Raw genomic sequence first — 88,322 nt, forward strand, 5'->3', positions numbered from 1 at the left:
CGGCGTAGCCGGCCGCCAGGAAGAACACCGGAACCGCCTGGAATATCCAGGTAAGCCACTGTGTCCAGGGCAGGTCGACGAGCGGGTTCTGCCGACCGAAAGATCCGTCGTGATAGGTCACCGATCCGGCCAGCCAATGGCCCAGCACGATGAGGATGACACCGGATACGCGATAGAAGTCGACCGCCAGATTGCGGACCGGTGGCGCGGTGTCATGCACGAGCGCAACGGTACCCGGCATGGGGCCCGAAGTCGTCTGGCGCACAATGACCCCATGAAACAGGCTCATCTCGCCGAACTCGAAGTTGGACGTCTAGGACTGGGCGCGATGGGCATGTCCGTTGCCTACGCCGGTGCCGGCAGCGACGACGCCGAATCCATCCGCACGATTCACCGCGCGATCGAACTCGGCGTCACGCTGATCGACACCGCCGAGGTCTATGGGCCCTACGTCAACGAAGAGCTCGTCGGACGCGCCCTGCAGGGCCGGCGAGACCAAGTGGTGCTGGCCACCAAGTTCGGCCTGATCTCCCACACCGGCCGAGACGGCCTCGACAGCAGCCCCGAAAACATCCGCATCGCCGTCGACGGCTCCCTGCGACGGCTGGCCACCGACCACATCGACCTCTACTTCCAACACCGCCTCGACCGTCAGACCCCTATTGAGGAGACGATCGGGGCGCTGGCCGAGCTGGTTGCCGCCGGGAAGATCCGGCACATCGGTCTTTCGGAAGTCGGCGTGAACACGATTCGCCGGGCCCAGGCCGTGCATCCCGTCACCGCGGTGCAGTCCGAATACTCGCTGTGGACCCGCGATCCCGAAGACGGAGTGCTCGATGTGCTGCGTGAGCTCGAGATCGGGTTCGTCGCATACTCACCGCTGGGCCGTGGCTTTCTCGCCGGCGCAATCCGCTCCACCGGCGAGCTTCCCGACAGCGACTACCGCAAGACCAACCCGCGCTTCTTCGACGAGAACTTCCAGCACAACCTCGAGAGCGCCGACGAGCTGCGCGACATCGCTGCCGAGATCGGCGCCACCCAGGCTCAGGTCGCATTGGCCTGGTTGTTGGCCAAAGGCCCCGGCATCGTGCCAATTCCGGGCACCAAGCGGGTCACTCGCCTCGAGGAGAACGTCGCCGCCGACGCCATCGAGCTCACCGCCGAGCAGCTGGCGCGGCTCGACCGGCTCACCCCGCCCGTCGGGGGCCACCACGCCGCGGCGCAAATGGGTTGGATCGACCGGTAGTGGTTGCCAAGAAGCTGGTGATCGGGGCCAGCGGTTTCCTGGGATCACACGTCACGCGGAAGCTCGCCGCATCCGGCGCGGACGTGCGAGTCATGTTGCGCCGTACCAGTTCCACCAAGGGGATCGACGACCTCGATGTCGAACGCTGCTATGGGGACGTCTTTGACGACGCCGCGTTGCGGGCGGCCATGGCCGGTTGTGACGTCGTGTACTACTGCGTCGTCGATGCCCGGATGTGGCTGCGTGACCCGGCTCCGCTGTTTCGAACAAACGTAGAAGGGTTGCGGCACGTCCTCGATGCCGCCGTCGACGCCGACCTGAAGAAGTTCGTGTTTACCAGCACCACAGGCACTCTCGCGATCAGCGAGGGCCGTGCGGTCACCGAGGACGATCCGCACAACTGGGATGAGGGCGGCGCCTATATCAAGGCGCGAGTGGCCGCCGAGAACATGCTGCTGTCGTACGCGCGGGACAAGGGGTTGCCCGCCGTCGCACTGTGCATCTCCACCACCTATGGCCCGGGCGACTGGGCGCCGACACCGCACGGCTCCCTGGTCGCCCTGGTGGCCGCCGGGCGTTTCCCGTTCTACTTCGACTACTCGTCCGAGGTCGTGGGCATCGAGGATGCCGCCAGGGCAATGCTTCTCGCGGCGGAGCGCGGCCGAAGCGGCGAGCGCTACATCGTCTCCGACAGGTACCTGAGCGTCCGCGAACTGCACGAGATCGCCGCCACCGCCGTGGGCAGGCGGCCACCGCGGATCGGCATCCCGATGCCGGTGTTGCGCGCCGGCGCGCGGGTCAACGACCTGATGGCACGTGTGCTGCGCCGCGACCTGCCCTTCGCCTACGCCGGAATCCGCATGGCCGAGCTGATGTCGCCGCTCGACCACGGCAAGGCCGAACGCGAGCTCGGGTGGACGCCGCAACCCGTCGAAGACTCGATCCGGAAGGCGGCCGTCTTCTTCGCGTCGCGAAGCTAGTCCGCGGCGGCCAGCGCCGCCGGGCCGTACTTCTTTTCGATCAGGGTCCACGGATCGGCGTAGGGGCCGCGTCCTTCTAGCCGGCGCTGCAGCCTGAGGGCGGTGCGCATGATCGGTCGCAACAGCGGGCCCAGTGCGCGCAGGACGGGGCGCAGGTGGGCGGATTCCGCGATCCAGGCCACGGTCTCGTTCCAGTCGTGCTCTTGAAAGTCCAGCAGTGCCTGCGATTCGGTGGTGTCGAACCACCCCGTGAAACTCCAGCCGCGATCGTCGCTGGGGTCGCCGGGCAGGCTCGCTGACGGGCCGAGGCGACCGATGCCGATGCCGGCCATCATGTCGTCCTCGAGGTCGCGTTGCAGCTTCACGTACGTTTCGTTTCCGCCGATGAGCAGGGCCTTGCCGGCGATTGTGGCCTCGCGGTCGACGGCGTTGGCGAACGCCAGCGCCACGTCACGCGCGTCCACCGCGTGGATGCGGTTGTCGCCGGGCATCGAGCGCATCAGCAGCAGGTAGTCGCCGTTGAGGCTTGCCTGAGTGTCCGGCGAGATGATCCCACCCAGTCGGAACAGCGCACACGGCAAGCCGCTGGCGCGGATCGCCGCTTCGGCGAGCACTTTGTCCTCGCCGTACTGATCGATGGGCCGCACGGGGGTTTCCGGGGTGATCCGCTCGGGGAGGCGGTACGGGTTGCGCGACCCGTAGACCGCGGCGCTCGATGCCAGCAGGAAAAGCGGCGGGCGAGGCAGTTCCGACGCGGCGGACAGCAGGTTTTCGGTGCCGCCCACGTTCACGCGCCTGGCCAGGCCGGGGTTGCGGTACGACGGCGGCGAGACGATCGCGGCCAGATGGATGATCGCGTCGGGCCGATGGGTCACGACAACATCGCGCACCGCATCGGCATCCAACAGATCGATGTAGGCGGGAATGAGCCGTTCGGAGTGCAGTTCTTTTTGCGCGGCAGCGGTTTTGTCGTTGCGCAGGTCCATCGCGATGACGGTTCGTCCGCGGTCGAGCAGGAGCTGCGTGCATCGCCTGCCGACCTGGCCGAACGCGCCGGTGACCAGAATGGTGTCTACGGTCATCGATGCCTCACCGCTCCAGTAGCCGGGTGGCGAGCTTGGTGGCCACCCGCCGGATACGCTCGGAGATGTACAGCGAGAACACCGGGGTGACGATGTCCTCGCGCAGCCGGGTTAGCTTGGAGCTCTTGATAAGCCACTGGCCGGCGACGTTCTCGTAAGTCTCGTGGTAGTGGCCGTAGCCGACCAGGGTCACGCCGGGCCCGAACCGGACGACGTCTTGCAGAGCCCACACGCCGCGCGCCGTGGTCGGCGACGTCAGCTCGATTTCGGGCGCGTGCACCTGATGAGCAGTTGCCTGGGCGGGCCGCCCGATTCCTCGGCGGGTGAACGCGACAAAGTCGTCGGCGCCAATGATCAGCTTGCCGCCGGCCTCGGACGTGTCGCTAAGGAAATCGTCGGTGAAGAGCGCTCGCCAGGCCGCCCAGTCCTTGGTGTCGAGGTACCGGCAGTAGCGGGCTTTGAGCTGCTTGATGGTCTCGATGGCCAGCGGTGCGCTGGTGTGGTCATGAGCGACCAGCTCATGCGTGGGCTCCGACATCACCGCTCGATTCTCGTCGGTCGGCGTCCATACGGGATACGCCAGGCGTGACACTGCACGCCAAAACTGTAACCCGTCACCCCTTGAAGTAGACGATCTGGTGCGTGGTGGCCGGCAGCGCACCCACAGCCTCGTCGTCGACGACGGGCTCGGTGGGGCGTCGTGGGTCATCGGGCCGGGAATCGGACCCTCGACGAAGCGCATGTCGTACAGCTTTGATCAGGCACGACGTGGGCCATCCCGCTCGGTGTGTGCCGGTCATGGACGCCTTGGTCGCCGTGGCATGCAGCGGCGGTTGGACGCCCCGATGCGGGTCGATGGCAGATTACTTACCGCCGATGCTGCCGGCGGCGCCGGGATCGTTCCGTGCGTCGCTATGGTCGAGTGGAAAGGCAGAGGAGGCGGATGACTAAAGGCAAGGAAGAGAAGGCGGGGCAATCTCCGTCGCAGCTGATAGACGCCAGGATCCAGGAGCTGGGCGACTGGCGCGGTGAAATGCTCGCGAGCATCAGGACATTGATCAAGCAGGCCGATCCCGACGTGGTCGAAGAATGGAAGTGGCGCGGAGTCCCGGTGTGGTATCACGACGGGATGATTTGCACCGGTGAGACGTACCAGAGCGTGGTCAAGGTGACCTTCGCGAAGGGCGCCTCGCTGGACGATCCGTCGGGTCTGTTCAACTCCAGCCTCGAGGGCAACACCAGGCGGGCCATCGACTTCCACGAGGGCGACAAAATCGACGAGAAGGCGTTCAAGTCGCTCATTCGCGCCGCGGTGAAGATGAACCTGTCCTAGTCCGCCGGCCTGTACAGTCGACCAGCGGTGCTGTACAGTCGCCCAGCACGAGTTCGACTCTCGACAGCGAGGCTATCGGCGATGACGCGCAGGGGAATTCGAGGTCGCCGGTGACCGCCCAGTCGGCTGAGACCGTGGCAGAGTTCCGCAATCGGGCCAGGGCGTGGTTGGCCGAGAACCTGCCGCGGCTCGACTCCGCGGATGCCATGCCCCTCGAGCGCGACCAAATCGCGTCCTGGCGGCGTGCCCGGGAACTGCAAAAGAGGTTGTACGAAGGCGGATTCGCCGGGATCTGCTTTCCCGCGGAGTACGGGGGGCTCGGCCTGGGCTACGAGTACAAGAAGGCGTTCGACGCCGAGGCGCAAGCCTACGAGACCCCGCTGCTCCTCAACGTCCCGTCCTTCGCCATTTGCTGCGCGACGATCCTGGACATGGGCAGCGAGGAACAGAAACGCCGCCACATTCGGGCCGCGCTGCGGGGCGACGAAGTGCTCGTGCAGCTCTTGTCCGAACCCAATGGCGGCTCGGACCTCGCCGGAGTGATCACTCGCGCCGACCGCCGGGACGGTCGATGGATCATCAACGGCGCCAAGACATGGAGCACCTGGGCGTTCGCCGCCGACTACGGACTGTGCCTGGCCCGAACGGACTGGGACGCGCCCAAACACAACGGCCTGACCATGTTCCTATTGCCGCTTCGACACCCCGGGGTGACGATCAACCGCATCCGGCAGGTCAACGGCTCGGTCGAGTTCTGCGAAGAATTCTTCGACGACGTCGACGTGGGTGACGACGCCGTCGTCGGGGAACCGGGCAAGGGCTGGGACGTCGCGTCCCGACAGCTCTACCACGAGCGCCGCACCATGGGCGACGGCTCGGAGTACACCAGCGGACCGGGAATCGCTGAAGCACAGGATATTTCGATTGACCTGATGATGTTGGTGGACAGCACGCGGCAGGGGGCGAACGAACGCGTCCGCGAGATGGTCGGCCGCGCCCTGGTCCACCGCGCGGTGCACGGGCAGCTCAGCGAGCACGTCTTCCACGCGGTAGCCAACGGATCGCTCCCGCCCGCGGCGGGCTCGATCATCCGGCTGGACATGGCGGAGGTCCACGACGTCGAGACCGATACCGCGCACGCCATCGCCGGTCCGGTGGCGGTGGTCGGGGACGAGGCGGGGCTGCTCGACGTCGGCACGCGGTATCTGGGCCGTCAGATCGCCAGCATCGGTGGCGGCACAACCGAGATGGCGCGCAACGTGATCGGCGAGCGGGTCTTGAACTTTCCCCGCGAGTACGCCGCCGACCGGGGCGTGCCGTTCAATCAGGTGCGGCGAAACAAAGCCGAGGAAGATGGCCGGAAGTGAACGAAAAGCTGCGTGACATCCGGGCGTTGGCTCGAGACGCCGAGGCCTACCGGGACGAACTGTTCCGGCGCTGGACCGGGCTGCTCAGTTACCGCTACATCGGCCGCAAGCACTCTTCGATGAACCTCGGTGAGGCCGACGACACCGTCACCATCCGCCGCGACATGCGCAACGAAGCGGGCGGAATCATGGTGGCGCCGTTGGCCATCGCGTCCCCGGAGGGCTGCCAGACCGACATGGTCGCGGTGCCCAACCCGGTCATCGCCTCGGTGCAGATCGTCGACCCCGGCTACGACGTCACCAGGATCGAGATCGTCGGCTCGGGCATCGTGCACCAGGGCCGCACCATGGGCTACGGGCGGTGCAAGATCGTCGACGCCGACAATCCGGACCGGGTGATCGCGTTCAACGAGGGGCAGGGCGCGATCATCGGTGTTCCGCCGGAAGGCCTGGACAGGATGGACGTTTCGGGCACGGAGCTGGTGATCGAGGACTCCGCGGAGCTGCCACCGCTGTGGCAAGCCTTCGGTGCCAGCAAGCGCTCCGACGGTCATTGGGTGCTACCGGCGCTCAGCGCCGAACTCGCCTCACCGGACGCCGCGCTGCACATCGGACCCCAGCACGTAGTCCTCGAGACCGCGGCCACCGACCTCGCCGCGGCCGTCGCGGGGACCCGCAAGCTGCAGGTGATCAGCTGGCACGTCATGTTCATGTCACGCGGCAAGGTCGGCCCCTTCCGGGTGGAGGGCAGCGCGCACGCCGGTGGGTCCGGACGCGTCGGCGTGCGCATGCTCCTGCACGACGAGGGAAACGCAGGCAAGGCCATCACGTCCGCCGCGGCGATCTTCGACATCGTGGGAAACCAAACGTAAACGGCAGGTTGACTTCTCGTGTCGCGGTCGTTGACGACGACGGGGAAGCCGCAGGATCGGTGACGTTAGAAACCGTCAATATCGGAAACTATCGATATCGGAAGCCTTTCTTCGTTTAGCATGGCGCCAGCATGTGAATCCGAAGCGATAAGACGGATCGAACCTGATGGGGGAGAGATGACGAAGCAGCGCGACTTCACCAAGAGGGCATCGGCGTGTGCGCTCGGTGCGCTACTGGCCGCCATGCTGTTGCCGACGGCCGCCGCCCATGCCGACCAAACCGACCAGGACTTCACCACCTTCCTGCAATCGCACGGCGTCAACCTTGGCAGCCCCGGTTTGACCGTGAAGGCGGCGCACGTGATGTGCCAGGATCTCGACGCGGGTTACACCGAGAAGGACGAGGTGGACCAGCTGACGGGTGCGCACCGACTGAACCCGGGCCAGGCCCAGATGTTCGTCGCCGCGGCCACCGCGGATTACTGCCCGTCACACCATCCCGCCACCAAGCCAACCAGCAGCAAGTAAGGGCGTCGTCGCCCGCAAACCGGGTATCGTGCTAACGACTCACGGGCACGACGGGAGATAAGCGGTGGCGGAACGGTTGGCGGGCAAGGTCGCGTTGGTCAGTGGCGGTGCGCGGGGGATGGGCGCGTCGCACGTGCGGACGATGGTGGCCGAGGGGGCCAAGGTCGTGTTCGGCGACATCCTCGATGACGAAGGAAAGGCGGTGGCGGCCGAGGTCGGCGACTCGGCCCGCTACGTGCACCTCGACGTCACCAAACCGGAGGAATGGGACGCGGCCGTGGCGGCCGCCCTCGCCGAGTTCGGCGGCGTCGATGTGCTGGTGAACAACGCCGGCATCATCAACATCGGCACCCTGGAGGACTATGCGCTCTCCGAGTGGCACCGCATCCTCGACATCAACCTGACCGGGGTGTTTCTCGGTATCCGTGCCGTGGTCAAACCGATGAAGGAGGCGGGACGGGGATCGATCATCAACATCTCCTCCATCGAGGGGATGGCCGGAACCATCGCCTGCCACGGTTATACCGCAACCAAATTCGGCGTCCGAGGGTTGACGAAGTCGGCGGCGCTGGAACTCGGTCCGAGCGGGATCCGGGTGAACTCGATCCACCCGGGGCTCATCAAGACGCCGATGACCAGCTGGGTGCCCGAAGACATCTTCCAAAGCGCGTTGGGCCGGGCCGCCGAACCCCACGAGGTGTCCAACCTGGTCGTGTATCTGGCCAGCGACGAGTCCAGCTACTCGACCGGCGCGGAGTTCGTCGTGGACGGCGGCACCACCGCCGGGCTTGCGCACAAGGACTTCTCCGCCGTCGACGTCGACCAGCAGCCCGAGTGGGTCACCTAGCCGCTGGCACACGTACATCGATACTGCGGTCAGCGCGTAGGCCCGGGCTGAAACCACACCCCAGGCGCAGGCTCGACGCCGAGCGCAGGATCAACGCGGTCCCGGCGCCGCCCCCACCGCCTCACGTTCCTCGGCCGGCGCGGGCCACGGCGATGGCATCGGGCGTTGCCGGACGCGTTGCGGCCACCAGAACCACTTGCCCAGAAGCGCGGCGATCGACGGGGTCATCAGCGACCGCACGATCAGGGTGTCGAAAAGAAGGCCCAGGCCAATGGTGGTGCCCACCTGGCCGATCACGGTCAGCTCGCTGACCGCCATCGTCATCATCGTGAAGGCGAACACCAGCCCGGCCGAGGTGACCACCGATCCGGTGCCGCCCATCGCCCGGATGATGCCGGTGTTCAGGCCCGCGTGTATCTCCTCTTTGAACCGGGAGACCAGGAGCAGGTTGTAGTCGGCGCCGACGGCCAGCAGGATGATGACCGACATCGCCAGGACCATCCAGTGCAGCTCGATGCCGATGATGTGCTGCCAGATGAGCACGGAGAGCCCGAAAGACGCGCCCAGCGAGATCAAGACGGTGCCCACAATGACCGCTGAGGCCACGACGCTTCGCGTGATGATCAGCATGATGATGAAAATCAAGCAGAGGGAAGCGATTCCGGCGATCAACAAGTCATAGTTGCTGCCGTCCTGCATGTCCTTGTAGGTGGCCGCGGTGCCCCCGAGGTAGATCGTGGACCCCTCCAGCGGCGTGCCCTTGAGGGCTTCGTAGGTCGCCTTCTTGATCGCATCGATATGCGAAATGCCTTCGGGCGTCATCGGATCGCCGTCGTGGCTGATGATGAACCGCACCGCATGACCGTCGGCCGGCAGGAAGTTCTTCATGCCCTTCTTGAACTCGGGGTTGTTGAAGGTTTCCGGGGGCAGGTAGAACGAGTCGTCGTTCTTCGACGCGTCGAACGCCTTGCCCATGGCGCTCGAGTTCTTCTGCGACTCGTTCTGCTGATCCTGCAGGCCCTTTTGGGTCGAATACATCGTCAGCATCGTCGTTTTCATGTCCTTCATGTTTTCGATCATCGAGGGCATCAACGCCACCATCTGAGGCATCAGCGTGTCGAGGTGATCCATGACGGGCAGCAGGCTCTGGATGTCGTCGGTCATCGTGTCGATGCCGTCGAGGGCGTCGAACACGGACCGCAGCGACCAGCACACCGGGATGTCGTAGCAGTGCTTCTCCCAATAGAAGTAGCTGCGGATGGGCCGGAAGAAGTCTTCGAAATCGGCCATGTGCTGCCGCAATTCGTCGATATCGATGGTCATCTCGTGCATCTTCTTCACCATGATGTGCATGGTGTCGGCCATTTGGACGGTGATGCTCTGCATCTTTTCCATGCTCTCGATGGTCGTCTGCATCATGTCGGCCTGCTTGAGCATGTCGGCCATCTGATCCTGCTGGTACTTCTGAGTCATCTGCTGGCTGACGCCCTGCATGCTGATCTGGAAGGGGATCGAGGTGTGCTCGATCGGCGTGCCCTGCGGACGGGTGATGGCCTGCACGCGCGAGATTCCGGGCACCCGGAAGATCGCCTTGGCGACCTTGTCGATGACCAGGAAGTCGGCCGAATTGCGTAGATCGTGGTCACTTTCGATCATCAAAAGCTCGGGATTCATCCGCGCCTTGGAGAAGTGCCGGTCGGCGGCCGCGTAGCCCTCGTTCGCCGGCAGATCGGCGGGCAGGTACCTGCGGTCGTTGTAATTGGTCCGGTACCCGGGCAGGGTCAGCAGGCCGACGAGCGCGATCGCGATCGTCACGATCAGGATGGGGCCGGGCCACCGGACGACGGCGGCACCGATCTTGCGCCAGCCGCGGATGCGCTGCGCGCGTCTGGGCTCGAGTATCGAACGGAACCGCGACGCCACCGAGATCACCGCGGGGCCAAGCGTCAACGCTGCACCCACCACGACCACCATGCCGACGGCCAGCGGGATGCCCAGCGTCTGGAAATACGGCAGGTTGGTGAAGTGCAGGCAGAACGTCGCGCCGGCGATCGTCATGCCCGACCCGAGCACCACGTGTGCGGTGCCCCCAAACATGGTGTAGTAGGCGTCTTCTCGGGACTCGCCCACCGCCCGGGCTTCCTGATATCGGCCTATCAGGAAGATCGCATAGTCGGTCGCTGCCGCGATCGCCAGCGTGACCAACAGGCTCGTCGCGAACGTGGAGAGGCCGATGATGTTGTAGTAGCCGAGGAAAGCGACCGCGCCGCGGGCGGCCGAAAGTTCGAGCACGACCATCCCCAGCGTCAGCAGCACCGTGATGATCGACCGATAAACCATGAGCAGCATCGCGATGATCACCACGAACGTGGCGGCGGTGATCACCTGCAGGCTGCGGTCGCCGGCGACGTGCTGATCGGCCGCCAGCGCTGCGGGACCCGTGACATAGGCCTTCACCCCGTTGGGTGGCGGCATGCTCTTGACGATCTTTTGGACTGACTCGACCGATTCGTTGGCCAGCGCCTCGCCCTGGTTACCGGCGAGGTAGACCTGGACGTAGGCGGCCTTGCCGTCGTTGCTTTGGACGCCGGCCCCACTCAGTGGATCGCTCCACATGTCCTGGACGTGTTCGACGTGTTTGGTATCGGCGTCGAGCTTTTTGACGATCTGGTCGTAGTAGGCATGGGCGTCGGCGCCGAGCGGGTTTTGGCCCTCCAACACGATCATCACCGAGCTGTTGGACTTGTACTCGCCGAATACCTCACCCACGTGCCGTGTTGCGATGACCGATTGGGCGTCGTCGGGGCTCATCGAGACCGAGCGCATCTGCCCGACCGTGTCCAGCTGCGGGACGATGGTGTTGAGCACCGCGATGATCGCGATCCAACCGATGACGATCGGCACCGCAAAGGTGCGGATGAGCCGCGGGATCGCCGGCCTTGCGGCGTGTTTGGCGATGGGGAGGGCGTCGGTGCGGGCGTCGTCCTCGTGTTCAGAGCTTGTGCTCATGCGGATTTCACCAAGCAAAAGGTCAGGGCATGCACGCCGTTGGTTATGTTCTCGTCCTTGACTTCGTCGTCGATGGTGATGCGGCAACCGAGGCGGTTACCGTCGCTTTGCGCCGAGAGGTTGGGAAAGACCGAGGGCGCGGTGGTGCTGAGGACCAACGTCCAGGGCAGTGGCGCGTTGTCGACCCGCTTCGGGTCGGCGGACAGGTCCAAGTAGTTGACGTTGGCATGGCTGGCCGAGCCGAAAATTTCGTACTTGACGACCTTGGGCTTGAACGGTTTGGAGTCATCCAGCCGCGAACTCGTCAAGGGCGCGGCGTTCTCGGCGACGAAGAACGACTTGACCCGCGCGACGGTGACGCCGCCGATCACCACAACCGCGACGATCAACAGCGGCAACCACGCATTGCGCATGACCTTGGAGAGCTGCACCTGCGTGGATTCCTTTCGTCATCGCTCAACGGGCCTTGTGCAGGTGGTCAAAGCAATCACTTTGTCCCCCAATGGATTTCGGAGACCGCTGCTATGCGCACACGTCCGGGCGCCGGACGCTGCAAAACCCGCCCAAGCATCGCCGGACCCCCGCGCTGTGCCACCAGAGCATAATACACCGGCTGCATAGATTGCAGTCAATGCAAAAAGGTGATCTAGCTAACTGTTTAGCTGGGCTACCTGGTGAAGATGCTGTTGACCAGTGCGGCGGCGCTCTCGACGTAGGGCATCGGCGTGTCGTCGGCATCCTTCGGCTCGTCACTTGCCCAGCGTTCGATGCCGGAGCGCACGGCCGTCAACGCCAGCGCGGCGATCAACTCAGGTATCTCGTCATCGGGCCGCATCGCTTGGCGGCGGGCAACGATGTGGGTCAACTGGTTCTGGAACCGCTCCAGCTCGGCCAGGAAGGCCGCCAGCACCGCGGGGCTGCTTTTGGCGAGTTCCAGCATCCCGGCGGCTTGTTCGCGCCGCGGAGGCGTGTCGCGCAGGTGGTGGGCCGCCAGGGTGATCAGTTCCGCCAGCACCACGCGGTACGGGGCGGGCCCGGCCGCGACGAAATCCTCGGCCAGGTCGGCCGGTAGGTCCGAGGGACCGTAGGCGATCGCGGACTCCTTGGTGGGGAAGTAGTTGAAGAACGTGCGGGTCGAGACTCCCGCCTCGACACAGATCGCATCGATGGTCACCTTGTCGAAGCCGCGTTCCTGCGCCAGGCGCACCGCGGCGTCGCGAATGTCCGCGCTCGTCTGCCGGCGACGCCGCTCGCGAAGACCCATCTGCTTCATCATGGCATTCATCGTTGCACGTAACGCAAACTTTGCAGTGAACTTGGTCGGAGCTGGGCGTTCACGGCGAGGCGAGCGCGTCCCGCAGGTGGGTGCATTGACTGGCGAAGAACTTCACCGAAATCGGTGCCTTGTCCACGATCTGGTCGAACGCGTGGAAGGCTCCGGGAACGATCTCCTCGTGCACGGGGACGCCGGCCTCGCGGAGGCGCCGCGCGTATTCGAGGCACTCGTGATGGAACAGGTCCAGCGTCCCGACGCCGATCCACGCGGGGGCCAGCCCGGCCAGATCTTCCCGGCGCGCCGGCGCGGCCTCCTGCGGATCCGCCCCGTTCAGGTACCACCGCCACGCGAGCTGATTATCGCTGTCGGTCCACATGATTCGTTTGCGGCCGTCGCTGTTCGCGCCGGTGCGATCATCGAGCATCGGATACACGAGCATCTGGAAGGCGAGGTCGATTTCGCGATCGTGAGCCCGCTGGGCCACCGTCGCCGCGAAATGCCCACCGGCACTTGCCCCGCCGACCGCCACTCGACCGGGGTCCACCCACGGCTGGTCCGTTAGCCACCGCAGCGCCGCATAACAGTCCTCGACCGGGATCGGGTAGGGGTGCTCGGGTGCCAGCCGGTGGTCGACCGCCGCCACCGCGACACCGGTGAGAAAGGAAAGCTTGCGCAGGAACTTGTCGTCCTGGGCGGCGTGACCCATGATCGTGCCGCCGCCGTGGATCCACAACATCGCGGGCGCGCGTTGGGGGAGGCCGGCCGGGCGATGCAGTCGAACGGTGACGTGCTCGTTGACCGCGGCAACCGGGACGTTGCGGAGCCGGCCGGCGTTGCCCATGAGGTTCATCAGCGTGCGCTGGACCCGGTAGCCGCGATGTAGGGCGTATCCGCGGGGCAGGAATCGGGCCACCTTGCGCAGCCCGGGATCCAGCACCTGCCCTGAGGTGAAGGTGTTGTCGGCGAATGCCCTTGCCATGGCGTGCTTCCTGGTCTGTGCGCCGGCCCACGCCGACCATACAGGACCCGAACGCTGTCGAAGGGATTCTGGGGACGGATTGGACCGACCCTGAAGAGGGTAAACGGGGTCGTGCCTTCGTCCCTGACCAAGATCATCAGCGTCCTTGACCCCCGCACCGGCGACGCCGTGACGCGCGTGCCCATCGCCGAGCCGTCGGACTGTGACGAGGCGATCCGGCGCGCCGCGGACACCGCCGACGGCTGGGCCCGCACCGCGCCGGCCGAACGGGCCGCCGCCATCGCCGCCGCCGCGGACGATGTCCGCGCCGCGGCCGAAGAACTCGCCGAACTGAACGAGCGGGAGACGGGAAAACTGCGTGACGACGCCCGTGGTGGCGTGGACGCGGGAGTCGGCACCCTGTTGCAGTACGCGCAGCTGGGCCCGCTGCACCGTGGGCACACCCTGCAGGGCGGCTGGTCGGCCACGGATCTGATGGTTCCCCAGCCGCGTGGCGTGGTCGCGATACTGACGCCGTGGAACGATCCCGTTGCGGTGGCCGCCGGGCTGCTCGGCGCGGCGCTCGTGACCGGAAACACGGTGGTCCACAAGCCCAGTGAGCGCTGTCCGCAGACGGGCCGGCGGTTCGCCGAGCTGCTGGCCGCCCGGTTGCCCGACGGCGTGCTGGAGATCGTCGACGGCGACGGGACGGTCGGCGCCCGATTGGCCGAGTCGGAGCGCGTCGACGTGGTCGCGCACGTCGGCAGCAGCGCGACCGGTCGCGCGATCGCGCGCGCCTGTGCGGAACGCGGCGCCAAGGCGCTGCTGGAAAACGGCGGCAACGATGCGCTGATCGTGGACGCCGACGTGGACCCGCGGTGGGCGGCAGGCCAGGTCGCGCTGGGCGCCTTCGCCAACGCGGGACAGATCTGCGTGTCGGTGGAACGCGTGTACGTCGTGCGGGCGATCGCCGAGGCATTCGTCGACGCGCTGGTCGACGAGGCGACGTCGCGAGCCGATCGGATCGGACCGCTGGTCGACGAGCGCCACCGCGAGCATGTGCACGCCCATGTCGAGGACGCGAGGCGGTGTGGTGCCCACGTGCTGGCCGGCGGCGAACCCCGCCCGGGACCGGGCTCGTTCTATCCGCCGACGGTGCTGACTGACTGCACGCCTGACATGCTGGTGATGCGCGAGGAAACGTTCGGTCCGATCGCGCCGGTGCGCATGGTGCGCGACTTCGACGAGGCCCTGGTCGAGGCCGCCGAGGACCGCTACGGCCTCGCCGCGACCGTGCTGACCGGCGACATGGCGCACGCACAGGAGGCCTGGCGCAGCCTCCCGGTCGGCACCGTGAAGATCAACAGCGTGTTCGGCGGTGCCCCCGGCGGGGCATCCGAGCCCCGCAGGGCCAGCGGCACCGGCTTCGGCTTCGGCCCCGAGCTGCTCGACGAGATGACCGCGACGAAGGTGGTGCACTTATCGCCCCTGCCGTCACGCGATGCCGGAGCTTGAGAAACACGTTGCCAGTTGGACTTTCGCGAACCATGGCGCCGCCCCGCTCACGACGCGCGCTCGAGGTCGAGCAGGACGCGCTTAGCGGCGGGGCCGCCGCGGTAGGCGCCCGCGGTCCCATCGGAACGGACTACCCGATGGCACGGCACGAAGATCGGGATCGGGTTGGTGGCGCAGGCGGTTCCGACGGAGCGCACGGCCTTGGGAGAGCCGGACAGTCGCGCCAGCGTGGCATAGCTGGCGGTCGCCCCGTAGCCGACGCCGGCGTTGAGCTGTTCCAGCACGGTGCGTCGAAACCCTTGCGACAGCGACCAATCCAGAGCGACGTCAAAGCGCCGGCGCCGGCCGGCGAAGTATTCGTCGAGCTGTCGCACGATCGGATCCAGCCGGGTGGGCGCTTCGAGCACCCGCGGGCTGATGCGCTCCGAGAGGTTCTGCAGCACGGTGTCGTGGTCCTCGTTGCCGAACGCCACTCGCAGCAGCCCGGCGGCGGTGGCTGCCAATAGCAGCGGGCCGACAACGGAATCGACTGTGCGGTATCCGATGTCGAGGAGGTCGCCGGCTAGGGCATCTCTCTCCAGCCGGGCGTGCAGGTGCTGGAGGCGATCCTGGCCGACGGGGAAGTGCCGGGTGAGGTCAGGTGTGGTCATCGGTGATTCCTTCTGCTGTCGCTACGGGGTAGGTGCGTCGGAGGGTGGCGATCCCGTCGGCCGCGGCGCGCCGCGCGGCGGCAACGCTGCTCTGGAGAATCACCGCGATCTCGGCATAGGGCAGGCCGGCCAGATAGTGGTAGGCCACGGCCTGGCGCTGCTTGGGTGGCAGCGCGCCCACGGCGGCGTCCAGGTCCAGATCGTGGGCATCGGCGCGCGCGGGTGCGGCGGCATCGGGTGGATCGGCGACCGGGACGGCCCGTCGTGACGCCGCGCGGGTGACGTCGATGGCTTTGCGGTGCGCGATCGTCACCAGCCACGCTTCGATGTTGGCGTCGGCCGGCAGTTGCGGATAGGCCTTCAACGCGGCCAGGAACGTGTCCGACCAGGCGTCATCGGCATCCGCGTGGCCGACCACGGCGCGAACCACCCGCCACACCGTGGCGCCGTGGTGTGTCACGACGGCCTCAAACGGCGGTTTGACGTGTTTGTCGACAATCACTGTGACGTCATCGATACGCTCGGGTTGGCATTCGAGTTCCTTTCCAGAAGGTAAACGACCCTCACCGGGAAGACGCCAGCGCGTCGTGGAATGTGAGAAGCGCAGACGCGACGGTCAAACCCGCGCACTACTACCCGGAACCCCTGAGCAGAACTACTCAAAATTGGATCTCACGCTTGCCGCCCGCCGATCGTTTACCGGGAAAGGAGGTGCAACGATGCCAACACGACACACGGTGGTCGATGGCCCACTCGGGAACCTGACGCTGACCGCCGACGGCGACGCCCTGACGGGCGTGTATTTCAGGCACCACTGGCATAGGCCCACGGTTGAGCGATTGGGCCGATACGTCGAACCGGTCAGCGACGCGCTGTTGCGTCACGCGGGTGGGCAGCTGCACGAGTACCTGATCGGAGAGCGCACGCGCTTCGATGTGCCCATTGCCCTGATCGGCGAGCCGGGGCAGCGCCGCATCTGGGACCTGTTGGGGGAGATTCCCTACGGTGAGGTCACCACCTACGGGGATCTCGCCGCGAAACTGGCCGACGGCACCACCGCGTACGAAGTCGGGCAGGCGGTGGGGCGCAACCCACTCAGCATCGTCGTCCCCTGTCACCGCGTCGTCGGAAAGCGCGGCGCGCTAACCGGTTACGCGGGGGGCCTGAAGCGCAAACGATTTCTCCTTGATCTGGAAGCGCCGATGCCCGCCGCGGCGGGCAGACTGTTCTGATGGCGTCGAAATGGGACCGGCTCGTGAACGCTGCGGACTGGGACATAATCACCGCCGACATGAATGATGTTGGCGGGGCGCTGCTTCCGCGGCTGCTCACGGCCGCCGAGTGCGCAACGTTGCGTGATCTCTACTCCGACGACGGCTTGTTTCGTGCCACCGTCGACATGGCCCGCCATCGCTACGGGCAAGGCGAATACCGCTATTTCACCAGGCCCTATCCGCGGCCCATCGAGGAGCTGAAGCACGCGCTTTACCCTCGGTTACTGACGATCGCCCGCGACTGGTGGACCAAGCTGCGCCGCGATCCTCCCTGGCCCGACAGCCTCGATGAGTGGCTCGAGCTGTGCCATCGCGCCGGCCAGACCAAACCCACCGCCCTGATGCTGAAGTATGGGCCGGGCGACTGGAACGCCCTGCACCGAGACCTCTACGGGGACTTGGTGTTTCCCCTGCAGGTCGTGATCAACCTCAGCGAACCGGGCGCGACGCACACCGGCGGCGAATTCCTGCTCGTCGAGCAACGGCCCCGAGCGCAGTCGCGCGGTACGGCCACCACGCTCCCGCAGGGACACGGCTACGTCTTCACCACGCGGGAACGGCCGGTCCGCTCGACCCGGGGATGGTCGGCCGCCCCGGTGCGCCACGGGGTCTCCGTCGTGCGTTCCGGCCAGCGCTACACCCTAGGCCTGATCTTTCACGACGCCGCCTAAAGCGGTTTCACGTGGTGCGGCACCATGGTGTCCATGGAGCTCTACGACGTCATGCGGTCCACCCCCGCCGTGCGCGAATTCACCGACGACCCGCTTCCCGATGACGTCATTGCCCGGATCCTCGACAACGCCCGCTTCGCGCCGACCGGCGGCAATCGCCAGGGTGTGCGCGTTATTGTCGTGCGCGACAAGGAAACCCGGTCAACCCTGGCGGACCTCGCACTTCCCGGTGCCCGCCGGTACACCGCGCAGGTCGCCTACGGTGAGGCGCCGTGGAACCCGTTGCGGCCGCCGGGCATGGACGGGTCGACCATCGAGGAAACCGAGCCGCCCGCCGGGATGTCCGCTCCGTTTCGGGAAGCGCCGGTGGTGTTGGTCATCTGCCTGGACCTCGGCGTCGTCGCCGCCATCGATCAAGACCTGGATCGCTTGTCGGTGGTCTCGGGAGCCTCGGTGTACCCGTTCGTGTGGAACGTCCTACTGGCCGCGCGCAATGAAGGCTACGGCGGCGTGTTGACCACGATGGTGGTGGCGCAGGAGCCACACGTCAAAGAGCTGCTTGGTGTGCCCGACCCGTACGCCATCGCGGCGGTGGTGCCGCTCGGCAAACCCGTGCGCCAGGTGACGAAGCTGCGCCGACGGGCGGTCGCCGAGTTCGCCACGTCCGAGCGCTTCGACGGGGCACCTTTCAGCGGCTAGCGCGGCCGGCAAAGGTGATCGCATCCGGACGGCCGCCGTAGCGCCGCGAAGGAGAGACGCCACGAATCGCCACGTGACGAAATATTGTCGGCTACCGGCCCATGAGGGCAAGCGCTCGGCGAGGGAAAACCAGGCCCGCGACGAGCTATGGAATATTGTTCCTATCACCGCTACGTTTCGCGGTTGCGTTCGCCTTTTGGGGGCACGCGGGCGTGCCCGCGTTCGGGCGCTCGTAAAGCACGGAAGGAACGGCCGTAGACCCATGACAGAGCTGGTTACCGGGAAGACGCTCCCGAATGTCGTTGTCACCGGCATTGCCATGTCGACCGCACTGGCGACCGATGCGGAGACCACCTGGAAGCTGTTGCTGGATGGCCAGAGCGGCATCCGCACCCTCGACGATTCGTTCGTCGATCACTATGACCTTCCGGTCCGTATCGGCGGGCACCTGCTGGAGGAATTCGACGACGGATTAACACGCGCCGAGCGGCACCGGATGGGCTACCTGCAGCGGATGTCCACCATTTTGAGCCGCCGGGTGTGGGAGAACGCCGGCTCGCCCGAGGTCGATCCCAACCGCCTGATGGTCTCCATCGGCACCGGCCTAGGGTCGGCCGAGCAAATCGTCTTCAGCTACGACGATCTGCGCGCGCGTGGGATGAAGGCGGTCTCTCCGCTTGCTGTGCAGAAGTACATGCCCAACGGTGCCGCCGCGGCGGTCGGGCTGGAGAGGCACGCGAGGGCCGGCGTGCTCACGCCGGTGTCGGCGTGCGCGTCGGGTTCGGAGGGCATCGCCCAGGCGTGGCGCAACGTCGTGTTCGGTGAGGCCGACATCGCCATCTGCGGGGGCGTCGAGGTCAAGATCGAGGCGGTCGCGATCGCGGCGTTCGCTCAGATGCGCATCGTGATGTCGACTAAGAACGACGACCCCGAAGGTGCCTGTCGGCCGTTCGACAAGGACCGCACCGGGTTCGTGTTCGGTGAGGCCGGCGCGCTGATGGTGATCGAGACCGAAGAGCACGCCAAGGCCCGCGGCGCGAACATCCTGGCGCGGCTGATGGGGGCCAGCATCACCTCCGACGGCTACCACATGGTGGCCCCGGATCCCAACGGTGAGCGCGCCGGACACGCCATGAGCCGCGCCATCCAGCTGGCCGGGCTGACCCCGGGCGATATCGGCCATGTCAACGCCCACGCCACCGGCACCTCGGTGGGTGACCTGGCCGAAGGCAAAGCGATCAACAACGCGCTGGGCCCCCACGGCGGCAACGCGGCCGTCTACGCCCCCAAGGCCGCGCTGGGCCACTCGGTGGGCGCGGTCGGCGCGGTGGAGTCGATCCTGACCGTGCTGGCGTTGCGCAACCAGGTGGTGCCCCCGACACTGAACCTGCAAAATCTCGACCCAGAAATCGATCTGGATGTGGTGGCAGGCAAACCGCGCCCCGGTGACTACCGCTACGCGATCAACAACTCGTTCGGATTCGGCGGGCACAACGTCGCCATGGCCTTCGGCCGTTACTGAGCGCCTGGCCGACAGTTCCTGCGCCACAGCGGGATTCGTAAACCTGACGTCTTGCGGCGCAGGTATCTTTCTCAGTGGCGCAGGGCTGTGCCCGTCATCTAAGGATCCGAATCGGGAGCACTGACAAGAGGATCGGACATCCTGTGACCGTTGGTGGAGACGTGTTGGGTCCAGCGTGTTCCGTCCCACCAACGGCACTCGAATCGCCGCGTTGGATCGGGGTGCCAGGTTGCGGGCGTCGGCGGTGGTTCGGCTTTGCGAATGACGACGGGTTCGACGTCGCCGTTGGTGGGCGCTGGCTCGAGTAGCGGCACACCATGACCCAGTCGGAACGCGCCGTAGAGATCGAATTTGCGTTGCCTCTTGATCATTTCGATCTCCTGGACGGCAAGCGATCCGGTGAGCGTGCAACTTCCGGACTGGATTTCTGTCAGCCGGCCCTGCTGTACCGCGGCGATCACCCCGGTGATGTTCAAGGCGATTTCCAGCCCAATCTCAATGGTCGCGAGACGTTTGTCGTCAACGTACAAGTCGACGTGGGGATGGTGGCTGGAGGCGATCTTGTGTGTTGTCAGCGCAATAAGTTCTTTGGCGTGCGGGTCGTCGCGGGTACGGCGGGCGGCGTTTTTGAGCGCGTCGTACTTCTTCCATCCTGCCGCAGCGACGTCGGCCAAGTTGGCGGACATGAATCCTGACGTCGCGCTGGCGATTTCGTGCCTGGCAGCGCCGATGAGACTCTGCGGGCAAAGGCCAATATTCGTGCCGTACTCACTCATCAGCTGAGCCAGGGCGACCACCGGTTCGCCAGGGCCCTCATCGAAGAGGAGGTCTCGCACGGTTGCGGTCGCAGTGAGCGGTTTAGTCGTCTCATCAAGTGGTGTCGCCACTGTGCACCTCGCTGATCGTTTGAGTACCGGGATCGGCCTGGACTTGCAGTCTTAGGGCGTGGGTGACCTCACCCTGCGCGGGCGTCTCCACGGTGGACACGAGCGCAAGGCGGCTGGTAGGCGAGACGGTCGCGTAGACGTGCGGCGTCGGTGCCGGTCGCGGCTTGCGCCAGTGGCGGTAAGCCATGACGCCCAGGACGCCGAGGGTTGCCAACACCAGCCAGCCTGCAATTCCCCACGACTTCTGTTGTGGCTGTGATGGCGGCGGAGGTGGTGGCGGCGGGGTTGTCTCCGGAATCGTCGACGGGACGGGGCCGGTCGCGATGACGGTGAAGCCGACGGTTGCGATCGTCGACCCGGTCGCACAGGAGGCACCCACGATGTGGCTGCTCACCTGCGCGTTGGCCGGAACGACAATATAGGTGTCGAGGTGCCCCGACGCGTCGGTGGACGACTTGGCGAGCGGTTGGTCGTCCCACAACAGCTGCACAATTCTAGAGTCGGCGCAGTCAAAGCGATCGCCGGTGACATGCACGTGGTCTCCGCGTAATCCTCGGGCCGGCGTCAGCACGATGGCGGCAGGCACAGCAACTCCGACGGTGTCTTCGGTGACCCTGAAGGGCTGACTGGCGGTGATGTCGGGGTGGTTGCGGCACGATGCCACCACCGTGTGCTGGCCTATCGACGCGTCCGGGGGAACCGTCAGCGGTATCGAGAACATGTCCGAAGGGCCGTCGGCCAGTGGCGTTTTGCCGTCCCACAGCAGTGTCACGCGGTCGTCGCTGCAGGCGAATCCAGTGCCGGACGCGGTCACCTGTGAGCCAGGCGTCCCCTGCCCCTCGCCGAGCTTCAGGTTGGGCGTCACGGTTGGTTGGACCCTGAACGGGGCCGAAGCGGTTGCGCCTCCGCACGACGCCGTCACGATGTGCGCATCGGACGGCGAGGCGTTATCCGGCACCTCGAAGGTGACCGTTGAAACATCGCCTCCAGCAATACGAGTCGGCAGCGGGCCACCGTCCCAGCGCCAGTTCATCGTCTGCGACACATTCGATCCGCCTCCGGTGCAGGCGTCGAAATTCTTGGCTGAAGCGGTGACTTGCGCACCAGGCGCGCCCGATTCAGGGTTGAGCGTCAGGCTGGGCTTTTCGGTAACGGTGAAGGTGGCTGAGCCCTTGACGTCGGTAAATCCTTCACACGATGCGGTCAATTGGTACGTGCCGGGCGCCGCATCCTCAGGAACAGTGAATGCGACGGCGACCGGGCCGGAATCGGCGCTCCGAGTCGCTTGGCCGAAGCGCCATACAAACGAAATCTGCCACGCAGCAACGGCTGTGCGTAATTGTTCACACGCCTGCGCTGGTGTCGCCGTGGCGGTGAAAGTCGTTCCCGGGGATCCCCGCGCGGTTGAGAGAGTGAGGTCCAAATGTCTCTCAACCGCGGGCGGGTATGGGGAAGGCGCGGGGCTACTGGGCGATGGCGCGGGGCCACTGGGTGCCGGTGCGGGCGCGCTGCGCGACGGTGCAGGACTGCCGGAGGCAGAAGGGGATGGGGGCGGAGGGTCGGCGAGGGCGACCCCGCCGGCAAAAGTCGTGAACGAAAGTACGCATCCCGCCACCAGGACCACTGCGCTACCGCGCCGCGCGCGATCGGACCGCCGCCTCACCGAGTGGTGAGCGACTAGATCAGGCGCTTCTCGGTGTCTCCGCACACCGGGTCTGACTGGTGCCACGGTGGCAGCATCACGCCGTTCGCGTTGCCTGTCATGAGTAGTCGGCTACTCGGATTCGGCACGATCGAAGCGGACGTGTGTTGGCCTGCGAGGGCTTTAGACCGTCGGTGCGGTGGCAGTCCGGAAACGGTATCGCCCGATACCCGCACGCTGAGCCCGGCAAGTCGAGTAGACGACTACGCTATCCGCCGCCTCGGGAGGCTCGGGAGGATTCGAACGCAGCAATCAGCCCGACCAGAACCGAAGAGAACATCATGAGCATCATAAAGAACCACAAAGAGTCGATCACCGCCGCACTCGGTGCGGCCGCCGCCGCAGCGGCACCGGCAATGCTTTTCGTCGGTGTGGGAACCGCGCATGCGCAAGGCACAATCTGGAACACCGCCGACTACTTGGGCACAACGGTGTTTGTCGCGTCCGACGGACAGACCTACGGCCAGTGCACCTACAACGCCTTTCCAATGGTCGGCCCCGGTATTCCGCCCGGACCTCGCAACTTCATTTTGGAACCCAACGGACCCCCTGCGCAGCTGTGGTTCCCGGGCGTCAAGTTGAACACGACGTGGCAGGTGACTGTGCACTGTGACAATGGTCCTGATATCACGACCGATACCGTCTACTAGAGGAGATTTGAGCATCTCCGGGCATGGACTCTAGAGAACATCGATCGAGAAATCGATCTGGACGTGGTGCAGGCAAGCCGCGCCCCGGCGACGTAAGCGCCGTCGCTAACCGAGCGTGTGCCGGAGCGACCAACGGCGGCTGTCTGTGGCCGACAGTCAGTCAAGCCTGGTGGCGATATCTCACGTGGGTCGATGCGGACGCTTGGGCGTGGGCTTCTAAGGTTTGTGGGCTGTAACCGAGCGTTCGGCGAGGATCGCGATCGGCGTGGTCTGTGTCAGTTCATTGAGGGTGCCTAACCGTGCCTCCAAGGCGGCGAGAACGGGCCGCAGGTAGCTGCGGAGATGCGCCGGCCCGAGATGTCTGCCGGGCGTTTAGCCGCGAAATACCCAGGGCGAGTTGCGATGTGCTGCGGTCTGGCTGTTGTAGTTGCTTGCGGCCAGGCCGCGAACCGGTTCATCAAGCGGTGGCGGGAGATGGATCGGTAGGCCAGCCAGATCGATGGTGACCGCGTCGGCCGTGATCGCTATTTGATCTCAGGTGAGGGCGGCGACGTCTTCGGCGCGTTGGGTGAAGACGATGATCAGGATCGCGGCGAGACGGTCGCGCGGATGCAGTGTCTGCTGGTGTGCGACCTGTTCGATGACGGCTTTCTGTTGTGCGATCGGCATCCTCGGTGCAGTGCCGCGGCGATGCGGGGTCACTTCCAGATTCGAGGGGATGAGTTTGGCTTTGATGGCCCATCGAATGAACCGCAGGATGTGCTCGCGGGTGGTCGGCCCGCGCAGATCCGCTGAGAATTTCACCCAATCATCAAGGGGTGCGAGTCTTTTCATCTAATGCAACTCGCTACCGTTAATTGGTAACGGTGCGTGCTCGAGGAGTGCGAGTTCAGGGCCATGACACGTTGGCATCCGCCGACCCATCGCGGCCAGGCGTCGTCCTGATCGGCAAACTGCAAATGGCGTCTCGATCCAGCGCGAGTCGCCCTAGCGTCGTCTTAGCGCGGTGCTGCTTGGGCGGCTATGACAAGGTCGAGTGCGCTAAGGACACCGGGGTTGGCCGCGCACACTGCTGGGATGGCGTTCAGTACCCGGGCGGCAGTGGCGGTTGAGCCGGGTAGCTCGCCACCGTTGAGGGCAAAGTCGAGTTGAACCGGGGGGCTGCCATCGACGGTAATTCGGGTGAGCCGTCGAGTTGGGCTGTCGGCTGCTATCTGTGGTTGCCAGTCTTCGACTGCTTCATCGGGCATCGACCAGATCGATGAGTAGTGCAAGCGCTGCTGGCCATCGACGATGCCGTCGAACCGCATCCGCACGCTGGCAATTGTTCCGGCGGGGATCTCGCCGTTGTCGAAGCGATAGTCGCGATCTGCCATTGCGGTGTCTCGGTGCTCGTGGACTTCATCCAGCTGTAGACCCAGGCCTTGAGCGAGAAGCCGCAGGGGCGGGGTGACAACGGGGACCATGAATCCAGCGCGATAGATTTCGGCATCTTGCTCAGCGGTTCGACCGAAGCCAAGCATGGCAAAGAAGCCCGGCACGCGATAAGCCCCGCATGGAATGCGTTCCTCAATCGAGACCTTTGTCGGCAGTTCGGTCATGCTCGCCGCATGCACTGCGAGGATATCGGTGGCGAAGCCCGGTGCGATTCCGGTGGCGAGTAGGGAGCTGTTGCCTTGTCGGCAAGCAGCTTCCAGCTTGTCCCGTGAGGCGTCGTCGAGAGTTGGGGGGTGGAACAACGCGTGATAGGACGGCGTCACGACGTTCTTTCCGCTCGCCAGCATTGCCGACACCTGGTCGACAACTTCGCTACTGTCGCGGCCGGACACGGCAGCGAAGTAACTGACGCAGTCGGCGTCGAGGGCAAGTAAGTCATCGAGGCTGTCTGTAGCGATCACCCCGGCGGCAGGCAGGTCGACCAGTTCGCCGGAATCCCTGCCGACCTTGTCAGGGCTGTGAACGAGTTGACCGACCAACTTCAACCGTGGCGATCTGAGGATCTGCCGCAGCGCGATAGACCCGGTGTAGCCGGTCCCGACGTGCGCTATCCGATACCGATGTCCCATATCTACACCGCTCCCGGGCGACGGTTTGCTGAGCATCCAGAACCCTACGCCGGCTGGACTGCGAGAATGGCCATTCGGAGCTGTTTCGACGCGGTCCTAGGCACCACCTGTGCAACTGTCGCGTAATGCTACGGTGCTGGCAAACCGCAACCGGGAAGGTCTGATGGGCGCCGCGGAGAACCTCGAAGTTCATACCCGCTGCACTGCGGACGAGGATCGCCACGATCTAACTCACCATGGCGACTACTTGCATGACGACATCGTGGTTTATCAGCCTGGCGCTGAGCCGGTCGTTGGTATCGAGGCTTACCGCGAGTTTATGCAGGCAGCGTACGTGGGCCTGCCAGACTTTCATGTCGTGCTCGATGACCAGTTCGCCACGGATAACCGGGTTGTATGCAGGTGGCGAATCAGTGGAACACACAGCGCTCATTCATTCGGCTTCCCCGCGACCGGCAAGTATGTCGAATTCGCCGGCGTATCAGTATGGGAGTTCGAGGACGGCAAGGCCCGCCGCGGCTGGATCTACTCCGACCTGCCGTCAATCATGACGCAGCTCGGAAGCAGCGCGAGCTGAGGCCGTCGGCCAGCCGCTAGTGTCTGTGGGCTGTCGCCCAGTGTCTCGGCGAGGATCGCGATGGGTGTGGGTCTGTGCTTTAACTGGTAACGGTGCGTGTTCAATAGGTGCGAGTTGCCGCAGGGGAGCGGTGCTTTCAGCGCGAGCGTCAGCTGTGCGATGCAGTCGCCGCAGTGAACTGCTCCACTAGCGTCGAGAGGTCGTAATAATCGCGCCAGCGCGTGATCCGACCTTCAGAATCAACGTCGAAGACGCCCACAACTTCCATGCCTACCGACTTGCCGGCGATCTCACAATTGTCGACTCGCTCGGTCAAGACGGTGCCTCCACTCGTTGCGAGATTCTTGATGTCGACCGTGGTGTTCGGAACCATCTCCAACTGCGACCGCAATTCCGATCTGATGGCGTTGATGCCCCTGTGGACACCTCGTGGACCGTCGATGTATACCGCCTCGTCATCAAAGAAGCCGATCACCTCGTCTACGTCCGACGCTGGAAAGCAGGCGAAGAATTTCCGAATCACCGATTCTGCTGAATCTGTCACTGCTATCCCTTTGACCTGGGTGTTTGACGTTCTGACGTACGGAGCCTAGAACACGCAGCGCAAACACGTCGTCCCTTTGGCTGGTCGGAGCAGAACCGGTATATACCTCAAGCTCTACGACGAATGGGGGCGCATGGCTTCGACATCAAACCTTCAGGTCATCCTTGACCTCTACGCAAGTTTCGCCACCGGTGACGCGGAGGCGATGTCCCGGCCTTTCAACGATGAGTCGGTCTGGGTCGAACCCGGAAACACGACCCGCAGCGGCGTCTTCCGAGGCCAGCAGGCGATCATGGGCCACGCCATGAGCTGCATGGAGCTCACCGGCGGAACCTGGGGCACCGAAGTGCAGGAGATCCTGGGCGGCGACCGTTATGTAATCGCGGTCGAGCGGGCGCTGGGCCAACGGAACGGCGCATCGCTGGACACATGCTGTGCAACACGGTTTACGAAATGGCAAACGGCGTAATCGTGGAAATGCGGGTCTTGCCGTTCGACAACGCTGCGTGGCAAGACTTCTGGTCGTAGGGTTGTGCGGCATTTTCATCACCTAACGAATAAGGCTTCCTCGGTATGCAACACGGTCTACCGGCCGAGCCGGACCACGGAGCCTCGACGCCTCTCACGGCGTATGCCCGCACGCAGTGCGGCTTCCGGAAAGCCACAGCGCCACAGGCGATTACGTCACAGTGACGAATATATCCCTGTGCGCGCCCGGACGAAGGGACGTGGTGCGGCAATGCTGCAAGCATTTTTCAGCGCCGCGCCACGCCGAGCAGGCGCACGTCCGTTCGGGAAGCGAGTCCCGAAATCAGCACTGTGACGTGCTCCGAATCGGCGGCCAACCCGATCGCGCGCGCCGAGAAATCCTGGCGTGAAAGGGGTGCAAGTTCTTTCACTTAATGCAACTCGCTACCTTTTGTGCCGATAAGCGACATTATGTCAGGTAAAGTATCCCGAGTTGCGCTGTACACCAAAGGTTTTGGTAGTTGAAGACAAGCGATGCGATAGCGCAGGGCTTACAGATCCAAGACGATGCGCAGGGCCGCATCAACGCGGCGCATCTCGTCGAAGCTGAGGAACCCGACGCTCGGCGACCTCGACCGGGTCCTGCTCGGCGTATCCCTCGCAGGGCACGCGTTCGTCGCGGTCCATTGGCACGGCGACGGGCACGTCGACGCGGCGAGCCAGCAGTACTCGCTCGCGCTGGGTGATTAGTACGTCGCGGACCAGGCAGGCATATTCCAATGGCGACCACAGCTCGGGTGCGATCCGCCGAGCCAGCCTCGTTCGTGCGGTGGTGGTAAGCAGCCCGGCAAGTTCGGCAACGCCAACCCGGATATCGTCGCCAGCCCGTGTCGCGGCGGCCAGGTCATAGGCGTACCCGCACTCCTCGCACCGTTCCATCACCGCAGTTTATGGACAAGTCAGCCCGGCGGATCTAACGAGGATCGGGGCCTTTGGTCGCCGCACAGACTGCGTACGTGAGAATCGCCGGGGGGCCTGGGCAGACCCGTCTCCCGACACCGCCTGCACAGCGTGAACTGGTCTGGTCAACGATAATGAGGCAGTGGACGATCGGGCTGAATCGGCCTTGGCGTGGGAACTGGCTGATGCGATCAGCCCCCTGCTGGCCGTTGCGGACCGCGACCGGCTTTACGCCGCCCTCGGGTCCGGAGATTCATACAGCGCAATTGATGCAGTGCTGCAAAACGTGGCGCACCACCGGTTTCCCTTACCTACCGAGCTGATAACCGAACTCGCTGAGTGGCTCACCGCCTACGCGCACAGCGACGAGGCGCCGCGCCTTCACAGACTGCTCCGCACCATCAGATCTTTGCACTGATGTGTTTTTGCTGGGCAACCAACATCGCTGTCGCACATGCCGTTTGCCCGCGGGACGAACCGGATTCTGCCGCGGCGTCGACCGCAGGTCGCTAGTACCTGACACGACACCGGAAAAGCCTTTTCCCGGCAGGTTCGATTGCGACAAATACGCCGCGGCCCGACGCAGCACCTCGTTCTCCTGCTCGAGCAGTTTTATCCGTCGACGGGCCTCCCGCAGCTCCGACGACTCGCTGGTGGTCGTGCCCGGCTTGGCGCCATCATCGAATGTCGGCCTGGCGCATCCACTTCGACAACGTGATCGGATGCACCCCGAAATCAGCGGCGATCTGCTCGATCGTCACACCGTCCTCGCGGCTCCGAGCGACCCGGACAACATCGTCACGAAAACTCCTTGGGATACGGCCGTGCCATGGTGACATCCTCTCAGCCCGCCCACGCTGGGCAAGCGATCTCGGTTGTCACCTATTCGTGCAGCAGACCCCATCTTTCTCGCAAGCGTTGTCTAGCCGCCATGCCTGTAGCATGCAGTGACGGCACGAGGATCAACTCATCACTGACCATCAGCTGCCAAGACTAGGGTCGGTCGACGTCGGGAGCCTCGCTGGCACGTGCCGCTCCCCCACCGATGGACAGACGCGGCACGTCGCGGACGGCGGCACATAGCCATTGCCTCGGAAGGCGATCGGGGCCGCCAAGCCGGCCAAGCCAGCGCGGGCGCGATGCGGCAGACCCGGATCAGTCGTAGATGACGGCAAGTCCTTGGCGCTTGAGGTCGGCCAAGCGGTTTCGCATGGCCTGAAGCTGTTCTGGTGAATGCCCCACCCAGTCGGTGATCTCGCCAACTATTCGCACAGGCTCTCGGGTGCGGTAGGAGCGGGTCGGGTTCCCGGGAAACTTCTTGTCCGTCACGTTCGGGTCGTCCTCGAGCGCGCCTTCCGATTCCACGATGTAGATCCGACCCGGGCTGTCTCCTTGGGCGAGCTCAGCTGCCCATACCGCGGCATCCAATGTCCGCGTCACATAGACGTGCTTCATGACGCGGCCCGACTCGAAGTTCGATTGGCGCCCTGGCATCAGCAGATCGCCCACCGCGAGGTCGGCTTTCGTGCCATGAAGCAGCACACCCGGCTTGTGCTCTTCAAAAGGTACCGGCGTGCTGGCCACAAGATCTCCCCGTCCGTTGCAATGCATGGTCGCACGATTGTGCAGCAGGTCAGGGGGCCTTGCCGCAAGCCCCCCTCTCGGCTCCTATTGCGTTGTGCGCTAATAGTTTACGCACTACAGGTCCGGCGCGATTCGCATGGCCGCGTCAACAGGGCGCATCTCGTCGACGCTGAGACAATCCGCTGGTGCCGAGCCGGCAGGGATCGACCGCCGCGGTTTGTTCGGCGAGCACCGTCAGTGTTGCCCGAGGTGCGGTGAACCGACTGTCACGAGCTGACGGTGGCGCCAGGGTGTTTTCGCAGTCAACCCAGCAGTATCCGACGCTCGGACGAAATGCCACCACCGGCACACCCCCATAGACTGCACGTCAGACAGGAGCGCGAGTGCGAGCATCCGACGCAAACGGTGATTTTGGAGGAACAACACAAACATGGCGCAGCAACCGAGTGGCCCGACGAAGACACGGACGCGCTCCGAAGACATCCGGGCGCACTACGACGTCTCCGACGACTTCTTCGCGCTGTTCCAGGACCCCAGCCGCACTTATAGCTGCGCATTCTTCGAGCCGCCGGATCTCACCCTCGAAGAGGCTCAGTTCGCCAAGATCGACCTGCACCTGGACAAGCTGGACCTCAAGGCGGGGATGACGCTGCTGGACATCGGCTGCGGTTGGGGTACCACAATGAAGCGGGCCGTCGAAAGATTCGATGTCAACGTCATCGGCTTAACGCTGTCCCACAACCAGCATGCCCGCTGTGAGCAGGTCCTCGGCGCCATCGACAGCAGCCGGTCCCGCCAGGTTCGGTTGCAGAACTGGGAAGACTTTTTCGAGCCCGTCGATCGGATCGTGTCGATCGAGGCCTTCGAGCACTTCGGGCACGAGAACTACGACGACTTCTTCAAGCGGTGCTTCGACATCATGCCCGCCGACGGCCGGATGACCATCCAGAGCAACGTCAGCTACCACCCTCACGATTTCGCCGCCCGCCGCAAGAAGCTGACCTTCGAGACGATGCGGTTCATCAAGTTCATGATCACTGAGATCTTCCCTGGTGCGCGGCTGCCGTCCACCGCGATGATGGTCGAACATGCCGAGAAGGCGGGTTTTACTGTGCTAGAACCCGTTTCGCTGCGTCAGCACTACATCAGGACGCTGCACCTGTGGGGTGACACCCTGGAGTCCAACAGGCAGAAGGCCATCGAGGTCACTTCCGAAGAGGTCTACAACCGGTATGTGAAGTACCTGCGCGGTTGCGAGCATTACTTCTCCGACGAGATGCTGGACTGCCTCGTGCTGAGCTACCTCAAGCCGGGGGCTGTCACGTAATCTTTGGCCGGCGGTCGGATTGCCGGCTACACGGCTCATCCGGGCGCAGCACTGGATACCCCAGAGCCCAAGGCGCCGGGAAGTGACCGCGGTCATTCCAAAATCCTAATACCGCCGGTACTGCATACTTTATGATCGTTGGGTGGCTTATCAGACCGTGGTGGTCGGGACGGACGGCTCCGACTCGTCGCTGCGTGCGGTGGAACGCGCAGGCACCATTGCCGCAGAGTCGGACGCGAGGTTGATTGTCGCTACGGCGTACTTACCCCACAAGGAGGATCCCCACGGGGTCGACCTTCTCAAGGACGAGAGTTACTTGGTGAGCGGCGACGCCCCGGTCTATGCGATCCTTCGCACGGCCCGCGACCGGGCCAAGGCCGTCGGCGCCAAAGACATAGACGAGCGGGCAATCGTCGGTGCGCCCGTCAAGGTGTTGGTGGAGCTGGCCGAGGACGTCGACGCCGACCTGCTGGTCGTGGGCGACGTGGGACTGAACACCCTCGCCGACCGCGTGTTGGGGTCGGTGCCCACCGCTGTTTCCCGCCGGGCCAACACCGACGTGCTGATCGTGCACACCACCGGCTGATCGGTGACCATTGAGCCCGAGCGCGCGAAGCAATGGGGCGAACGCCGGCACTGGGTTGGTCTGTGAATCCGCTGCTTGCCGATTCACGCGCATTGCCGCTGTCACCGCGAGGGATTGTCTGCGCGCCCGACGCTTTCGGCTATGCCGGTGTGGGCTGTCCCTGCCGCAGACGGTTTAGCTCGACGGTGGGTCCGCGATAGTGCGGTCTACGAGTTCTTGGGCGATCTGGCGCACAGGGGTGTTGCGGTCTTGGGAGAGCCGGGTGAGCAGCTCAAAGGCACGCACCGCATCGACGTGAAACCGCTCCATGATGATGCCTTTGGCTTGGCCGATGACATCGCGGCTAGTCAGCGCCGACGTGAACTGGTGTTCTCGGTTGGCGGAAATGATCAAGGCGGCCGCGTGGGTGGCCAACATGGCGCCGATCGTTTCGACCTCGGGATCGAAAGTTCCGGTGCTGCGACTGAACAGATTCAGCGCCCCAGAACCCTTGGAGTACGTGTAGAGCTGATACGACACCACACCACCCACCCCGGCCTCAGCGGCCGCAGCGCCAAACCGCGGCCAGCGCGGATCATTTCCGACGTCGGGGCTGCGGATCACCGCGTCCACGGCCGCGGCCTCCACGCATGGGCCTTCCTCCAATTCGCATTGCGTGGTGTCGAGTTCGATCATGATCGGCGCGGTGGGCTTCAGCGAGCGAAATTCTCCGTCCTCGATCAACAACACGTCGGCGTAATCCACGCCCTGCATCAACGCCACCGCGGCGGCGGTCACCCGGCCCAACGCCTCGTCGACCGCGTTCTCGCCTGCAAAGCTGGCGGCCAATTCCCGCATCGTCGAACGCAGCACATCGTCATAGCTGGCGGTGCCGTCCATCAGCGCCTCCTTTCGGGGCAGCCCAGAACTCGGCGCCGAACCAATAGTTGTTACGGCCGTTATACCCATAAAGCGTTGGGGCAACCGGACACCATGACAGCAGTGATCACCGGTGTTCAGATAGGCGCCGCTTCCACACACGCAGCGTTCAAGGCAGGGTGATCGCCGGCTTAAGGCCGGCTGGGAACTGCCCACACAGAGGCCCTAGCTTGCACCCGGTGGTCAGTGCGACGAGGCAGGAGTGACCGTTGCCGGCGCGTAGCGCCTTGCGGTGCTCGGGCACCCGCCCGGGTTCGCGGGACTGCGGGATTCGTTCATCGAGTTGGGGTGTCGGGCAGTTTCGTCGCGGCAAGGGCCGTTGCAGCCTGCCACGGAATTGGCCTGAATAGACGCCGGCGTGGCGGGTATTCCGGCAATGCCGTTTAGCCGATAGGTGTCGTTAAAGGGAGTGCCACGTGATCAACTGTGGCGTCATGTCGGATGCGCGGATATTTGATGTCGCCAAGGGCGTGTTGATTGCGACGCGCGGGTGCGGATTGGATGAGGCGTTGGCAGAACTGGTCGGCGTCGCCGAAGGCGATCAGGTAGGCGTGTTCGCGGTGGCTCGGGCATTGGTGTCCTTGGCGACGCCCGGCGTCACCCAGGAACGCGATGCCGCCGCGGTGGACGCCGCCACGAAGGCGTGGGGCCACTTGTTCGCCGTTCACCGCTGAGATCTTGTCGTTAGATGCCGGATCGTTATCCCTCTTTGGCTAGTCCGCCGCCCGGACAAGGCACCGCGGCTGAGCTCGACATGTTGGCCACCCTCAACGAACGAGTCCTGCGCCACCTGGCCAAAGACGACTCCCCCTCCGAAGACGAGCCCTCATAGCGGGTGGCCACCAGGACCAGTCGCGAGTTCAGCTGTTCGGAATCGGTTGATCGTCGGATGATCAGGACGGACGGTCCAGATTCAGCAATTCGATCGCAGTGCTGATGCCCGTCTCGAGCACCTCGTCGGACAGAGCCGGGTCAGTGACAGCGCGGGCGAGTTGCAGGCTGCCCACAATGAGCGTGAACAATCCGGTCGCCCTCTTTCGGCCGGCCGCCGGGTCTCGTGGCGAAAGTTGCGATGCCACTGCATCGATGATGGATTGCACGCCCGAGGTGTACGAGCCGCGGATTTCTTCGTCGCAACGGCCTATCTCGTCCAGCAGCGCCGCCGATGGACAACCGCTCGCCGGTTGGTCGCGATGACTAGGCGAAAGATATTCGCGGATGAACTGCTCGATTGCCGCCCCGCCGGGCAGGAGCGCCTTCATCGTGGCGGCTTGAAGTGCCAGTTGGTCCGCTACCACGTTCGCGACGAGGTCGTTCTTCGATTTGAAGTGCGCGTAGAAGGCGCCGTTCGTTAGCCCGGCGTCCGACATCAATGCCGCGATGCCTGATCCGTCGATGCCGTCGCGCTTCAGACGGCGTCCCGCGCTGTCGACGATCCGGCGCCGCGTCTCGCTCTTGTGCGAGCTGTCGTACCTGGCCACAGCAATCTCCTTTCCGGGACCGCGTCTTGACTCAGCCTAGCATATTGGCTTACAGTCGTAATATTATGATCGGCAGGCAATGAGAAGCGGCACGTACGGCCGCGTGACGGTTCAGTCCGTCGGCCAGTGCGGTGGCGGCGGTCTCGGGCTCCCCTATCGGGTGCGGTTGCACCCGGGTCGTCGTGCCGGCGCGATGGATTGTGATCTCGGCGCTGCGGGGCGTCATCAATCCCCTCTTCGACGCCCGTCTGGCCCGCGATCCGAGCAATCTCAACGTGCTTGCCGTACTCGACAGGCCTAACCGAAATGGCTGAACATTCCCTCCGCGTCCTGCGCGGACATGACACCGGAAGAGATGGCATGACCACCTGGAAAGACACGCCCACACGCAAGATTCGGGCCAACGGAGTCGAGTTCGCCTACCGCGAACTCGGACCCGACACAGGCGTCCCGGTGGTCTTTCTGCACCACCTGACCGCAGTTCTCGACGACTGGGATCCACGGGTCATCGACGGGATCGCCGCGCACCGCCGCGTCATCGCGTTCGACAACCGGGGCGTCGGCGCGACGAGTTCCAAGGTGCCCACGAACATCGACCAGATGGGCGCGGACGCGATCGCGTTCATTCGGGCGCTCGGCTTGACCCAGGTCGACCTGCTGGGATTCTCACTCGGTGGCGGCGTGGCTCAGATGGTCGCCCTGCAGGCACCAGACCTGGTGCGACGCATGATCCTCGCCGGCACCGGTCCGCGCGGCGGCGGAGGCATCGAGCAGATCACCAAGATCTTCGTCATCGCCTACGTGAAAGCCGCTCTCACGCTGAGCGATCCCAGGAACTTCCTCTTCTTCCCTCGCACCTCGGAAGGCAAGCGCGCCGCCTCCGACTACTTCCGCCGCCTCAAGGAGCGCACGCAGGACCGCGACAAGCCCATATCGGTTCAAGCGCGCGTCGCGCAATTGAGAGCAATCCGAGCGGTCGGACTCAGCGCTCCCGACGACCTGTCGAAGATCGACCAGCCGGTCCTGGTGGCCAACGGCGACCACGACCTGATGGTCGACAGCGGTCTGTCCGCCGACATCGCACGACGAATTCCCAACGCGGAACTGAAGATCTACCCGCGATCGGGACACGGCGGAGTCTTCCAGCACCACGAGATGTTCGTCGCCGACGTACTGCGCTTTCTCGGTGACGACTCGACCCGCCACGACAAAGGGAGTGTTCGATGAATAACGCCAACTACAACGATGAGCTGATCCTGTCCTACCGTGATGCTCCGGCACGCACGGTCAGTGCCGGAGGCGTGAACTTCGCGTATCGGGAACTGGGCCCCAAGGGGGGTGTGCCGGTGGTGTTCTTCGTCCACCTTGCGGCAGTTCTCGACAACTGGGATCCCCGCATCATCGATCCCATCGCCGCACACCATCACGTCATCGCGTTCGACAATCGTGGTGTGGGTGCCTCAAGTGGCGAGGTGCCGCTCAGCGTCGAGGCCATGGCCGACGACGCCTACACGTTCATCACTGCCCTCGGCCACCGCAAGATCGACATCTTCTCGTTCTCGCTCGGCGGGATGGTCGCCCAGGCGCTCGTGCTCAAACACCCCGAACTCGTCCGCAAGCTGATCCTCACCGGCACCGGACCCGCCGGCGGGAAGGGGATCGACAAGGTCGCCGGGGTCACGTACTACGACATGATTCGCGCCACTCTCACGCGCCAAGATCCCAAGGAGTTTCTCTTCTTCAATCGCGACGAAATTGGTCGACGCGCAGGCCGTGAGTTCGTCCAGCGGCTCGAGGAACGTACAGCGGATCGCGATACCCCGATAAAGATCAAAGCCCTTCAGCGGCAACTCAAGGCGATCAAGAAATGGGGACGCTCGACACCAGCCGACTTATCGAAAATCAGCCAGCCGACCCTCATCGCCAACGGCGACCACGACCGGATGGTGCCGACTCCCCTGTCAGAGGACATGCATCGGAGAATCCCCGGCTCGCAGCTCATCATTTACCCGAACTCCGGCCACGGCGGAATCTTCCAGTACCACGCCGACTTCGCGCAGAAGGCGGTCGCGTTTTTGGCCGACTGAACCGCTCCCGGGTCGATCGACAGCGCGCAGCCGATCAGTGTTGCGCAACCACGACGCACATCGATCGATCGGTGGTTGCAAACCCTCGGTAACACCGATCAACCGATAGATACGCCGCTTGACTGACATCGGGACAAAGGATGGATCATGAGCGAGACAACAGAGATGATGCTGGCGATTAGACGCGTCACCGTGACTAGTGACCACTCGTTCGATGGCGTCGTGGCCGCCGTCTACGCCGGCCTCGGCCGCATCAGCAATTTTGGTGCCGCCCTGGCAGATTGGCTCAGCGCAGCCGACCGCGAGTCGTTCGACGCCGCCGTGCGACCACTCACAGGTCCCAGCGGGCTGATCGAGTTTCTCAGCCTCGACCATGGCGCGGCCGTGACCGTTCGCTATCCCGACCGTGGCTATCGACTGCTGCGGATCATCGCGGGTAACCCTGTCACCATGAGCAAGATGACGGTGACGACGCCCGATGCCGGCTCGTACGCGCCCGTGACCATTCTGGTCGCAGAACGGCCACACGGTGTCACGCTGTCCTACGACCGCGTCGCCAGTGCTATAGCGCCCTACGGTAGTGCCGAGGCATCCGCGGTGGCCGAGACCCTTGACGACGCGGTGCTGACGCTTTTGCACGACGCCGCTGGCTAGCGCCCACGGAGATCGACAGAGGCGTGACACAAGCCCGCTTCTGAGGCTTGGCAGGCGAGTTCATTCGATGGTGGATACAGGTGCGGACCAAGTGGTGAACTACCTAAGGATTGACCGCCTCCACCGGTCCAGCTGAACCGGGCGACTACGCCTCACCGCCCTGCCCGGTTCAGCGACTGCGTTGTGCTACAAGGTATTTGAGTGTCAATCGCATGCAGCTACCTCTACTGTCGGCTGCATATTCGCAGCAATCTCGAGTTCAAAATAGTTCGCGCAGCGAGCCACACCTCGACGCCTACCTCTCCGAGGGAACAACCCGCAGCACAGTCCGAAACTTCATCCAGTGGCGCAGTCTCAGAGCAGTCGAGCTTCAGTGCACACTCGCCTCTAGGTACAACGATATTGCCCGTTGAGCACACAATTCGATGGTGGCGAGTAGGTACCGGTCAGCACGCCTCTTAGCCCACCTGTGGCTGAACCACCGGGCGCAATGACGCGATTCCAATTCGCGGGGGTGAGAACAAAGTGGGTGCCCGATTGGGTAATGGTGCTATTCCACGTGTGCGAGACGGATTGCCCCACCGGCATGTCGAATTCAAGCTTCCAATCGCTTAGCGGCACCATGCTCGAGTTGGTGATGGCGAAGTTGGCGATGAAACCGGTCTGCCACGTATGTTCCACCGACAACGTCGCCGTGGCCGCAGCCGCATGCGCTACCGGGGTGATAGCGAGTCCGAGGATGGCAACCATCAATGCCGCCACGGTTACGTGAAGTGCTGTGCGCCAGCGCTTCACGTAATTATCCAGTGCGGCCATAGCAGCCAACACTAACGTCAAGCAGGCGATATCGGCCCTCGCATCGCGGGTAAGCTGCAGTACCTTTGCGAAACTGAAACCGTCATGAAATTTTAGCCTCGATCCGCCCCGAAACATGTATCGGCCCGGCCGGCACGCGAACTTGCGGACGGGGAAGGCCAGAACGTCAGCCTCATCAGGGGCGAGGAGCCATTCAGCCGCCAGCAAACTCGGGCACCACCCCTAGCTCGGTGTCGATTTGTCGTCGATGTGAAGCTCCGCCAAAAGTGTAGGGAAAATCCTGATTCGTCGAGGTTCTACACGCCGCTAGCGTCGAGCTGCCAGAAGTGTGATGGCGCCCAGCTGAAGGAAGCCGACCACCGCGTCCTGTTCTACGAAAACATCGAGGGCGGGCACGGCGGTGCCTCCAACAACGCCCAGGCCGCGTTCCTCAACGCGCTGATTTACGAATTCCTGCACAAAGAGCTCGACGGCGATGGCGCGAGGAGCTGAATCCGACGGGGCGCGAGCTTCCGCGAGGAGGCGAGAGCTGAGAGAAATGACGCGACCTGGTTTTGGTACAGCCGACTCTCAACCTGTGTGGGCCCGAAGTGTTCTCGCGCCGTGGTGGGTGAGCTGGCTCGTGCGCACCGCGCTGCCGATCACCGTAGACACAGCGGCTGGCGCACCGGCGTAGGGGCGCTGCGACGGGCATGACGCCGCCAGGTTTGGCATGATTGCCGCTATGACCAAGAGAATCGAGCACGTCGTCCGCCGGTGAACAAGATGACCGGCCCAACCGCAGCCGCATCCTCTCTCACCCTCTTCGATCACGCCCTTCGGCTGCACCGCCAATACCCGGACTCGTCTTTGCCTCTCGACGGATGTCCCTACCCCGACGAGTGGCGCCACCGCCGCCGGTCGGCAATGCAATCGAACGATCGGCGACGGCGCGGCGCGGATATCGCCGCGCTTCTTGACACCCACTTCGCCCAATCAAGCGCAGCCCCTGGTGATCTCGCTGACGTCTTGCACGGCCCGGATATGCCGTACCGCCACAACTCACACATCGCTGCCGCCGCGCTGCGTGCCGACAGAGAACGCGCGCTCGAGGTAGGGCGATGGCTGGTTCGACACGGCACTGACCGCTGCGCCGTGGGCGTCGGTCTTGCGCTACTCGCCGAGGACTGGGCGCCCGAGGACATCCCGCTGATTCAGACGATCGGCCTCCTGTCGCGCCACTTCGGCGCGCTCGCCGCGCATGCCCTGAGACGCCGTCGCGGCGGCGAGGCCGCATTACTGTGGCTCGGTGCGCGGGTGACGAACTGGGGCCGCGTCCACGTTGTCGAAGGCCTATGCCAGAGTCCGTCGTGGGGCGCCCGTTCGTGGCTACTGCGCCACTCGTGCGACGGGCCGTCGCTGGCTGGCTACTACGCCGGCAAGGTGGCTGCCGCGGCTCACTTGCACGAGGCGATTACGCACACTGTCGTCGACGATGAACTCGTTGATCACACTTGCCTGCTCATGAACATCATGGCGACGTGTGCGGGCATGGGCATCACACTGTCGGACTACCCGCCGGGCCCTTGCGTGCTGGCGGCCCTCGCCGACCACCGCAGCCAGCAGCGGCCGACGGCAGCCAGGTACATCGACACAGCCGTCCTTACCGACCGGCTGGCGTCGATGACACTGGAGGAACTGGGACTCAACGGCGATCAGCGAGGCGAACTCGTCCGCAGATTCCTCGCGGTGCTCAACCGCGACGACTGGTGCACGATCGTCCGCGACAACATCGACCTCTCCGATCCCTGGCAGGCTCAGTTCGAACGGTTGGTGGCCCCCCGAATGCCGCTTCGAGCCTTCGCGAACACCGCCTCAGCGACCTGACCAAGCGTTGTGGCGAGGGGGCCAACAGCCGACTGCCCAGCCCCTTAGCCGGTTTTGCGCGACTGCTGCAGCACCGAGTCCTCGTGCATTCCGCACTCTGCTGCTAGAGACGCCGGCAATCGCCCGACATCAGGGGTATACCTACTCAGAGGATTCGGGTTTCAGGGCCTGGAGTGCTTGGTAGAGCTCCGTGCGCGAGCGGATGTTGAGCTTGCGGTAGATGCGGCTGAGGTTGACCTCGACCGTTTTGGGGCTGACGAACAGTGCGGATGCGATGTCGCGATTGGTCATTCCGGATGCCGCTAGTTCGGCGACGCGTTCCTCGGTCTCGGTCAGCGTCTTGGAGCCAGGTCTGCCCAAGCCCCCGCGTGCCAGTTCGGCTTTGGCGCGCTGGGCCCATAACGCGGCGCCGAGTTGTTCGAAGGTTTGCAGCGCTTCTTGCAGGGTCGCGGTGGCGGCGTCGCGGCGGCGGTGGCGGCGGTGCAGCTGACCGAACAACAGCTGAGTGCGGGCCCGTTCAAACGGCATGGGTAGGCGCTGATGCTCGGTCATAGCGAGCTCGGCGGTGCCAAGGGCCGCGGTGACATCGCCGCGCCCGGCCTGCAGCATGGCGCGACATCGCATGCCGACGGCCAACATCCAAGGGCGGTCGAGCCGACGGCCATTGCGCTCGAGGGCGTCGATCAACGGCTCGGCGTCGTCGAGGCGACCCAGACCAATCAATGCCTCCACGGCGTCTGGAAGAAACGAAGCTTGGACGATTTCGGTGGCATTGATCGCCGGATCCAATTGAGAAAGCAGCGGCCAAGCTGCATCCACGGCCGCTTGATAGTTGCCCAAAGACAATTCGAGGAATCCGAGCACGGTGAAGTCCCACTCTCGGAGTCGGAACGAATTAGCGTGCTCAAACATCGCGATCGCTGCGGTCGTATCGCTTCGAGCCTGTTGCTCGTCGCCGCGATACGCCGCAACTGCCGCCCGCCCAGTCAATGCGGCGGCCAGGGGCACCTCGCCGCCGAACTGTCGCGCAAGTTCGACTGACTGCTCGGCAATTACCGCGGCTTCGTCGAAACGGCCTCGCCAGATACTGTTGAGCACGGCATTGAAGTCGAGGAAACTCAGCGCCGCTTCATCGCCGCGTTCGATACACATCTCGCGCAGCCGCAGCAGCCTGTCGCGCGCCTCATCGTGGCGGCCGCTCCAGTCCAGCAACAGGGCGTGCTGAGCGCTCGGCCGCATAGGGATTGGGATGGTCTCGCGGGGTTCCAAGGCCAGCGCGCGCCGCAGGTTGTGGTCGTCAACGCCGCCGCCGTTGAGGAAGCGCATCATGACGCGCATACTCAGCGCTTGCCCGAGAAGCGATGTGTCGCCGAATTGTGACGCGGCAGCGACGGCTTCCTCGGCGCGGGTGACGGCCGCTTTCAGTCGATCACCATTGAACAGCGCATAGGACAGCATGACCAGAATGGTCGATTGCAGCGCGGCGTCATCGGCCGCGTCAACCAGTGCGCGTTCGAGCAGCGTTGTCGCCTCGGAAAAGTCGTCGTTGACCAGTCGCACCAGCGCCAGCATGTTCAACGCGCTTGCGCGCAGTGAACCGGCCCCACACAGCTCGATCGTCTTCTCCAGCATGATGCGCGAGCGCGTCGGATCACCGGCCTCGACATAGCAAAGAGCGCAAAGGATTCGGCGTTCGGGCGTGTCAGCGCCTAGACCAAAGGCAAGTTCGAGCAGTTCCGCGGCGGCCGCCGGGCCGCCCCTTTGGCGGGCGATCTGGGCTGCGGTGTCGAGTGCTTGGATTGTTTGGGGTTGGCCGGTGGCGTCGGAGAGGGCGAGGTGGCGGGCGCGTAGTTCGGGTTGGGCGACGAGGGCGGCCAGGCGTCGGTGCATGTGGCGGCGGCGGGCGGGGGAGGCTGCGCGGTAGACGCCGTGGGCCAGCAGGGGGTGGGTGAAGCGCAGTTGGTTTCCGTTGATGGTCACCACGGCTTGGATTTGGGCTTTGGCCAGCGAGTGCACCACCTGCTGGGGTGTGGTGGCGGTGGCGGCGGCCACCACCGGCACCGTGGGATCGGGCAAGCTGGCCATGGCCAGCAGCACGTCCTCGGCGCCGACACGGCTGATCCGTGAGTGCACCAGGTCGTTGAGACTGCTGGGCAAGGCCAGCTCGGAGGTGCGGCCGTCAGCGCCCAGCTCGCGGGCCAGTTCTAACGCGAAAAAGGGATTGCCGCCCGAAATTTCGTGGATGCGCAGCAGCGCGGGGCGGGCCACTGATCGGCCCAGCCGCATCGACAGAACCTGATGCAATTCACCAACGGTCAACGGCTGCAATCGGATTCGGTTCACGCCGTCGGGGCTGGGCAGCTGCAACCGCGACGCCGCCTCCTTGGTGCGCGTCGTGCATACCAAGGCCGAACCGCCCGGAAGCCGTCGCGCCGCGAAAGACACAAGGTTCGCGCTGGACGTGTCAACCCACTGGAAGTCGTCAATCGCCATCACCACTGGCCTTTCGGCGGCGAGCCGGCCGATGACTGCCACGAACCCCGCCGCCACGGCCCTGGGATCGATGTCAGGTGCCTCGACACGCTGCCGCAACAGCGCACCGTCTAAGGCCTGCCGTTGGGGGGCGGGCAGATCGGCCCAGATCGACTCGTCGACATCGCCCAGCAGATCGGCCAGCACCGTATAGGCCAGCACCGACTCGGCGGCCGCCGCGCGCGAGCTCAACGTGGCAAAACCCCGGCTGCGGGCCCGGCCCAGCGCATCAAGCCACAGCGTGGTCTTACCGATGCCCGCCTCGCCCTCGATGACCAGCGCCGCCGACTGGCGCGGCACCGCGTCCAAAAAATCCGTGACCGCCTGCTCTTCAGCTCGCCGGCCAACGAACTGCTCTGCCATCTCTCGTCCCCGTACCCCGGGCCGTCAGTCGGGCAGGCCGGCAAAAGCACAGATCGGCGCGACAAACGACCGACGCTGCCCAACTCCACCATCCATACCTTTAGAACCCTTCCACTCGCCGACACGTGACGGGCCGCCCACTACCGGATCTCAAGCTACGTCCTCACCACAAACTTGTCCCGCGTAACCAACAACCCACCACCTCGACACCGATCGCCGGCGTGCGGAGTCCGTGGCATTGTGCAGTCCTGCTGGGGAGGCCTACAGGTGGGCGGGGACGACGCGCTGACCATCGGTGAGACACCTCACGAGCGGCTCTTCCCCGGATGGCTGCCATCGCCCATCACTGCGGCGCCGGCACCACGGCGGCCGCCCTTCGCGCCGGTATCCCGAGCATCGCGCTACCCGGGCCCGTGGGCGATCAGCCATTCTGGGCGCGTCGACTGAAGGACCTGGGTGCCAGTGCCGCCACCATTTCGCCGCGTCATCTCACGTCGCAGCGCCCCGCCGAGGCCATACGGTTGGCCCTTAGCAGCCGCGAGTTCTGCTACACCGCAAGACAACTCGGCGTAATCGTTTCGCCTGAGGACGGGTCGACAGCGGTGTTGTCGACCGTCGAATTCCTGCTATCGGCCCAGCTATAGGAGGCGCATCGTGGCGGCAGACCCCGAACTGGTTCATGCCATCATCACCGCAGGCGCCCTCGCCGGCGGCGGGATCATGATGGCCGGTGGAGCGATCGGCGCCGGCATAGGAGATGGAATGGCCGGCGCGCAACTCGTCGCGGGCGTTGTCCGCCAATCTGAAGCCCAACAACGAATATTCGTGCCCTTCCTGATGACCGTCGGCCTCGTCGAAGCAGCGTTCTTCAGCAACTTGGCATTCATGGCACTGTTCGTCTTCGCCACACCCGACAAGTAGCCCGCCGACGGTACGGTGAGCCTGGTGGCGCGAAATCTCTATCCACCGATCGAGCCGCACACAGCGGGGATGCTCGCGGTCGGTGACGGCAACCAGATATTCTGGGAGAGTTCCGGCACCGAGGGTGGAACACCCGCGCTGGCGATCCACGGCGGACCGGGGTCGGGCTCGGTGCCTGGCATGCGGCGTCCATTCAATCCCGACAAGTACCGAATCGTGCTGTTCGACCAGCGGGGATGTGGCCGCAGCACACCGCACGCCAGCGATCCCACCGTCGACCTGGGCACCAACACCACCGACCACCTCATCGCCGATATCGAGCAGCTGCGAACGCATCTCGCGATCGACCGATGGGTGGTGGCCGGCTGGTCATGGGGCACGACTCTCGCGCTGGCCTACGCTCAAGCACATCCCGACCGAGTTACCGCGCTTGTGCTGGTGGCCGTCACCACCACGAGTGCATCGGACGTTCGATGGATCACCCGCGACGTCGGACGGCTATTCCCCGCTGAGTGGACTCGCTTCCGCGACGCCCTACCCGAAGCTGACCGCGAAAGCAGCATCGTCGACGCCTACGCGCGGCTACTCGAGAATCCGGATCCACGCGTACGCGCCAAAGCCGCCCGCGACTGGTGTGACTGGGAAGAAAGCCACATCAACCTCGGCCCTACCCCAAAACCCGTCGACCGCTACGCCGACCCTGCGCATCGAATGTGCTTTGCTCGCTTGGTCACTCACTACTGGCGTCACGCCGCATGGCGAGCCGAAGGCGAACTGCTGCGCGGTGTCGCACGAATCGACCACATCCCCGCGGTACTGATCCACGGCCGCCTAGACCTGAGCTCGCCAGCCGATGTTCCTTGGAAGCTCGCGCAGACCTGGCCCGCAGCCCGGCTACACATCGTCCACGACGCCGGACACGCCTCTGGCGACGCCATCTCCGACCACGTCAGGACCGCGCTCGACAGCTTCGCCTGATTAACCGTAGCGCCTGCGGCACTGGAAATCTGGCAAAGCCCGGCCCGGGCCAGCATCCGGCAATATCGGGAGCTTTGCACAGGTGCCGGATCACGCCACCGGAAACGCCGACTGCGTCGGGATCGCAGGTGATGGGAGCCAGTGCGAGAGTGCAAGATTCGGGTCCATCTGGCGCGCCAGCAGTCATCCGGCTGACGACAGCTCGTTCGGCATGGAGCCGTCATTTCCGTCGCCGCGCGGCGCCAATCTACAGGTGTGGCCAGTTTCCGTAACTATGGAAGAAGTTGTAGGTAGTGGCATCCCACTGCCGACCCTCATTCCACACCCGGGACGGGGTTGATGTCGTCCACTGCGTCGACTGAATTGCGTTGCAGCGGTTGTCATCGTTGTTGTAGATCCCAGCACCACTATCTCCGGGAATAATGTCAAGATCGTGCTGGTAACGAGTCCCGAACGAGGTGCCGGTGAACGTTCCGCCCTTCACCCACGGCGAGGGAACCGGTTTGTCGCTCGGATAACCAATGCACGTCTTCGAGCCGTCGAACTGCTGACCTGTCCCGAACCAGCCAGTTTGGTCGCCAAGACGCGGCCTCGACGGGCTGAACTCTAAAACGGCGAAGTCCCAACTCCAGTCGCCACTGTCCCAGGGCCCCTGTTTATTCCACGCCCCCGGCAGTGTGAGGCTGTCGGCGAGGAAGCTACCGAATGGTGCGGTCGGTGCCACGGTGTCGGCGCCGAAGATAATGCTCGCCGAAGAGATCCAGCCGTTGTTGTAGAAACAGTGCGCGGCGCACAGCGCCGTGCTGGGACCGATCATCGTTGCTGTGCATCCCTGCGACAAGTAGGCGTTCGCCGATCCGGGAAAGAACCGCGGACTGTCAACGCGTCGTCGGTCGTCGGGACCAACGATAAAAGTCGGTCTCGGGGAGGCGCTCTTGCCTCGGCACGATCCTGATGTATTGGGGACCTCGTCCATCGCCAGGATGCGGTCGGCGACAACGTAATCCGGTTCTTCTAGCCGGTACTCATAGGTGCCTACGAGTCGCCGAGGCTGCAGTTTCTCTGCCAATTCGTCTCGGCTCATGGTCCGCGGATCTGGCGGTGGCGATTGGCGACCTGGGGTGACGACACGCCGCTGCTGCTCCATCTCCGCGATATTGATGTCCTGAGGCTTGATCTCCTCGACCGCGATCCAGCGCCGGCCATTTGCGTCTGTGAAAGAAGCGCCCGTTGCGTGCTGGGACGTGGGGCCGAGCATCACATGCGCTGAGGCATTATCGTTCATTGTTGTCCTCCCAAGAGTGTTTGATGGCCAGATTGTGCTCCGTGGGGGCTAGCGGGGGCGTGAGTACTTGGGTACTCGAATTTCACGAACGCGGTCTTGACTATTGATCGCCAACCCAAATCGGGTTGACATTCCCGATGTTCGAAGCGGCGTGTACAGGCACCCGATCAGCGCGGATTGTCCTACGTCGGCGACTGGCCGGCGGTGCGGGCATTGCCGAGGACGTCCTCCACGATTCGCGGGATGCGTTTGACCGCGGTCGGTCCCCCGAGCGCCAACTGCATCAGGTGGCCAGGCAGCACACACAACAGCAGGTCGGCCACCGCGGCGGCGTTGCGACCGCGGCGCTTCGACGATCTCAAGAGTCGTCCCGCATCCTCGATCGAGGCACGGAGCCGTTCGGCGAGCACGGGATTGCGCATCGCCTCCGACCAGACGAGCAGGGCGATCGCGGCGAAGCCGTCCTCGACGTGACGGGAGGTGACGAATCTCAGGACCTCGCCGATCGCCGCCTCGGCGGTCGAGCCGGCCTCGACGGATTCTCGAATCACCGCCACGACCTGATCTAGGTTGTCGGCGGCGATCGCCTCGATGACGGCGTCCTTGCTGGGGAAATAGCGGTACACCGCACCCGATGACACCCCGGCCTCCTCCACCAGGTCCTGCATCGTGGTGCCGTGGAAGCCATCGCGCACGAAACACCGGCGGGCGGCATCGAGGATGTGCGCGCGCCGCTGGGCGCGGTACTCCGTTGACACCTTCGGCATGCACACAGCCTACCGAGAAAGAACGCGATCGTTCGCGTTTGACAGCGCTCGCATACGGCAACACAATAAAACGCGAACGCTCATTCGCTATTGGCTCCACCATCAAAGTGAGGAGAGGGACGTGAGTGATGCAACTGAATTCGGCACATTCGGCCGGTTCGTCGAGACCCCGGTCGCGGCAATGCCGCCGGACATGAAGGAGGCGTATAACCTCACTCGCGACCTGCGGGGATTGGTGCCGGGCCCACATAAGATCTGGCTCGCCAACCCGACGTTGTCCAAGACGATCGTGCCGACCGGTGCGTACTACCAGCACGACTCAACGCTGACCAAGGCCGAAATCGAGATCGCCACCAACCTGGTCTGCGGCCGGTGGCACAGCGCGTATGCCACCTACGAACACGAACTCATCGGAAAACGGGACGGCCACCTCGAACCCCGCCACGTCGAGGCCATGATTGCCGGTCTGCCAACACATTTCGACGACCTTCGCCAGCAGGTGGTCTACGAGCTCGCGTCGGCATTGCTGGGCGGGCGGGTGGTTCCGGTGGGGCTGTACCGGCGTGCGACGGAGCTGCTCGGTGCCGTCGGCATCGTGGATGTGACGGTGCTGCTGGGTTGGTTCACCATGGTGTGCCTGACCTTGGGCGCGTTCGACGTGCCCGCAAATGCCACAGGGCTGGACCAGTGAGCGCCGCTGCTACCGGCTTGGGCTGCCGATCGGCGCTGGCCGATCGGGGTGCACTGAGCCCGGCGCAGCGCGAATTGTTCGGTTTGCGCCCGTCGTCACCGCCTTTGCTATCCCCATGACCCGACCCGAGATTGACGCTCGCATCGTCATCACCGTTACGCGGTGAAAGGACTCGCCATGCCCCTTGCTCCCCCGCCCCTGGTCACGCTTTTACCCGTGGCGTTCTTCCCAAAGGAGTACTTCCTGGAGAACCTCGCCGTGCGCGCCGACGGCTCCATTCTGATCACCGCCGTCCTGCAAAAGGAACTGTGGTCCGTCCCAGCCGCACAGCCCGGGGCGGTGGTCGAGCCGATCCTGGTGCACCGCTTCGACCATCCCGTCACCGGCATCGTCGAGATCACCCCGGACGTGTTTGTCATCAGCCTGACCGAGGCCTACACCACCGGTGAATCCTTGCTCGTCGCAGTGGATCTCACCGGATGGGTACCGGGCGAGCCCGTCGACCCCCGCATCGTCTACCGCTTCGACGAGCGCGCCCACGGGCTCAACGGCACCTGCCTGCTGGGTCCGGGCGTTTTGGCGATCGCCGACTGCTTCGCGGGGCTTGTCTGGCGCGTCGACCTCCGGGACAGCACAGAGGTCACCGCTGATGTCTGGCTGCGTCACGACACCATGGCGTTCGACCCCGATAGCGGCCTGCCTCCCCCGCCGCAACCCGGCATCAACGGCCTGCACTACAGCCCCCAGACCGGCTACCTGTACTACACCTCGACCGCGCAGAAAGTGTTCATGCGCGTAGCCGTCGACCCCGAGACACTCAATCCGGAAGCAGCACCGGAGCTCGTGGCGGCCATCGACAACGCCGACGACTTCTGCCTCGATGACCGTGCCGGATTCGCCTACGTCACCCGTCACCGCGCCAACACCCTCGACCGGGTACCGCTGGTGCCTGGTCATGGCAGCGAGGTCCGCCACCTCGCCGGTGATCCCTTCGACAAAACGCTGGTAGGACCATCCAGCGCCGCGTGGGGGCGGCGCGCCGGTGAGCCCGGCCGGGTTTTGTACGTCACCACTGACGGTGGCACCACCGCACCGCCGCACGGCATCATCCGCAACGCCGCACTGCTGCGCGTCGAACTGGACTACTCCAGCTCAGCGTGCAGCACGGAGGGGCCATGACTCGACACAGCCAGATCGTCACCGCTGCTGAGGTTTCCATCGAGACCTACGTCGACGGAGACGGGCCCGCCCTGGTGATCATCCCTTCCTACGGCCGCGGCGGCGGAGCCGACTTCGACGCGCTGACCGCGACACTCGTCGAGGCCGGCTACCGGATTTTGCGGCCTCAGCCGCGCGGTGTCGCCCGCTCGGTCGGCCCGATGAGTGCGGTCACCTTCGAGGACTTGGCTGGCGACATCGCCGCAGTGATCGACCAGCTCGCCGACGGGCCCGCGGTGGTCCTCGGCCACGCCTTCGGGAACTTCGTCGCCCGCGCCGCCGCCGTACACCATCCCGACAATGTCGCCGCCGTGATCCTGGCCGCCGCGTCCGGGTCGACAGTCGCCCCCGACGTCAAGGTGGCCCCGATGCGCGCCGGCGACCCGTCGCTGTCCGACGCGACCCGACTCGCCGCGCTGCGCCTGGCGTTCTTTGCCCCCGGCCACGACGCGTCGATCTGGTTGACCGGCTGGTATCCCGACACCCTGGCCATGCAGGCTGATTGTGTTGATCGCGCCGACGTCCCCCGCTACTGGGGCGCGGGTAATGCACCGGTGTTCGAGATCATCGCCGCCCTCGATCCGTTCCACCACCGCGACGAATGGGGCGATTTACACGAGCGTTACGGCGCGCGCGTCACCACCACCGTCATCGAGCACGCCAGCCACGCATTGTTCCCCGAACAACCCGACGCCGTCGCCAAGGTGATCCTCGGCTACCTGCCGTCCATCGCCTACACCAAATGATTGAAGTCGATGCGGCAGCGATCCCGTCTGTGGCGGTGCCGACGGCGATCGTCGGACGGCGGCGTGCGCCGCGGACCCAAAACCACGAATTCAGACCACATTCGAGTCAACGCACTCGTATTTCGAAGGGATGCGACTGATGCACCTCATACCTGGCCGCCGACAGGCGACTCGTCAACTCGACGGGAGATGTGACTTGAGAGATGATGTCGACGTAAACGCATGCAGCGCTTACCTTTACGGCGCACATGCAACGTTGTACTGGCGCCGATCCCAGGACTATCAGATGAATCATAATCTCCACGAGCGCATTTCGACCCGAGATCCGGATGCGGTGCACCGGTCTACAGGAATTTCGGGCGCACGGGATCGGTTGTGGTGGTCATGAAGGCGATCGGCTATACCGAATTCGGTGGTCCTGAAGTCCTACATGTAATGGAGTTGCCAGAGCCCCACGCCGGCCCCGGACAGCTCCGGGTCCGTGTGCATGCCGCAGCAGTCAGTCCGGCTGACACAGCAGCTCGTTCCGGATGGATGTACAGGACCTATGCACCAGACACCCTGCCCGGAGGACGCTACCCGGACCCGCCGTACGTGCCGGGATGGGACTTCTGCGGTGTCGTCGACCAAGCCCCCGCTGGTGGCCCGATCCGACCCGGCGAGCAGGTCATCGGACTGACGCTCGGCCCGATGGGCGATGTCGGCGCCTACGCGGAATACGTGGTGACCGACGTCCGTTCGGTGGTGCGCGCACCGACCAACACCACAGCCGTTGCGGCGTCCACTCTTTTGATGAATGCGCTGACCGCCTATGCCATGCTCGAGGCACCGGCCATTCCTGCCGGCGGCACGGTCGCGGTGACCGGTGCCGCCGGAGCGCTGGGTGGCTATGCCATCCAATTGGCCAAACATCAAGGGCTGCAGGTCATTGCTGACGCCGCCGAGGCTGACGAGAAGTTGGTCAAGGGGTTGGGGGCCGATATCGTGGTCCGCCGCGGAGACTCGCTGGCTGAGCACATCCGCGAAGCGATACCCGAGGGAGTCGACGGAGTCGTCGACGCAGCGCTGTACAACGATGCGATCGCGCCCGCGATCCGCGACGGCGGCGCCGCCACATCGGGCCGCCAACACGTCGGCGCCACCGAACGATCCATCGTGTGGCACAAGGTGTCCGTCGACGAACACACCACACGCACCGATGTTTTGAACACCCTGCGCGACCTCGCGGAGGCCGGCACGTTGACCCTGCGTGTAGCAGGAACCCTTCCCGCCGAGCAGGCGGCCGAGGCACACCGCCGGCTCGAGGCCGGCGGATTGCGGGGTCGTCTCGTACTCACCTGGCAGCTCAGCTGACCGGCCGCAGCCGGGGCGTACTTGAGCACCGCGAACCTGTAGCGTGACGGCGGTGAAGTCCTCCCGCGTGTATTCCTCCGTCGCGCTCGCGGCGTGTGTCGCGGCGACCGTTCTGACGCTTGCTGCAGCCGGCAAGTCAGCCGCGGCCGGCTCGTGCCCAACCGCAGCGCCGCCGAACGGCGGAGCCCCCGAGTGGTCGCTGGCCGGCAACACCGGCAGCATCGGGGTGACCGGGTCCACGGATACGACGGCTCCGCGCGTGAACGTCGTGGCGCCGTTCAGTGTGACTCAGACTCAGGTGCATACGCTGCACGTCGGAGATGGACCGGTGGTCCCGGGCACCGCTAGGGTTTCCGTCTGCTACATGGGCGTCAACGGGCGCGACGGGTCCGTGTTCGACAGTAGCTACGAACGCGGCGCCCCAGTTGACTTCCCGCTTGGCGGAGTCGTGCCGGGCTTCCAGAAGGCCATCGCGGGACAAAATGTCGGCTCCACGGTGGCGGTCGCAATGACGTCCGCGGATGGCTACCCCGACGGTCAGCCCAGCGCTGGGATCCGGCCGGGCGACTCGCTCATCTTCGCGATCAAAATCCTGAGTGCCTCTAGCTGAGCCGCGAGGCGCGATCCGGTATTAACTTGTGCGCCAGGGGCTCCGGTTCAAAGCGTTGATGCCGCCGTCAAGCCCCCGCAGCGGCGTTCACGACCGTCGCGTTGCAGATACGTCCGCGTCGGGACGGTCAGAGAAGGTCGGGTATTCGACCGGCTTTTGCGAAACTTCACCCGAAGCCACGTGTTCGGGTGCTTCGGGATGGGAGAACAGGTTTGAGTTGTCCATATGGTGTCCTTACGAATGAAGAGTCGGCCAATACGCACTGGTGACGGACCGACGACGATCGAAATCGCGCACTGATCTCTTTCGCAATGCGTTGACGATTCAGGTTGACCGCTAGAACGCGGTGCACCGTCAACTGTACAGGCAGTTCCCATGGATGCGTCCACAGAGGGTTGAGGGGCGTACAAGGTCGCCATGCTGCTATGCTGGCAGCAACGTTGGCTGTCGCTTCGATGGCCAGCACGTCGTGAAACGCTTCTTCATCCTTCCGGCGTCGGCCCTGACCTGCGGCGGACGCACTGAACCTGGCGCAGTTCGTATCGCGGCGATCGATTTTGCCCACCGGCAATCTCGCCACCTTGTGCTGACCGACCGCGCGGATATTGTCGCCGACTCGGCCACAACCGATGCCCGAAAGACATCAAGTGACCACTGGCAAGACATTTGCCGATCTCGGCGTGCGCGAACCACTCATCGAAGTGCTAGCCATGCGCGGGATCACCCAGCCGTTCCCCATCCAAATCGAAACTCTGCCCGACACGCTCGCCGGCCGCGACGTTCTCGGCCGCGGTAAGACAGGCAGCGGCAAGACGCTCGCCTTCTCGATACCCATGGTCAGCAGGCTGGCCCGGCGTCCGCGCCGCCCGTCCCGACCGTCGGGTCTGATCCTTGCCCCCACCCGGGAGCTGGCCAGCCAGATCACCGCGACGCTGGAACCGTTGGCCGCTGCTAACGGCCTTCGCGTGACCACGATCTTCGGCGGCGTGCCGCAAGGCAGGCAGGTGGCGGCGCTGAAGTCGGGCGTCGACATCGTCGTCGCCTGCCCCGGCCGGCTCGAAGACCTGATGAAGCAGCGCTTGATCAGCCTCGACTCGATCGAGATCACGGTGATCGACGAAGCCGATCACATGGCCGACCTTGGCTTCCTTCCCGGCGTCACCCGCATCCTGGCGGCCACCCCGAGCGGTGGCCAGCGGCTCATGTTCTCGGCAACACTCGACAATGGCGTCGACAAGCTCGTCAATCGATTCCTGCGCAATTCCGTGCTGCACTCGGTCGATGGCTCCGATTCGCCGGTAGCCGAGATGACGCACCACGTGTTCCATGTCTCGGGCGTCCAAGCCAAAAAGGAGCTGGTGCATCGGCTCGCTTCCGGTACCGGCCGCCGAATTCTGTTCATGCGGACCAAACATCAAGCACGCAAACTCGCCAAGCAACTCACGGAATCCGGCGTCCCGGCAGTCGACCTGCACGGCAACCTTTCGCAGCCCGCCCGCGACCGAAACCTCGCCGCCTTCAGTGCGGGCGAGGCACGGGTATTGGTGGCCACCGACATCGCTGCGCGCGGCGTGCATGTCGATGGCATCGAGTTGGTGGTGCACATCGATCCGCCCGCCGAACACAAGGCGTACCTGCACCGGTCCGGACGGACGGCGCGGGCCGGAAACGCGGGTGACGTCGTCACCGTGGTGCTGCCCGAACAGCGCAGGGATACGCATGCGCTGATGCGCCGCGCGGGCATTCATGTCACTCCACAGGAAGTCACCGTCAACTCGGCCGCCGTGCACGCGGTGGCCGGTGAGGTGGCGCCCTACCGAGCGCCCGCACCGAAGAAAACGGTGCCGCCGCCGCACGCGTCGCAGCCGCGTCGCTCGGGTTCCGCCAACCGCAGACGCGGCGGCCGCTCCGGTCGTCCGCAGGGCCGATCGCAATAACGCCACAGGTGTTTCGATGAGCGGTGAAGCTCTGCTATTTTAGCCGTGTGGATGCTATTGGTACATCCCGCATTTGAAATGAGAGAAGTAAGTAAATGGCACAGGGAACTGTGAAATGGTTCAACGGTGAGAAGGGTTTCGGCTTTATCACCCCCGATGACGGCGCGAAGGACCTCTTCGTCCACTACTCCGAGATCCAGGGAAGCGGCTACCGCTCGCTCGAGGAAAACCAGCGCGTTCAGTTCGAGGTCGCGCAAGGAGCCAAAGGGCCCCAGGCGGTAGGAGTCACTGCCGTCTAAGGAACTCCGACCTGACAGTGGGCTGGTGCGATTGCTTCGTACCAGCCCACTGGAGTTTCTAGACCGCGACCAGTCGACTCCCATGCGCTCGGCGCATGGGGCCATACTTGAGAAACATTTCCATCTGCACCGTGGCAAGCGCTACCGTTTTTTCATGCGCGATCAGAACCCGCACCGAAATGTAGGGCCGCCGATGTGCCGATCCGTCCCGGCCGCTAGTCCGGGCACAACGTCGAGCGCAGTAGGATTCGACGTCGCTCCGTACGACGGAGCCGGAGGACTAACCCCAATCGGAAACACTGTGTTCGGTCCAGCGCAAGGGCCCGCGTGACCTAAGTATTCCCCGCCGGAAACGGGGGCGTTTGTGACATGCGCTCATGACCACATTTGGGACGTCGAAACCAGCGTAGGTTTGACGGCGATGATAGCTGCCGCGGAGGAGCCCGAGTCCTCGCACAGCCGGGCCCGCTAATCAACAATCCGAGCATGGAATGTTGAGTTGCCAACGCAACACGCATTTTACGCGTCTCCATCGGCTTCCCCAATAGACGGTGATGGGGCGAGAGGACGGTCCGCTCCAGCGGGATTGAGGGACGCCATTGGTGAACCGCTCGCCGAAATGTTCACCGACTCATCGAGGTCCTGAGCTAGGCCGCGCGTCGCGGCCGGTGCGTTCGTCGACACGGTGACATTCACTCGTGAACGACGGCTCCACGAAGGTTTCTTACGAAATGCGGAGGGTCAGAACATGTTTGGCATAACAGGTTGGGTCGAATTCGTGCGGGGCCTCGCCGGCGAGCGAGACGCGATCATACTTTTCCAGCCAGAACCGGGTGGCAACCAATTACCTAAAGAGGCACTATGCTTCCCGGGCGCGCGCCGATGAAGATTGCGGTGCGACCTGGCCGCAGGCGCGATGTGCGGCAACTGTCCCGGGTCTTGGGCCGCGCTTTTTACAACGACCCGCTCATGAGGTGGATGCTGCCCGGCAATGGTGGGCGGACTCGCGGCCTTCCGGCGTTGTTCGCCACGTTGGCGCGCCATCACTACCTGCCCCGTGGTGGCGTGCAGGTGGCCGTAGCGGGCAACGCGATCGCAGGCGCAACAATGTGGTCCCCTCCGGGTCGGTGGAGGGAATCGCGGCCCGGGGAACTGCGAATGCTGCCGGGCATGTTGTCGGCCTTCGGCTGCCGTACCCCGCTGATAAAGAAGACCCTGGAGCTCATCGCAAACCATCATCCCGAGGAACCGCATTGGTATCTAGGGGTTATCGGCAGCGATCCCACGGTCCGGGGCGCTGGGTTCGGTCGCGTCCTGATGGACTCAGGGCTCGAGCGATGCGACGCCGAGCATGCGCCGGCCTACCTCGAGTCGACCAACCCAGCCAATGTGCCGTATTACCAACGGTTCGGCTTCGAGGCCACTGGCGAGTTGGCGCTTCCTGGCGGCGGCCCAGTGATCACCACGATGTGGCGGCATGTCCGCTCGTGAGTCTACAAGTCCAAGGAGCGAGCTGATGACATCTAGTCCACTCAACATCAGTCTCAGAGAAACGGAGAAAATTCCAATGACGCCGTACACGGCCACCATGCTGGAGGCACACACCCCGCCGTCTCTGCTGACGAAACCCCATGTCATAGTGCGCGGGGAGGGCATCCGAGTTTGGGACAGCGCCGGAAAGTGCTATATCGACGGTGTTTCCGGAATGTTGTGCACGAACCTCGGCTATACCCAGCCTCGTCTCATGGCAGCCGCTGCGCGCCAAATGGCCACGCTGCCTTTTTTCGCGAACTACGGCCACCGCACCAACGATGTGGCTCTCGCTCTAGCCGACGACATTGCGGTGATTGCCCCGTTTCGTATGGGCCGTACCTTCTTCGCGAATTCGGGCGCGGAAGCGGTCGAGAGCGCCATCAAGCTGGCGTGGTACTACCACAACTGTGTGGGCCGCTCAGGGCGTGTCAAGGTTCTCTCCCACGAGCGCGGGTACCACGGCACCACAATCGCGGCCGCGTCCGCAACCGGAGTGGGCGCCATCCATAGCGGATTCGCCCTCCCGCTAACGCACTTCGTCAAACTACCCTGCCCCGATCCGCAGGCGACGGCGTCAGGGGAATCACCGGAAGCCTTTGTCGACCGCCTCATCGAGCATCTCGAAAGCGTCATCGCTGCCGAGGACGCTAATACGATTGCGGCATTTGTCGGGGAGCCGATCTTGGGCGCAGGCGGCTTGGTGATTCCACCGGCCGGTTACTACGACCGAGTACAGCAGGTCCTCTCCCGCCACGACATCCTGTACATCGCCGACGAGGTCATCACCGCCTTCGGCCGGACGGGATCCATGTTCGCGACTGAGGAGTTCGGCCTAAAGCCCGACATGATCACCGTTGCCAAGGGGCTTTCGTCGGCATATCTGCCAATCTCAGCTGTAATGCTCGAACAGCGGGTGAGCAACGCCATCGTCAAGGGCTCGAACAATATTGGTGCATTCGCTCATGGCTCCACCTATTCAGGGCACCCCGTAGCGGCAGCTGTCGCACGTGAGACTATCGCCGTCCTGCAGGAAGAAAAAATTCCCGAGCACGTGCGCAAGACTTCCCCATCACTGATGGCAGGGCTGGAAACCCTGCGGGGCCGAGCCAGCGTGGTCGATATTCGCGGCCATGGTTTCATGGCTGCAATCGACTTCTCGCCGCTGCATCCGAAAGCGGCCCAAGGGGAAACCGGAGCCGCCTTACAGGCCAAGGCCTTCGAGCTCGGCCTTCTCGTGCGGGCAATCGGTGACACTATCGCATTCGCGCCACCGCTGATCAGCACCGTCACCGAAATTGAGGAGATCACGAGTATCTTCCGGGCGGCGTACGATGCGGTGCTGGAAGACGCAGAATCGAGACTGGTCGGAAAACCGATGTAGCGACCTTGCCGGCCCCGCCGGGGCTTCGAGCGTGCGGATCGTCACCTCGACCGGGGTGAATCGGTCGTAAATGTGCAGCCAATACGGGTCGAGGCAGAAGCACGCATCCCTGGCTGCCGTGACGCATCAGTCGGCCTCACTCCGTCCCCGTCGGGCGGGACTGGCCACGCTGAGCAAATCGCCGAGCCCGATTCGCTGATAGAACCATTGCCGCACTCGGTCGCCGACGCGGAAGACGTCTTCCGCGCCGTCGTCGGAGGGATCGATGTAGACCCGAAACGGCCGAGCGCCTTTCGGCATGTCGACGACGCGAACGATCTGATGTGCCACCTCGGCCGGATCAGCGTCGTCCGGCGCCAATTCGGCCAGCCGTCGAACAACCTCATCCATCAAGCCGCCGTATCGCTCCTCATAGGCGGAAGCGACGTCGCCATCGGCGGGATGGCCGGCATTGGCGAAGTGATTGGTGCCGCTGGTGAAGGCGCCTGGCACTACGATCGTGGTCTCGATTCCGAACCGGGCCAATTCGGCGGCATAGCTGACGGCGAGCGCGTCTTCGGCCGCCTTGGCAGCGAAATACGGCCCGAGATAGGGCGGGGTGCCGCCACGTGCGCTCGACGATCCGACCCAAACCACCAGACCGTCACGTCGCGCGCGCATGTGCGGGAGCACAGCACGATTGGCGCGCTGGGTGGACAGCACGTTCGTGTCGTATACGGCGGCAATTTGCTCCGGGGTGAAGGCTTCCGACGGGCCCAGCACCATGTGGCCGGCGTTGTGCACGAGCACGTCGATGCGCCCGGCATCGTCCAGGATGGTGCTGACGGCTCGATCGACCGACGCCTGATCGGTGACGTCCATTTCGACAACTCTTAGGGCAACGCCATGCTGATCGGCATAGGCGCTGGCGGCTGCGGCGGCCGCCCGGTTGCGGCCCGAGACGCCGCGCATGCCCGCGTACACCACGTGATTTGCATTGGCGAGTGCACGGACCGTCAACGCGCCGAGTCCGCTCGAGGCGCCGGTGACGAGGATGACTTTCCGGTTTCGCATTTAGACCACTCCCCCATTGGCGTAGATGACCTGGCCGTTGACCCAGCGGGCCGGGCCGGCGAGGAAGGCGACGACTTCGGCGATATCGTCCGGTTCGCCGAGGCGCTCCAGTGGAGGTATCGACTTGAGGTGATCGATGACTTCTTGCGGCTTGCCGTCGAGAAACAGCGGTGTGGCGGTCGGACCCGGTGCGACGGCGTTGACGGTGATATCGCGGCCACGCAGCTCCTTGGCCAGGATCAGCGTCATGGCGTCGATCGCACCTTTGGTCGCGGCGTAGGCGGTGTATCCGGTCAGCGCGATCCTGGTGACAGATGACGAAAAGTTGATGATGGCGCCGCCCGCGCGCAACCGCCGCGCTGCCTGCTGGCTTACGACGAAGGTGCCCCGCACGTTGGTGCGGTGCATCCGGTCGAAGTCGTCGAAGTTCAGCTCGGTCAGCGGCGACAACAGCATGATGCCCGCGGCATTCACCACCACGTCCACGGCGCCGAATTCGGCCTCGACGCGATCGAACATGGCGACAACCTGGGCATCGTCACCTATGTCGGCCGACACCACCATCGCGCGGCCGCCGTCGGCGACAATCTGGCTTGCGGCCTGCTCGGCGTGGTCGCGGTTGCCGGCGCAATGCAACGCCACCGCCATTCCCGCCTGTCCTAGCCGCACCGCTGCCGCGCGGCCGATGCCGCCCGACGCTCGTGACTAACGCAACCCTTGTCACTTCTACCCCTCCGCTATGTGGACTAGACGTACATATACCATAAATGTACACTGCGTACATATATTCCCCTGCTTTGTGAGGACCGATGACTCACCCCGTGCGCACGCGCCGCGGTCGCGGCCGCCGACGCGCCGAGGAGGTCCGGAGCGAGGTCTTGGAGGCGGCGGGAACCCTATTGTTCGAGGAGGGGATGGCCGGCTTCACCATCGAGAAGGTGGCCAACCGCTCCGGCGCGAGCAAGATGACGATCTATAAGTGGTGGCCGACGAAAGGCGCGCTGGCGCTGGACGGCTACTTCGCCAAGGTGGAGCCGGAGCTGGCGTTTCCTGACACCGGCGACATCGAAAAGGATCTGCGTGCGCAGCTGCACGCCTTCCTGCACGTCGTCGCCGACAGCCCCGCTGGACGAGTGATCGCGGAACTAATCGGACAGGCGCAGTACGATCCGGAGTTGAAAGGCGCCTATTTGCAGCGATATTCCGGTCCGCGCCGTGCGTTGGCTGTCGACGCGATGGAGCGGGCCAAGGCACGTGGGCAGCTGCGCGCCGACCTCGACCCAGAGACCGTAGTCGATCAATTGTGGGGCGCCTGCTATCACCGGCTGCTGCTGCCCGATAAGCCGTTGACCGAGGAATTCGTGAATGCACTGGTAGACAACGTCTTCCGTGGCGTTGTGACACGCCGCGGTCGAAGTGGTGCTAGCCGCAGGGCCGCGGATATGCGTTGATTATTGGGATCAGCCGGTATGGGCCTCATGCGACGACCGCATAGGCTCATACCACAAAGAGCATTTCCGAGTGCTCCTAGATTGCGGTTAATGTCCTACCCATGCTCTCGGGGGAAGCAACGCAGCGAGCCGGGTCGAACGTACACAAGTTTTCCGTCCGCCGCACTGCTAATTAGTCCCATCGCGTACGTAGTGTCCGCACCCAATCGATACCAACCGAGAAGCTGATCCATTTGAGACGCACGCGTTACGGCTCTCTAGCCAACGGCGGGCTGAACTGGAACAGTTTGCCGCTCAGGCTCTTTGCCAGCGGGAACAAGAAGTTCTGGGACCCCGCAGACATCGATTTCTCCCGCGACCGGGCGGACTGGGAGTCTCTTTCGGAGCGTGAACGCGAATACGCCACCCTGCTGTGTGTTGAGTTCGCCGCGGGGGAAGAAGTGGTCACCAAAGACATCCAGCCGTTCGTAGCCGCGATGGGTGCGGAGGGCCGGTTGGGCGACGAAATGTATCTGACCCAGTTCGCGTTCGAGGAGGCCAAACACACCCGAGCGCCGTCGCGTCATACTTTCACCCGGTCGGCACCTGCGCGATGGGTTACGCGCCGGAGTCCGTCGTAGACAGTCACTTACGGGTGCACGGCATCGACGGCCTTCGTGTCATCGATGCCTCGGTGATGCCGTCGATCCCATCCAACAACACCGCTGCGACGGTCTACGCGATAGCGGAACGCGGTGCGGACCTAATCCGTCTCGGATGAGCGAAGGGCTTGGGTTCGTTGATATCAGGCAATGCCGACCGGATCGTGGCGCAGCGTTGCCTCACCCGAAGGGAACTCACCCATACGGATGCTGCCCGACAGTCGTGCGCGTGACTCGATTGCGGCCGAAGGGAACGACTCTCGAATTAGGATGCATTGACGAAAGGATTATCGCGATGGGCAGCGGATTGAGGGGATGGGTTCGTTCCTTACTGATGGTTCTGGGCGTCGCAATGGTGATTGCCGCGGGGCCGATCGTTGCGGCAGCGCTGCAGGGCCACTTCGATAGCCATGAATTCACTCAGTGTCGGACATCTGATGACGGCCAAGATCGATGATTAAAGCCGCCCTTCTCGCCTGATATGCTGACCGCCTGGTTGTCACTAGGACTGCCGAAATCTCCTTATTCACAAGGTGTGCCGACCACAGGAGCAGGAACAGCGACATGGAAAGGCGGCCCCCTGCATGTCAGACAGTGACACCGGGAAGAACTATCACCTTCCCTACGAATTGTTTCCTACCGAGGCATTCGAGCTGCCGGCGGCTCTCCAGGAACTACGTGACCTCAGGGTCTTGGCCGTGGGTGCTGAGACTGCCGCCAAGATGGATTGTGCCACAGCAGAACTGGCGGAAGTCAACGCGCTTGCCAACATGCCCGGTATCGGAGACACTGCACCAAGCTTCGAGCTGCCCGACCAGAACGGGACAATCGTGTCGTTGGATGGCCTCCTGGCGACGGGCCCCGCCGTGGTTGTCTTCTATCGGGGCGTTTGGTGCCCGTTTTGCAGCCTTACGCTGCGGTCCTACCAGCAACACCTCCCCGAACTCCGCCAAATGGGCGGCTCCTTGGCGGCCATCTCGCTGCAGACCCCTGACGATTCGCTGACGACCGCGGAACGAAATGCGCTTACTTACCACGTTTTAAGTGACGACGCCGAAGCCACAGTATCCCGCGCTTATGGGCTGCTGTTCGAGGTTCCCGGCTATCTTCGGGAAAGTTACCGGCAGCTGGGACACCCGCTGCCGGCGTTCAATCGCAGCGGTGATTGGCGCCTCCCCGTACCGGCTACCTTTGTGATCGATCAGGACCGGACCGTACGGTTCGCGGGTGCGTTGCCGGACTACACGTACCGTCCCGATCCTGCTGAGGTGATGGCGGTCGTGCGGAAAGTCACTGCGTAGCGGTCTCGTAAAGGGCGAGCTAATCGCGCGGATGGCCTTCGATGTCCCCGCGAGCTAACTGGTCCTGCTTCACCGGCCACCGCGGCGCGGATTACGGGTTTCGCATCGATCTACCGGGGCGCGCGCCCGCCTCCTTCCGCATTACGACCAAGTCGAGCACCGAGCCTGGGCCGTAGGGAACTTTGGCGCTTCCGACCGTTTGGTAGCCAAGCGCGCGGCGCATCGCAGCCGCCGCCGGCGTGCACATACTTTCATAACGGTGGAAGCCTGAAAGGCTTGCAGCGGTTTCAGTGGTACGTGCGAGCAGCGATGCGATGCCGCGTCGACTCCAGCCGGGGTCGACATAGCTCGAGCGCATCGCCGCCGTGCCGCGGGCTTCGGTTTCGCGGCCGACGATGGAGTCCAGCTGCCCGCTCGTGCTCCAGCCGCTACCCGCGACCACCACACCGTCAATCTCACCTACGTAATATGTGCCCGCTTCGACCAGGTCGGCGTCGAGCTGATAGATCTTCGCTTCATTTGCAGCATGGAACTGCTCGGCGGTGAAGTAAGGCGACAGAAGTGTGTTCACCGCCCGGGCGGCGATGTCGTTCAGACGTGGCAGGTCATCGAACGTTGCCGTGCGAACGGACAGCTTCCGAACCATCGGTCGATCGGCTTCCTGCATTGGCCCATCCATCCTCTCTGTGGCGCATTTGCGCCCCAATCCCACCGATATGGCGTCATGCTCTGCAGAACCGCGGCATCGGAGTAGACAACGTTGGTCGGCTTCGACAAACGTAATCTATTGCAGTTTAGGAGCATTGACTATGCGCCAAGGTTGTGCTGGGCACTTGCTCGATGCCATAAGCGCATGGCGCCATACGAAAAACGAATCTTCGATTTTCGACTGCACCGCAAGGAAACTACGGTCATTATGACCGGTTCATCGGCACAGTGTTGCCAACCACGGCAAGTGAGGGAGGCAGGCATGCCGTCACGTCGAATCTTGATTACGGGCGCGTCGAAGGGCATCGGACGTGCGGTCGCCGATCGACTGGCGGCCAATGGCCACCAACCGATTGGCCTTGCTCGGACCATCCCAATGGATTTTCCCGGAAAATTCCACCAGGTGGACCTCGCCGATCGGGCAGCTACTGCTGAGACACTGGCGACGGTCGTCGCGGACGGTCCTGTCGAAGCCGTAGTAAACAACGTCGGTTTCGCACGGTTCGCTCGGGTCGGATCCATCAACCTGGATGACCTCTTCGACGCCTACGACATGAATGTGCGTACCACGGTGCAGGTCGTGCAGGCCGTTCTCCCCGGCATGATTCATGCGGGCTGGGGCCGCATCGTCAACGTCACCAGCTTGACGACCCTGGGCACCCCCGAGCGCACGCCGTACGCGGCCGCCAAGGCTGCACTGGAAACCTGCACGCGCATTTGGGCTGCCGAGCTGGCCTCAACAGGTATCAGCGTAAACGCAGTTGCGCCCGGGCCGACGGAAACCGACATGTACCGAGAACGAAGCCCCGTTGGGTCCGAACGCGAATCCCGCTTAATGGCAACAATTCCGTTGCGTCGAGTCGGTGCGCCACGCGAAATCGCGCACGCTATCTGTGCCCTGCTCGATGAAGACGCGGGATACATCACCGGCCAGATTCTTCGGGTCGACGGCGGCGGGAGCATCAGCGCCGCATGAACTCCATCCAACAATTACCGCCGCTCGGGCGACCGGGTGACCCCTCGGCGGTGCGCTCATTTCAGTTCGGCGACGTGACCGCGACCTACGTTGTGGACGGCGTGGTCTCAATCCGCCCCACCGCATTCTTCCCCGACATTCCCGCCACACACTGGTCGCGGTGGCCGGAGCTTCTCGATCCGGACGGTCAAATGCTCATGAGCGCCGGCGGTCTACTCATCGAACGCCAGGGACAGCGGCTACTGATCGATACCGGTGTCGGTCCAGTGGTATCCGAATTCCCCTGGGGCTCAACAAACTGCGGCTCGATGCTCGACGTCTTGGCGTTGCTGCAACGACCCCCTGAGGACGTCGACGTGGTGGCCTTCACACACTTGCATTTCGACCATGCCGGTTGGGCGTTTACCACCGACTCAGCCGGGCAAAGCGTCAAGACATTTCCACACGCCCGCTACCTCATGTCAGCGCACGAATGGCAGCCCTATGCGGAAGATCCGCACCACGGGGACGCCTTCACACCACGCCATGTCATTGCGGCGATGCCATCTGCCCTTACCCTGATCGCCGACGGCCAGGAAATCTTTCCCGGGGTTCGGGCGGTGGTAACGGGCGGACATACACCCGGCCACACCTCCTACGTCATCACCGCGGCCACCGGCGAGCGGCTGATCACCTTCGGCGACACCTTCCACACTCCAGCCCAGTTGGCGCACCCGCACTGGCTTAGCGCAGCCGACACCGATACGTCGGCGCTGCTCACCACGCGTCTCCAACTGCTGGACGAGTTGGCCAAGCCCAACACCTTTGGCTTCGGCTTCCACTTCGGCGACTGCGCATTCGGCCGTCTCACCAACCAGCGGTCGGATATTGAGGTCTGGAAGCCCATTCCAACAGTCGTGCGCGCACCACCACCGCGCTCGCCGGCCAAAAACCACCAAAGCCGGCCGGCGCAATCGGGGGGCTAACGGCCGTCGACGACGGACCAACATCATCGAGAGGGTGAATAGGTGAGCAGATTCAATCAAGATCGGTTCATGCAGGCGTGGATAGAGGCCGTCAATTCCGACCCGACATTCAACGCCGTAACACGTTGGTTCGACGGATCAATATTGCTCGCCGACGTGACGTCTCAGTGCTGGCTGAAGGTTTATGGCGGCAAGGTGATTGACCGGTTGCCGTTCATGCCGCCCCTCGGTTACACCTTCAAGGTCAGCGCGCCCGACTGGGCGTGGGATGCATTGGTCACCGGAACGCGGTTCACAGAACTCTTTTTGGGCGGGCGCAGACGCTTCAGCGGTCCCGACGATTTCGTCGGAGAACCGAATCGGACCCCGCCCACCTTCGCGCTGGAAGGTGATCTCATGTCGGCACAACGCGTGGTTGAGGCCATCTACGTCCTGGCCGACCACTATGCGTCAACTGCTCGCGCCTTAGCGGCAGCTGCATGACCACCACCGAGGACATCGTCGGCCGCTACGTCAAGGTCAACGGAACCCGCATCCATTACGACGAGCTGGGAAGCGGGACGCCACTTCTGCTCATCCACACGCTCTACGCTTGCTCGCTGGAATGGACGAGATGCATGCCGTTACTCGCCGAGCAAGGATTCCGCTGTGCGGCTATCGATCTGCCCGGCAACTCGAGGTCCTACCCTCCCAATTGGACACCGCTGAAATCCACCCGCGAGTACGGTGATTTCCTCGCCGAGTTCATCACCACCGTTTTCGGCGGCAGCAAAGTGGCCGTTGCAGGCACGTCCGTCGGCGGTAACCTCACCGTCGACCTCGCATTACGGCATAGCGACAGACTCCTGGCCGCTGTCGCTTTCGAGGGCGCCATCTTCACGCCGACCGTCGCCCCGCTTGACGGCATCAATCACCCCGCTTCGGTGCCCGGTTTGCAGAACTTGATGGAACGCGCTTCCATCGAATCCCTTGCTCCTGGCACCGATCCTGCCATCGTCGAGGAACTTCGCTGGCAGCATCGCTTCACCGGAAACCACACGGGCATTGGCCAGATCAAGGTGTGGTCCGACCACGACTTACGCGATCACGCGGGTCCAGTGGACTGTCCGCTCTTGGTGCTCTACGGCGAGCACGACTTCTACGTTCCCACTGCGATTGCAGATCTCACACGAGATCTAATCCCCAATTGCGAAGTACGGCGATTACCTGGGCTCGGCCACTTTCCGATGGTGGAAGACCCGCAAGGCAGTTGCCGAATCATCGCCGACTTCGTGCACTCACACGCCGATGTGTAGTTCGACGTATCGACCTGCTGTTAGGTCCAGAAAGGCCGACTTGGTAGAACTGCCCAGGAAAACCCGGCGGAGTCATCCGAGCAAGACCTACCGGCTCATGGTCATCGGCCGCTTGCCGATCGTCGACTGTCCGCTTAATGCCCTCGGAGGTGCCCGTAATCAACGCCCGCGCGCCACCATCGCACTCCTCGCTCGAATACGCATTCGTAACCGACGGCCGCAAAACCCACTGACAGCTAGACGCGCTGATGGTGATTCTCTCGAGGCGCCGTTGTCTGCCATATTTCCCACAAAATGCGACACCCGAAGCATGTGCGGCTGCGGCGACGTTTTCGGGCAAATCCGACCCAGCCGGCAGCGAGTGATCGCGTGAATTGCCCTGTTAGGGAAGCGTCCTCGCGGAAATGCCTGTTGCCTCGCCGGTGGGCGACACCCATCGGTGCTACGGCCCCGCGGTCGCTGAAAGTGGCCGGAATGCCGCCTGGCCGTTCGACGTCACTGCAGTTCGGGCCGATATGCTCTTAGCAATATCAGCGGTTATGTGGACCAGCGCAGGCGACGATAGCGGGAGCAAGCGAGTGGTTTGCCGATTCATAAGAGGCGGTCTCCCCGCCCAATACAAGGGAACGATGCCGCATGCGCGGCGGACATCATGCCGGCGCGATGCGGTGCACCGGTCGCAGGATCGAGGAGTCCGATGGCGACGCTGCTGCAGCTAAAAGCCTTCCTTGCGGTCATCGATGAGGGCGGCTTTACGGCTGCGAGTCGTTCGCTCGGCCTATCGCAACCGGCCGTCAGCCGGGCGGTCGCCAGCCTGGAAAAGGATCTGGGATCACCGTTGCTAATCCGCGAACGCGAACGCATCGTCCTCAACGCCGCGGGAAGACGCGCAGTGAAGCACGCGCGTGAAGCGATGCGGCACTTGGATCAAATGCGTGCCGAGGTTTCGGCTGCCGGACATGTCAGGGGCACGCTGCGGATGGCGAGTCTGCCCTTCACGACTGAGTTGCTGATCGCTCCGCAGCTGCAGAAGTTCTCCGAACATCACCCGTGTGTGGAGATCCGCGTCTTGGAGGGAGGCGAGCCGGAAATCCGAGATTGGCTTGACCTCGGGGCCGCGGACGCAGGCGTAATCTCCTTACCCGAAAACGGGCTCGAGGCAGCGTTTTTGAGCGCCCAGGACATGGTTGCAGTCATACCCTCCGAGCATCGCTTGGCAGATTTCGTCGAGATTCACTATTCCGATCTGGCCAAGGAGCCATTCATCCGCGCCACCGGAGGGTGCTCACAGGTCTTTATGGCCGTGGCCGGCCAAGTCGGTGTCGAGTTTGACGTCGCATTCGAGGCCCACGGGATGACTGCGGTGCTTGAGATGGTGAACGCAGGCCTGGGCGTAAGTATCTTGCCGGTCGCGGCAGTACCAGGTCCCTCACCCGGGATCGCCGTCAGGCGGCTGGTGCCAAAGACGATTCGCAACCTTGCAGTCGCCGTCAGCGCGAGCGCGGGCCCAGCAGCCCGAGCCTTCCTCGATCAGATCGCTGCTCTCGACCATAGTTAAGTTGTGCGATTCCGCTGCGGATGTGCGGATATTGCGACGAGCCACGAACGCACAGCGCGGGTCTTCGGCCGCGCGATGCTCTCTTACCCCGACGTCGACTGGGACACACGGTTTCGACGAAGCCTCTCTCGACGCGCCGCCCCGCGACGGCATCGCGCTGCGTCGCTTCATGTCGCGCCGGCGCGGCCCCGCGACCGTATCGATTAGCCGCCCGGCGGCACCACGGGCGGACGGCATGCGTTGGTGGTCGGATCCCACCACCAGCCGTTGTCGCATGCCAGCGGTTGCGGTCCGACACCCAGTGGCCGGCAGACGTTTGCCGTGGGGTCCCACCACTGGCCTGCGTCGCATGCCAAGGGCTGCGGCCCGACACCCACGGGCCGGCAGACGTCGGCCGTCGGGTCCCACCACTGCCCCGGGTCGCAAGCTAGTGGCAGCGGTGCCCCGGCGGGCCGGCACACGTTGGCTTTCGCGTCCCACCACTCGCCGTCCGCACACTGGGCCGAGCTCACCGCCGGCGTCGCGATCGTTACTGCGGCCATCGACCCCAACGCCACCGTGACGACGAGCACCAGACGGCGTATGAACTTTCTCAATGTGTGCCTCCTCCCCTAGGGGCGTATTCATCATCGAACCGAGGTCGGGCATCGCGGTCAAGCCGTCCCGCCGGACTGAGCCAGCGCGGCTAGCGTGAATTCTGTGACGAATGGCCCCGAGGGCTCGACTGACGAAGCCGACATCCGACGCCAAATTGACAAGCTCGCTGACGCCATTCGCGCCCTGGATCTCCAGGCGCTGATGTCGATTTACACGCCGGACGTCGTGTCGTTCGACATTGAACCGCCCCTGCAGCATGTGGGGTCCGACGCCAAACGCCGGAACTGGGAACGTGTCTTTGCCGCGTATGAGTATCCGCTCGGTTACGACATTCGCCAGCTCGCCGTCACCGTCGGGACAGACGTGGCGTTTGCACACAGCCTTAATCGGCTTAGCGGCACATTGAAGAGTGGCGCGACGACCACCGGTTTCTGGGTTCGGGCGACGACATGCTTCCGCAAGGTCGAAGGCCACTGGTTCATCGCGCACGACCAGGTGTCGGTGCCCCTGGATCTGACGTCTGGTGCAGCGCTGCTGAATCTGCGGCCGTGACGAGGCGGTTCACCCGAGCATTGGCAGTAGTTGGCAGTTCACGGCGTGGAGCTGGCAGCAGCCGTCGGGCTTCAATGCGGGTGGGGTCGATCCAACTTTCGAGGAGGCACAACCGACATGGCAAAGCTCGCGCTCCAGCAGGCCACGATCGAATACCAGGAGTTCGGACCGCAGGATTCAGCGCACCCGCCGGTGGTGTTCGTCCACGGCATCCTGGTCGACGGGCGACTGTGGCGCGACGTTGCTGAAGCCCTGGCGCGCCGCGGTTTCCGCTGCATCGTCCCGACCTGGCCGCTGGGCTCACACACGCACCCGGTCCGGGAGCCCTCGGCGCTATCGCTGTCCGGTGTCGCGGAGATAGTCAACGACGCGATCTTGGCCCTGGACCTTTCCGATGTGACGCTGGTCGGCAGCGACACCGGAGGCGGGATATGCCAGCTGGTCGTCGACGCCTATCCGAACCGAATCGGCCGCCTGGTGCTCACCAACTGCGACGCCTTCGACAAGTGCCCGCCCTTCCCGTTCGACGTCGCGTTCGAGTTGCTTCGTGGCCCCATCACCATCAAGGCCCTGTTGGAAGCGCTGCGGTTGCGGACGCTGCGTCACTCGCCGCTGGGCTTCGGACTGCTGATCAACGACCCCGATCCGCACCTCACCTCCGCCTGGCTGCAACCCTGCCTCGACGACGCCCGCATCTGCCGCGACCTGGCGGCGCTGCTGCGTCAGGTGGCCAATACCGATCTCACCGACGTGGCCACCCGCCTCCCCCGGTTCACCAAGCCGGTCACGCTGGTGTGGGGCCAGCGCGACCGCTGCTTCACCCCGGGCCTCGGCCGACGCCTGGCCGGGTTGTTCAGCAACGGGAAGCTGATCGAGGTGCCCGACGCGAAAACCTTTGTCGCCCTGGATGACCCGAATGCGGTGATCGACGCGATAGCGGCAATCAGTGCTGTGAGGGCCTAGCCACCCGCGGCACTTCCTTGGTCAGGTTGTCGAGCGCGGGGCGCGGAGGCCTGCGCCGGAGCGCCACCAGCGCCACCAGAGTGACGGATGCCCAAGGAGCGCGGGCAGGATCGCGAGAGGATCGAAGTAGGTGACGCGTTCGGTCGCCTTGCCCTCGCGCAGGACGAGTCGGTTGACGTTGGGCCATTCGGTGACCCCCCGTCCGACATGGGCATGAATCCGGAACTCGATGAACACCAGGTCCCCGTCCCCGCACCAACGATCGACTGTTGCGCGCATGTCTGGAAGGCAACACCAGATGCGTTGGAACTCGGCTTGTGCGGCCGCGATCCCGACCGTGGGAGCTGCGAGTGGCTGCCTCAGCACCACGTCAGGCTGCAGGAGCTCGGGCAATCGTCGCGGTGACGGGGCGTTCCAGAAGTCGGCGAATTTGCTGACGAAGTGTTCGGGGTCTGAGTGTGTGTTCACCCGATCGACCATGCCGTCGACGCGGTGCCATTTCGACACATGGCGTTGCCAAGAACTGCCACGCAGGGATCGACAGCTCTGGTGCGCCGCGAGGTGGTGTGTTGTCTTGTTTGGGGGGACAAGTTTGTGGTGGGGACGTAGCTTGAGATGCGGTGTGGGTGGTGGGTGGTGTGTCATGGGTTGGGTGAGTGGAAGGGTCTAAAGGTATGGATGGTGGGGGTGGGCGAGGCTGGTCGTTTGTTGCGGCGGGCTGTGCTGGCGGCTTTTGGCACTGAGGGTTGTGGGTGCGGGGTTAGCAGATGGCAGAGCAGTTCGTTGGCCGGCGAGCTGAAGAGCAGGCGGTTACTGATTTTTTGAATGCGGTGCCCCAGCAGTCGTTGGCGTTGGTCATCGAGGGTGAGGCGGGCATCGGTAAGACCACGCTGTGGCTTGATGCGGTGGGCCGCGCCGGTGCGCGCGGGTTTGCCACGTTGAGCTCGCGTGCGGCGGCCGCGGAGTCGGTGTTGGCGTATACGGTGTTGGGCGATCTGCTCAGTGAGGTGGATGAGTCGGTGTGGGCGGATCTGCCCGCCCCCCAACGGCAGGCCTTAGACGGTGCACTGTTGCGGACGCCGGTGCAGGCCGCCGACATCGATGCGCGGGCGGTGGCGGCGGGGTTTGTGGCCGTGCTGGCCCGGTTGGTCGCCCAGCGCCCGGTGGTGTTGGCCATCGACGACCTGCAGTGGATTGATACCTCTAGCGCCAATGCGGTGTGGTTTGCGGCGCGACGGCTTCCCGCCGGGGCGGGGTTGCTGTGCACCACGCGCAGCAAAGCGGCGGCCGCGCGGTTGCAGCTGCCCAGTCCGGTGGGGGTGCGCACGATCGGCTTGGCGGCGTTGAGTGTGGGCGAGTTGCATCAGGTGCTCTCACTGCGGCTGGGCAGATCGGTGGCCCGCCCGGCGCTGTTGCGCATTCACGAAATTTCGGGTGGTAATCCCTTTTTCGCGTTAGAGCTGGCCCGCGAACTCGGCGCTGAAGGGCGCACCTCCGAGCTGGACTTGCCCAGCAGCCTCAACGACCTGGTGTACTCGCGGATCAGCCGGGTCGGGGCCCAGGAGGTGCTGCTGGCCATGGCCAGCCTGCCCGATCCCACCGTGCCGATGGTGGCCGCCGCCACCGCCACCACCCCCCCACAGGTGGTGCACCTGCTGGCTAAAGCCGAAATCCAAGCCGTGGTCAGCATCGACGGAAACCAGCTGCGCTTCACCCACCCCCTGCTGGCCCACGGCGTCTACCGCGCCGCCTCCCCCGCCCGCCGCCGCAACATGCACCGACGCCTCGCCGCACTCATCACCCAACCCGAACTACACGCCCGCCACCTCGCCCTGTCCGACGCCACCGGCCAACCCCAAACAATCAAAGCCCTCGACACCGCCGCCGACATCGCGCACGGCCGTGGAGCACCCGCCGCCGCCGCCGAGCTGCTGGAGCTGGCGATCGGCCTCGGCGGGGACTCCCCGGAGCGCCGGATCCAGTCGGCGGTCTACCACTTCAGCGCCGGGGATGGCGACCACGCCCGAACCGTGCTGGAACAAACCGTGAAACGACCCGCGCCCGGAAAGCTGCGGGCGGCGGCGTTGCGGCTGCTAGGGCAATGGAGCTTGCTCGACGGCAGTTCGCGCGAGGCTGTCGAGCTGCTCGACGGCGCGCTCGGCGATGCGGGGGCCGACTTCGAGTTGCGCACTCTGATCTTGGTGCCGCTGTCATTCGCACTACTCAATGTCAGCCAACGCGATCGTGCCGCGAGAAGCGCTGACGACGCCGTGACCAGTGCCGAAGCGGACGGCCGACCCCACCTGGTCAGCCAGGCGCTGAGCATGCGGGTCATGGTGCGGTTCCTGCTGGGCGCCGGGGTCGACGAATCGGAGATGCGACGCGCGCTGGAGTTGGAAGATTCCGAAGCCCAGGTCTCCGCGCTGCTGCGCCCACGGGTGCAGCACGCCATCCTGCTGGCCGGAAGCGGCCGTCTCGAGCAGGCCCGATCGGAATTGCAGGACCTCAGGCGCAGCCACATCCAGCGCGGCGAGGAAAGCGAACTGATGGTGTTCGCCTTCCACAGCGGTCTCAACGAGATTTGGCGGGGCGACTTCGCGGAGGCCGCCCTCATCGCAGACGACGCGATGGAGCGAGCGCTGCAACAGGGCCGGGACTTGCCGCTCGCGGTGGCCCTCATGCTACGGGCCGCGGTCGCCGCGTACACCGGTCGCGAGCACGACGCGCGCCGCGACGCCGACGAGGCCCTCGTGGTCGGCGAGCGGTGTGACTCCCCTGGCTTGGTGACCTTGTGGCCGACCACCACGTTGGCCTTTCTGGATGTCTCCCTGGGGCACTACGACACCGCGCTGAGCACGCTCGAGCCGCTGCTGCGGGCCTTCAACGAGGCATCGGAGGGCACCGAGATCTTCGTCGCACCCTTTCTCCCCGATGCCGTGGAGGCGTTGATCGGTCTGGGCCGCCTGGACGACGCCGAGCCGTTGGTTGCCGCGCTGGAGCGCAATGGCCGTCGGCTCGACCGGCCGTGGATGTTGGCCGTGGGAGCGCGTTGTCGCGCGATGCTCATGGCTGGGGGCGGCGACGTGACCGGGGCCCTTGCGACCGCAGAGCGGGCGATGACCGAGCACAAGCGCTTACCCATGCCGTTTGAACGGGCCCGCACCCAACTGCTGTTGGGTCAGCTGCAACGGCGCCACCGCCGCCGCGACGCCGCCATCGCGACCCTGCAAGAAGCGCTGCAAACCTTCGAACAACTCGGCACCGCGCTATGGGCCGAGCGCGCGAAAGCCGAACTGGCACGCGGGAGCTTGGACAGACGCGGCTCTGAGACGCTGACCGCGACCGAGGAACGCGTCGCCGAACTCGCGGCCTCCGGAATGACCAATCGCGACGTCGCCGCCGCCTTGTTTATCAGCCCCAAAACGGTCGAGGTCAACCTCAGCCGCATCTACCGCAAACTCAACATCCGCTCGCGCACGGAGCTCTACCAAGCGCTTCGGGCCTGGAACCAAAATCGGAAATGAGTAGGTGAATCCCTGATGCCGGCTGTCGCCGGCAGCTATAGCGTCTTGGCGATGTCGGTGCCTAATGCGGAAACCAAGCGGTTTCTTGTCGAGTGGTACGGAGCGCAGACGCTCGCGCACTCGGTCGGCGAGACCGTTGATCATCTCAACAATCACGCCGCATCGATCTCGACGTGTGGCAAGCAGGTCCGGTTACTGATCGCGTTCGCCGTGCCGGCCGACGACTACGCGTTCGGCGTCTTCGCAGCCGAGTCCGCCGAGCTTGTGACCCAGCTGTGCGACGACGCCGGCGCTCCCGCAGAACGAATCAGCTCTGCCGTCGGATGGGTGCGAGCCCAGGACTGCTGACCGGCCCCGGCAGGGTGTCACGTGACGAGCGCGCTTATCGGTGGCCCGTTGGGCGCGATCCGTGACATCGAGTACAGAAGTTTCGCCCGTCTCGGCGCTGTCGATGAGTTTTTCATGCAGCACCGGTCAAACCTTTGAGACCACAAATCGACCGAAAGAGTGGATTTCATGTCCTCGGAGCAAAAAGAAGCCCTCCCGCCTATCGTCGACCACCAAACCTGGCGTGCCGCGCTTGATGAACTGCGCAAGCGTGAAAAAGCCGCCACCCGCGAACTGGATGCCATCGCCGCCCAGCGCCGCCGCCTGCCGATGGTTGAATTGCCCGACTACACGCTGATCGGCGCCGACGGGCCAATCCGGCTGGTGGATGTGTTCGACGGCCGCTCGCAGCTCATCGTCTATCACCACATGTGGTCGGATGGCGCGGAATGGCAGTGCGGCGGATGCACGGGCTTCACTTCCCAGTTCACCCGGCTGGAGTTCCTCAACAACTACGACGCCCGCTTCGTCATCGTCACCAATGGACCGATCGAACAGGCCCTCGCCTACAAGGAGAAGGTCGGCAACCGGATGGAGTGGTACTCGTCGTCGGACAGCTCGTTCGGCGCCGACATGGACGCACCGCCCGGCGGCGGCTTCGGGGTCAATGTGTTTCTGCGCGACGGCGATACCGTCTACCGCACGTGGCACACGAACGGGCGAGGCACCGAACAGCTCAGCCACACCTTCGGGCTCATCGACATCCTGCCGTGGGGCCGCCAGGAAGAATGGCTCGATTCGCCTGAAGGTTGGCCCTCGCGGCCCACATACTCGGGATGGCTCGACTCGCCCGACATCGCAGCCGCATATGGGCCCGGGACAAGTGAGGACGACCGATGACCGCGACCACCGAACGTTACGTCGTCACCCGCACCATCGCCGCCAGCCCGGAAGAGATCTTCGCCGTCCTGGCCGATCCTCGTCGCCATCACGACATAGAGCCCACCGACTGGGTGCGCGACGCGGTGGACACCGCACCGATCACCGGTAAGGGGCAGATGTTCGCGATGAACATGTACCTCACGCAGGCCGGCGGGGACTATGTCACCTACAACCTGGTCAACGTGTTCGACACGGCCCGCGCCATCGGGTGGATGCCGGGAGTGCTCGACGATGCGGGCAACCACACTCCCGGCGGCTGGTCCTGGCGCTACGACCTCGCGCCGAGCGGGGACCGCACCGACGTCACCCTCACCTATGACTGGAGCGCCACGCCGCAAGATTTCCGCGACCGGGTCGGCGCGATGCCCATGTTCGGCGAGGACTACCTCGCCGAGTCGCTCGCAAGCCTGGAGCGATCCGTCGCCGGCTAGCTCATTCGAGCGAACATGGTCACCCTGATTTTTCGGCGAGCCCGCCGCCGTGCGCCTTTCGCCACGGCGCCTCGTCGAGTTCGCGGATGGCCGCCTCGTCCGCACGCCGCACTGCGCTCATCGCACCGCTCCCCGCATCACCGCACCAACCCGCCGATGCCGGGAACGCCGCGCGTTCTCCCTCCCCGCGCTGACGATCTCCTTGAGCGTCGCGAACATCCGGTCAGGCCTATCGCGCACCGCACGCACCGCGGCCCGGGCAACCATCGACGTGGTGAGGAGCTGCGACGGGCGGATCTCGTGGTTGAGCACAAGGACAAGCATTTGTGTGGCTTTGGGATCTGCGGCGACATCCCGCAAGAACCGCGTGTTCAGCGGCGTCGAGGCACCTGGCGCGCCCATATCTTTTGCGAACCAATGCATTTCATAGGCGTCGTCGTCGCGCCAGTGCCACCACCGTTGCATGGCCTCGTCGGGACTGGTCTTGCCCAGCCCATCCTCGATGGAACGGGCCAGCCGATCCGCCTGGCGTAACGCGTCGCCGATGCCTTGCCCTGGCGTCGGGTCTTTGAAGTGTCCGGCGTCGCCCACGAGGACCCACCCGGGCCCGGCGGCCTCGCGGAAGTATCCGTGCCAGTTCGTCAGAACCCGGATCGGCCCGACGCGTCGCCCGCCGGCGAGCACATCGGCGAGCTCGGGCCAGGTCTGTATGCCGGCAGCGAAGTTGGCGTCCCGGTTTGCATGGAACTCGGCCTGTTTCGCCATATCAACCGCGATCGCGGCCATGTAGAGATCACCGTCGGTTGGACCGGCGAGGAATCCGAGGTCTCCCCGGCGACCAAGCCGCGCGCGCCCGTCCCGGTCACGCACATGCTCGAAATAGCCCCAGGCAAACGCCTTTCCAGGCGATGCGACGTGATATTCGCGGGCACCGACGAGCGAGGCGACGGTCGAGTGGCGGCCGTCGGCGCCGACCACCAACCGCGCTTGGATAGGGCCGGACGTTGTGTCGACGCCCGTGACGCGCCCGTCCTCCGTGATGAGACTCGTGACGCGCACGCCCGTGCGAACTTCGGCGCCCGCTGCCGCCGCCGCGTCGACCAGCAACGCATCCAGCGTCACGCGGCGAACGCATAAGGAGGGGTGGGGATTCATTGCGCGCTCAGCCGCCGCCTCGATACGAACGGCATCGTCGATCACCATCGTCATCCGATCGAGCGGAACCGCGCCGGTCCCCAAGACCGAGTCCAGAACGCCAAGGCGATCCAGCACCCGCACTCCGCATGGCTGGATGATGTGCGTTGATGGCGTTTCCGAGGGAAACCGGGCACGGTCAACTACACAGACGCTCAAGCCCCGTCGCGCGAGCATCGCCGCCAGCGGCGACCCGGCGCACCTCGCACCAACGACCACCACATCGAATCCCGGCATACCGCTCCTCCGATCGGTCGATGCGGCTTGGCCTGCGACGCTACCGAGAAATTAAGGGAATGGTAAGAGCTTCTTAGATAACGTTTAGATTAAGCGCCGTTGCCGGCGCGGGCGGCAACGGCGGCGATGCCATCACGCCGACCACGGTGGGTCGGCGGGCTCGCTGGACCGCAGCCCCGCTAATTGCCAGGGCCAGAGCCCATTTCGGCGATGAGATCGGCGAGGGCCAGGACCCGCTGAGCGTCGCGCACGTGCAGGCCTTCGATCATGCGACCGTCGACGGTGATGACGCTCTTCCCCTCTGCCTGAGCATGCTCGTACGCCGAGACGATCTTGCGCGCGTCGGCCAGCTCTTGTTGCGACGGGCCGAACACCTCATTAGCAGGGTCGACTTGGGACGGGTGGATCAGCGTCTTGCCGTCGAAACCCATCTCGCGGCCCTGGCGAGCCTCGACCCGGAACCCGTCAGGGTCGGCGATGTCGTTGTACACGCCGTCCAATATGGCCTTTCCGGCCGCCCTGGCTCCCAACACGGCCATCGACAACGCGGGCACAACCGTGGCGCGTCCGGGCACGTGCAGCGCGTGCAGTTCGTTGACGAGATCGTTGGTGCCGATCACCAGCGCGGCCAAGCGGCCGCTGGCCGACGCGATTTCCTCGATTCTCAGGAAGGCGCCGGGCGTTTCGATCATCACCCACAGCTGCAAAAACGTTGGTGCGCCGAGTGATTCGAGCGCCCCGACCAGCGCTCGCACCTGTTCGCCTCGCTCCACCTTCGGCACGAGCACGCCGTGCGCCCCCGATCGGGCAGCGGCGGCCAGGTCGTCGTCGTGCCAGTCCGTGCCAAACCCGTTGATACGCACCACGATCTCGCGCGGCTGGTAGCCGCCGGACGAGACAGCGTCGCACACCTGCGCCCGTGAGTCCTCCTTGGCGTCGGGCCCCACGGCGTCCTCGAGGTCGAAAACCAATACGTCGGCCGGCAGCGTTTTCCCCTTCTCCAATGCCCTCGCATTATTGCCGGGCAGGTAGAGCGCGGACCGGCGCGGACGGAGCGGCGGGGCCATGCTCAGGCCTGGGGGCCCGCAGACGGGGGCCAGTGCGAACCTGGCGAGGCTTCGCCGGGTTCGGCGTGGTCGCCACGGGCCAGCGGCACCCACTGCTCGGTCGGCGCCGGCTGCTTCGACGAGGGGAAGTCGCGCAGGCTGCCCGATGGCTTGGCGTCCCATTTGGCGAACGTCAGCGGGGTCTGCAGCCACGCGTGCAGCAGGCAGTAGGCGGCCTCGAGCGAGTCAATGTGGGTGCGCTCCCAGCCGTGGCTGCCGTCGAGCCCGAAGCCCACCAGTGCGGCCCGCGTGCCCGCGCCCGCCTCGATCGCCGCGGCGGCGTCGGAACGGTAGTAGCGGAACACATCACGCGCGCACCTGATGTCCCGCTCCTCGGCGAGCCGGCACAGTTTTCGGGTCAGGTGGTAGTCGAATGCGCCGTGCATGTCGGCCATCGGAATGGTGACGCCGTCCTCGATGGAATGCTGACCCGGAGCGCACACCGCGTTGTCCACCGAAATCAGCTCGGCGACGTCCGCAGGCAGGCCGTGGCTGGCGCCGTGGCCGACCTCCTCGGTGATCGTCACCATGATCATCGTGCGATGCGGCAGCAGCACCCTGTTCTCGGCGAAGTTCTTGGCCAGCGCGAGCGCGACCGCCACGCCCGCCTTCCCGTCGAGGTGGCGGGAGACGATGTAGCCGTCGGCGGTGAGCTCAGGGCTGGCGATCAGCGCAACGAAGTCACCGATGTTCAGGCCGAGGCGAAGCAAGTCCTCGCGCGAGGACACCTTGCGGTCGACGCGGACTTCGACGTGGTTCCAGTCCGTGGGCTGGGTGTCGATCTCGTCGCCGAAAGCGTGGCCACTGGACTTCAGCGGCAGCACTGTGCCGGTGACGAATTCGTCGGGATCGTCCGAAAAGATCCGCACCCGAGCGCCCGTGGCGAACCTCGCCGAAAAGGTGCCGATCGGAACCAGCTCGAGGCGGCCGTTGTCCTTGAGGCTGCGCACCATGCAGCCGATGGTGTCCGCGTGAACCGCCAGCGCCCGGTCCGTGGTGGGCGACTCACCCGCGAGCTCGGCGGCCAGAGCCCCGCGGCGGGTCAGCGAAAACGGCACGCCGAATCCATCGAGGATGCCGCCGATCAGCTGCATCACCGCATCCGTGCGCCCCGACGGGCTTGGCGTCTGCAGCAGCGCGAGCAGCGTGTCGATCATCCACGCGCGGTCGGCCTCGGCCATGGCCGGCGTTCGGCCCACGGTGTCTCCCTTCATGTCAGCTCGATTCGCGTTCAACCTACCGGGTCGCCCGCCATCATCGACCGGCGCCGGCTCATCGGCGGTCCGCGGTTCGTCTGCCCAGGTTCCGCAACATCATGCTCATCCCCCGTTAAACCAGAAAACGTTCGGCCTAAATGTTGTTGACGTTTCGTCTCGACTGCTATGGCTGCCATAACGCAATTCGGGGTTCTGCCCGGCGCCGACCGCGTGCACTGTTTTGCACGGCAAGCCACCGAGCAACAGGAGCGCAGGCAGTGCGGTCGACCACCTTCGCCATCAACAACCGGACGTACACCGTGCCCGACGCGCCCGTCGTTGTCATCTGCATCGACGGCAGCGAACCCGACTATCACCTGGAAGCGATGAAGGCCGGCCGGATGCCGTGGCTGAGTGGAGTGCTGGCAGGCCGGGGCAGCTCGTGGCCGGCACACTGCGCGATGCCCGCGCTGACCAACCCGAACAACCTGTCCATCGCGACGGGTCAGCCGCCGGCCGTGCACGGCATCTGCGGCAATTACCTCTTCGACGCCGAGCGCGGCGAAGAGGTGTTGATGAACGACAAGCGGTTCCTGCGGGCGCCGACGATCTTCGCCGCCGCCAACGACGCCGGCCTGGACGTGGTGGTGGTCACCGCCAAGGACAAGCTGTACCAGCTGCTCGGCGCCGGTCTCGTCGATCAGGGCCCGAGCCTCGACGGCAGCGGCACGCTCGTCGCACCCGCGCGCACCGGCATCTGCTTTTCCGCCGAAAAGGCCGATCGCGCCACCGCCGCCGGCAACGGCATCGGTAATGTTCTCGACCTTGTCGGCATGCCGCTCCCGCACGTCTACTCGGCCGACCTCAGCGAGTTCACGCTGGCCGCGGGCGTCGCGATCCTCAAGTCTCGCGAGGCCGACCTGATGTACCTGTCGCTGACGGACTACATCCAGCACAAACACGCGCCGGGCACCGCGGCCGCCAACGCGTTCTACGAGATGATCGACTCCTACGCAGCACAACTCGACGCCTTGGGCGCGATCGTGGTGCTCACCGCCGACCACGGCATGAGCGCCAAGACCGATGACACCGGCAGGGCCAAGGTGCTCTACGTCGAGGACGCGGTGCGCAGCATCCTTGGCCTTCCCGCCGCCAACGGGGAGCGCGTCGACGGCGTGCGGGTCATCCTGCCGATCACCGATCCCTACACCGTGCACCACGGAGCGCTGGGCTCGTTCGCCAGCGTGTACCTGCCCGCGCTCGCCCACCGCGATCGCGTCATCGAGCAGCTGTGCCGGCTCGACGGCATTGAGGCGGCCCATGATCGGGAGGACGCGGCGCGGACCTATGGCCTGCCCGCCGACCGGATCGGCGACGTCGTGGTGCTCGCCGAGACCGACACCGCGCTCGGCCGGTTCGAAGCGTGGCACGACCTCACCGGCCTGGACGCCCCGCTGCGGTCGCACGGCGCGCTGGGCGAGCTTCAGATCCCGTTCATCATCAACCGTTGCCTGCCTCGGCCCGACCTCGTCGATGAGTCCTACGGCCTGCCGGCGTCCGTGCACAACTACGACGCCTTCTGGGTGGCAACGACTCTCGTAGTCCAGCACCAGTCCGACGCCGCCTCGGCGGTGTGACCATCCCAAGATCGGTGGAAGACGATGTCTAGCACTTATCAAAAGCCCACGGCCACATTGGATCCGGTGGCAGTGTCGGAGGCGAAATTCGCCCGGCTCAAATGGCGCATGCTGCTCGCGACGATGTTCTGCTACCTGTTCTTCTACACCGGTCGGCAGACCTTCGGTTTTGCCATCCCCGGAATTCAGGCGGATCTGGGGCTGAGCAAGGGCACGCTGGGAGCCATCAGCGGCGCGATGCTGTGGTGTTATGCCGCCGGCCAAATGCTCAACGGCAATGTGGCCGACAAGTTCGGCGGGCGCCGCCTGATGACCCTTGGCGCGGTGCTCTCCACAATGCTCAACTGGTGCACCAGCTTTGCGGTGGGCACCAAGTCGCTGGCGTTCTTCTGGTGTGCCAACGGCTTCAGCCAGGCGATGGGCTGGCCGTCGGGCAGTCGGGTGATCTCGAATTGGTGGGGTCCGCACGAACGCGGCAAGAGTTTCGGCTTGTACACTTTCGCGGCCGGCATGGCATCGGTGGTGGCCTTCGTGACGTCGACCATCGTGGTCGACACCCTGCACTTGCATTGGCAGTGGATCTTCCGAATCCCGGTGCTGCTCATGCTGTTCGGCGGCATCACCTTCTACCTGCTATCGCGCGAAAACCCCAAGAAGGCCGGCGTCAAGCCGCCGGCGTCCCACAGCGGTGACGTCGAGCACGTCGAAGCAAACGCCGGGAACTCGCTGGATCGGTACAAGGCGGTGCTGCGCAACCCTAAGATCTGGTCGACGGGCGTCGCGATCGGTTTCCAAAATGCCGCCCGATACGGGTTGCTGATCTGGGTGCCGGTGTACTTCCTGGGCAAGAACTGGGCCAAGGGCGGCGGTGCCGTCAGCCCGCTGTGGATCTCCGTAGCGCTTCCAGTAGGCATGGCCGTCGGCGCGCTGACCAACGGCGAATTATCCGACCGCTTCTTCGGGTCCCGTCGCGACCGGCCGATCATCCTGTTCATGCTGCTCGGCGCCGTCTTCGCGATGACCATGTATCTCGGGCATCTCGGGACCTTCGCCGGCATCGTGGTGCTGTTCTTGACCGGGTTCTTCGTGTACGGCCCGCAGTCGTCCTTCTGGGCGCTGTGTCCTGACATCGCCGGCAAAGAGATGGCTGGAACCGCAACCGGTGTGGTGGACTTCTTCTCCTACCTGTTCGCCGGGGCGGCCGAGCCGCTGATCGGCCGAGTCATGGACCACACGGGCAATACCGCCCTGGTCTTCCCCATCGTCGCCGCGTCCTGCGTGCTCAGCGCCCTGGTTGCGCTGACCATCCGGCGTTGACTGCGGACACCGCCACCGTGGCGGTGTGGTCCGGCGTCGAGAAGGGATTCTCGCTGCAGTGCCAGCCGCTCCCCCGCCTGCGCCCCGATGAGGTGCTTGTTGCGGTGGAATTGGCCACCATCTGCGGTAGCGATCTGCATACCATTGCGGGCGATCGACCGACGCCCGTGCCGACCGTCCTCGGCCACGAAGCCGTCGGCTCGATCGTCGCGACGGGCGGTGCGGCCCACGGACACGACGGGCGGCCGCTCGGCGCCGGCGACCGCGTCACCTGGACCATCGGGACCGCATGCGGCGAATGTCGCCGGTGTCGGCGGGGCTTGCCGCAGAAATGCCTGAGCGGGCGCAAGTACGGGCACGAGGCGATCGACGACCACTGGCGGCTCAACGGCGGGCTGGCCACGCACTGCCATCTGGTCGCGGGCACCGGCCTGGTCAGGGTGCCGCAGCGTCTCCCGGCCGCCGTGGCGGCGCCGGCCAATTGCGCCACCGCGACGGTGGTGTGCGCGGCCCGACGCGTGGGTCTGGGCGCCGATGATTCCGTCGTGGTGCTGGGCTGCGGCATGCTCGGCCTCACCGCGGTCGCCTACGCCCGGGGCCGGGGTGTGCAGCACGTCATCGCCTGCGACGTCGACGGGTCACGCCGCGAGATGGCCCTCGAATTCGGCGCCGCTGCGGCCTGCGGTCCCAACGAAATTGCGAGCGCTGCATGGGAATACGGCGCCGATGTCATTTTCGAGCTGTCGGGTGACCGCGCCGCCGTGCGGGCGGCATTCGACATCGTCGATGTCGGTGGCAGGATCGCACTGGTGGGCTCGGTGTCGCCGGGGCCGGAGATCGGCTTCGAACCCAGCGGTTACGTCAAGAACCTGACCACCGTGGTTGGCTGCCACAACTATCGGCTCGACGATCTGGCCGAGGCCGTCGACTTCCTTGTCCGCACCGACTCGCAGGAACCGCTCGCGGGCCTCGTCCCGCACCCCTACCGCCTACATGACATCGACATCGCGGTCGGGGCCGCCCTCAGCGGCGCGGCCCCGCGCATCGCAATACAGATGTGCTGACCACGCGCGCAGCAAGGAGCCATCGATGACCCAGCCCCATCCCGACCATCTGCTCAACCACGTCGACGGCTTGTGGAAGCCGAGCGTCGGCGGGCAGGTGCGCACCAACCTCAACCCGGCCAACACCGACGACGTCATCGGGGAGTTCAGCGAGTCAGTCGCCGCCGACGTGGTCGCCGCGATCGACGCGGCCGTGGCCGCCCAACCGGCGTGGGACGCCGCCGGACCCATCGCCCGCGCCGAGGTGCTCGGCCGCGCCCGGCGCCTGGTCGAGCAGCGCGTCGACGAATTCGCCGCCGCCATCACCCGCGAGCAGGGCAAGCGGTTATCCGAGGCGAAGGGCGAGGTGCACCGCTCGCTGGCCATCCTCGACTTCACCATCGGCGAGGCGCGCCGCATGAACGGCGTGACCACGCCGGCCGAGGAACCACGCACCATCGCCATGACGTTTCGCCGTCCGCTCGGGGTCGTCGGGCTGATTACCCCGTGGAACTTCCCGCTGGCCATCCCGATGTGGAAGGTCGCGCCCGCGCTGCTGGCGGGATGCGGCGCCGTGCTCAAGCCCTCACCACTGACGCCGCTAACGTCGACGCTGCTGGTGCAGGCGTTCGCCGACGCCGGCGCCCCGGCCGGCGTCCTCAATTTGATCCAGGGTGATCGGGAAGCCGGTGAGGCGCTCGTCGCCGATCCGCGGGTGGCGGGCATCTCGTTCACCGGCTCGCTGCCCGTCGGACAGGCCATCAACCGCGCCGGCGCCGGGCGACTGATGCGCACCCAACTGGAGCTCGGCGGCAAGAACGCGTTGATCGTCCTCGGCGATGCGGACCTCGACGCCGCCGTTGACGCGATCCTCCACGGCGCGTTCGGCCAAAGCGGGCAGCGGTGCAGCGCGACCAGCCGCGTCATCGTGGACCGCAACGTGCACGACGCCCTGCTGGCCCGACTGGTCCCCCGCGTCCAAGCGATGCGGGTCGGCCGTGGCGACCAGGACTGGGCCGACGTCGGCCCCGTCGTCAACGATGAGCGCCAGCGAGCGTGCCTGGGCGCCATCGAGAAAGCGGCCGACGAGGGAGCCGAAATCGCTTGCGGCGGAAAGCCTCTCACCTTGGAAACCCCGGGATACTTTGTCGAGCCGACGGTGCTGACCAACGTGGCGTGGGACAGCGAACTGGCTCAGGAGGAGGTGTTCGGCCCGGTGTTGTCGGTGATCGCCTGCGAGGGATACGACGAGGCGATGCGGATCGCGAACTCCGTCCGCTACGGCATGTCGGGCACGATCTTCACGCAAAACCCATCGCTGATGTTTCAGGCACTGCAGGACTTCCAGGCGGGCATGCTGCACGTGAACCGGCCGGGTGTCGGTGCATATGCCCACCTTCCGCACGTGGGCGCCAAGGCGTCCCAGCTCGGCGCGCCGGAGTGTTCGCCCGACGTGTGGGACTTCTATACCGATCTGCGTTCGGCCTGCATCCAGTACTGACGGGTCAGGCGGGCCAGGAGGCTATGCCGCCGACCAGCGCGACGAACGCCTGCTCCGGCGGCGTCAGCACGCGGTCGGCCCGCCGCACCAGATACACCGTTCGACGCGGCGGCGGCGGATCGACCTCCAGGGCGACGAGGGTTCCCGACGAGCGCTCCCGGGCGGTCACGTGTTCGGAAAGCAGCGTGAGTCCGAGGCCGGCATGCACCGCCTCCTTGAGCGTGTCAGGCCCCCAAAGGTCCCACTGATCGGCGGCGTCCAATCCCCACGACCGAAGCGCCGCCTCCTGCTGCCGACGGGTCGCCGAGCCCATCTCGCGCAGCAGAAAACGTTGGCCCGCAAGGTCTTTAGGCCGGACGATGCGTCCGGCCAGCGGCGTTCCGGCGGGGGCTACCAATATCATCGCTTCGGAGAACATCGGCTGTGCGATCAACTGCTCTTCGCGGGGGGTATCGGCGCACAGGCCCAGGGCCACCTCCCCGTCCAGCAGCCAATTTTCCACTGTGTCCTCGTTGCCGACGCGAATCTGACACTCGACCTTGGGAGCCCGTTCGGCGAAATCGGACAGCAGTCTTGGCAGCAGATAGGTCCCCAGCGTGGTCGTGCCGGCGATCGACAGCCGACCCGCCTCGAGCCCCTGGAAGCCGGCGGCCGCATGCTGCAGGCTTTCCAACAGTTCGAACACCTTGCGGGCGTGCGCGACCGCCACATCACCGGCCGGCGTGGTGCGCGCACCTTTGGTGCTGCGCTGAACCAACGGCACACCGAGCGAAATCTCGAGATTGCGGATGTGGTTGGACACTGACGGCTGGCTCATATAGAGCTTCTTCGCGGCTCCGGAAAACCCGCCCGCCTCCACGACGGCGATCAGCACCTCGAGCTGGGTCAGGCTCACCATTTCGCAGAGCAATGTTACGGGCCGGCAGGCGACGCCGACGGGCGCGTAGCTCCCCATTCGCGTAGTCCACTACGCGTGTGCCCGCGACCGCCTACCGGTGACAGTAAAGAGTGGCCGCGCCATTGGCGCGGCCGATACCAACGACCTCAGGAGCCTGAAATGACCATTGACAGCAACGCGCCCCACGCCGAACCGACGCTGGCAACGAAGGAGCCGGCCTGCAAGAGCCAGCCACCGGTGGATCTGCTCAGCGATGTGCGCGAACGCCCGGTGCCGAGCCCCTACGACGTGGCGAGAAAGTGGTGGGTGTGGTCTGGTGTCACGCACATCGGCGACTGTGCCTTGCAAGACGAGATGCTCACGATTCGAGCCGACGGGACGGCCAATTTCTTCGCACACGTGAAGTCAAGTGACGATGGCGACCGGTGGGTGTTCTACGGCGGCATCTCGTTGTTCGACGTGCACGGCGTCGTGCTGTGGACCAGCCCCAAGCTGGTGGGCCCCCCGATGACGTGGGAGGACGAATGGACGACCTGGGACGAGAATTTCAACTTCCCGGTTGTGTGGTTCGACTCCGCCGCGGGCGCACGGATCAACCAGGCACACTGCTGATCGTCGATCCCGAGGGCCCGATACGCGAGGTGCCGGCCTTCAGAACAGGTAGTCGACTACGCGTGACGCCCTACCAGCGGCTTCATAACGTGTTCTTCGACAGCCGCAAACCACCCCCAGGGAGCTGAAATGTTATCTAACCCAACGGCAGCGGCGTCTCACCGGGATACCGTTGAACCCTTACCTGCCGATCACGCGTTGCAGACACCTTTTGTGGGGGGAGGGGTATCTGCAGCAACGGGCTCCGGGGAAGCGCAAGGCACTGTCTCCGCTTCCCCGGAGCCCGTCCTCATCACCGAGCAGCAGGTGATGTTCGCAACCGCCGCGGTCGGCGCGGCATCGCGCACCGCCGTGGTCCGACGCGGCTGGATCGTCCTGCTCTGGCAACGGGCGTCGCGGTGGCCCACCAGCCAACCTGAGCCGCGCAGCCGCTACGCGCGACTGCGCTCCAGCTACATCGAGCACGCCGCCATGGCCCGCGAAATGGAACGACTGTGAACGAACTCGTCATGCTCATCGAAGGCGTGGTACTGATAATTCTCAGCATCGGAATCCACAGCCTCACCGGCTGGTTGGAGCGCTGGGACTACCAACGCCACCGCGAGGATTGAGGCGGCATACTCGCCAGGGTTTTGCCGTCGACCGCGCGACACAACCTCCGCATTGGCGTGTGATCCAGCAAAACGTGTCACGCTATTCGAGAGCCGAGTTTGCCGGTGACTGACCGTCGAGCCTTGGAGGCGAGTGTGTCGAGACATCTGTCAGCATGGGCTCCGGTCATCGCGCCGGGGATGATCGTCGCGGGTGTTGTTCTGGTGTTCGTCGGCGCGCCCGGGGCATTCCCACCGGGGCTCACCCGCTACACGTTCGGAGACCACGGACCCGGGGGCTCGGACATCAAATCGCAATTGCCAGCAGCACTGCACAGCGACCTCTGGCTGATCGCGGGCTACGGGATGGTGCTGGCCGGATGCGCCGTGTTCTACCGCATCCGGGCACGCTCCGAATTGGGCTGCCTCGTCGCTAATTTCGTGGCTGCCGCAGTCGCGGTCGCGGTGATTGCCGACCTGCTCGAAGACTGTCTGCTGTGGATGACGTTGACGCCGGCACGGGACGTCCCCTCGCTACGCACGGCCACCGCAGCCGCTGCCACCGTCAAGTTCTGCGCGTTTGCCGTGGCGGCGGTCGGGCTGATCGCCTCCCTCGGGATCGTTCTGCGCGGCGTGATGGGCATCTACCAGGCATACGCATGGCATCACAGCCAAGGTGTGTCAGTGCCCCAGATGTTGCGGCCGCTCAGAGCATTTCGGTGGATAGGACTCGGTGCGCGCGATGAAGCTGCCCCGACGCCATGGTGGGATGCGGTGCTGGCACCGTCGGATTCGCCGGTGCCACCGACGACCGACGAACTTGTCATCGAAAACCAGCAGAGCTGGGTGCGCGCATATGACGTGCCGGGCGTCACCAAGGCTCTGGAGAATCGCACCGAACCGCTTCGGGCGCTGTGTCTTTCCGGTGGAGGCGTACGGTCGGCCTGCGTGGCGATGGGTGCCATGCAGGTTTTTTCCCAACCATTCGGCGAAGCCGGCACCGCGCTGCGGAGGGCGGACCACACCGACGCGACCACCCTGTTGGATCGCCTCGATTACGTCATTTCGGTGTCGGGAGGCGGATATGCCGCCGGCGCGCGGCTGCTGGGGGTACAGGCCAAAGATGCGGACTCGGAGCGAAAGCGAAGAGAGGACCACCCACAACCGGACGAACCACCACGGAACATCGCCCCGATTTCGAAGCGGTTTGAAGAAGGATCGGCCGAGTTCGATCATGTTCGCCGCGGATCGAGTTACATCGCCGACTCGCCGCTCGGCTTGGTTCGTGCCCTCGCACAGGTTCTCAAGAATCTCTTGGCCTCCCTGACCACTATTTTCACCGTTCCGGTTCTCGCTGGGTCGGTGGTCGGCTGCCTGCTTGCCCAGATCCCGATCGCAGCGTTTCCCCCAGTGTCGGACGTGCGTCCAGCCGCCCATCAGCAAAGCCTGTCACTTGACGCTGGCTCCGCAGCCTATTGGGCGGTGGGCTTTTTCGCCGCCACGGCTGTGCTGTTCACCATGGCCGGGGTGGTGATCGAGTGGGGATCCAATAGCCGGCCCGGCGAGCTTTGGCGGACGCGGATGTCAGGCGTGGCCCGGGTGTGCGCCGGATTCGCGGTGGTGGTCCTCACGCTGACGATCGTGGTGCCCGGATTGATGCGGCTCTGTTCATGGGTCGGCACGCACAATCCATCCCGCCCGGGTAGCGCGTTGGCCGCGGCGTCCGGCGTCGTCGGACTCAACTACATAGCCGCGCTGATCGCGATGATCTGGCGCGATAAAAACAAACTTGTCCAAACCGCCGCCTCCGAACCATCCCCGTCGTTCCTGAAACGCGTTCTGCCGCAGGCGGTTATCTCGTTGCTGCTGACCGTGGCAACCCTGGCCGTGCTCCTGGCCGTATGGCTGGCGCTCCTCGGCAGCTTCGCCGCCGGTTTCTTCAAGACGGCCATCGAAAGCGGACAGGGCGTCACTGGCGTTGTGCACTCGGGCTGGTGGTTGGGCGGTCTGGCGCTCATCTTGGTATTCCTCGGCTTCGCTGATGTGACGTCGCTGAGCCTGCATCCCTTCTATCGGCGGCGCCTGGCACACACTTTCGCGGTGCGGCGAATACCCGCGGAAGGCGTTCCTAACGCAGCCGTGCGGTATCCCAACAGCGAGCCAACCTGGCTCCACCGGTACGGATACGCGACAAATGGTCCTAAGTTCGTGTTCGCCTGCTCGGCCACCATCACCGGCCCCGACAAGCCCGCGCCCGGACTCAACGCTGTGTCGTATGTGATGAGCGCGGACTACACCGGCGGGCCGGAGCTCGGTTGGTTTGACACCGAGAAACTGTTCAAGGCGTCGCCGCCCCGGATTCGCCGGGATCTGACAGTAGAGGCTGCGGTCGCGGTGAGCGGTGCGGCGTTCGCTTCGGCGATGGGGCGGCAGGACAAGGGAATCGAGAAGTTACTCGCCGTTTCCGGCGCGCGGCTGGGCACCTGGCTACCCAATCCGAACTTCGTTCGCCAACTCAAGGAAGCCGAAAGCGCGCGCAAGGAAAAGGTCGACGGCCCCCTAGATGCCGAGCACCAGCTACCTCGGGTATGGCCGAAATCGCTGCCGACCGTCCGCGGCGCGGGATACCTGTACCGAGAGATCCTCGGTATCAACAACAAGAACGCCCGGCTGGTGCAGGTAACCGATGGCGGCCACTACGACAACTCAGGCCTGGTCGAGGCGCTGCGGCGTCGGTGCCAATTGATCTTCGTCGTCGACGGAGGCGGCGATCCCCCGCCGCTGCCACTCGGTCTCGCAGACGCTCTTCGGCTGGCGAAATACGAACTGGGGGTCGACATCGCGCTGTCAGAGACCGGTCCGTATTCCGTCGAGAGCATCGCGCCGGGCTCTGGGACACAGTTCGCCGAGGATAACGCGCTGGCGGGCCTCAACGGCCGCATCACGCGCGGTGCGGTCGTCAAGGGCACCATCACGTATCCGGCCGCGGCGGGCCTGCAACAGAAGGGGAGGCTGATCTTCGTCAAAGCCGTAGTGTCCCAAGCCTGCCCGTACTGGCTCCTGACGTATGCGGCGTCCAATGAAATCTTTCCGCACGATCCGACGTCGGATCAGTGGTTCAACGAGGGGCAGTTCGCCGCCTACACCGAGCTGGGCCGCGTCATCGCCAAAGAAGCCGTCGAATGCTTGAGGCAGGGCAAGTGGATGGATGCGGCCGAAACAACTCAAGAAGATGCCAAATGAGGATCAGCACACAAGGGTTGCTGGATCCTCATCGAGCGATGCCATCAGTGATCGGATTGGAAGACCGACGGCGGACCCCAGCCGGGGCCGTTGAAGCAGCTATCCCCGTGTTGCTCTGCGCAACTCACCAGCGGTTCGGGAGGCGGTGGCGGCGTGGGCGTCGGGCCGGTTTCCGGGATGCTGAAGTGCGACGCATCGCGGATCGCCCCGTTGTCCTCGCGCAGCCTGTAGTAGGCACCGGCCTCACGTTCCCGGTAGAAGGCCTTGATTTGGTAGGGCACCGGAACGTGGGGATCGGTCGCGACGACCAGCTTCCACTGCCCATCGACCACGTTGGTGCTGTTGGCCCAGTACTGGCCGCCTGACTGCCGCGGGCCTACCAGGACAACCACGCTGTCGACGTCTTTTTCAGCGGAGCCCGCAACTGTCACCGCAGTGCCCGAATCGTTAATCGCCACTTGGTCAAACGACCCGCGCGGGGATGGCTGAATACGGGTCGGTGAGGTGATGGTCGTCGGTGTGGCGGCCGGTCCCGCGGAGTTGTTGGGTCCGGAACCACCGTCGTGCATGAGCGCAATGACGATGGACGGGACCCCGGTGAGAATTGCCGCGCCGATCGTGCCGATGAGCCCCATTCGGGCGACCGACATAGAGGGTCCCTCGCCGCCGTCCTTGCGCTTGCCGGCGCCGACCGACTTCGGCTTGCGCGATCGCTTCTGTCCCCCCGGTGCGCTGACCGGTTGTGCGTGCGATGTCATGGCGCTACCTCCGTACGGAGAGCTTGTGCTTGCAGTTGTGTCGCCTCACGGCGTTTCGATTCCCACTGGTCGCGGGGCGCGCAGAAGCAG

Annotated in this window: 90 protein-coding genes and 1 pseudogene (1 of these 91 only partly in view); 59 read left to right on the forward strand and 32 right to left on the reverse strand. The window is 64.7% G+C overall.

Annotated features, from left to right (window positions below):
* Positions 1-241, reverse strand: partial view of an acyltransferase gene (locus A5764_RS15965; protein WP_067114477.1) — the start only. Its footprint begins 1,121 nt before the window's first position; only the first 241 of its 1,362 coding nucleotides appear in the window; it begins with the start codon at positions 239-241; its stop codon lies off the left edge, out of view.
* 33 nt (positions 242-274) lie between these two features.
* Here A5764_RS15965 and A5764_RS15970 point away from each other — a divergent pair, with 33 nt between their 5' ends.
* Complete coding sequence (locus tag A5764_RS15970) at positions 275-1,246, forward strand: aldo/keto reductase (protein ID WP_067114478.1); 972 nt, start codon at positions 275-277, stop codon at positions 1,244-1,246.
* Positions 1,246-2,226 (forward strand): NAD-dependent epimerase/dehydratase family protein, encoded by a 981-nt coding sequence (locus tag A5764_RS15975; RefSeq protein WP_067114479.1) that lies wholly within the window; start codon positions 1,246-1,248, stop codon positions 2,224-2,226. Before A5764_RS15970 ends, A5764_RS15975 begins: the two co-directional genes overlap by 1 nt.
* Here the strand turns inward: A5764_RS15975 and A5764_RS15980 are convergent.
* Together A5764_RS15980 and A5764_RS15985 are read right to left on the reverse strand one after the other, a co-directional pair.
* Entirely contained in the window at positions 2,223-3,308 is a 1,086-nt protein-coding gene (locus A5764_RS15980) for an NAD(P)-dependent oxidoreductase (protein ID WP_067114480.1), read from the reverse strand. The two genes, A5764_RS15975 and A5764_RS15980, sit on opposite strands and share 4 nt — an antisense overlap.
* 7 nt (positions 3,309-3,315) lie before the next feature.
* Positions 3,316-3,846 carry a nuclear transport factor 2 family protein gene (locus tag A5764_RS15985; protein WP_067114481.1) on the reverse strand — a complete coding sequence of 177 codons (531 nt, stop codon included), beginning with the start codon at positions 3,844-3,846 and terminating at the stop codon, positions 3,316-3,318.
* 405 nt (positions 3,847-4,251) lie between these two features.
* Between A5764_RS15985 and A5764_RS15990 the strand changes: the two genes are divergently transcribed.
* The 5 genes from A5764_RS15990 (at position 4,252) to A5764_RS16010 (ending at position 8,255) form a co-directional block, all read left to right on the forward strand.
* Complete coding sequence (locus A5764_RS15990; protein WP_067114482.1) at positions 4,252-4,641, forward strand: DUF1801 domain-containing protein; 390 nt, start codon at positions 4,252-4,254, stop codon at positions 4,639-4,641.
* Between the two features lie 110 nt (positions 4,642-4,751).
* A complete protein-coding gene (locus tag A5764_RS15995; RefSeq protein WP_067114483.1) occupies positions 4,752-6,008 on the forward strand; it encodes an acyl-CoA dehydrogenase family protein in 1,257 nt (418 codons plus the stop codon).
* Complete coding sequence (locus A5764_RS16000; protein WP_067114484.1) at positions 6,005-6,880, forward strand: hypothetical protein; 876 nt, start codon at positions 6,005-6,007, stop codon at positions 6,878-6,880. The genes A5764_RS15995 and A5764_RS16000 overlap by 4 nt, the downstream gene beginning before the upstream one ends.
* Before the next feature lie 177 nt (positions 6,881-7,057).
* Positions 7,058-7,408: a DUF732 domain-containing protein gene (locus tag A5764_RS16005; RefSeq protein ID WP_067114485.1), complete on the forward strand. Its 351-nt coding sequence runs from the start codon at positions 7,058-7,060 to the stop codon at positions 7,406-7,408.
* Between the two features lie 64 nt (positions 7,409-7,472).
* On the forward strand, positions 7,473-8,255 hold the full coding sequence (locus tag A5764_RS16010) for an SDR family oxidoreductase (RefSeq protein WP_067114486.1): 783 nt from the start codon (positions 7,473-7,475) through the stop codon (positions 8,253-8,255).
* A gap of 90 nt (positions 8,256-8,345) precedes the next feature.
* Here the strand turns inward: A5764_RS16010 and A5764_RS16015 are convergent, their stop codons facing one another.
* From A5764_RS16015 to A5764_RS16030, 4 genes are all read right to left on the reverse strand, one after another.
* Positions 8,346-11,264 carry an RND family transporter gene (locus A5764_RS16015; RefSeq protein ID WP_067114487.1) on the reverse strand — a complete coding sequence of 973 codons (2,919 nt, stop codon included), beginning with the start codon at positions 11,262-11,264 and terminating at the stop codon, positions 8,346-8,348.
* A complete protein-coding gene (locus A5764_RS16020) occupies positions 11,261-11,677 on the reverse strand; it encodes an MmpS family transport accessory protein (protein ID WP_067114556.1) in 417 nt (138 codons plus the stop codon). The genes A5764_RS16015 and A5764_RS16020 overlap by 4 nt, the downstream gene beginning before the upstream one ends.
* Positions 11,678-11,931: 254 nt before the next feature.
* Positions 11,932-12,540 carry a TetR family transcriptional regulator gene (locus tag A5764_RS16025; RefSeq protein WP_067114557.1) on the reverse strand — a complete coding sequence of 203 codons (609 nt, stop codon included), beginning with the start codon at positions 12,538-12,540 and terminating at the stop codon, positions 11,932-11,934.
* Between the two features lie 58 nt (positions 12,541-12,598).
* Positions 12,599-13,519 (reverse strand): alpha/beta hydrolase, encoded by a 921-nt coding sequence (locus A5764_RS16030; protein WP_067114488.1) that lies wholly within the window; start codon positions 13,517-13,519, stop codon positions 12,599-12,601.
* A 135-nt stretch (positions 13,520-13,654) separates the two neighbouring features.
* Between A5764_RS16030 and A5764_RS16035 the strand changes: the two genes are divergently transcribed.
* The gene (locus tag A5764_RS16035; protein WP_067114558.1) at positions 13,655-15,013 is read left to right on the forward strand and encodes an aldehyde dehydrogenase; all 1,359 of its coding nucleotides are present in this window, start codon (positions 13,655-13,657) and stop codon (positions 15,011-15,013) included.
* Between the two features lie 47 nt (positions 15,014-15,060).
* On the opposite strand, the gene A5764_RS16040 is transcribed toward A5764_RS16035, so the two are convergent.
* Together A5764_RS16040 and A5764_RS16045 are read right to left on the reverse strand one after the other, a co-directional pair.
* Positions 15,061-15,663, reverse strand: coding sequence for a methylated-DNA--[protein]-cysteine S-methyltransferase (locus A5764_RS16040; protein WP_067114489.1), 603 nt, complete (start codon positions 15,661-15,663; stop codon positions 15,061-15,063).
* Positions 15,650-16,165, reverse strand: coding sequence for an RNA polymerase sigma factor (locus A5764_RS16045; protein WP_231989722.1), 516 nt, complete (start codon positions 16,163-16,165; stop codon positions 15,650-15,652). Before A5764_RS16045 ends, A5764_RS16040 begins: the two co-directional genes overlap by 14 nt.
* A 217-nt stretch (positions 16,166-16,382) precedes the next feature.
* Between A5764_RS16045 and A5764_RS16050 the strand changes: the two genes are divergently transcribed.
* From A5764_RS16050 to kasB, 4 genes are all read left to right on the forward strand, one after another.
* Positions 16,383-16,895, forward strand: coding sequence for a methylated-DNA--[protein]-cysteine S-methyltransferase (locus A5764_RS16050; protein ID WP_067114490.1), 513 nt, complete (start codon positions 16,383-16,385; stop codon positions 16,893-16,895).
* Positions 16,895-17,608 carry a 2OG-Fe(II) oxygenase gene (locus A5764_RS16055; protein WP_067114491.1) on the forward strand — a complete coding sequence of 238 codons (714 nt, stop codon included), beginning with the start codon at positions 16,895-16,897 and terminating at the stop codon, positions 17,606-17,608. The genes A5764_RS16050 and A5764_RS16055 overlap by 1 nt, the downstream gene beginning before the upstream one ends.
* 33 nt (positions 17,609-17,641) lie before the next feature.
* Positions 17,642-18,307, forward strand: coding sequence for a nitroreductase family protein (locus tag A5764_RS16060; RefSeq protein ID WP_067114560.1), 666 nt, complete (start codon positions 17,642-17,644; stop codon positions 18,305-18,307).
* A gap of 262 nt (positions 18,308-18,569) precedes the next feature.
* On the forward strand, positions 18,570-19,829 hold the full coding sequence (kasB, locus tag A5764_RS16065; protein ID WP_067114492.1) for a 3-oxoacyl-ACP synthase KasB: 1,260 nt from the start codon (positions 18,570-18,572) through the stop codon (positions 19,827-19,829).
* Positions 19,830-19,927: 98 nt separating this feature from the next.
* Here the strand turns inward: kasB and A5764_RS28385 are convergent, their stop codons facing one another.
* Positions 19,928-20,716 (reverse strand): DUF2510 domain-containing protein, encoded by a 789-nt coding sequence (locus tag A5764_RS28385; RefSeq protein ID WP_156664706.1) that lies wholly within the window; start codon positions 20,714-20,716, stop codon positions 19,928-19,930.
* Positions 20,700-21,581, reverse strand: a complete 882-nt coding sequence (locus tag A5764_RS16075) for a hypothetical protein (RefSeq protein ID WP_156664707.1) — start codon at positions 21,579-21,581, stop codon at positions 20,700-20,702. The genes A5764_RS28385 and A5764_RS16075 overlap by 17 nt, the downstream gene beginning before the upstream one ends.
* Before the next feature lie 1,118 nt (positions 21,582-22,699).
* Here A5764_RS16075 and A5764_RS16080 point away from each other — a divergent pair.
* The gene (locus tag A5764_RS16080) at positions 22,700-23,068 is read left to right on the forward strand and encodes a hypothetical protein (protein ID WP_082951723.1); all 369 of its coding nucleotides are present in this window, start codon (positions 22,700-22,702) and stop codon (positions 23,066-23,068) included.
* 534 nt (positions 23,069-23,602) lie between these two features.
* Here A5764_RS16080 and A5764_RS29425 read toward each other — a convergent pair.
* Together A5764_RS29425 and A5764_RS16090 are read right to left on the reverse strand one after the other, a co-directional pair.
* Complete coding sequence (locus A5764_RS29425) at positions 23,603-23,872, reverse strand: hypothetical protein (RefSeq protein WP_231989723.1); 270 nt, start codon at positions 23,870-23,872, stop codon at positions 23,603-23,605.
* Between the two features lie 194 nt (positions 23,873-24,066).
* Entirely contained in the window at positions 24,067-25,170 is a 1,104-nt protein-coding gene (locus tag A5764_RS16090; protein WP_156664708.1) for a hypothetical protein, read from the reverse strand.
* A gap of 73 nt (positions 25,171-25,243) precedes the next feature.
* Between A5764_RS16090 and A5764_RS16095 the strand changes: the two genes are divergently transcribed.
* Positions 25,244-25,711, forward strand: a complete 468-nt coding sequence (locus A5764_RS16095) for an ester cyclase (protein ID WP_156664709.1) — start codon at positions 25,244-25,246, stop codon at positions 25,709-25,711.
* Positions 25,712-25,859: 148 nt separating this feature from the next.
* Here the strand turns inward: A5764_RS16095 and A5764_RS16100 are convergent, their stop codons facing one another.
* Entirely contained in the window at positions 25,860-26,255 is a 396-nt protein-coding gene (locus A5764_RS16100; RefSeq protein WP_197501470.1) for a limonene-1,2-epoxide hydrolase family protein, read from the reverse strand.
* A gap of 133 nt (positions 26,256-26,388) precedes the next feature.
* Between A5764_RS16100 and A5764_RS16105 the strand changes: the two genes are divergently transcribed.
* Entirely contained in the window at positions 26,389-26,724 is a 336-nt protein-coding gene (locus tag A5764_RS16105; protein ID WP_067114498.1) for a nuclear transport factor 2 family protein, read from the forward strand.
* 581 nt (positions 26,725-27,305) lie between these two features.
* Here A5764_RS16105 and A5764_RS28890 read toward each other — a convergent pair.
* Entirely contained in the window at positions 27,306-27,662 is a 357-nt protein-coding gene (locus tag A5764_RS28890; protein ID WP_197501472.1) for a hypothetical protein, read from the reverse strand.
* Positions 27,663-27,825: 163 nt separating this feature from the next.
* Here A5764_RS28890 and A5764_RS16115 point away from each other — a divergent pair, with 163 nt between their 5' ends.
* Complete coding sequence (locus A5764_RS16115; protein WP_067114500.1) at positions 27,826-28,101, forward strand: hypothetical protein; 276 nt, start codon at positions 27,826-27,828, stop codon at positions 28,099-28,101.
* Between the two features lie 737 nt (positions 28,102-28,838).
* On the opposite strand, the gene arr is transcribed toward A5764_RS16115, so the two are convergent.
* On the reverse strand, positions 28,839-29,294 hold the full coding sequence (gene arr, locus A5764_RS16125) for an NAD(+)--rifampin ADP-ribosyltransferase (RefSeq protein ID WP_197501475.1): 456 nt from the start codon (positions 29,292-29,294) through the stop codon (positions 28,839-28,841).
* 403 nt (positions 29,295-29,697) lie between these two features.
* On the opposite strand from arr, the gene mmaA4 reads away from it, so the two are divergent.
* Together mmaA4 and A5764_RS16135 are read left to right on the forward strand one after the other, a co-directional pair.
* On the forward strand, positions 29,698-30,594 hold the full coding sequence (mmaA4, locus tag A5764_RS16130; protein ID WP_067114502.1) for a hydroxymycolate synthase MmaA4: 897 nt from the start codon (positions 29,698-29,700) through the stop codon (positions 30,592-30,594).
* A 142-nt stretch (positions 30,595-30,736) separates the two neighbouring features.
* On the forward strand, positions 30,737-31,180 hold the full coding sequence (locus tag A5764_RS16135; RefSeq protein WP_067114503.1) for a universal stress protein: 444 nt from the start codon (positions 30,737-30,739) through the stop codon (positions 31,178-31,180).
* 174 nt (positions 31,181-31,354) lie between these two features.
* On the opposite strand, the gene A5764_RS16140 is transcribed toward A5764_RS16135, so the two are convergent.
* Complete coding sequence (locus A5764_RS16140) at positions 31,355-32,059, reverse strand: ANTAR domain-containing protein (protein WP_067114504.1); 705 nt, start codon at positions 32,057-32,059, stop codon at positions 31,355-31,357.
* A gap of 455 nt (positions 32,060-32,514) precedes the next feature.
* Between A5764_RS16140 and A5764_RS16145 the strand changes: the two genes are divergently transcribed.
* On the forward strand, positions 32,515-32,772 hold the full coding sequence (locus A5764_RS16145) for an ANTAR domain-containing protein (protein ID WP_082951725.1): 258 nt from the start codon (positions 32,515-32,517) through the stop codon (positions 32,770-32,772).
* A gap of 35 nt (positions 32,773-32,807) precedes the next feature.
* Positions 32,808-32,930, forward strand: a complete 123-nt coding sequence (locus A5764_RS29705; RefSeq protein WP_255361090.1) for a hypothetical protein — start codon at positions 32,808-32,810, stop codon at positions 32,928-32,930.
* Between the two features lie 61 nt (positions 32,931-32,991).
* Here the strand turns inward: A5764_RS29705 and A5764_RS16150 are convergent, their stop codons facing one another.
* Positions 32,992-33,579, reverse strand: coding sequence for a TetR/AcrR family transcriptional regulator (locus A5764_RS16150; RefSeq protein WP_067114505.1), 588 nt, complete (start codon positions 33,577-33,579; stop codon positions 32,992-32,994).
* 360 nt (positions 33,580-33,939) lie between these two features.
* On the opposite strand from A5764_RS16150, the gene A5764_RS16155 reads away from it, so the two are divergent.
* From A5764_RS16155 to A5764_RS16165, 3 genes are all read left to right on the forward strand, one after another.
* Positions 33,940-34,806 (forward strand): alpha/beta fold hydrolase, encoded by an 867-nt coding sequence (locus tag A5764_RS16155; protein WP_067114506.1) that lies wholly within the window; start codon positions 33,940-33,942, stop codon positions 34,804-34,806.
* Positions 34,803-35,666: an alpha/beta fold hydrolase gene (locus tag A5764_RS16160; RefSeq protein ID WP_067114507.1), complete on the forward strand. Its 864-nt coding sequence runs from the start codon at positions 34,803-34,805 to the stop codon at positions 35,664-35,666. Before A5764_RS16155 ends, A5764_RS16160 begins: the two co-directional genes overlap by 4 nt.
* Positions 35,667-35,813: 147 nt before the next feature.
* Positions 35,814-36,320 carry a DUF302 domain-containing protein gene (locus A5764_RS16165; protein WP_082951726.1) on the forward strand — a complete coding sequence of 169 codons (507 nt, stop codon included), beginning with the start codon at positions 35,814-35,816 and terminating at the stop codon, positions 36,318-36,320.
* Between the two features lie 387 nt (positions 36,321-36,707).
* Here the strand turns inward: A5764_RS16165 and A5764_RS27610 are convergent, their stop codons facing one another.
* Complete coding sequence (locus A5764_RS27610) at positions 36,708-37,136, reverse strand: cellulose-binding domain-containing protein (RefSeq protein ID WP_082951743.1); 429 nt, start codon at positions 37,134-37,136, stop codon at positions 36,708-36,710.
* Between the two features lie 249 nt (positions 37,137-37,385).
* On the opposite strand from A5764_RS27610, the gene A5764_RS16175 reads away from it, so the two are divergent.
* Together A5764_RS16175 and A5764_RS16180 are read left to right on the forward strand one after the other, a co-directional pair.
* On the forward strand, positions 37,386-37,628 hold the full coding sequence (locus A5764_RS16175; RefSeq protein ID WP_067114508.1) for a hypothetical protein: 243 nt from the start codon (positions 37,386-37,388) through the stop codon (positions 37,626-37,628).
* A 642-nt stretch (positions 37,629-38,270) separates the two neighbouring features.
* Complete coding sequence (locus A5764_RS16180; RefSeq protein ID WP_197501478.1) at positions 38,271-39,002, forward strand: hypothetical protein; 732 nt, start codon at positions 38,271-38,273, stop codon at positions 39,000-39,002.
* Positions 39,003-39,143: 141 nt separating this feature from the next.
* Here the strand turns inward: A5764_RS16180 and A5764_RS16185 are convergent, their stop codons facing one another.
* Positions 39,144-41,897 carry an AAA family ATPase gene (locus A5764_RS16185; RefSeq protein WP_067114509.1) on the reverse strand — a complete coding sequence of 918 codons (2,754 nt, stop codon included), beginning with the start codon at positions 41,895-41,897 and terminating at the stop codon, positions 39,144-39,146.
* A 326-nt stretch (positions 41,898-42,223) separates the two neighbouring features.
* Here A5764_RS16185 and A5764_RS16190 point away from each other — a divergent pair, with 326 nt between their 5' ends.
* The 3 genes from A5764_RS16190 to pip are packed head-to-tail and all read left to right on the forward strand — an operon-like array spanning position 42,224 to position 43,796.
* Positions 42,224-42,541, forward strand: a complete 318-nt coding sequence (locus A5764_RS16190; RefSeq protein WP_067114510.1) for a glycosyltransferase — start codon at positions 42,224-42,226, stop codon at positions 42,539-42,541.
* 40 nt (positions 42,542-42,581) lie between these two features.
* Entirely contained in the window at positions 42,582-42,818 is a 237-nt protein-coding gene (locus A5764_RS16195) for a F0F1 ATP synthase subunit C (RefSeq protein WP_369807333.1), read from the forward strand.
* 24 nt (positions 42,819-42,842) lie between these two features.
* On the forward strand, positions 42,843-43,796 hold the full coding sequence (gene pip / locus A5764_RS16200) for a prolyl aminopeptidase (RefSeq protein WP_197501481.1): 954 nt from the start codon (positions 42,843-42,845) through the stop codon (positions 43,794-43,796).
* Positions 43,797-44,043: 247 nt separating this feature from the next.
* Here the strand turns inward: pip and A5764_RS28400 are convergent, their stop codons facing one another.
* Both A5764_RS28400 and A5764_RS16210 read right to left on the reverse strand, forming a co-directional pair.
* Positions 44,044-45,081, reverse strand: coding sequence for a serine protease (locus A5764_RS28400; RefSeq protein WP_156664712.1), 1,038 nt, complete (start codon positions 45,079-45,081; stop codon positions 44,044-44,046).
* Between the two features lie 182 nt (positions 45,082-45,263).
* Complete coding sequence (locus tag A5764_RS16210) at positions 45,264-45,848, reverse strand: TetR/AcrR family transcriptional regulator (RefSeq protein WP_067114514.1); 585 nt, start codon at positions 45,846-45,848, stop codon at positions 45,264-45,266.
* Positions 45,849-45,969: 121 nt separating this feature from the next.
* Between A5764_RS16210 and A5764_RS16215 the strand changes: the two genes are divergently transcribed.
* The 9 genes from A5764_RS16215 to A5764_RS16255 all read left to right on the forward strand — a co-directional run bounded on the left by A5764_RS16215 (position 45,970) and on the right by A5764_RS16255 (position 55,616).
* Positions 45,970-46,539: a carboxymuconolactone decarboxylase gene (locus A5764_RS16215; RefSeq protein WP_067114515.1), complete on the forward strand. Its 570-nt coding sequence runs from the start codon at positions 45,970-45,972 to the stop codon at positions 46,537-46,539.
* 177 nt (positions 46,540-46,716) lie between these two features.
* Positions 46,717-47,718 (forward strand): hypothetical protein, encoded by a 1,002-nt coding sequence (locus tag A5764_RS16220; RefSeq protein ID WP_067114516.1) that lies wholly within the window; start codon positions 46,717-46,719, stop codon positions 47,716-47,718.
* Positions 47,715-48,503 carry an alpha/beta fold hydrolase gene (locus A5764_RS16225; RefSeq protein WP_067114565.1) on the forward strand — a complete coding sequence of 263 codons (789 nt, stop codon included), beginning with the start codon at positions 47,715-47,717 and terminating at the stop codon, positions 48,501-48,503. Before A5764_RS16220 ends, A5764_RS16225 begins: the two co-directional genes overlap by 4 nt.
* A gap of 534 nt (positions 48,504-49,037) precedes the next feature.
* Positions 49,038-49,856: a zinc-binding dehydrogenase gene (locus A5764_RS16230; RefSeq protein ID WP_369807330.1), complete on the forward strand. Its 819-nt coding sequence runs from the start codon at positions 49,038-49,040 to the stop codon at positions 49,854-49,856.
* A gap of 43 nt (positions 49,857-49,899) precedes the next feature.
* On the forward strand, positions 49,900-50,466 hold the full coding sequence (locus tag A5764_RS16235; protein ID WP_082951729.1) for an FKBP-type peptidyl-prolyl cis-trans isomerase: 567 nt from the start codon (positions 49,900-49,902) through the stop codon (positions 50,464-50,466).
* A 647-nt stretch (positions 50,467-51,113) separates the two neighbouring features.
* Positions 51,114-52,403 (forward strand): DEAD/DEAH box helicase, encoded by a 1,290-nt coding sequence (locus A5764_RS16240; RefSeq protein WP_067114517.1) that lies wholly within the window; start codon positions 51,114-51,116, stop codon positions 52,401-52,403.
* 95 nt (positions 52,404-52,498) lie between these two features.
* Entirely contained in the window at positions 52,499-52,702 is a 204-nt protein-coding gene (locus A5764_RS16245) for a cold-shock protein (protein ID WP_067114518.1), read from the forward strand.
* Positions 52,703-53,584: 882 nt separating this feature from the next.
* Entirely contained in the window at positions 53,585-54,193 is a 609-nt protein-coding gene (locus tag A5764_RS16250) for a GNAT family N-acetyltransferase (RefSeq protein ID WP_067114568.1), read from the forward strand.
* 25 nt (positions 54,194-54,218) lie between these two features.
* A complete protein-coding gene (locus A5764_RS16255; protein WP_197501484.1) occupies positions 54,219-55,616 on the forward strand; it encodes an aspartate aminotransferase family protein in 1,398 nt (465 codons plus the stop codon).
* Positions 55,617-55,742: 126 nt separating this feature from the next.
* Here the strand turns inward: A5764_RS16255 and A5764_RS16260 are convergent, their stop codons facing one another.
* Both A5764_RS16260 and A5764_RS16265 read right to left on the reverse strand, forming a co-directional pair.
* A complete protein-coding gene (locus tag A5764_RS16260; protein WP_067114520.1) occupies positions 55,743-56,669 on the reverse strand; it encodes an SDR family oxidoreductase in 927 nt (308 codons plus the stop codon).
* Positions 56,670-57,317, reverse strand: a complete 648-nt coding sequence (locus tag A5764_RS16265; protein WP_231989724.1) for an SDR family oxidoreductase — start codon at positions 57,315-57,317, stop codon at positions 56,670-56,672.
* Positions 57,318-57,478: 161 nt separating this feature from the next.
* Here A5764_RS16265 and A5764_RS16270 point away from each other — a divergent pair, with 161 nt between their 5' ends.
* From A5764_RS16270 to A5764_RS16280, 4 genes and pseudogenes are all read left to right on the forward strand, one after another.
* A complete protein-coding gene (locus A5764_RS16270) occupies positions 57,479-58,120 on the forward strand; it encodes a TetR/AcrR family transcriptional regulator (protein WP_067114521.1) in 642 nt (213 codons plus the stop codon).
* Between the two features lie 233 nt (positions 58,121-58,353).
* A pseudogene (locus A5764_RS16275) lies at positions 58,354-58,671 on the forward strand (R2-like ligand-binding oxidase); the annotation flags it as partial.
* 41 nt (positions 58,672-58,712) lie between these two features.
* On the forward strand, positions 58,713-58,880 hold the full coding sequence (locus A5764_RS27615) for a GMC oxidoreductase (RefSeq protein ID WP_197501487.1): 168 nt from the start codon (positions 58,713-58,715) through the stop codon (positions 58,878-58,880).
* A gap of 465 nt (positions 58,881-59,345) precedes the next feature.
* A complete protein-coding gene (locus tag A5764_RS16280) occupies positions 59,346-60,062 on the forward strand; it encodes a peroxiredoxin-like family protein (protein ID WP_082951730.1) in 717 nt (238 codons plus the stop codon).
* A 91-nt stretch (positions 60,063-60,153) separates the two neighbouring features.
* Here the strand turns inward: A5764_RS16280 and A5764_RS16285 are convergent, their stop codons facing one another.
* A complete protein-coding gene (locus A5764_RS16285) occupies positions 60,154-60,729 on the reverse strand; it encodes a GNAT family N-acetyltransferase (RefSeq protein ID WP_197501490.1) in 576 nt (191 codons plus the stop codon).
* 303 nt (positions 60,730-61,032) lie between these two features.
* Here A5764_RS16285 and A5764_RS16290 point away from each other — a divergent pair, with 303 nt between their 5' ends.
* From A5764_RS16290 to A5764_RS16310, 5 genes are all read left to right on the forward strand, one after another.
* Positions 61,033-61,746 carry an SDR family oxidoreductase gene (locus tag A5764_RS16290; RefSeq protein WP_067114524.1) on the forward strand — a complete coding sequence of 238 codons (714 nt, stop codon included), beginning with the start codon at positions 61,033-61,035 and terminating at the stop codon, positions 61,744-61,746.
* The gene (locus tag A5764_RS16295; RefSeq protein ID WP_067114525.1) at positions 61,743-62,711 is read left to right on the forward strand and encodes an MBL fold metallo-hydrolase; all 969 of its coding nucleotides are present in this window, start codon (positions 61,743-61,745) and stop codon (positions 62,709-62,711) included. Before A5764_RS16290 ends, A5764_RS16295 begins: the two co-directional genes overlap by 4 nt.
* Before the next feature lie 42 nt (positions 62,712-62,753).
* Positions 62,754-63,194 carry a hypothetical protein gene (locus A5764_RS16300; protein ID WP_067114526.1) on the forward strand — a complete coding sequence of 147 codons (441 nt, stop codon included), beginning with the start codon at positions 62,754-62,756 and terminating at the stop codon, positions 63,192-63,194.
* Positions 63,191-64,006 carry an alpha/beta fold hydrolase gene (locus A5764_RS16305; RefSeq protein ID WP_067114527.1) on the forward strand — a complete coding sequence of 272 codons (816 nt, stop codon included), beginning with the start codon at positions 63,191-63,193 and terminating at the stop codon, positions 64,004-64,006. The genes A5764_RS16300 and A5764_RS16305 overlap by 4 nt, the downstream gene beginning before the upstream one ends.
* 697 nt (positions 64,007-64,703) lie before the next feature.
* Complete coding sequence (locus A5764_RS16310) at positions 64,704-65,564, forward strand: LysR family transcriptional regulator (protein ID WP_067114528.1); 861 nt, start codon at positions 64,704-64,706, stop codon at positions 65,562-65,564.
* Between the two features lie 203 nt (positions 65,565-65,767).
* Here A5764_RS16310 and A5764_RS27620 read toward each other — a convergent pair whose 3' ends face one another.
* Positions 65,768-66,160, reverse strand: coding sequence for a hypothetical protein (locus A5764_RS27620; RefSeq protein ID WP_082951732.1), 393 nt, complete (start codon positions 66,158-66,160; stop codon positions 65,768-65,770).
* 103 nt (positions 66,161-66,263) lie between these two features.
* On the opposite strand from A5764_RS27620, the gene A5764_RS16315 reads away from it, so the two are divergent.
* A complete protein-coding gene (locus A5764_RS16315; protein ID WP_067114529.1) occupies positions 66,264-66,713 on the forward strand; it encodes a nuclear transport factor 2 family protein in 450 nt (149 codons plus the stop codon).
* A 117-nt stretch (positions 66,714-66,830) separates the two neighbouring features.
* Complete coding sequence (locus A5764_RS16320) at positions 66,831-67,676, forward strand: alpha/beta fold hydrolase (protein ID WP_067114530.1); 846 nt, start codon at positions 66,831-66,833, stop codon at positions 67,674-67,676.
* 21 nt (positions 67,677-67,697) lie between these two features.
* Here A5764_RS16320 and A5764_RS16325 read toward each other — a convergent pair whose 3' ends face one another.
* Entirely contained in the window at positions 67,698-68,144 is a 447-nt protein-coding gene (locus tag A5764_RS16325; RefSeq protein ID WP_231989725.1) for a nuclear transport factor 2 family protein, read from the reverse strand.
* 299 nt (positions 68,145-68,443) lie between these two features.
* Between A5764_RS16325 and A5764_RS16330 the strand changes: the two genes are divergently transcribed.
* The 4 genes from A5764_RS16330 to A5764_RS16345 all read left to right on the forward strand — a co-directional run bounded on the left by A5764_RS16330 (position 68,444) and on the right by A5764_RS16345 (position 72,900).
* Positions 68,444-71,200: a LuxR family transcriptional regulator gene (locus A5764_RS16330; protein ID WP_067114531.1), complete on the forward strand. Its 2,757-nt coding sequence runs from the start codon at positions 68,444-68,446 to the stop codon at positions 71,198-71,200.
* Between the two features lie 15 nt (positions 71,201-71,215).
* Positions 71,216-71,548, forward strand: a complete 333-nt coding sequence (locus A5764_RS16335; protein ID WP_082951733.1) for a hypothetical protein — start codon at positions 71,216-71,218, stop codon at positions 71,546-71,548.
* A gap of 168 nt (positions 71,549-71,716) precedes the next feature.
* Entirely contained in the window at positions 71,717-72,427 is a 711-nt protein-coding gene (locus A5764_RS16340; RefSeq protein ID WP_067114572.1) for a DUF899 family protein, read from the forward strand.
* Positions 72,424-72,900, forward strand: a complete 477-nt coding sequence (locus tag A5764_RS16345; protein WP_067114532.1) for an SRPBCC family protein — start codon at positions 72,424-72,426, stop codon at positions 72,898-72,900. The genes A5764_RS16340 and A5764_RS16345 overlap by 4 nt, the downstream gene beginning before the upstream one ends.
* A 117-nt stretch (positions 72,901-73,017) precedes the next feature.
* On the opposite strand, the gene A5764_RS16350 is transcribed toward A5764_RS16345, so the two are convergent.
* From A5764_RS16350 to A5764_RS16360, 3 genes are all read right to left on the reverse strand, one after another.
* Positions 73,018-74,331 (reverse strand): NAD(P)/FAD-dependent oxidoreductase, encoded by a 1,314-nt coding sequence (locus A5764_RS16350; RefSeq protein ID WP_082951734.1) that lies wholly within the window; start codon positions 74,329-74,331, stop codon positions 73,018-73,020.
* Between the two features lie 179 nt (positions 74,332-74,510).
* Positions 74,511-75,398, reverse strand: a complete 888-nt coding sequence (locus A5764_RS16355) for a CoA ester lyase (protein ID WP_067114534.1) — start codon at positions 75,396-75,398, stop codon at positions 74,511-74,513.
* Between the two features lie 2 nt (positions 75,399-75,400).
* Positions 75,401-76,636, reverse strand: a complete 1,236-nt coding sequence (locus A5764_RS16360; protein ID WP_067114573.1) for an osmoprotectant NAGGN system M42 family peptidase — start codon at positions 76,634-76,636, stop codon at positions 75,401-75,403.
* Between the two features lie 275 nt (positions 76,637-76,911).
* On the opposite strand from A5764_RS16360, the gene phnA reads away from it, so the two are divergent.
* The 4 genes from phnA to A5764_RS16380 are packed head-to-tail and all read left to right on the forward strand — an operon-like array spanning position 76,912 to position 82,131.
* Positions 76,912-78,270, forward strand: a complete 1,359-nt coding sequence (gene phnA / locus A5764_RS16365; RefSeq protein WP_067114535.1) for a phosphonoacetate hydrolase — start codon at positions 76,912-76,914, stop codon at positions 78,268-78,270.
* A gap of 24 nt (positions 78,271-78,294) precedes the next feature.
* Positions 78,295-79,587 (forward strand): MFS transporter, encoded by a 1,293-nt coding sequence (locus A5764_RS16370; RefSeq protein WP_067114536.1) that lies wholly within the window; start codon positions 78,295-78,297, stop codon positions 79,585-79,587.
* Positions 79,584-80,651: a zinc-binding dehydrogenase gene (locus A5764_RS16375; RefSeq protein WP_197501496.1), complete on the forward strand. Its 1,068-nt coding sequence runs from the start codon at positions 79,584-79,586 to the stop codon at positions 80,649-80,651. Before A5764_RS16370 ends, A5764_RS16375 begins: the two co-directional genes overlap by 4 nt.
* Positions 80,652-80,676: 25 nt before the next feature.
* Positions 80,677-82,131, forward strand: a complete 1,455-nt coding sequence (locus A5764_RS16380) for an aldehyde dehydrogenase (RefSeq protein ID WP_067114538.1) — start codon at positions 80,677-80,679, stop codon at positions 82,129-82,131.
* A 4-nt stretch (positions 82,132-82,135) separates the two neighbouring features.
* On the opposite strand, the gene A5764_RS16385 is transcribed toward A5764_RS16380, so the two are convergent.
* Positions 82,136-83,029, reverse strand: coding sequence for a LysR family transcriptional regulator (locus tag A5764_RS16385; protein ID WP_067114539.1), 894 nt, complete (start codon positions 83,027-83,029; stop codon positions 82,136-82,138).
* Between the two features lie 159 nt (positions 83,030-83,188).
* Between A5764_RS16385 and A5764_RS16390 the strand changes: the two genes are divergently transcribed.
* The 3 genes from A5764_RS16390 (at position 83,189) to A5764_RS16400 (ending at position 87,474) form a co-directional block, all read left to right on the forward strand.
* Entirely contained in the window at positions 83,189-83,641 is a 453-nt protein-coding gene (locus A5764_RS16390; RefSeq protein ID WP_067114540.1) for a DUF6294 family protein, read from the forward strand.
* Between the two features lie 309 nt (positions 83,642-83,950).
* Complete coding sequence (locus tag A5764_RS16395; RefSeq protein WP_156664713.1) at positions 83,951-84,139, forward strand: hypothetical protein; 189 nt, start codon at positions 83,951-83,953, stop codon at positions 84,137-84,139.
* A 677-nt stretch (positions 84,140-84,816) separates the two neighbouring features.
* Positions 84,817-87,474, forward strand: coding sequence for a hypothetical protein (locus A5764_RS16400; protein ID WP_156664714.1), 2,658 nt, complete (start codon positions 84,817-84,819; stop codon positions 87,472-87,474).
* A 44-nt stretch (positions 87,475-87,518) separates the two neighbouring features.
* Here A5764_RS16400 and A5764_RS16405 read toward each other — a convergent pair whose 3' ends face one another.
* Positions 87,519-88,232: a hypothetical protein gene (locus A5764_RS16405; protein WP_067114543.1), complete on the reverse strand. Its 714-nt coding sequence runs from the start codon at positions 88,230-88,232 to the stop codon at positions 87,519-87,521.
* Between the last annotated feature and the right edge of the window lie 90 nt (positions 88,233-88,322).

Origin of the sequence: Mycobacterium sp. 852002-51057_SCH5723018 (genome assembly GCF_001667035.1) — a bacterium.
GTDB lineage: Bacteria > Actinomycetota > Actinomycetes > Mycobacteriales > Mycobacteriaceae > Mycobacterium.

Bases quoted from the DNA above. Each gene is read 5' to 3' on its own strand.
- A5764_RS27610 (WP_082951743.1), bottom strand. From the start codon at position 37,136: ATGGCCGCACTGGATAATTACGTGAAGCGCTGGCGCACAGCACTTCAC.
- A5764_RS16305 (WP_067114527.1), top strand. From the start codon at position 63,191: ATGACCACCACCGAGGACATCGTCGGCCGCTACGTCAAGGTCAACGGA.
- A5764_RS16320 (WP_067114530.1), top strand. From the start codon at position 66,831: ATGGCAAAGCTCGCGCTCCAGCAGGCCACGATCGAATACCAGGAGTTC.
- A5764_RS27615 (WP_197501487.1), top strand. From the start codon at position 58,713: ATGGGTTACGCGCCGGAGTCCGTCGTAGACAGTCACTTACGGGTGCAC.
- A5764_RS16250 (WP_067114568.1), top strand. From the start codon at position 53,585: ATGAAGATTGCGGTGCGACCTGGCCGCAGGCGCGATGTGCGGCAACTG.
- A5764_RS16020 (WP_067114556.1), bottom strand. From the start codon at position 11,677: ATGCGCAATGCGTGGTTGCCGCTGTTGATCGTCGCGGTTGTGGTGATC.
- A5764_RS16280 (WP_082951730.1), top strand. From the start codon at position 59,346: ATGTCAGACAGTGACACCGGGAAGAACTATCACCTTCCCTACGAATTG.
- A5764_RS15985 (WP_067114481.1), bottom strand. From the start codon at position 3,846: ATGTCGGAGCCCACGCATGAGCTGGTCGCTCATGACCACACCAGCGCA.
- A5764_RS16060 (WP_067114560.1), top strand. From the start codon at position 17,642: ATGGAGCTCTACGACGTCATGCGGTCCACCCCCGCCGTGCGCGAATTC.
- A5764_RS16030 (WP_067114488.1), bottom strand. From the start codon at position 13,519: ATGGCAAGGGCATTCGCCGACAACACCTTCACCTCAGGGCAGGTGCTG.
- A5764_RS16225 (WP_067114565.1), top strand. From the start codon at position 47,715: ATGACTCGACACAGCCAGATCGTCACCGCTGCTGAGGTTTCCATCGAG.
- A5764_RS16265 (WP_231989724.1), bottom strand. From the start codon at position 57,317: ATGGCGGTGGCGTTGCATTGCGCCGGCAACCGCGACCACGCCGAGCAG.
- A5764_RS16105 (WP_067114498.1), top strand. From the start codon at position 26,389: ATGGCTTCGACATCAAACCTTCAGGTCATCCTTGACCTCTACGCAAGT.
- A5764_RS16330 (WP_067114531.1), top strand. From the start codon at position 68,444: ATGGCAGAGCAGTTCGTTGGCCGGCGAGCTGAAGAGCAGGCGGTTACT.
- A5764_RS16185 (WP_067114509.1), bottom strand. From the start codon at position 41,897: ATGGCAGAGCAGTTCGTTGGCCGGCGAGCTGAAGAGCAGGCGGTCACG.
- A5764_RS16005 (WP_067114485.1), top strand. From the start codon at position 7,058: ATGACGAAGCAGCGCGACTTCACCAAGAGGGCATCGGCGTGTGCGCTC.
- A5764_RS16210 (WP_067114514.1), bottom strand. From the start codon at position 45,848: ATGCCGAAGGTGTCAACGGAGTACCGCGCCCAGCGGCGCGCGCACATC.
- A5764_RS16155 (WP_067114506.1), top strand. From the start codon at position 33,940: ATGACCACCTGGAAAGACACGCCCACACGCAAGATTCGGGCCAACGGA.
- A5764_RS16355 (WP_067114534.1), bottom strand. From the start codon at position 75,398: ATGGCCCCGCCGCTCCGTCCGCGCCGGTCCGCGCTCTACCTGCCCGGC.
- A5764_RS16395 (WP_156664713.1), top strand. From the start codon at position 83,951: ATGTTCGCAACCGCCGCGGTCGGCGCGGCATCGCGCACCGCCGTGGTC.
- A5764_RS15970 (WP_067114478.1), top strand. From the start codon at position 275: ATGAAACAGGCTCATCTCGCCGAACTCGAAGTTGGACGTCTAGGACTG.
- arr (WP_197501475.1), bottom strand. From the start codon at position 29,294: ATGCATTGCAACGGACGGGGAGATCTTGTGGCCAGCACGCCGGTACCT.
- A5764_RS15990 (WP_067114482.1), top strand. From the start codon at position 4,252: ATGACTAAAGGCAAGGAAGAGAAGGCGGGGCAATCTCCGTCGCAGCTG.
- A5764_RS16220 (WP_067114516.1), top strand. From the start codon at position 46,717: ATGCCCCTTGCTCCCCCGCCCCTGGTCACGCTTTTACCCGTGGCGTTC.
- kasB (WP_067114492.1), top strand. From the start codon at position 18,570: ATGACAGAGCTGGTTACCGGGAAGACGCTCCCGAATGTCGTTGTCACC.
- A5764_RS16040 (WP_067114489.1), bottom strand. From the start codon at position 15,663: ATGACCACACCTGACCTCACCCGGCACTTCCCCGTCGGCCAGGATCGC.
- A5764_RS16160 (WP_067114507.1), top strand. From the start codon at position 34,803: ATGAATAACGCCAACTACAACGATGAGCTGATCCTGTCCTACCGTGAT.
- A5764_RS16350 (WP_082951734.1), bottom strand. From the start codon at position 74,331: ATGCCGGGATTCGATGTGGTGGTCGTTGGTGCGAGGTGCGCCGGGTCG.
- A5764_RS16285 (WP_197501490.1), bottom strand. From the start codon at position 60,729: ATGCAGGAAGCCGATCGACCGATGGTTCGGAAGCTGTCCGTTCGCACG.
- A5764_RS28400 (WP_156664712.1), bottom strand. From the start codon at position 45,081: ATGAACGATAATGCCTCAGCGCATGTGATGCTCGGCCCCACGTCCCAG.
- A5764_RS16025 (WP_067114557.1), bottom strand. From the start codon at position 12,540: ATGATGAAGCAGATGGGTCTTCGCGAGCGGCGTCGCCGGCAGACGAGC.
- A5764_RS16335 (WP_082951733.1), top strand. From the start codon at position 71,216: ATGCCGGCTGTCGCCGGCAGCTATAGCGTCTTGGCGATGTCGGTGCCT.
- A5764_RS16340 (WP_067114572.1), top strand. From the start codon at position 71,717: ATGTCCTCGGAGCAAAAAGAAGCCCTCCCGCCTATCGTCGACCACCAA.
- A5764_RS16080 (WP_082951723.1), top strand. From the start codon at position 22,700: ATGAGCATCATAAAGAACCACAAAGAGTCGATCACCGCCGCACTCGGT.
- A5764_RS16385 (WP_067114539.1), bottom strand. From the start codon at position 83,029: ATGGTGAGCCTGACCCAGCTCGAGGTGCTGATCGCCGTCGTGGAGGCG.
- A5764_RS16190 (WP_067114510.1), top strand. From the start codon at position 42,224: ATGGCTGCCATCGCCCATCACTGCGGCGCCGGCACCACGGCGGCCGCC.
- A5764_RS28890 (WP_197501472.1), bottom strand. From the start codon at position 27,662: ATGGAACGGTGCGAGGAGTGCGGGTACGCCTATGACCTGGCCGCCGCG.
- A5764_RS16370 (WP_067114536.1), top strand. From the start codon at position 78,295: ATGTCTAGCACTTATCAAAAGCCCACGGCCACATTGGATCCGGTGGCA.
- A5764_RS16140 (WP_067114504.1), bottom strand. From the start codon at position 32,059: ATGGACGGCACCGCCAGCTATGACGATGTGCTGCGTTCGACGATGCGG.
- A5764_RS16090 (WP_156664708.1), bottom strand. From the start codon at position 25,170: ATGCTCAGCAAACCGTCGCCCGGGAGCGGTGTAGATATGGGACATCGG.
- A5764_RS16050 (WP_067114490.1), top strand. From the start codon at position 16,383: ATGCCAACACGACACACGGTGGTCGATGGCCCACTCGGGAACCTGACG.
- A5764_RS16260 (WP_067114520.1), bottom strand. From the start codon at position 56,669: ATGCGAAACCGGAAAGTCATCCTCGTCACCGGCGCCTCGAGCGGACTC.
- A5764_RS16255 (WP_197501484.1), top strand. From the start codon at position 54,219: ATGACATCTAGTCCACTCAACATCAGTCTCAGAGAAACGGAGAAAATT.
- A5764_RS16310 (WP_067114528.1), top strand. From the start codon at position 64,704: ATGGCGACGCTGCTGCAGCTAAAAGCCTTCCTTGCGGTCATCGATGAG.
- A5764_RS16165 (WP_082951726.1), top strand. From the start codon at position 35,814: ATGAGCGAGACAACAGAGATGATGCTGGCGATTAGACGCGTCACCGTG.
- A5764_RS16380 (WP_067114538.1), top strand. From the start codon at position 80,677: ATGACCCAGCCCCATCCCGACCATCTGCTCAACCACGTCGACGGCTTG.
- A5764_RS16055 (WP_067114491.1), top strand. From the start codon at position 16,895: ATGGCGTCGAAATGGGACCGGCTCGTGAACGCTGCGGACTGGGACATA.
- A5764_RS16245 (WP_067114518.1), top strand. From the start codon at position 52,499: ATGGCACAGGGAACTGTGAAATGGTTCAACGGTGAGAAGGGTTTCGGC.
- A5764_RS16230 (WP_369807330.1), top strand. From the start codon at position 49,038: ATGTACAGGACCTATGCACCAGACACCCTGCCCGGAGGACGCTACCCG.
- A5764_RS16345 (WP_067114532.1), top strand. From the start codon at position 72,424: ATGACCGCGACCACCGAACGTTACGTCGTCACCCGCACCATCGCCGCC.
- A5764_RS16390 (WP_067114540.1), top strand. From the start codon at position 83,189: ATGACCATTGACAGCAACGCGCCCCACGCCGAACCGACGCTGGCAACG.
- A5764_RS16270 (WP_067114521.1), top strand. From the start codon at position 57,479: ATGACTCACCCCGTGCGCACGCGCCGCGGTCGCGGCCGCCGACGCGCC.
- mmaA4 (WP_067114502.1), top strand. From the start codon at position 29,698: ATGGCGCAGCAACCGAGTGGCCCGACGAAGACACGGACGCGCTCCGAA.
- A5764_RS16295 (WP_067114525.1), top strand. From the start codon at position 61,743: ATGAACTCCATCCAACAATTACCGCCGCTCGGGCGACCGGGTGACCCC.
- A5764_RS15980 (WP_067114480.1), bottom strand. From the start codon at position 3,308: ATGACCGTAGACACCATTCTGGTCACCGGCGCGTTCGGCCAGGTCGGC.
- A5764_RS16015 (WP_067114487.1), bottom strand. From the start codon at position 11,264: ATGAGCACAAGCTCTGAACACGAGGACGACGCCCGCACCGACGCCCTC.
- A5764_RS16405 (WP_067114543.1), bottom strand. From the start codon at position 88,232: ATGACATCGCACGCACAACCGGTCAGCGCACCGGGGGGACAGAAGCGA.
- A5764_RS16290 (WP_067114524.1), top strand. From the start codon at position 61,033: ATGCCGTCACGTCGAATCTTGATTACGGGCGCGTCGAAGGGCATCGGA.